The sequence below is a fragment of the Roseomonas fluvialis genome (genome assembly GCF_022846615.1).
Lineage (GTDB): Bacteria > Pseudomonadota > Alphaproteobacteria > Acetobacterales > Acetobacteraceae > Neoroseomonas > Neoroseomonas fluvialis.
The window spans coordinates 3113891-3225114 of record NZ_AP025637.1 but is presented as its reverse complement, the minus strand read 5'-3'; the positions used below and the strand labels follow the sequence as shown (position 1 = coordinate 3225114).

Here is a 111224-nt window from a genome sequence, read left to right as displayed (position 1 = left end):
AAGTCGGGCCGCGCGACCGCGTAGCCGGCCTCGCCCACTTCCTGCAGCGCGCGCCCGCCCGACAGGTCGTGCACCAGCACACGGTCGCAATGCAGCAGCGACCAGCCGCCGCCGAGGTCCGCCACCACGTGCGGATCCCAGATCTTGTCGAACAATGTGGCCGGCATGGCGCGTTGCTCCCGCAGTGCTTGACGCTCGCGGACGGCCAAGGGACGGTCGCGCGGCGCGGCGGCATCACGCCGCGCGCGACGGGCGTGGTCAAGCGCCCGCGGTTCCGGAGGAATGTTGGCATGGCACGCATCACGCGGCGCTCGCTTGGCCTTGTTGCGCTGGCGGCCCCTGGCGCCGCGCGCGCGCAGACCGCCTGGCCCGACCGGCCGGTGCGCTTCGTGGTGCCCTACAGCGCCGGCGGCGTGGCCGACACCATCGCGCGCATCCTGCAGGTCCGCGTGGCGGAACATCTCGGGCAGTCCTTCATCATCGAGAACCGTACCGGCGCCTCCGGGGCGATCGGCGCGGCGGCTGTCCATGCCGCGCCGGCCGACGGCACCACGCTGCTGTTCGAGGGCGCGACCTTCGCAACGCTGCCCGAAGTGCGCCGCGACCTGCCCTTCGACTATGCCGCCGCCTTCATCCCGGTCGTGCAGGTGACGACGCAGCCGTACATCCTGGGCATCCGCGCCGGCTTCCCTGCCACCGACCTGGCTGGCTTCGTGGCGGAGGCGAAGCGCCGCCCGGGCGAGGTCACCTACGGCACGCCGGGCGTCGCGCATATCGGCCATTTCATGGGCGAGGCGCTGCAGATGGCCGCCGGCATCCGCCTGGAACACGTGCCCTTCCGGGGCGGCGCGGATGTCGCGCGCGAACTCGCGGCCGGGCGGATCGACGCGGGCATCATCTCCTATTCCAGCCTGCGCCCGGCGGTGGAGCGGGGTGCGACGCTGATCGCGAGCACGGCCGGCCGGCGCCAGGCCTCGCTGCCGCAGATCCCGGTCATCGCGGAGACGTTCCCGGGCTACGACATGTCGTCCTGGACCGGTGTGTTCGCGCCCGCCGGCACGCCGGATGCGGCGACGCGCCGTTTCGCGCAGGCGATCGGCGCGGCGCTGGCCGATGCGGATGTGCGCCGGCGGCTCGATGCGACGGGTGCAGATCCGGTGGAATCCGACCCGGTGGCCTTCGCGGAGGTCATCCGGCGGGACCGCGAGACGGCACGGCGCATCGTCGCGGCGACAGGATTGCGGGTGGGGTAGCGTGCCAGCGCCCAGCCGGATCCTTCATCGCGCGGCCGTGCACCGGCCATCGGCCGCGCCCGGTGCGAAGGCCGGCGGCCCGACCACGAAGGTGACTCAGCGGCGGCGTTTCACTCCGCCGCCTTCGGCGCATAGCCGAGCCCGCCTTCATACTTCCGCCCGGCATCCTCGGGGAGGAACTCCGCCTCCATGTCCCGGATGCGGTCGAAGCCCGAGAAGCCGTGCAGGTTGCCCATCGGGTGCTGCTTGAAGCGTGCGTCGTAGGCGGCCTCGGCCATCGGCCCCTCGGTCTTGAGCGCATGCGCGAAATCGTGGATCGCCATGATGGTCGCGCGCATCGCGGCCCCGGGCAGGATGCACACGCGGATGCCGAGCTCGGCCATCTGCTCGGCCGACAGGCGGGGCGAGATGCCGGTCATGTTGTAGAAGACCGGGCCGCGCACCTCGGCCCCGATGCGCGCGACCTCGGCGACATCCTTGGGGCCTTCCACGAAGGCCAGGTCGGCGCCGGCATCGAGGAACGCATTGGCGCGGTCGATCGCCTCATCGAGCGAACCCCCATGCGCGCCGCGGCCGTCGGTGCGGGCGATCACCACGAAATCGGGGTCGAGAGAGTCGCGCGTGCGCGCCGCGGCGCGGACCTTGAGCACGGCTTCCTCGCGCGCGATCACCTCGCGTCCTGCGACATGGCCGCAGCGCTTGGGCGCCACCTGGTCCTCGAGGTGCAGGCCGGCCACGCCGGCGCGGATGTATTCCTCGACCGTGCGGACCACGTTGATGGCGTTGCCGAACCCGGTATCGGCATCGGCGATCAGGGGCACCTTCACGGCCGCGGCGATCAGCTTCGCGTTCAGCGCCATCTCGGTGAGGGTGGCGAGCCCGGCATCGGGCAGGCCCAGAAGGTTCAACGAGGTACCGTAGCCCGACATGTAGAGCGCGGGGAAACCGGCATCCTCGAGGATGCGGGCGGACATGGCGTTGAAGCAGCCGGGAACGACCAGCGGACGATGCGTCTCGATCAGCGCGCGAAGCCGCGTGGTCGGGCGAGTGGGGCTGCCTTGGCCGAGGCGCATGGCGAGAGTCCTTGGTTCGATGCTGGCGGGATCATGCCTGAACCTGCGCCTGCGGCAATCGGGGCGGGCGGGGCCGGTTGCAGGCGGGGACGGCGGTTGTGCCGGCCGGGCGCATCACGAAGACTTGATGCTACGCATGGCAGAGGCTTCGGCCGCTGCTGGTCGGAAATGGGGTCTTGTCCGGAAAATTGGACCTTTTCGGCGGGAGATGGGCCTTGTGCTGTCGCGTGGGGCGATGGTTGGCGCGACTTCGCGCTTTTGTGACAGGCGTTGCGACCCCGGAAACGCCTGGATTTTGCGCCTTTTTCAAAGATCGTCTTAAAAAACAGACAATGACGTGTTTTTTTTCGTTGACCGTTGGTTAATGCCTGTGGTTTGGTTGCGGTGTCGCGGGGGTCCAATCGGGCTCGGTTGATCCCCTTCGCGGGCCAGACGCTGTCACCCAGACGAGCGGGAGCGGTTGGCCTCACATCGTGCGGCTCGTTATTGAGATTAACCGAAGGGGATCGACATGATTCGCAAGTTCCTGGCTTCCATCCGTGGCACGGCTTCCGACCGCAAGGGCGTGACCGCTGCCGAATACGCCATCCTCGCGGTGGGCGTGGTCATCATCGTGGGTTCGGCCGTGGCGGTGTTCGCCCCGCAGCTGCGCGACGCCTTCTCCGAGGTCGGCGTGCAGATCGGGTCGCAGCAGGACCGCGTCGCCGCGTCGGCCGCCCGCTGATCTGGCAAAGCTTCGGCGGATGGTCATTCGGATCATCCGCCGACGGCACTCCATCGCGCGGAGAGACTGGCCGAAGGGCGCCGTCCTTCGGTCCTTGCCGACTTTCCAGCCAAGAATAGCGGTGTCAGTTGTCTGCCCCGACGCGTGCTCGTACGATATTGTGGCGGGGTGGCGCCAGGAAACTACGAGGACTGCAGGCAAAACGCCTAGCCGGAGACTGAGATGTCCGGATGGGCCTTCCGTCGGGGGCGAATTCGATGACAAGGATGGTGCGCGGCGTGCTGCATCTTCTGCGTGAGCGCCGCGGCGTGGCCTCCGCGGAGTACGCCATTATGGCGGTGGGCATTGTGATCGTTGTTGGTGCCGCGGTCGTCCTTCTTGGTGACCCCAATAATTCGGCTTTCGTGGTTCTTGGCAACACGGTGTCCGAGACACAGGCCGACATGATCGCGAACCTGAGCACCACCCGCTGACCTTCCATATGAGGTGACCGCGCCGTGAGTCCGATCGTTGTGTTCCTGGCGCTGGCGGTCCCTCTGCTCTTCTTCGCGGCGGCACGGGATGTCGCGACGCGCCTGATCCCGGACCCCATCCCTATTGCCATCGGTGTCATCGGCGTGGCGACGCGCCTGGTCGAAGGCTGGGCTGCGGCCGGCACCTCGCTGCTGTTGGCCGCCGCCGTCTTTATTCTGCTGGTGCCGATCGCGGCGCGCGGCTGGCTTGGTGGCGGCGATGTGAAGCTGCTGAGCGCGATGGCGGTCGGCCTTTCGCCCGGCTACACCTGGGACTTCGTTGTCGCGACCGTCTTTGTCGGCGGCGCGCTGGGCGTGGCCTATATCCTGGGCCGCCGGCTGGCGCCCGAGACCCGCGTCGCGGGCGGTGCAACGCTGCTGCGCCGCGTGCTCGCCGTCGAGGCCTGGCGGATGCGCCGCCGCGGCCCGCTTCCCTATGCCGTCGCCATCGCCGGTGGCGGCCTCCTCCTCCTGATCTCCTTGCCGAGGGCCTGACACATGATCCTGCGGCTTCTTGTCGTCGTCTCCCTTGTCCTGAGCGCCACCGGCCTCGGGATCCTCGCGCTGCAGCTGATCCAGCCCGGCGGCGTCCCCCAGCAGGTCGCGCGGGTCGAGGCGCCGCCGGTGGTGGCCCCTCCGGCGCGCGTGCGCATGCTTGTCGCGGCGCGCCCGCTGTCGATCGGTACGCTGCTCAAGGACGAGGATTTCCGCGAGAGCGAGGTCTCCGCGGATGCGGTGCCGGAAGGCGCCTTCACCGGCGGCACGGCGTCGCTGGCGGAGCTGCGCGGCGCACTGCTGCGCCGCTTCATCGACCCGAATCAGCCGGTGATCGCGACCGACGTGCTGCGTCCGCGTGACCGTGGCTTCCTGGCCGCGGTGCTGCGGCCCGGCACCCGCGCCATCTCGATCGGCGTCGACGTGGTGACCGGGGCGTCGGGCCTGATCTGGCCAGGCGACGAGGTCGACCTGATCCTGACGCAGAACCTGCAGGGCAGCCAGGGTGGGGAATCGCCTGGACGCCGCGTGGTCGGCGAGACCATCCTGTCGGCCGTCAGGGTGATCGCGGTGGACCAGCAGATCAGTCACAGCGGAACCGATGCCACGGCGGCGCGTGTCGTTGCCCGCACCGTTACTCTGGAAGTGAATCCGGAGCAGGCGGAGCGACTGGCGGTTGCGATGCAACTCGGTCGTATCTCACTGGTGGTTCGTTCGATCGAGGGTGTGCCCGAGGCCTCGGGTCCGCGTCCCTCGCTTGTTTTTGGTTCCGACGTTTCCTCTGCGCTTACCGGTCCTCAGGCACCTTCCCCTTCGACGCGCATGCGTATTATTCAGGGCGGCTCGCAGCAGGAGGTTACGTTCCGATGAATCAAGGGCACCGGGCCGGAGACAATCCATCCCATCCGGCCTGGAAGGCGATCGGGAGGGCGCGAATGTTCCGCGCCGCGCCCATGGCACTTCCCCTCGCTTTTGTCCTTCTCGCCGGCGTCTCGGTTCCGCCTGTCGCCGCCGATGACGTGACCTTGGCTGCCGCCGCGGCCGCAAGCGCGCCGCGCATTCCGGTGCGCACCGGCACGCATCCGGGCTATGGTCGGATCGTCTTCGACTGGCCCGCGCGCACCGAATACCAGGCCGAGGCCACGGCCGACGGCCTGATGATCCGCTTCGCCGAGCCGGTGCGCATCGCGCTGGGTGCCGCGGTGCCGCGCAACGTGGTCGCGCTGTCGGGCGATGGCCAGTCGGTCCGGATCGAGGCGCGGGCCGGGTCCCGCTTCCGCCATTTCCACCATGGCCCGAAGCTGGTGATCGACGTGCTCGACCCCGGCTCGGACGTGGCCGAGGCGCGCCCCGCGGCGTCGGCACCGAGCGCCGATGCTGTGATGGCGGACCTTGCCGCCGCGACACGCCTCCGCGCGCCGGTCCGCAGTGCAGCCGACGTGCCGATGCTCGCGAGCGCCACGCCGACTGCGCCCGGCATGACCGCCGCGACGATCACCGACGCGCCGCTGCCCGCCACGCCCGCGCCGGCCACGATCCGCATGGCGCAGGCCCTGCCGCCATCCGGTCCGCGCACCGGGGCGCCGATGACGGTGCCGGTGCAGAGCGCGCCCTTTGGCATCCCGCTGGTGCCGCAGGCCCAGGCCCAGGCGCAGCCGCAGATGCCTGGCACGCCGCAGGTGATTGCGCCGGCCCCGGGTGCCACGCTCACGCGCCCGCTGGTGCTCGAACAGGGTTCTGGCCGGCTGGTTGAACTTCCCGCCGCCGCGCTGACGGTGCTGGTAGCCGACCCGCGCATCGCGCGGGTGCAGCCGGCTTCGCCCACCAGCCTGTTCATCATGGGTGTGAATGCGGGCCGCACGAACCTCATCGCGACGCGCGAGGATGGTTCGCTGGTCGCCGAGTTCGACATCACCGTTGCCTCGACCGTCGCGACGCCGGGGACCGGCCTGCCGCAGGCCGCGGCGGGGCCGCCGCCGGTCACCGCCGGCCAGATCCAGAGCATGATCCGCCGTACCGTGCGCGGCGGGCAGAATGTGCGCGTCGCCATGACCAGCCGCGGCCCGATCACGCTGTCGGGCATGGTGCCCGCCGCGGTCGACGCGCAGCGCGCCGAAGCGGTGGCCAAGGCGATGGCCGGCGAAGCGCGCGAGGTCATCAACAACCTGACTCTGCTGTCGGGCATCCAGGTGAACCTGCGCGTGCGAGTTGCCGAGATCTCGCGCGAGATCACCCGCGACCTGGGCTTCAACTGGCTCGGCGCGTTCAATGACGGGACCTGGACGGTCGGGCTGCGTACCGGCAGCGGCGTGGTGGGATCGCTGATCGGGGCGCTGACGGGCGCGACGGCGACCGGCGGCCTGGTCGGGCTCGGCTACAGTGGCGGCAATTTCGATATCAACGGCATCATCGATGCGCTCGCTCAGGACCGCCTGGTGACCATCCTGGCGGAGCCCAATCTGACCGCGCAGTCGGGCGAGGTCGCGTCGTTCCTGGCGGGCGGCGAATTCCCGATCCCGGTCGCCGCGTCGAACAACGACAATGCCATCACGGTGGAGTTCAAGCAGTTCGGCGTGAGCCTCGCCTTCGTGCCGACGGTGCTTTCGCCGGAACGCCTGAACATGCGCGTCCGCCCCGAGGTGAGCGAACTCTCGGAAGCGAATTCGGTGATCTTCCCGGTGGCCGGCGGCACAGTCCGCATCCCGGGCCTGAGCGTGCGCCGCGCCGAGACCACCATTGAGGTCGGTTCCGGCCAGAGCTTCGCGATCGCGGGGCTGCTGAGCCGCAACTCCTCGATCAACAACAGTGGGCTGGCGGGGCTCGGCGAGATTCCGGTGCTGGGCGCGCTGTTCCGCTCCGACCGGTTCCGTCGCAATGAGACGGAACTCGTGATCATCATCACACCCTACCTGGTGCGGCCGGTCTCCGACCCCTCGGCGCTCGCGACGCCGCTCGACACCTTCCGCCCATCGACGGACCTCGAGCGCATCCTGCTGCGGCGACAGACCGGCTCGGGCGCCCCCTATCGTCAGATCAGGCCGCCGGCGGCCGCTGGCTTCATCGTGGAGTGAGCACCATGGCACGGCACATTCCCGCGGCCCTGGGCCTGGTTCTCGCGCTTGGCGCCTGCGGCTCCGACAATTACTTCCCTGCCCAGGACATCGATCGGCGCGGGACCTGGCAGGCGGAAGGCATCAATGACCGGAACCTGCGCCTGCAGGTCGCGGACCCCGCGCACCTGACGCGCGGCGCCGGTGCGGCGACCGACCGCGGTGACCAGGCCTCGCGCGCGATCAACGCATTCAATGCCGGACGCCGCCCGCCCCTGCCGACCGGAATCTCGGATGTAGGCACGCAGGGCGGGGGTGGGGCCGGCGTCAGCAGCGGAGGTGGCGGTGGCGGTGGCGGCAACTGACCGCATGGCGGTCCGCGAAATCCCGGACGCGACGCGCGGCGGAGCGATTATCTCCGCCGACCGGCCCGCCCTCATGGTCTTCGTGGCCGACGAGGCGAGCGAGGGCGCTATTCGTGGCGGGATCGGCGACGTGCTCGGCGCGCAGATGCGCCGCGGCACGGTGCGCACGGCCGTCAAGGCGCTCGAGAAGGAAAGCACCCCGCGCGTGCTGATCGTCGATATCAGCGGTGTGGACGACCCCTTCGCGGCACTCGACGCCCTGGCATCCGTCTGCACGCCCGATGTGCGCGTGCTGGTGGTGGGCGAACGCACCGAGATCGGCTTCTATCGCGACATCACCCGCAACGTCGGCGTGCATGAATACCTGCACAAACCGCTAACGCGCGACAACGTGGCGCGGCTGTTCGCCCCGCATATCCAGGGCGGCGGTGAGGCCGGACAGGACCGCGGCGGCCAGGTCACGGTGGTTTGTGGCGTGCGCGGCGGCGTCGGGGCCACGACCATCGCGGTGAACCTCGCACTTGAGCTTGAGGAAGCGACGCGCAGCCACGTCGCGTTGCTCGACCTGCACCTGCGCGGCGGCGCGGCGGCGATGATGCTGGGCGCGCGCGTGACCTCCGGCCTGCGCATCGCCATCGAGGAACCCGAGCGAGTCGACGCGCTGTTCCTCGACCGCGTTGGCGTGCCGATCGGCGACCGCGTGCGGCTGATCGCCGCCGAGGAGCCCATGGAGGCCCAGATCAAGCCGACCGAGGAAGGCGTGCGCCGCGTGGTCGACATGCTGCGCCAGCGCTTCAACCACGTCGTCGTCGACCTGCCCATGCCGCCTGGCCCGAGCGAGGTCGCGGTGCTGCAGAAGGCGCGACACGTCGTGCTGGTGCTTGGTCCGGATGTCGCGAGCATCCGCGACACGGTGGCGCTCAAGAAACTCGTCGCACTGACCGGCGGATCGGGGCGCGTGATCACGGTGCTGAACGGGGTGGGCCGGCGCGGCTACTTGCCGGTCAAGCTGGTCGAGGAAGGCATCGGTGCGGCGCCCGACGTGACGATCGGCGACCTGTCGAGGCAATTGCCCCGCGCGGCGAACCTGGGCCGCCCGGCGCGCCAGGACTGCGCACCGTTGCGCCGCGCGCTCGGCCAGCTCACGCAGGAAATCGCGGCGGTGCGCTCGGGCGGGGCAGGGGCCTCGTTCTTCGCGCGGCTGCTGGGCAAGGGAGGCGGCTGATGCGTCCGTTCGGCCGGCGCAGCGACGGCTCGCCACATCTGCCGGTGCCGCTCGCCGCGGAACCGGAGTTCCGCTCCGTCAACATCTCGGCCGAGGCGATCGCGCTGTCCGATAGCGCCGAGCTTGCGCGGCTGCGCACGTTGGTGCTGGAACGGATCGACCCGGTGGTGGCCGGCGAACTGCCGCCGGCGGCTTTGCGCCAACAGCTCGATGCGCTGGTCCATGAACTTGCCTCGCGCGAGCGGATGGAGATCTCGGCGCGCGACCAGTCGCGTATCGCCGAGGAAATCGCCCGCGATATGGTGGGCTACGGCCCGCTCGAGCCGCTGCTGGCCGACGACACGATCAACGACATCATGGTGAACGGGCCCGACCACGTCTTCGTGGAAGTGCGGGGCAAGCTGATCCGCACCAATGTCCGCTTCCGCTCGGCCGCGCAGATCGCGGCGATCGCGCAGAAGATCGCCGCGACCGTCGGCCGGCGTGTCGATGAATCCTCGCCGCTATGCGACGCGCGCCTGCTCGATGGTTCGCGCGTCAACATCGTCTTCCCGCCGCTGGCGCTGGACGGCCCCTGCATCTCGATCCGCAAATTCGCCAAGAAGCGGTTCGACCTGCCGGCGCTGGCGCAGAACGGGGCGATGTCGCCCTCGGTGCAGCGCATCCTGGAAATTGCGGCGCGGTGCCGGCTGAACGTGGTGGTCTCCGGCGGCACGGGGTCGGGCAAGACGACCATGCTGAACGCGATGTCTCGGCTGATCGACCATGGCGAACGTGTTGTCACCATCGAGGACGCGGCGGAACTGCAGCTGCAGCAGCCGCATGTCGTCAGGCTCGAAACCCGCCACGCGAACCTCGAAGGCCGCGGCGAGGTCACCGCCCGCGACTTGGTTCGCAACGCGCTGCGCATGCGCCCCGACCGTATCATCGTCGGCGAAGTCCGCGGCGGCGAGGCCTTCGACATGCTGCAGGCCATGAACACCGGCCATGACGGATCATTCTGTACCGTCCACGCAAACACGGCCCGCGATGCGCTGACCCGCATCGAGAACATGGTGATGATGGCGCAGTCCACGCTGCCGTCGCGCGCCATCCGTACCCAGATCGCGGCTGCGGTGGACCTGATCGTGCAGATCGAGCGCATGCGCGACGGTGGCCGCCGCGTCTCCCAGGTGGCCGAGATCTGCGGCCTGGAAGGCGATGTCATCACCATGAACGACATCTTCACCTACCAGTACGAAGGCGAGACTGCGGAGGGCAAGCTGCGCGGGTCCTGGGTGTCGCCCGGCATGCGCCCGGCCTTCGTCGAACGCCTCAACTACTTCGGCATGCTCGACCCCTGGATGCGCGCGCTCCAGGAAGCCTGACCATGGACCGCACCCTTCTCCTCGGCACGGCGGCGATGCTCACCATCGCGCTGGTGACCGGCGTGCTGACGCTGCTGAAATCCGGCCAGGCGCGGCGCCTGAAGGCGCGCATTGCCAGCGCGAGTGCGCTCGAGACCACATCGCTCCAGGCGACCGGGCTGCCGAGCATCCGGCTGCAGACCAACGAATCCCGCCCGTTGCTGGAACGCGTGCTGCGCTTCCTGCGCTATCACCCAGACGTGCCGCAGGCGCACACCATCCCGTGGTATGTCGTTGTGGTGTTCGGCGTGCTGGTGGCCGTGCTGATCGCGCGGTTCCTTTCTGGTCCGCTCGGCCTGCCGCGGTCGATCCTGTCGGGCGTGCTGACCGGCTTCTTCTTGGTGCGGTCCATCTTCGCGTTTCAGTACAACTCCTATGTCGACAAGATTTTCAAGCAGATCCCGGATGCGATCGGCCTAATGGTGCGTGCGATCCGCGCCGGCTTGCCGGTCGGCGAAGCGATGCGCTCGGTCGCGGCCGAATTGTCGTCCCCGCTGCGCGATGAATTCTCCCGCATGCTGGGCGATGTCGCGATCGGCCGGCCGGTCGACCAGGCGCTGATGCGGCTGTACAAGCGCACGGAACTGCCGGAATTCTCCTTCCTCGCGGTCACGCTCGGCATGCAGTCGCAGACCGGCGGCAATCTCGCCGAGACGCTCGACAACCTGGCGGACATCGTGCGCAAGCGCGTGGCGCTGTCCAAGCGTGCCAAGGCCCTGGCGGCCGAGGCGCGGATGCAGGCCGGCATCCTGATGGCGCTGCCCTTCATCGCCGCACTGGCGATGTCGCAGATCCAACCCTTCTACATCGAACAGTTCAGCAGCCCTGCGGGCCAGAAGCTGGCACTGGTCGGGCTCGGCTTCTCGCTCACGGGCTTTCTCATTATCCGCTGGCTGATCAAGCGCGCGGGACAGGACTGATCGCCATGCTGGACTCCATTGCTGAGGCGGGCCTGTTGCCGATCCTCGCCGTCGCGGTCGCCGTGTGCATGGCCATCATTGCCGCGATCGTGCTCGCCCGCGGCGCCGAAGACCGTGACATCGCCGGCCGCGTGCAGAGCGTGTTGCGACCGGCGGAAGTCGACCGGGCGGGCGCCGATGCCGGCCTGAACGCGGCGGCAGCCCCGTTCCGCCGCATCGGCGAGAGGCTGCGCAACACGACGCTCGTCTCGGAAAAGGACCTCGAGGAATTCCAGCTGGCGGTTGCCGCCGCTGGGCTCAACCCGCGCGCCGCCGTGCCGACCTTCATCGGCGTGAAGGCGGTGCTGATGCTGGGCCTGCCGCTGGTTGCGGGGCTGTATTGCTACTTCAACACGGTCGACCCGTTGCGCATCGTGATCATCGTGTTCGGCGCCATCCTCTTCGGCATGTTCGGTCCGAACATGTTCCTCACCTACCTGAAGCGGAAGCACCAGGAGAAGCTGCGCAAGGGCCTGCCGGACGCGCTCGACCTGCTGGTCGTCACCGCCGAGGCCGGCATGGGCATCGAGACCGCGCTCGACCGCGTCGCGCGTGAGATCGAGAACAACAACCGTCCGCTGGCGATCTCCTTCCTGGTGCTGGTGCAGGAACTGCGGATGCTGCCCGACCGGCGCCAGGCGCTGGAGCGATTCGCACAGCGCTCGGACTTCGAGGGCTTCAAGCGACTCGGCGGCACGCTCTCCCAGACCCTGAAATACGGCACGCCGCTGGCCCAGGCGTTGCGCGTGCTGGCCGCGGAAATGCGCCAGGATCGCATGCTGCGCATCGAGGAAAAGGCGATCCGCCTACCCGCGGTCTTGGTGATTCCCCTCATTCTGTTCATCATGCCGGCGGTATTCATTTCCCTGGTCGGGCCGTCCGTGCTGCAGCTGCGCGGCGGCCTTCTCCAGGGCGCAGGGGAAAATGCCAGGCAATGATGATCCATCATTCCGCGCGCTTCGCCGTCCTGCTTTGCGCCGCCGCCACGCTCGCGGCCTGCGCCTCGCCTGACGGCGTGCGCGAGCCCGATGCCGCCTCGCGCATGCGCGTCGCTGCGACGGCCGAGGCCGGCGGGCAGACCGATGTCGCGCTGTCCATGTACGGCGCGGCCGCCGCGCGCGACCCCAACAATGGCGAGGCACAGGCCCGCTTCGCCGCGGCCCTGATGCGCGCGGGCAACCGCACCCAGGCGGAGCAGGTGCTGGCGGCGGCAGTGGAACGCCGGCCCAACGACCGCCGCCTCATCCTGGAGCTGGCCAAGATGCGCCTGCGCAGTGGCCAAGCTGGCGAGGCGCTCGGCCTGTTCGACCGCGTCCTGGCGGGCGATTCCCGCAATGTCGCCGCGCTGGACGGGCGCGGCGTCGCGCTCGACCTCATGGGACGCCACCCAGAGGCGCAGGACTCCTACCGCCGCGCCCAGGCCGTCTCGCCGGATTCCGTGTCGGTCGCCAACAATCTTGGCCTGTCGCTTCTGCTCGACGGCCGGGCAGACGAGGCCCGCGCGGTGCTCGAACCGCTGGCGCGCCGGTCGGATGCGAACCAGCGCGTGACCGCAAACTACGCCATCTCCCTTGCCGCCACCGGCGACGAAGCCGCCGCACGGAACGTGCTCGGCAGCGAGGATGTCGACCTGCGCGGTGTGGCCGAGGTGCTGCGCGTGAACCGCCAGGTCATCGAGGTAACGCCCGCCGGCGGCCGCAGCTGACGGCGCCGCAGCAGCTCAGTGCCGGCGCGCCGACCGGGCGCGCGCGGAAGGACGTTTCGCCGATGCGACCGCCGCCACGATGCACCCCTGAGGACACGCGGCTCCCCGGCGTCGTGGCGCGTATCCTGAGGATACTCGATCTGGAGTGGCTGAATCGCGACCGCGCCATGGCGATCGCGATCCCGCTCTGCGCTTTCTACCTCGCCCTTCTTGCGCTCGGAACGTTGCAGGCCACGCCGCGGCGTGTCGACTTCATGGCGTTCTACGCCGCGGGCCGCTTGGCGCTCGAGGGTCAGGCCGCGGTGGCCTATGACTGGGCCCGGGTCCAATTGCTGCAGGCCGACATCCTGGGGGTTCCGCCCGAGCAGGTGGCGGCCTTCCTGGGTTGGGTGAATCCACCGCACTTCCTGTTTTTCGTACAACCCTTCGCGGCTGGCGATTACGGCCCGGGTTGGGCGGCCTGGGTGGTGGCCACGGCGACGCTCTTCGGGCTGGCCGCGCGTGCCGTGCTGCCCGGGGCAGGGATGGCGCCAAGCCTCGTCGCATTGGCGACGCCCGGTGTGCTGTTTGTCGCTGTGGTCGGCCAGAATGGGCTGTTGGTGGGCGCATTGCTCGGCTGGACCTTCGCCTGGATGGACCGGCGGCCGTGGGCGGCGGGGATTGCGCTCGGCCTTCTCACGATCAAGCCGCAGTTCGGCGTTATCCTGCCGGTGCTGCTCGTGGCCACCGGGCGGTGGCGCGTTTTCGCCGCAGCCACCGCAACGGCGCTGTTCGTGATGGGTGCGGCGCTGGTGACCTATGGCCCCGATCCTTGGTGGGGGTTCTTCGGCGCGCTCACGCGCAACGAGGAGCTCTACCTCGCCGAGCGCACCGACGTGCTGCCACGGATTCAGTCGGTTTTCGCCCTGGCCTATGGCCTGGGCGCACCGCGGGCGGCGGCCTGGATGCTGCACGGCGCCATGGCCGCTGCCGTCGTCGGAGTCGTCCTGCGCCTTTGGCTCCGCCGGCCGGAGGCACTTGAGGAAGTGAGGGCCGCGGCCGCCTTTGCCGCGGTATTCCTGGTGACACCTTTCACCTGGGTCTACGATACGCCCGCGCTTGCGCTGGCGGCGTTGTTCCTGGTGAGGGCGGCGATGCGCGAGGGCTTCCTGCCCGCCGAGCGCCCACTGCTGGTACTGGCCTGCGTGCTGACCCAGGCTGCGGTGGTGTTAGGACAGTCCTCAGCATGGGCACCGGCCGCCTGGCTCATCATCCTGGCCTGCGCCTGGCGCCGCGACCGCGCCGCGCGCGTCAGCCCGGCGCGGATCGGCTCGCCGTCCGCAGGCACATGATGCGCGGCCGGTTCGGCCCGGCCGCAGCCGGGGGCCGACCGCGCAGCCGCAATTCGACATTGGGCACCGCTACCACCGGCGTCAGGTTCGGCGCCGATGACCCCAGCAGCAGCACCGCGCCGCGGCCCGAGGCGCAAAGCCCCGCCATGGCCGGCCCCGGCAGCGGGATCACGCCTGGCGCCGGGCCGGGCACGAAGCCCTGGCCGGTCATCGCGGCCATGACGCGCTGGTGGTAGATCAGGCCGCGTTCCGGCGTGGCGGAATGGTAGCGGGCGGTGGCAGCCGCCCAATCGCCGGTCTGGGCATGCAACTGGCGCAGGAAGCGCACGGCGTAGGCGACATTCGCCGCGGGCTCGAAGCCGGCCTCGACGCTCGGGAAGGCATCGGGGTGGTGCAGCAGGTTGATCTGCATGCAGCCGATGTCGATCGACCGCGTGCCGGCGGCCAGGCGCGCCTGGACTTCGGCCACGGCCTCGGTCCGGGTCGCCATGTAGCGACCCTCGCCGGCGGCGTTGAAGGACCAGGGCCAGGGCTGCACGCCGCCGGTCGGCGTCCGGCGCCCGGTCTCGACGCGGGCGATGGCGCCGAGCAGCCCCGGCGGCAGGCCGGAATTCGCCTCGGCGGCGGCAATGGCCTGGGCGCAGGCATCCCAGGGACTGTCCGAGAAGGTGGGCGCCGGCGCCGCGCGCGGCGGGGCTGGGGGCCTGGCGGCGGTGCGGGTGGCAGCAGGTGCGCGCGGCTGGGTGCGGGCGGCCGCCTGGGGCTGCGCGGTGTTCGCCATGGCGGGCGTCGGCGCGACGGCCAAGGCCGGCGCAACCGCCAGCATCAGGCCGAACAGCGCCGTCGCGGCGCGGGGTCCTTGCGCAGGCATGGGCGCGTCATGGACCACAGGGGCCTGCCGGGTCAAGCACCTGGGGGGTGAAGATGTCGCGACGGGTCAGCCGGGCCGCCCGGCCGCGATCAGAAATGATCCGCCCGCAGCACGACGCAATCGGTGATCGACACGATGGCCGGGCGCGCACCAAGCAGTTCCGCCTGCGCAGCCATCACACGGTCCGCGATCTCGGCCGAGGCGATGCACAGCACCACCACATTGTCATCCACGCCGCCCGGGTCGCCCGCGCGACGGATCCCCTGCCGCCCGCGCCCGGCCAGCACCGGCAGCACAGTCCAGCCGGTGGCGCCCAGCCGGTCCAGCAGGTCGGTGACGGCCTCGGCGCGCACCGCCTCGACCACGATTTCGATCCGCTTGCGTGGATGCATCAGCCCGCCCCCGTCGCCGCCCGCGCCGCCCAGAGCCACAGCGGGATGCCGGCCAGGATGTTGAAGGGAAAGGTCACCGCGAGCGAGAGCGTGACATAAATGCCCGCATCCGCCGCCGGCAGCGCCATGCGCATCGCCGCCGGCACCGCGATGTAGGAGGCCGAGGCCCCCAGCACCGCCATCAGCCCCACCCCGCCCGGCGAGAGCCCCGCCAGCAGCCCAGCCCCCAGGCCAAGCGCACCGCCCAGCAGCGGCATGAGCACCGCGAAGCCGACCAGGCGCACATCAAGCCCCCGCCCGCGGTCGCGCAGGCGCCGTGCAGCGGTCAGGCCCATCTCGAGCAGGAACAGACACAGCGCGCCGGGAAACAGCGCGGTGATGAAGGGCGAGAGCTGCCGTTCCGCCCCCGCCGCGCCGAGCCAGCCGATCAGGAAGGCGCCCAGCAGCAGCACCACCGATCCGTTCAGCAGCACTTCGCGCGCCAGTTCGCGCCCGCCGCCGGTGGTCTGCTCGCCACCGCGCCGGGCCAGCAGCAGGGCGGTCAGGATGGCGGGGGTCTCCATCGCCGCGAGCACCGCCGGCATGAAGCCCTCGTACGGCACGCCGGCCGCCGTGAGCTGGCCCGCCGCGGCGGCGAAGGTCACCACGCTGACCGACCCGTAATGCGCCGAGACCGCGGCCGCCGTGGCGCGGTCAAGCCTGGTGCCCGCCCGCAGCAGCGCATAGGCCGGCACGGGCATCAGAGCCGACAGCGCGACACCGAGCGCCAGGGCGGGCAGCATGGCCGCAGCCGCCCCTGGCTGTGCCACCGCGATGCCGCCCTTCAGCCCGATCGCCATCATCAGGTAGAGCGACAACGCCTTCGCCAGCGCATCCGGTACCGCGAGGTCCGAACGCAGCGCCGCGGCGGCGAAGCCGAGCGCGAAGAACAGCACGGGCGGCGGCAGGAGGTCGGCGAAGGACATGGGCGGCGGCCGCATAGCCCGGACCGGGCGCGCCCGCCAGAGTGCAGCCTCAGCGACGCGGCCAGGCCTCGCACGCGATGCCGTCGAGGTCAGCGTCGCGTGCCGGCCAGTAGCCGGGGCCACCGCGATAGGATGGCGCCAGCCCGACCAGGCGCGCCGCTGCGCAATGCCAGCCCGCGACCTGGTGCCGCACGGCAAGCCCGAGCGGATAAATCGGGTGGCGAAGCGCGGGCAGGATGGCCCCCACCGCAAGCCCGACGGCAGAGACCGCCAGCACGACCAGGTAGGGCACGAGACGACGCGCACCGCGGCCAGACATGGCGACATCAGGCCGGACGTCGCGCCACACGTCACGTCCGAACCATTCCGTGCGCCGACCGGCATCGGCCGCGCAAGCTGACGGCCGGCGCTGCAAGCCACGTGGCACGTCGCGCACGGATGGACAGCGTCCGGCCCCGCTGCGACGCTGTCTCCAACAGAGCCCCCGCGCTACGGGCTGCTAACCGGAGGAAACGTCATGAGCCTCGCCCTCGCGCGCCGCGCGTTGCTGGCCGCCCCGCTCGCCGCCCCTGGCCTGGTCCGCGCGCAGGGCGCGTGGAAGCCCGCGCGGCCGGTCAACATGATCGTACCCTTTGCCGCGGGGTCGGGCACCGATACCGTCTCCCGCCTGCTCGCCTCGTTGCTCGAGGCCGACTGGGGCATCCAGGTGGTCGTCGAGAACCGCCCCGGCGCCAATGGCGCGATCGCCGCCGTCGCCACCGCACGGTCTGCGCCCGACGGCCAGACCGTGATGATCACCACAAACAGCCCGCACGGCGCGACCCCCGCGCTGATGCGTCGGCCGACCTATGACGCGGTGGCCGACTTCACGGCGCTGTCGCGCATGGGCACCTACATCTTCGTGCTCGCTGTGAACGACCAGGTGCCGGTGCGCACGCTGGCGGAATTCTTGGCCCTCGCAAAGGCGCAGCCGGGGCGGCTGACCTGCGCGTCAGGCAATACCACCGGCGTGGTCGGGGCAGCGATGCTCAACCGCCTGGGCGGGGTCGAGGTGACGCATGTGCCCTACCGGTCCTCGCCGCCGGCCATGACCGACGTGATCGCCGGGCGCGTCAGTTCGATGTTCGCCGATGTCGCCGCGTCGCGCGCCTTCCTGGCCGAGGGGAAGCTGCGCCCGCTCGGCATCACCTCGGCGCGGCGCACGCCGCTGTTTCCGGAATGGCCGACCCTCGCGGAATCGGGCCTGCCGGGCTTCGAACTGCTGTCCTTCATGGGCGCAGTCGGCCCCGCCCGCATGCCCGAGGAGGTGGTGATGGCGTGGAACGGCGCGATCCGCCGCGTCTGGGAACGGCCGGAGACCGAACGGCGCCTCGGCGAATTCGGGATCGAGCGCGTCACCTCGACGCCCGCCGAATTCGGTACCTTCATACGCGAGCAGATCGGCTTCTGGGGCGAACAGGCGCGCGCCGCCGGGATCGAGCCAGAATAGCGCCCCGCTGCGGGCGCGCATGGGTCACATTGCCGCCACATGCACGCGGGACAACCGCCCCATGCAGTCATCGCGGCTTGCCGCTGCCCGACCGCGGCACCATCTCAGGTCCAAGTCGTTAGACCAAGGGAGGCCGCGACGTTGATCCGCAAGGGGACAGACATGACCGACTCCACGCGCGCCACCGCCATCCTGGCACGCTCGCTAGCCGACATCGCCGAGGGCGGCCTCGCCCACCGTATGCGCCTTGAACAGGCTGCGCGCGTGATCGTGGCCGCGCGTCGCGCCTCGCATCTCGCCGCCGCCGGAGCGCTGGCGCTGCCCGCGACGGACCCCGCCGTGCAGGCGGTGACCGAGATCGCGCGGCACTGGGACGACACGGCGGTGACCGCGCTCGAATATGCCGAGGGCCTGCCCGTCGCCGCCCTGGAACGCCTGCTGCGCGCTGCCCCGAGCTGGGCCGCCGCCTTCGCGCCGGGGTCCTGGCGTCAGGCTGCCTGACGCCATGGCGCACCCGGTGCCGCCGCGCCGGGTGCCTCGCTGCCCGATAGGCGCTATACCCGCCCGTCTTCGCAGCACGGAATACCTATGATGGCATCGAGCGGCGCTCCCCGGAGCAAGTCGGCCAACGGCCCGCGGCGCGTCCTGCTGCTCACCGGCGCCTCGCGTGGGATCGGGCATGCGACCGTCAAGCGGTTCTCCGCCGCGGGATGGCGCGTCATCACCGTCTCCCGCCAGCCCTTCCCCGAGCAATGCCCGTGGGAGATGGGCCCCGAGGACCACATCCAACTCGACCTGACCGACCCGGCCGCGACCGAGACCGCGATCGCCGAGATCAAGGAACGGCTGAAGCCCGAGGACGGGCGGCTGGATGCGCTGGTGAACAACGCCGCCATTTCGCCGAAGGGGCCGGGTGGGTCGCGCCTGGGGTCGCTCGAGATGGACCTCGAGGGCTGGCTCAAGGTGTTCCGGGTGAATTTCTTTGCCCCGGTGCTGCTGGCACGCGGCCTGGTCGAACCGCTCAAGAAGGCCAATGGCGCGGTGGTGAACGTGACATCCATCGCGGGCGGACGCGTGCATCCCTTCGCCGGTGTCGCATATTCCACCTCGAAGGCGGCGCTGGCGGGCCTGACGCGCGAGATGGCGGCGGATTTCGCGCCGCTCGGCATCCGCGTGAACGCCATCAGCCCAGGCGAGATCGATACCTCGATCCTCTCGCCGGGGACCGAGAAGATCGTGCAGGAACAGATCCCGATGCGCCGGCTCGGCCGGCCGGAGGAGGTCGCGCAGGCGATCTACTTCCTCTGCACCGAGGCATCGTCCTACGTGAACGGCGCCGAGATCCACATCAATGGCGGGCAGCACGTTTAGCATGCGCTCGAACGGCGGGCGCCGGCATGGGCCGGCTTGCCTTCGCGCAACGCACTGATGCTCCCGGCGCGGCTGATGGGCCGGGTGCGGTCGCGCCGCGCGCTCCCGCATCGCGGGCGCAATTCGCACCACTGCCTTGAACGCCGGAGTGTTCGGCATGTCGGGTGAGGGGGCGCGCATGCGCGGTGTCGCGTCGCTGCGACTGCTGCTGCCCTTCCTGCGGCCGTATCTGTGGCGCGCGCTGGGCGCCGCCGTCGCGCTGCTGGCCGCGGCGGGCCTCACGCTCGCGATCGGCCAGGGGCTACGACGCATCATCGATGACGGCTTCTCGGGCGGGCCCGGCGCGCTGAACCAGGCGGCCGGCGTGATGGGGCTGATCGTGGCCGCGCTCGGGATCGCCACGTCGTTGCGCTACTACCTGGTCACCTGGCTCGGCGAGCGGGTCGCGGCCGACCTGCGCCGCGCGGTGTTCGACCACCTGACGCGGCTCGATGCGCGCTTCTACGAAACGGCGCGCACCGGGGACCTGATGTCGCGCCTGACCGCCGATGTCGCGCTGCTGCAGTCGCTGATCGGCTCCGCCATCTCCATGGGGCTGCGCAATGCGCTGACCGGCATCGGCGCCTTCGCGATGCTGGTGCTGACCAGCACCAAGCTCGCCGGGTTGATGGCGGTGGTGGTGCCGCTGGTGGTGCTGCCGATGATCGTGTTCGGCCGGCGCGAACGCCGGCTGTCCAAGGCGGCACAGGAACGCGTGGCGGACCTGGCGGCGACCGCCGAGGAAGCGATCAATGGCATGCGCACCGTGCAGGCGTTCACGCACGAACCGGCGGAACGGGCGCGCTATGGCGCCGAATCCGAACGTTCGGTGCAGGCGGCGCTGCGGCGCGTGGCGACGCGCACGGCGCTGATCCTGACCGTGATCCTGCTGGGCTTCGGCGCCATCACCTTCTCGCTGTGGGTGGGCGGGCAGGATGTGATCGCCGGGCGCATGACCGGTGGGGACCTGACCGCCTTCGTGTTCTATGCCGTGCTGCTCGCGAGCGCGGGGGCCACGGTCAGCGAATTGTGGGGCGAGATCCAGCGCGCCGGCGCCGCCGCGGACAGGCTGGCGGAGATCCTGGCGGTCGAACCGACCATTGCCGCGCCCGCCATGCCGCTCGCGCTGCCGGCGCCGCGCGGCGCAGTGGTGTTCCGGGACGTCACCTTCCACTATCCCTCGCGCCCCGAGACTCCGGCGCTGGATGGCTTCTCGCTGGATGTCGCGCCGGGGGAAACCGTGGCGCTGGTCGGTCCTTCGGGCGCGGGCAAGACCACGGTCCTGGCACTGCTGCTGCGCTTTTACGACCCGCAAGCGGGCGCGATCCTTCTGGATGGCATCGAGATCGCGCAGGCCGCGCCGCAGGATGTGCGCGCGCGCATCGGCCTGGTGCCGCAGGACCCGTCGATCTTCAGCGCGACCGTGGCGGACAACATCCGCTACGGCAGGCCCGACGCGACCGATGCCGAGGTTCGTGCCGCGGCCGAGGCCGCATCCGCCGCCGGCTTCATCGCCGCGCTGCCCGACGGCTACGGGGCACACCTGGGCGCGCGCGGCGTCACGCTGTCGGGCGGGCAGCGCCAGCGCATCGCCATCGCGCGCGCCATCCTGCGTGACGCGCCGGTGCTCTTGCTGGACGAAGCCACCAGCGCGCTGGATGCCGAGAGCGAGCGCGCCGTGCAGGACGCGCTGGCGCGGCTGTCGCGGGGGCGCACAACCATCGTGGTGGCGCATCGCCTCGCCACCGTGCGCGCGGCCGACCGCATCGTGGTGATGGAGGCCGGGCGCATCGCCGCCACCGGCACGCACGAGGCGCTGTTGGCGCAAGGCGGACTCTATGCTCGCCTCGCGTCGCTGCAATTCACCGATGCCTGATCACGCAATGCGTCGGGCCATGTAGACGGTCGTGCCGCCCATGAAGGGTTCGCGCAGCGTCACCGCATAGCCATGCGATTCGTACAGCGCGACATTGCCGGCGAATGCCGCATTGGTCAGCAGGCGCAGTTCATCGCGCCCGGCCTCGCGCGCCAGCGCATCCGCGATCGCGAGAAGGCGGCGGCCGAGACCCTGGCGCTGATGATCCGGGTGCACGGCGATATTCTCGATCCAGAGGTGGTCGTCACGCAGGTCGGTTTCGATCAGCGCCATGAGGGACACTCCGCGCACCAAAAGGTCGAAGCGATGCGACAGCACGGCAGCGTCGTAGTCCGCGCGCATCGGCATCGGCTCGCGCCCGACCACCGGCACCCATCGCGCGTAGGCGGCGCGGGTGACGTCGCGGATCGCCGTGGCGTCGGCGGGCGTGGCGCGGCGCAATGCGGTGGGCGGCAGCGGTGCCATGGCAGGGCCCTTTGCAACATGAACACGAAAAACCCCGCCAACCTTGCGGTGGGCGGGGCGCCGGGGCGACGGAGGATGCGGGTGGGGCCGCTAGCCTCGGGTCGTCGGGTCAGGCGCGCGCCGCCGCTGCGTCGTCGGGCGACGGCGTCGGGTGACGGTGGTGGCGGTGCGCGCGGACATCGGGGAGATGCTCGCGATGATGCTGCGCGCAGTCAATGCTTTTCCAGGAAGGCCAGCACTGCGGCGTTGAAGGCGGCGGGGTTGTCGGCCTGCACGCTGTGCGCGGCGCGCGGGATGGTCACGCGCGTGGCATTGGGCATGGCCCCTTCCAGCGCATCGAGGATGACGCCGAATTGCGGCTGCGACTGGTCGCCGCCCACAAGCAGCGTGCGGATGGCGATGCACGCGGCCTCGGCGCGGCTGTAGGGCTTGCGCTGCTCGTTGACTTGGCCGAGCAGCGTGCGCGCGTTGTCGCGGTTCACCGCCTTGCGGGCGTCCGAGCGCTTCGCCCAGGCGCCGGGGCCCCCGGTGTGTTCGGCGATGACCGTCAGGCCTTCCTCGATTTGGCCTTCGCCGATCAGCGCGGCGCCGCGCGCGAAGGCGGCGCCCTGCTTGCCCGCCGCTGGCGCACCGCCGAGCGTCTCGTCTAGCTCGCCGCCGGGCTCCAGAAGCACCAGGGACTGGATCAGCTCCGGGTGATGCTGCGCGACGCGGAAGGCGATGTGCCCGCCGCGCGAATGGCCGACCAGGCGCACCGGGCCTTCGCCCAGCGCGCGGATGAAGCCGGCGATGTCGGCGGTATGGCGCGCGATGGTGAAGTCGCCGCCGTCGGTCCATTCGCCCGGCCAGCAATGGCGCAGGCTGACGGCGATGGCGTGGTGCGCGGCGCCTAAGGCCGCCATCTGCCCGGCCCAGGAGCGCTGGTCGCCCAGCGTGCCATGGATCATCAGCAGCGGCGGGCCGGAGCCGGCCTCGGCATAGGCGATGGGGTAGCCGTCGATGGAAATGCTGGGCATGGGCGCGTCCTCCGGTCCCGCCATGGAGGCACGGCGCGGCGCGCCCGCAAAGCCCCCGCGGTCAGGCGGCGCGCGCTGCGTCCATGATGGTCCGGAAGTGGCGCACCGTCGTGGCGAGGCCCTCAAAGACGGATTGCGAAATCAGGAAGTGTCCGATCGAGACTTCGGTCACCTCCGGCATCGCGGCGATCGGGCCGACAGTGTCGTAGGACAGGCCGTGGCCGGCGTGGCAGAGCAGCCCCGCCGCCTTCGCGGCCTGCGCACCGGCCCTCAGGCGCGCGAGCTGCGCTTCGCGGTTCGCGACGGGGCCTTCGGCATAGGTGCCGGTGTGCAGTTCGATCGCCTGCGCGCCGATGCGCGCGGCGGCCTCGATCTGCGCGGGATCGGCCTCGATGAAGATCGACACGCGGATATCAGCGGCGCGCAGGCGCTGGACGGCCTCGTGCAGGAACGGGCCGGCGCGCAGCACATCCAGGCCGCCCTCGGTGGTGAGTTCCGCGCGCTTCTCGGGCACCAGGCAGCAATAGGGCGGGCGGATACGTTCGGCGAAGGCGACCATCTCCTCGGTCGCGGCCATCTCGAAGTTCAGCGGGGTCGCGATCTCGGCACGCACGCGTTCCACATCGCGGTCACGGATGTGGCGGCGGTCCTCGCGCAGATGCATCGTGACGCCGTCGGCGCCGGCGTCCACCACGATGCGCGCGGCCTCGACCGGGCAGGGGAAGCTGCCGCCGCGGGCGTTGCGCAGCGTGGCGACGTGATCGACGTTCACCGAGAAATCGAGATGCTTCATGCGAACCCCCTTGCGCGCGCCAGCTCCGCCGCCAGGCGGATCGCCGCGATCAACGACGACGGATCGGCCCGCCCCGTGCCGGCGATATCGAGCGCCGTCCCATGGTCCGGGCTGGTGCGCACGATGGACAGCCCGAGCGTCACGTTCACCCCACCCGCCATGTCGAGCGTCTTGATCGGGATGAGCGCCTGGTCGTGGTACAGGCAGATCGCGGCATCGTAGGTCGGGCGCGCCAGCGCGGTGAACATCGTGTCGGGCGGCATCGGGCCGCGCGCATCGATGCCCTCGGCGCGCAGCATCGCCACAGCCGGCGCGACGATGTCGATGTCCTCGCGCCCCATGGTGCCGGCCTCGCCGGCATGCGGGTTCAGGCCCGCGATGGCCAGGCGCGGGGCGGCGATGGCGAATTCCTCGCGCAGCGAACGGGCGGTGATGCGGGCGGTCTCGGCGATCAGGTCCGGCGTCAGCCGCGCGATGGCACGCGCCAGCGCTTCATGCACCGTGACAGGCACCACGCGCAGGTCGTGGCTGGCCAGCATCATCACCGGCGGCACGCCCGTGCCGGCGATCTCGCCCAGGTATTCCGTGTGGCCCGGATGCTTGAAGCCCGCGGCGGTGAGCGTGGCCTTCTGGATCGGGTTGGTCACCACGCCGGCGGCACGCCCGGCCCGGCACAGCGCTACCGCCTCGCTGATGGCGGCGATCACGGCGGGCGCGTTCGCGGTGTTGGGCGTTCCGGGAACCGGCGTGGCGGGGAGGGGGCGATGCAGCACCGGCAGCGCCCGTGCGAAGACCGCGGCGGCCTGTTCCGGGGCCTCGATCGCGCGCACCGGCACGCCGAAGTCGCGCGTGGCGTCGTCGACCAGCAGGAAGGCCGGGCCGGTCGCGTGCAGGGCACGCCAGGCGCCCGCGGCGATCTCGGCGCCGATGCCGGCGGGTTCTCCCATGGTGAGCACGAGGGGGCGCATGGCCATCGCTTTACGTCCTGGCGCGCGACATGGCGAGGGCTTGCGGCGGCGCAAGGCGCGGCGCGCGACGCATGGTAGAAGTGACCATGGAGTTCCTGGCGAATTGCCTGCACGACCTGACGGCGCTCGGCCCTGGTGGGGTGCCGGCGGTGATGGTGGCGCTGTTCCTGGCGGGGCTGGCGGGCGGTGCGACGCATTGCGCGGGCATGTGCGGGCCCTTCGTGATCGCGCAGGCCGCGGCGGTAGCCGATCGCACGGTGGCGGGCGGCGTGCTCGCGCGCGTCTCGGGCGCGGCGCTGGTGCCATATCATGCGGGGCGGATGCTGGGGTACGGGCTGCTGGGCGCGGCCGCCGGAGGCTTCGCGGGAATCGTGGCACTGGGCACGGGGTTCCGATTCGTGCTGGCGGCTCTGCTCGGCGTCGCGGCGGTGCTGATGTTCGCGCAGGCCAGCGCGCGGATCGCGGCGCTGCTGCCGCGGCTGCCGGCGCCGCGGCTACCCGCGCTGCTGGAACGGCGCATGGGCGCGTTGCTGGCCGCGCCCACGGGTCTGCGCGGCGTGGCGCTCGGGCTGATGCTGTCGGCGCTGCCGTGCGGCCTGCTCTACGGCGCGCTGGCGGGGGCGGCGGCGACGGGCTCGGCGTTGGGCGGCGCGCTGGTCATGGCGGCCTTCGTGGCCGGCACGGTGCCGGCGCTGATGGGCGTCGCGCTGCTCGGGCGGTTCTTCGGGCGGCGCGCTGGGCCGGGGATGCGTCTGGCGGGTGCGGCGCTATTCGCGCTGAACGGCGTGATGCTGGCGGCCATGGCGGTGCGGGTGGTGGCCTGACGCAATCGGGCGCAGGTCCTTGTTCACCCGATGGCGGATGGCGGGACGTGCCGTCAGGCTGGTGGACCCCGCGTCGCCGTCGGTGCCGTCCTGATCGACGCTGCGTTCCGGGTCGATGGGCGTGAGGTGCGCGCCTGCCGTCAATCGCCGCGTGTCTTCAGTGATGCCTCTGGTGCCTGCCTCCGGGTCGCGGGGCAGACGATGCCGAGCGGGAGTGTCTAGGCGGGATCGCCCAGGGGCGCCGTTATTTCACCAGATCCCGATACGCATGCCACGTCGCATGCCCCACCAGCGGGATCACCAGCGCGAGGCCCAGGAAGAACGGCACCATCGCCATCGCCGTGAACACCACGATCAGCCCGGCCCAGAACAGCATCGCGCCGGGATTGGCGATCACCGTGCGCACCGACACGGCGATCGCCTCCATCGCCGTGATCTCGGGCTTGTCCACCAGCATCGGGATCGACACCGCCGAGATCGCAAACGCCGCCCCCGCCAGCACAGCGCCCGCGCCCGTGCCCACGATCAGAAAGGGCAGCAGCATGTCGGAGCGCAGCATCGCCATCGGCAGTGACTCCAGCGACGGCGCGAAGTTGATGCCGAACATCAGCATGAAGATCAGCGCGGCCACGCGCACCCAGAACAGGTGCAGCACCACCAGCACCACGCCCATGAAGGCCAGCTGCCCGCCATTGCGCGTGAAGCCGGCCATGCAGGCGGCGAAGGTGACGGGTTTGCCCTCCTCGCGCAGGCGGGACGCTTCATAGAGGCCCGCGGCGAGGATCGGCGCCACCATGAAGAACCCCGCCGAGGCCGGCAGGATCGCCCAGGCGGTGCGCGCCCAGAGCAGCAGGAGCGCCAACACCCAGCCCGCGAGCGTCAGCGCGCCGCCATAGAAGAAGCCGATCTGCGGGTTCGCCATCAGGTCGCGCCAGCCGGCGGTCAGCCAGGCCCAGGGCCGGTCGGGGGCGACGGTGCGAATGATGGCGGGGCGGCGGGCGATGGTCTCCGCGTCGCTCGGCATGGCGGCTTCTTCCCTGCGGGCGGGGCGTCACGCGCGCCCCGACTGATGACGCAGCGTAATCCTGCTGCAGCGCAAGAAACTTGATCCGGATCAAGGACGCGGGGAGCCGCCGGGCGTTCCCTCCGACCCATGGCGTGCATCGCGACTCCGCGACGGCGCCCGAGTGGGAGAGATCGGTCGTGGCAGCAGCAACGGCAAGCGCCGCCCTGGCGCCGGGGCAGGCGATGCGGGCGGGAGAGGTGACGTATGTGGAGGCGCCGATCCGTGCCTTCGCGATCGCCACCGCCTTCTGGGGGGTGGTGGGATTCCTGGTGGGCGTGGTCATCGCCTCGCAGCTGGCCTTCCCGCTGCTGAACCTCGACCTGGAATGGACGACTTTCGGGCGGCTGCGCCCGCTGCACACCAGCGCGGTGATCTTCGCCTTCGGCGGCAATGCGCTGCTGTGCACGTCATTGTTCGTGGTGCAGCGGACCTGCAGGGCGCGCCTGTTGGGCGGCGACGATGCCGGGTGGTTCCTGTTCTGGGGCTACCAGTTCGTGATCGTCATGGCGGCACTGGGGTACGTGCTCGGCATCACGCAGGGCAAGGAATACGCCGAGCCCGAATGGTACGTGGACCTGTGGCTGACGGTCGTTTGGGTGGCCTACCTGGTCGTCTTCGCCGGCACGATCATGAAGCGCGAGGAACCGCACATCTACGTGGCGAACTGGTTCTTCCTGGCCTTCATCATCACCGTCGCCGTGCTGCATATCGGCAACAACATCTCGATCCCGGTGGATGTCGGGTCGTCGTGGTCCTATGCGGCGCCGCCTGGCGTGCAAGGGGCGATGATCCAGTGGTGGTACGGGCACAATGCGGTGGGCTTCTTCCTGACCGCCGGCTTCCTCGGTATCATGTACTACTTCATCCCGAAGCAGGCGGACCGGCCGGTCTATTCCTACCGGCTGTCCATCGTGCACTTCTGGACGCTGATCTTCCTGTACATCTGGGCGGGCCCGCATCACCTGCACTACACCGCGCTGCCCGACTGGGCGCAGGTGCTGGGCATGGTGTTCTCGATCGTGCTCTGGATGCCCTCCTGGGGCGGCATGATCAACGGGCTGATGACGCTGTCAGGTGCGTGGGACAAGCTGCGGACCGACCCGGCGCTGCGCTTCTCCGTCACCGCGGTCGGCTTCTACGGCATGTCCACCTTCGAAGGGCCGGTCATGTCGATCCGCGCGGTGAACGGGCTGTCGCACTACACCGATTGGACCATCGGGCACGTACATTCCGGGGCCATGGGCTGGGTCGGCTTCATCACCTTCGGCGCGCTGTACTACCTGTTCCCGGTGCTGTGGCGGAAGAAGGGCGTCTGGAGCGAGAAGCTGATCGCCTGGCACTTCTGGTTGGCCACGCTCGGCATCGTCTTCTACATCACCGCGATGTGGGTCTCGGGCATCATGCAGGGCCTCATGTGGCGGGCCTATGACGAGCTCGGCTTCCTCCAATACTCCTTCGTGGAGACCGTGGAGGCGATGCACCCCTACTACGTGATCCGCCTGCTCGGTGGCGTGCTGTACCTGACCGGCGCGCTGATCATGGCCTTCAACCTGTGGAAGACGGTGACCAGCGGGGAGGAGGCCGCGCCGGCCCCCGCCCGTGCGCCCGCTTCCGCCATCGCCGTCGCGGCGGAATAAGGGGAGCACGCAGATGTTCGGATGGCTTCGCGACCACGGCATCATCGAGCGCAACGTGGTGCTGATGGCGGTGCTCACCCTGATCACGATCTCGATCGGCGGGCTGGTGCAGATCGTGCCCCTGTTCGCTGTCGAGACCACGATCGAGCGCGTGGCGGGGGTGCGCCCCTACACGCCGCTCGAACTGCGCGGGCGCGACATCTATGTCCGGGAAGGCTGCTACAACTGCCATTCCCAGATGATCCGCCCGTTCCGTGACGAGCTGGAACGCTACGGCCACTACTCGCTGGCGGCCGAGAGCATGTACGACCACCCCTTCCAGTGGGGCAGCAAGCGCACCGGCCCGGATCTCGCGCGCGTCGGCGGGCGGTATTCGGATGACTGGCAGGCAGCGCATCTGCGCTCCCCGCGCGACCTGGTGCCGGCGTCGATCATGCCGCCCTACGCCTTCCTGGACCGGCCGCTCGATGTCTCGGATGTCCAGGCGCGGATGCGCGCGCTGCGCGTGGCGGGCGTGCCCTATACCGACGACATGATCGCCAATGCGGCGGCCGACCTGCGTGCGCAGGCGACGCCAGATGCCGACCCCGCCGGCTTCCAGGGCCGCTACGCCCGTGCCCGCCAGGGTCCCTTCGACGGCAACCCCGGCGTGGTCACCGAGATGGATGCGCTGGTCGCGTACCTGCAGATGCTCGGCACGCTCGTCGACTTCCGCGACGTGACACCCGCGCAGCTGCGCCAGCCCTGAGGAGAGCGCGCCATGGACACGCTGATCGACCATCTGCCGACACTGCGCGCCCTGTGGGTCGTGTGGTTCTTCGTCCTCTTCCTCGGGATGCTGTGGTTCGTGCTGCGCCCGTCGAAGAAGCGCCACTTCGAATCCCAGGCCGATATTCCCCTGCGGGACGATCCCCCCGCACATGGCACTCGCTGAGGAGCATCCGAGGATGCCGACGAAGATCGAGAAGGACAGCCTGACCGGCACCGACACCACCGGCCACGAGTGGGACGGGCTGCGCGAGCTGAACACCCCGCTGCCGAAGTGGTGGCTCTACACCTTCTATGCCTGCATCGCGTTCGGCGTGGTCTGGATGGTGATCTACCCGTCGCTGCCGGGCTGGAAGGGCACCTCCGGCTGGGTGGCGCGCGAGGCCGTGGTAGCCGATGTCGCCGCCGCCCAGGCGCGCAACGCACCCATGATGGCGCGCCTGCGGGAAGCGACGCCCGCGCAGATCATCGCCGACCCCGAACTGCGCGCCTTCGCCATCGCTGGCGGGCGCGGCGCCTTCGCAAACAACTGCGCATCCTGCCACGGCGCGGGCGGCCAGGGCGCGGTCGGCGGCTTCCCCTCTCTGGCGGATGACGACTGGATCTGGGGCGGCAGCCTGGAGGCCATCCAGCACACCATCCGCCACGGCATCCGCGCGAACGAAAGCGATGACCAGCGCCAGAGCATCATGCCGCGCTTCGGCGCGGACGGGCTGCTCACGCGTGCGCAGATCGACGACGTGGCCGAGCACGTACTCTCGCTGACCAACCGCGCCACCGACCAGGCGGCCGCGACGCGCGGTGCGGCGATCTACGCCGAGCAATGCGTCGCCTGCCACGGCGATCGCGGCGAAGGCAACCGCGAGGTCGGCGCCCCGCGCCTGGCCGACCAGGTCTGGCTCTATGGCAGCAGCAAGCGAGACATCGTGGCGATGATCAGCAACCCGCGCGCCGGCGTCATGCCGGCCTGGCAGGGGCGTCTCGATCCCGCCATCGTCAACATGCTGACCGTCTATGTGCACTCCTTGGGCGGGGGCGAATAGCGCCACCGCCATGAGCACCATCGAGGCACCGCAGCGCGCGAAGGCCGACCGGCCGGCCGTCACGCCGGCCGCCGACCAGCCGCTCTATGCGTCGCGCACCAAGGTCTATCCGAAGCGCGTCTTCGGGAAGGTCCGCTCGGTGAAATGGGCGGTGCTGATCGCCTGCCTCGCGCTCTATTACGTCGTGCCGTGGCTGCGCTGGGACCGCGGGGAGGGCGTGCCCGACCAGGCGGTCCTGGTCGACATCTTCAACGCCCGCATCTTCTTCTTCTGGGTCGAGCTGTGGCCGCAGGAGATCTACTTCCTCGCGGGCGCGCTGATCCTCGGCGCCTTCGCGTTGTTCGCTGTCTCCTCGCTGTTCGGCCGGCTGTGGTGCGGCTTCACCTGCCCGCAGACGGTCTGGACCGACCTGTTCATGTTCGTCGAGCGCTGGATCCAGGGCGACCGCAACGCGCGCATGAAGCTCGACCAGGGGCCGCGCGACGCGAACTACTGGACACGCAAGTCGCTCACGCACGGGGTCTGGGTGCTGATCGCGGCGGCGACCGGCGGTGCCTGGGTGATGTACTTCAACGACGCTCCGACCGTGACGCGCGAGATCCTGACCGGCGCGGCCTCCACGCAGGTCTATTTCTTCTTCGCGCTGTTCGCCGGCTTCACCTACCTGCTGGCGGGTTGGGCGCGCGAGCAGGTCTGCACCTACATGTGCCCCTGGCCGCGCTTCCAGGCGGCGATGCTGGACGAGAATTCGCTCGTCGTGACCTATCGCGACTGGCGCGGGGAGCCGCGCGGCAAGCCGCGTGACGACGCCACCGGCGACTGCGTGGACTGCTTCGCCTGCGTGCATGTCTGCCCGACCGGCATCGACATCCGCGACGGGCAGCAGCTCGAATGCATCGGCTGCGGCCTGTGCGTGGATGCCTGCGACAGCGTCATGGGCAAGCTCGGCCGGCCGAAGGGCCTCGTGGCCTTCGAGACGCTGAAGAATCTCTCGGCGAGCGCTGCCGCCACCGCCGGCATGGCGCCGGGCGCGGCGCGCCAGAAGGCCGGCATGGCGGCACGCCACCTGCCGCGCTTCATCCGCCCGCGCACCATCCTGTATGCCGGCGCGCTCACGGCCGTCTCGGTGGTCATGCTCGGCGCCTTCCTGTTGCGATCGACGCTGGATGTCACCGTCATCCGCGATCGCGCGCCGCTGTTCGTGCGCCTGTCAGACGGCGGCATCCGCAACGCCTATACGGTCAAGATCGTGAACAAGACGCGCGAGGAAGCGCCGCTCGCCCTTGTTCTGCAGGCCCCCCAGGGCTTCCGCATGGTGGTGCAGGATGTCGAGGCGGATGCGCAGGGCCGCCCGCTGCTCGCGCGCCGCGCCGACGGTATCGCCCAGTACCGCGTGCTGGTGACGGTGCCGGGCGGGCAGCGCGTCGCGGAATCGACGCCGGTCACCTTCCGTCTGCTCGATGCGGGCGGTCGCGCGGTCGCCAGCACCTCCTCCACCTTTGCGGGACCACGGCCATGAGCGCCACCACCCACGACCCGCGGCGCGGCCGCTGGATCCCCTGGGTCTTCGTCGGCGGCATGGCCCTGGTCGTCGCGGTGAACCTGGTGCTGGTCTACTACGCGGTATCGACCTTCACCGGTGTGACGGTGCCGCGCGCCTATGAGCGCGGCCGCGGCTACGACACGGTGCTGGCCGAAGCGGCGCGGCAGGATGCGCTGGGCTGGCGCGCCGAGGTTATGCTCGCCGGCGGCGCGCTGTCCGTCGCCGCAACCGACCGCGCGGGCCACCCCGTCCCGGGTCGCATCGAGGGCGTGCTCCTGCGCCCGCTCGAGGGTGTCGAGATCCCGCTCGCCTTCGCCCCCCGCGGTTCCGGGCGCTGGGCGGCGGATGCATCCCCGCCGCAGCGCGGCCAGTGGGAAGCGCGCCTGACGCTGTATGGCCCGAACGAGACACCCTTCGACATCCGCGCGCGGGTGATCGTCCCGTGAGCCTGGTCGGCCGTACCCGTCCTGTCGTGCCCAACGCGATCTCGGCCGCGGCCTGCGCGCATTGCGGCGCGCGGCTCGCGCCCGGCCAGGTGCGTTTCTGCTGCAGCGGCTGCGAGGGCGCGCATGGGCTGGTGGCGGGCCTTGGCCTCGATGCCTTCTACCGCCGGCAGGAGACCGAGGCCGGCACGCTGCGCCCCGAAACAGCGGCGCTGGCGCTCGACCTCGCGCCCTTCGTGGCGGCGGAGCGCGATGGCGTGCAGCGGCTCGACCTGGTGGTGTCGGGCCTGACCTGCGGCGCCTGCGTCTGGTTGGTCGAACAAGCGCTGGCGTTGGAAGCGGACGTGCTCTCGGCGCGCGCATCGCTCGCGACGCGGCGACTGTCGGTCACCTGGCGGGGCGATGCGGGGCGCGCCAACGACCTCGTGCGCCTGCTGGCGCGGCTCGGCTTCCGCGCGGCACCCTGGTCCCCTGCCTGCCTGCGCGCCACCGAGGATGCGGAAGGCCGCGCCCTGGCCCGCGCGCTCGGCATCGCCGGCTTCGGCGCGATGAACATCATGCTGATCTCGGTGGCCGTCTGGGTCGGCGGGGACATGGGGCCGTCGCTGCGCCACGGGCTGCACTGGCTGGCGGCGATGATCGGCCTGCCGGTGGTGCTGGTGGCGGGGATGCCGTTCTACGCCTCGGCCTGGGCGGCGCTGCGCGCGGGGCGGCCGTCGATGGACATGGCGGTGTCGCTGGGCGTTCTCGCCACCGCGGCGATGTCGCTGTCCGAGACCATCCGCAACGGCCCCTACACCTGGTTCGACGGCGCCACCATGCTGCTGGCGCTGCTGCTGGCGGGGCGGGTCTTCGACCGCGCGGCGCGCCGGCGCGCGCGGCAATCGGTGGCCGAACTGCTGGCGCTGCAGGAAGGCCTGGTCACGCGCCTGCTGGCCAATGGCCGCAGCGAGGCCGTGCCCGCCGAAGCCATCGCCGCCGGGGATCGCGTGCTGGTCGCGGCGGGCGAGCGGCTGCGCCTGGATGGCAGCAGCAAAGCCGCCACGCTGCTCGACGCCGCCGCCACCACCGGGGAGAGCGTGCCGCGCGCCTTTGCCGCCGGCGATGCGCTGCCCGCCGGCGCGGTCAACATGGGCGCCGCCTTCACCATGGTGGTCAGCGCGGCGGCCAAGGACGGCTCGCTGGCCGCCATGGCGCGGCTCCTGGAACGCGCCGAGCAGGCGAAGGGCCGCTTCGTCGCCATCGCCGACCGTGCTTCGCGCCTTTATGTGCCCGTGGTGCATGCGGTGGCCGCAGCGACCTTCGCGCTGTGGTGGGGCGTGCTCGACGCGCCCTGGCAGGTCGCGCTGGTCAACGCCGTCTGCGTGCTGCTGATCACCTGCCCCTGCGCGCTGGCCCTCGCGGTGCCCGCGGTGCAGGTGGTGGCGGTCGGCGCGCTGTTCCGCCGTGGCGTGCTGGTGACATCGGCGACCGCGCTGGAACGCCTGGCCACCGCCGACCATGCGGTGCTGGACAAGACCGGCACACTGACCGAAGGCCGCCCCGTGCTGCTGCCGGAAGGCCAGGATGACGCCGTGCTGGCGCGCGCGGCGGGGCTGGCGCGGGCATCGCGCCACCCGCTGGCGCAGTCGCTGGCGCGCGCATGCCCCGACGCGCCGCTGGCCGAGGGCGTGCACGAAGTCGCCGGGCAGGGTCTGGAAGCGGGTGATGCGCGGCTTGGCTCGCCCGGCTTCGTTGGCCTGCCGCCGTCGAGCGACGGCATGACGCTGGCCTTCCGCGATGGCGACCGCGCACCCGTGCTGTTCCGCTTCGCCGACCGCATGCGCGATGATGCGCCGGCGGCGGTCGCGTCGCTCGCCGCGCTCGGCCTGCCGGCGGAACTGCTCTCGGGCGATGGCGAGGGCGCGGTCGCGGCGCTCGCCTGGCAGGCGGGCATCGCCGAGTGGCGCGCTGGCGCCGACCCGGTCGCGAAGCAGGCGCGCATCGCCGCGCTGATGGCGCAGGGCCGCCATCCGCTCATGGTGGGCGATGGCATCAACGATGCCGCGGCGCTGGCCGCCGCACATGTCTCGGCCAGCCCGGCCGGCGCGACCGACCTCGCGCAGACCGCCGCCGACCTGGTGCTGCAGCGCGATGGCCTGGCGATGCTGCCGGCGACGGTACGCATCGCCCGGCGCGCGCAGGCGGTCGCGCGGCAGAACATCGGCTTCTCGGTGGGCTACAACGTGCTGGCTGTGCCGCTCGCGGTGGCGGGCGTCGTCACGCCGCTGGTCGCGGCGGTGGTCATGGCGTCGTCGTCAATCATCGTGGTGCTGAACGCGCTGCGCGCGGGGAAAGACTGACGCATGGATATCCTGGTCTACTTGATCCCCGTCTCGCTGGTGCTGGGGTTGCTCGGCCTGGTTGGATTCCTCTGGGCGCTGCGGTCGCGCCAATACGAAGACCTGGAGGGTGCGGCCGCTCGCATCCTGTTCGACGACGATCCTCGCAAGGAGACCCCGAAATGACCGGTGCCCGTGCCTTCTTCCTGATTTTCTACGGCCTGCTGGCGCTGGTGGGGCTGTTCCTCGCTGCCGCGGCGAAGGATGCCGGCATCACCATCTTCGCATGGGGCCTGGTGCTGTTCGGCGTGTTGAACGCCTACCGCACCATCGGCGTGCATTACGGCGAGGCCAGGCGTCACTGATCACGGCACCGGGGAGAGCGTCCGCTTCAGGCAGCGCAGCGTGAAGGCGGTGCGCGTATGGCGCACGCCAGGCAGGCGGTAGATCTTCTCGCGCAGCAGCGCCTCGTAGCCTGCCGTGCCGCCGACGGCCGCCTTCAGCACGTAGTCGTATTCGCCCGTTACCAGCCAGCATTCCAGCACGTCGGGAATCGCCAGCACGGCTTCCTCGAAGCGCGCCAAGTGCGTGTCGTCGTGGCGTTCCATCATCACCTCCAGGAACACCGTGTCGGGCAGGCCGAGCGCGGCCTGGTCCAGAGCCGCGTGGTAGCCCTGGATCACGCCGGCCTGCTCCAGCCGCTTCACCCGTGTCCAGCAGGGGGAGGGCGAGAGCCCCACCTCCTCCGCCAGTTCGGCATTGGTCAGCCGCGCTTTGCGAGCGAGGGCACGGAGGATCTTGCGGTCGATGGCGTCCATCCCGGCAGGATGTTCCGCCTGTTCGGCGCCGCACAACAGGAATCGGAAAAAACCGCTGCCTGACCGGGCGCATCATCCTGCCATTGGCAGACTGGTCCGGGACCCCCAACATGACCGTCATGGGCAGCATCATCCGACCCGACGCGACGCTCGAGGAACGCTGGGACGCCGTGGGCGGCCCCGTGCTGCTCACCGGCACCCAGGCGCTGGTGCGCCTGCCGCTGCTGCGGCAGGAGATGGATGCCGCGCTGGGGTGGAAGACCGGTGGGTTCATCTCTGGCTATCGCGGGTCGCCGCTGGGCGGCTTCGACCGGGAACTGGCGCGCCAGCAGAAGCGGCTGGGCGCGCACGGCGTGGTGTTTCAGCCGGGGCTCAACGAGGACCTTGCGGCCACGGCCGTCTGGGGCTCCCAGCAGGTCGGCCTGACGCCGGGCGCGACGGTCGAGGGCGTGTTTGCCATCTGGTACGGCAAGGGGCCGGGCATCGACCGTTCGGGCGACGTGCTGCGCCACGCGAACAGCGCGGGCACCATGCCGCGCGGCGGCGTGCTGGCGCTGGCGGGCGACGATCCGTCGAGCAAGTCCTCGACCATCACCTCCGGCTGCGAGTACGCCTTCATGGATGCCGAGATCCCGGTGCTCGACCCCGCGGATGTCGGCGAGGTGCTGGAATTCGGCCTGAAGGCCATCGCGCTGTCGCGTTTCGCGGGCGTGTGGGCCGGCATGAAATGCGTGGCCGACACGATGGATGCGTCGATGACGGTGCTGCTCGACCCCGCGCGCTATGCCACGCGCAATCCCGTCGGGCTCGATGCGTCGCCCGATGGCCTGCACATCCGGCTGCGTGATACGCCGATCGCGCAGGAGGCGCGGCTGCGCCACTTCAAGCTGCCGCATGCCGTGGCCTTCGCGCGCGCCAATGGCTTCGACCGCATCGTGCTGGACAGCCTGAACGCCCGCTTCGGCATCGCCGTGCGCGGCAAGGCCTATGCGGTGTTCCGCCAGGCGCTGGAGGAGGCCGGCATCACCGACGCCATGGCGCGCGACGCCGGGCTGCGAATCTGGAAGGTCGGCCTGGCCTGGCCGATGGACACCGAGGCCGCGCGCGCCTTCGCCGATGGCCTGGAGGAAGTGCTGGTCATCGAGGACCGCCGCCCCATGCTGGAATGGCAGCTGCGCGACGCGCTGTTCCATGCGGCCCAGCGCCCGCGCGTGACCGGCAAGAAGGACGAGCACGGCCGGCCGCTGCTGTCCGACCTGACCGAGCTCGACACCGGGCAGATGTTGCGCGCGCTGGCGGTGCGCCTGCCCGAAGCCCTGCGCACCAACCGCCTGCTGGACCGCATCGCGGAACTCGATGCGCTGGCCGCCGCGCAGGCCGCGCCGCTGCATGCGCGCGACCCGTATTTCTGCCCGGGCTGCCCGCACAATTCCTCGACGAAAATCCCCGAGGGCTCGCGCGCTTTGGCGGGCATCGGCTGCCACTACCTGGCCAAGAACATGGACCGGAATTCCGACCTGTTCACCCAGATGGGCGGCGAGGGCATGCCCTGGATCGGCCAGGCGCCGTTCACCTCCGAAAAGCACGTCTTCGCGAATATCGGCGACGGCACCTGGGGCCATTCCGGCAGCCTGACCGTGCGTTTCGCGGTGGCCGCCAAGGCCAACATGACCTTCAAGATCCTGGTCAATGGCGCGGTCGCCATGACCGGCGGCCAGACGCCCGAGGGCGAGATCGACGTCCCGCACATCGCCGCCGCACTCCGCGCCGAGGGCGTGCAGCGCATCGAGATCGTCGCCGACGACGAGGATCGCCACCGCGGCAATCCGCTGATCCCGCCGGGCACGGGCTTCCATCATCGTTCGGAGCTGGACGCGGTGCAGCGTTCACTGCGCGAGACCCCCGGCGTCACCGCCATCATCTACGACCAGGAATGCGCGACGGAACGCCGCCGCAAGCGCAAGCGCGACCTGGCACCCAAGGCCGAGCGCCGGGTGATGATCAACCCGCGGGTCTGCGAGGATTGCGGCGATTGCTCGCGCGCCTCGAATTGCCTGGCGGTGGAACCCATCGAGACCCCCTTCGGCCGCAAGCGCGCCATCGACCAATCCGCCTGCAACCAGGACCTGTCCTGCGTGCAGGGCTTCTGCCCGTCCTTCGTCACGCTGGTCGGCGCGAAGCCGGCGGAGCACGTCGTGGCCGCCGCCGGCGCCGAGCCGCCGGAACCCACGCGCCCGGTGATCGGCGCGGAACCGTGGAACCTGCTGATGGCGGGCGTGGGCGGGCAGGGGGTGTCCTCGCTCGCGGCCATCCTCGCGCAGGCGGCGCATCTGGAAGGGCGGCCCGTGCGCAGCCTGGATTTCCTCGGCCTCGCGCAGAAGGGCGGCGGCGTCTATGCGCAGCTGCGGATCGGCGCGGTGGGCGCAGCACCCGATGCGATCGCCGGCGCGCGCATCGGCGCCGGGTCTGCCGACCTGCTGATTGCCGCCGACATGGTTGTGGCGCATGGCACCACGGCACGCCCGCTGCTCGGTCCCGCGCGCACCGTCGCGGTGGTGAATGCGGACCTCGCGCCCACCGCACAGTTCGTGAAGGATACCGGCACGCGCTATCGCGCGGCTGAGATGCTGGCGAGCATCCGCAGCGCCTGCCGCGAGACGGTGGCGTTGGGTGGCACCTCGCGCGTCACGGCCGAACTCGGCGATGCGGTGATGCTGAACGTCTTCCTCCTCGGCATCGCCTACCAGCGCGGGCTGGTGCCACTCAGCAGCGAGGCGATCGGCCGCGCGCTGGAACTCAACGGCGCGCAGGTGGCGCTGAACAAGGAAGCCTTCGCCCGCGGCCGCGCGGCGGCGCTGGAGGACCTCGCGCCGCCGGCCGATGCGGCCGAGACGCTGGACGCGCTCATCGCGCGCCGCGTCGCGGACCTCACCGCCTACCAGTCCGCGCGCTACGCCCGCGACTATGCCGGCTTCGTCGCGCGGGTGCGCGAAGCCGAAGCCGCCGCGCTGCCCGGCGAGGAACGCCTGACCCGCGCTGTCGCGACGCAGCTGCACCGCCTGATGGCCTACAAGGACGAATACGAGGTCGCCCGCCTGCATGCCGACCCGGCCTGGCAGGCTACACTGGCGCGTAGCTTCACCGGTACGCAGCGCGTCGAACTCAACCTCGCGCCGCCGATCCTGGCCAAGACCGATCCCGTCACCGGTGTGCCGGCCAAGCGCGCCTTCGGCCCCTGGATGCTGCGCGCGATGTCGCTTCTGCGCCACGGCAAGGCGTTGCGCGGCACCGCGCTTGACCCCTTCGGCCGTACCGAGGAACGGCGCATGGAACGCGCGCTGCCCGGCGAATTCCGCGCGGGTGTCGAACACTTCCTCGCCACCCTGCCGGCGTCCCACGCGGCAGCCTGCGACTGGGCCGAGGCCTGGGCCGGCGTGAAGGGCTTCGGGCACGTGAAGGCGCGCAACCTGGCGGCGACGCGTGCGCGCCTCGCTGCGATCGAGGTGCCGGCGATCGCGGCCGAATGACGCGCCGCGCTCAGCCCTGCATCGTCTGCGACACGCCCGCCGGCGCCGCGGTGCGTCCGCCATCGATCACGTATTGCGCGCCGGTCACGTTGCCCGCCAGGTCCGAGCACAGGAACAGCACGACATTCGCCACTTCCTCGACCGTGCCGTAGCGGCGCAGCGGGATGCCGGCGGTATAGGCCTGCTCCACGCTTTCGGGCCGGTTGGGGGAGATCTGCCGTTCCAGGTCGCGGATCATGCGCGTGTCGATCGGCCCCGGGCAGACGGCATTGACGCGGATGCCGAGCGGCCCGACCTCGCCCGCCGCCGATTTCGTCAGCCCCAGCACGGCGTGCTTCGACGCGACATAGGCGGGCATCTTCGCCGTGCCGACCAGCCCGGCGGTGGACGCCGTGTTCACCACCGCGCCCGCGCCCTGGCGGATCATCACCGGCAGCACATGCTTCAGGCCGAGGAAGACGCCCTTCACGTTCACCGCCATCACGGCGTCGAAATCGGCCTCCGCATAGTCGACGATGGGGCCGACGCGGCCCTCGATGCCGGCATTGTTGTGGAAGCAGTCGATGCGGCCGAAAGCGTCCAGCGCGCGTGCGACATACGCCGCGACATCGTCCGCGCGGGTCACATCGGCCGCGCAGGCCAGCGCCTGGCCGCCGATCTCGGCAGCCACCGCCACCGCCGCGTCGCCGTCACGGTCCACCACCAGCACCTTCGCGCCATGCGCGGCGAAGGCGAGGCATACGGCCCGACCGATCCCGTTGCCGCCGCCGGTGACCACCGCTGCCTTTCCGGTGAAGTTCATGGGGGCTTTCCTCCGTGTCTTGCCGCGTCACCTTGGGCCGCGCATCGCATCCCTGGCGCGGTCTTCCGCCTGATGTCCTGGCGCGGCTGCGCGCAGCTTGCGGCGGTTGCGGCGCTGGCGCCAGCGCGCGGCCTGGGCCATGGCGACGCACCGGCGCTGTCACCCTTCACCATCGCCGCCGCCCTATGCGGGCTGTCGCCACATCGGCGGTCGGGCCAAGGGCGCGGCGGCTCACCTGTCCCTGCCTGCCGTCCCGCGCGCCGCTGCAAGCGCCGCTCGTCTCAGGGGGCCAATGATGCGGCAGGGGCAGGATTCGCCGGCGCCCCGCGCTATGCTGCCCGAAACGGGGGAAGCCGATGACCGCCATCTTCGACCTGCCTGAAGCCACGCGCGACCTGCAGTCCGTCGCCCGCGACTTCGCCCGCGACGTGCTCGCCCCCAACGCGTTGCGCTGGGACGAACAGCGGCATTTTCCGGTGGAGGAAATGCGCCAGGCCGCCGCGCTTGGCATGGCCGCGCTGTATGTCCGCGAAGACTCCGGCGGCGCGGGCCTCACGCGCCTCGACGCCGCCGTGGTGTTCGAAGCCCTCGCAACCGGCTGCCCGACCGTCTCGGCCTACCTGTCGATCCACAACATGGTCGCCTGGATGATCGACCGCTTCGGGAACGACGCGCAGCGCGCCGAACACCTGCCCGCGCTGATCGCCATGGACCGGATCGCCTCCTACGCCCTGACCGAACCGGGTTCGGGCAGCGATGCGGCCGCGCTGCGCACCCGCGCTGCGCGCGACAACGAGGGCTACGTGCTGAACGGCACCAAGCAGTTCATCTCGGGTGCTGGCGTGTCGGACCTCTATCTCACCATGGTGCGCACGGGGGGCGAGGGGCCATCCGGCATCTCCGCGATGCTGATCGACAAGGAGACGCCCGGCCTGTCCTTCGGTGCCAATGAACGCAAGATGGGCTGGAATGCGCAGCCGACGCGCCAGGTGATCCTGGAGGATGCGCGCGTGCCGGCCTCCGCCCTGCTGGGCGCGGAAGGGCAGGGGTTTCGCTTCGCCATGGCCGGGCTCGATGGCGGGCGGCTCAACATCGCCGCCTGTTCGCTGGGCGGGGCCGAGGCCGCGCTGGCGATCGCGCTCGACTACGTGAAGGGCCGGCGCGCCTTCGGCAAGGCGATCAGCGACTTCCAGAACACCCAGTTCCGCCTGGCCGACATGCGCATCGAACTGGAAGCCGCGCGATCGCTGCTATGGCGCGCCTGCGCCAAGCTCGATGCCGGCGCGCCCGACGCCACCGCCTTCTGCGCCATGGCCAAGCGCTTCGTCACCGACACCTGTTCGCGCGTGGCGGACGAAGCGCTGCAGCTGCTGGGCGGCTATGGCTACCTGGCCGACTACGGGATCGAGAAGATCGTCCGTGACCTGCGCGTCCACCGCATCCTGGAAGGCACCAACGAGATCATGCGGATGATCGTGGCGCGGAGCATGCTGCCCGCGCGGTGACAGCCGCCATCGTCCCGGCCGGCTCGGCACAAGCGCCTTGATATCGCGCGCGGGCGCCGCGCCAGCCCCGGCGCCCGCCTTCACGCCCAGAGCACCGAATTCCCGTCGAAGCCCTCCGGCGGGAAGCCCGGCAACCAGAACGCCATGTCCGTGCCGCCGTCGCCATCCAGGTCGATGCGCAGCTGCTTCGTCGCCTCGTCGAAGCGACCTTCCATGCCGCCCTCCCCGGTGAAGGAGAAGGCGCCGCGCCAGCGGAACGGCGCGCCCGACCCGATGCCTGCGAAGCCGAAGACATCGCCCTCCAGCGGGTTGAAGTTCACGATGGTGTCGGGCGCCGCGGCCGAGGATTGCGACACCGCCGTATACAGGAACAGGTCTGCCCCGCCGCCGCCCACCAGGCGGTCCGCCCCGGCCCCGCCGAACAGCGTGTCGTTGCCCGCCGCGCCGGTCAGCGTGTCGTCGCCCGCCCCACCCTCGAGCCCGCTCGGCCCGCCGCCGGGTGCGACGGTGATGAGGTCCGCGCCGGCGCCGCCGCGCACCCGCTCGGTCTGCGACACCAGCACCCGGAAGCCGCCATCGCCCAGCGTCAGCACGTCGAAGCCATCGCCTAGCGCGGCGACCACCGGCCCGTCGGCACTCTCGAGGACAATCTGGTCGTTGCCGCGGCTGCCCGAAATACCCTCGACACCCTTGAGGCGCACCGCGTTCGACCCCGGGCCGAGCGCGATCCGGTCGGTCCCGCCGCCCAGGTCGATCTCCGCCCCCGCCGCCACGCGCGAGAGCACCACCGTATCGTCGCCATCGAGTGCAACGATGCGCTCGGCATCGGCGACGACGACACGGTTGTTCCCCGCGCCGAGCCGCAGCAGGTCGTCCCCGGTGCCCAGGCGCAGCACCATGTCCAGCGCGCCGCCGGCCAGGTCGATCGTGTCGTTCCCATCGCTGCCGATCACGAGTTCGGCCCCGGACAGCGTGACGGCATTGCCCCCGCGCCTGAACAGCAACGTGTCGGTCCCGGCGCCGAGGTCGATCAGCCCCGTCATCGCGCTGCCGACCGCGACCAGGTCGTCGCCGGCCCCCCCCTGGATGGTCTCCGCCAGCGCGATCACCACCACGTTGCGGCCATCGGCGAGAAGGACCGAATCCTGGCCGCCGCCCATGTGCAGCACGCCGCCCGTGAGCGGCGCCAGCAGCGTGGCCTGGTCGTCACCGCCGCCGGCCTGCAGCAATTCCACGCCATCCAGGCGAACGACGTCGTTGGTGGCAGCCAGCACCAGGCGATCGCGCCCCGCGCCCAGGCTGACCAGCATGTCCGCGGCGCGCCCCACCACCGTCACCTCGTCATGGCCGCCGCTGCCGCTCAGCACCTCGACCCCCGAGATGGACAGGCGGCTGCCACCCGGGCCGAGCGCCAGCCGGTCCGAACCGGCGCCGAGATCGACCACCATGCCCTCCACGCTGCGCGTCAGCGTGATCACATCGGCGCCCGCGCCGCCGGTCAGCGTCTCGACGCCGCTCAGCGCGAGGGTGTTGTCGCCATCGGCGAGGCGCAGCCGGTCCTGCCCACCCAGCAGCGCGATGGTGCCGACCATGGGCGCGCTCAGCGTCAGGTCCTCGTCGCCGCCGCCGCCCTCGATGGTCTCGACGTCGATCAGGCGTGCGGTGACAGGGCCACCGCGGATGGTCAGCCGGTCCGCGCCGTCGCCGAGGTCGATCCAGCCATCGACGATGGCGCCCGACAGCGTGACCATGTCGGCCCCGGTGCCGCCGAGCAGCGTCTCGGTCCCCGCAGCGCGCAGCGTGTTGCCGCCATCGGCCAGCACGAGCCGGTCGCGGCCGGCCCCGAGGTCGATGAGCCCGTCCAGCATCCGCGTGGTGGTGGTGACCGTCTCGTCCGCCGCGCCGCCCAGCAGGGTCTCGATCCCCGTGACCAGCACCGCGCCGCCGCCCTCCAGCGTGATGCGGTCCGCACCCGTGCCGCCGGCGAGGGTCTCGATGCCCCGCACGACAAGGATGTTCCCGCCATCGGCCAGCACCAGGCTGTCGGCGCCGCCGCCGAGGTCGACCAGCCCACCGCCGGCCAGCGGGTCGACCAGCGTGAGGGTGTCGTCGCCGGCCCCGCCGATGACGCTCTCGACCCCCGCCGTGCGCAGCAGGTTGCCGCCATCGGTCAGGATGAGCCGGTCGGCACCCTCGCCCAGCGCCACCAGCCGGTCGGTGACCGGCTCGCCGAGCGTGACCAGGTCCGCCCCGGCGCCGCCGATCAGGTTCTCCGCGCCCGTGACGGACAGCGTGCCGCCGCCATCGCCGAGCCGCAGCCAGTCCTCGCCGAGGCCGAGGTCGTAGGCGCTGGCATAGCTGCCGTCGAGCACGATGGTGTCGTCGCCCGCGCCGGCCACGAGGGTCTCGACCCGGCGCAGCGTCACCTGGTTCGCGCCCGTCGCCAGCGTGACGGCATCCCTGCCGTTGCCAAGGTCGACCCACGCGCCCGCGACCGCGCCGGTGAAGGTGACGGCGTCGTCACCTGACCCCCCAAGGATGGTTTCGATGTCGGGGGCGGCGAGCAGGACGCTGCCGCCGCCCGCAGTGACGATGAAGCGGTCGGCGCCGGCGCCGAGCGAGACGTAGCCGACGAAGCGTGTCGTCGAGGTGATGTCGTCGGCACCGGTGCCACCGATCACCGTCTCGACGCCGCTGAGGCGGATCAGGTTGCCGCCGTCGGCGAGGTTCAGCCAATCGCTGCCGTTGCGCAGCGCGACCGTCATGCCCGCGACTGGGGCGGCCAGGCTGACAGTGTCGCCGAGATTGCCGCCGTTCAGCACCTCGACACCGGCGACGGTGAGCGTGTTGGCCGCGTTCGCGAGGGTGAGCTGGTCGGCGCCGCCCAGCAGGTCGACCAGCGCATTCGTCAGCGCGCCGGTGACGGTCACATCATCGGTAAAGGTACCGCCGATGAGCGTCGAGAAGGCCGACAGCGCCAGGGCATTCGGCGCCGAGGAGGACAGCGTGACGACAGACAGGGCAGGGGCTCCGGGTCGGAGCCGGCGCGGGGATGCGCCGGACACCGCCAGGATGCCTGCCTGTCTTTAAAAGGAGACGAATTTCCGAGAAAATTCTCTAACCACGAGACAGAAGGCGGGAATCCGCTTCAGGTCTTGATCGGACCCTGGCTGCCGCGCCCGCCACCTGGCGGATCGCCCGGATCCGTGTCGGTCGGCCCGCTGGGCGGCCGTGCCCCACCGCCGCCTCGTCCGCCGCCCGGCGGATCGCCTGGGTCGGTATCGGACACGCCAGTGCGCGGCCGTGCGGTGCCGCCACCGCGTCCGCCGCCCGGCGGATCGCCGGGGTCGCTGTCGGACACACCGGTGCGCGGCCGTGCCGTGCCGCCACCGCGCCCGCCGCCGGGTGGATCGCTGGGGTCGCTGTCGGACACGCCGGTGCGCGGCTGTGCCGTGCCGCCGCCACGCCCGCCACCGGCCGGGTCACCCGGGTCCGCATCCGAGACACCGGTGCGCGGGCGGGCCGTGCCGCCGCCGCGTCCACCACCCGGCGGGTCACCGGGGTCGGAATCGTTCACGCCGGTGCGCTGGCGACCGCCGCCCTGCGGGCCACGGCCGGCATTGGGTGGGTCGCCCGGGTCGGCGTCGGTCAACCCGGTCTGCTGCTGGCGCTGGTTCGGCGCGGCACCGCTGCCGCGGCCCTGGCCGGCCGGGTCACCCGGATCGGCGTCGGAGACGCCGGAGGGCGCGTTGCGCGGCGTGGGCGGCGCGGGGATGGGGCCGGGCGTGGGAATGGGGCCGGGCGAAGGTGCGGGGCTGCCGCCGCCCTCGCCCTTGACGCCTTGCGTGAAGCCAGCGCCGGGCACCGCCGCGGCGCCGCCGGCAGCGGCCAGGCGCACGACGAGAAGGCGTCGCGCCAGGGGATGGTCGGGAGAATCGGGCATCTGGCCGTTGCTCCGGTCGGAGGGCGTCGGCGCATTCTCGGCACCGGGCGGCCCGCGGCACAAGCGCGAAGGGGGCCGCGGCGGTGCAATGCGGGCCGCGCCGGGAAGCGTTTCAGGGGGCTTGCATTCATGTTCTGGTTTTGTTCTTATCATCGCATGAGCCCGCGCACCGCCATCGACCCCTCGCTGATCATCCCGCCCCGCCCTGTCGTGGTCCGCTTCGTGCCGGCCGCGCCGCCAGCCCGCATCGCCCGGCGCGCGCTGCGGGACTTCACGGGATTCCTGGTGCTCGCCTGGGCGGCAGCCGAGATCGCGCTCTGGGCGGGCGGGGCCTGATCGCCGCCTGACGGGACGGTACGGCGCCCCGGACCGGGGCGCGCCTGCGGTCGCTTGGCCCTCAGGCCGCCCGGTCGCGCAGGATGGCCACCGCGCGGCGGATGCCATCGGCCATGCGTTCAGCCGGCATCGCGCCCGAGAACAGCAAATGACGGTCGAGCAGCACGGACGGTACGCCGTTGATTCCCGCCTGCGCGAGCGCGCGGGATTCCGCCACCACCTCGGCGCGCGCCGCATCGCCTGCCGCGAAGGCCTCGAGCGTCGGCGCCGCCATGCCGGCCTCGCGCCCCAGCGCACCGAGCACGGCGCGGTCGCCGATGTCCTGGCCTTCGTTGAAATAGGCGCGGAACACCCGGTCCATGGTGGCGTGCTGCACGCCATCCACACCGGCCAGGCGGATCAGGCGATGCGCCTCGACCGTGTTGGGCGTGCGCGCCATCCGGTCGTGCCGGAACTCCACCCCGGCGACGCGCCCGGCATCGGCTACCTGCGCGTCCATCTGCTGCGAACGCTCCCACGACCCGAACTTCTCGGTACGGTAGGCGCGGCGGTCGACCCCACCCTCCGGCATGTCCGGGTTCAACTGGAAGGGCAGCCAGCCCAGGCCGAAGGCCAGGCCCTCGGCGGCGAGCAGTTCCAGCGCCCCGTCGAGATGCGCCTTGCCGATCCAGCACCAGGGGCAGATGGCGTCGGAGACGATTTCGATCCGGCCGGCGATGGCGGTGGTCATGGCGATACCTCGATGCGCACCGGTTGAGCATGGGTGCGCGCCGGCCGTGCGGCAAGCCGCAATGGCCGCGCCCGCGGCCTTGCGTTGCACGCGCAACGCGGCGACCGTGCCGCCATCGCCGCGCCCGCCCCGCCGATGATCGGTGGCGGGGCCGGCATCGTCACCATCGCCCCCCGCCTGCGCATCGCGCGCGCCGGCGTCGAGGCCCGGGAGGCCACTGCATGACGCCTGAGGAAGAACTCGCCCCCATCAAGGGCGTCGCCTACATGGATGGCCGCTTTGTCCCGCTGGCCGAGGCGGCGATCCCGGTGGTGGACCGCGGCTTCGTGCGGTCGGACGTCACCTACGATGCGCTGCATGCGTGGAAGGGCCGCATCTTCCGCCTCGATGACCACATCTCGCGGTTCGAGGCCTCGATGCGCGGCCTGCACATGTCGTTGCCGCACAGCGGGGCGGAGATCGCCGGCATCCTGAAGGACTGCGTGCGCCGGGCCGGCCTGCGCGATGCCTTCATCATGGTGGTCTGTTCGCGCGGCGTGCCGCCGCCGGGCACGCGCGACCCGCGGCTGTGCCGCAACCGTCTGTACGCCTGGGCGCAGCCCTTCATGAACATCGCCGAACCCCGCCAGCAGGCCGAGGGCTTCCGCATGATCCTGGCGAAGACGCAGCGCATCCCGTCGGAATCGCTCGACCAGCGGATCAAGAACTTCCACTGGCTCGACCTGACGATGGGGCTGTTCGAGGCCTATGAGCGCGACGCCACGGTCGCGATCCTGCCTGCCGCCGACGGCACCATCACCGAAGGCCCTGGCTTCAACATCTTCATCGTCAAGGACGGCGTGCTGGCCACACCCGCGCACGGCATGTTCGAGGGCATCACGCGCCGCACCGTGACGGAAATCGCCGCCGACCTGCAGCTGCGCTGCGAGATCCGTCCCGTGCGCGCCGAGGAGGTGCTCGCGGCTGACGAGATCTTCACCAGCACCACCGCCGGCGGCATCAATTCCGTCACCTGGTACGAGGGCCACGCGGTGGGCGATGGCCGCGCCGGGCCGATCACGCGGCGCATCCACGACCTCTACTGGCAGCGCCACGACGACCCTGCGCTGAACACGCCCGTCGACGACGCGCACTGACGTCGTGTCCTCGCGGTCCGGCACCGGGCCGCGCGCGGGGTGTGCCGTCGCGCCGTATCGGCTCCCCGCAATGTCTCCGGGTGAGGGTGGTCGCGAACACCTTCACCCGAGCAGGTGAATCCATCGGATCGGATCACCCCCGACGACCGACCCAGCCCGGCATCGCCGGCGCGCCCCCTTGGAGCCCGCGCACGTTGCGCGCATCGTCGCGCGCATGACCATGACCTTCCCCGCCGCCCATCCCGCCCCCTGGCCCGAGGCCGCGCCAGGCGCGCTCGGCCTCGATCCCGCGCGCCTCGCCGAAGCCGTCGCGCATGCCGCCACGCACGAGACGCCCTGGCCCTACGACCTGGCCGGCCATATCGGCCGCGGCGGATTCGAACCGCCGCCGGACAACGAGGTGCTGGGCGTGCTCTGGCCGCGCGGCGCGCCGGGCGGGCTCATCACCCGGCACGGCACGCTGGTCGCGCGCTGGGGCGACACGCGGGAGGTCAGCCAGACCTTCTCGGTGGCGAAATCCTATCTGTCGATGCTGGCCGGTATCGCGGTGGCGGACGGGCTGATCGCGGACATCGACCGCCCGGTGCGCGAGACCATCGACGATGGCGGCTTCGACAGCCCGCAGAACGCGCCGATCACCTGGCGGCACCTGCTGACCAATACGTCCGAGTGGGAAGGCACGCTGTTCGGCAAGGCGGATGCGATCGACCGTGGCCGCAACCTCGGCGTCGAAGGGCAGGGCAAGAAGGGCCAACGCGCGCTGGCGCCGGCCGGCACGCATTGGGAATACAACGACGTGCGGGTGAACCGGCTGTCGCTGTCGATGCTGCGTGTCTTCGGCCGCCCGCTGCCCGAGGTGTTCTCCGATCGCGTGCTGCGTCCCATCGGCGCGTCGACCGATTGGCGCTGGGACGGCTACCGCACGTCATGGGTCACGCTGCCCGATGGCCGGCGCGTGCAGTCGGTGCCGGGCGGCACGCATTGGGGCGGCGGCGTTTCAATCCATGCCGAGGACCAGGCGCGGGTCGGGCTGCTGGCGCTGAACCGCGGCGCCTGGGGCGGCACGCAACTGGTCCCGGCGTCGTGGTTCGACCTGTCCGTGCAGCCCTGTCCACTGAATGCGCAATACGGCTTCCTGTGGTGGCTGAATGCGGACGGCACACGCTTCCCCTCGGCGGCGCGCGATGCGTTCTTCGCGAGCGGCGCGGGCGGCAACCTCACCTGGGTCGATCCGTCCTCGGGCATCGTGGCGGTGCTGCGCTGGACCAACCCGGCGGCGATGGACGGCTTCATCGCGCGGGTGCGCGCGGCGCTGTCGTAGCGCTGGTCCCGATCGGGTGCGCTCATCCGATCGGGCGAGGATGCCTGCGAACGGCATGCGCCACGCAGCGTAGCCGCGAGCCGAAGCGCGCAGCGGCACCTCCGGCGTCGCGCGGGCGCGGCGCGTCGGGCGCGTATCCTCGCCGGCGAGGGGAACCATTCGGGCGCCGGCGCGTTACGGCGGGACCTGCAAAGATTCGAGGAACCCGCCATGAAGACGCTCCCGCTGTTGTCGCTTTCCCTGTCCGTGCTCGCGCTGGTCGGCTGCGCGCAGACCGCGCCCGGAACCTCGCGCGCGGGCGACCAGACGGTCCTGGCGACCACGCCCATGGCCTATGGCACCGGTGCGGCGTATGGGGGCGCCGTCACGCAGCCGCTCGTTGTCTCCGGCGAGATGGAGACCTCGCGCGTGCCGGTCGCGGGCAATACGGTGCCGCGCCACGACCTGGTGGTGCGCGTGAACGGGCAGCCGGCGATCACCGGCAGCCTGGTGACCTATGGCAATACGCTGCTCGAAGGCCGCTACGGCGCGACCGAGGTGGTGGCGAATTGCTCGTCGCGCGAACTCGGCCGCGCCGACCGGCAGTTCGACTGCCGCATATCGCTGAACGCGCAGCCGGCGACGGTGCTGTCGTTCCGCGCGACGCCCTTCGGCCCGGCGGCGCCGCTGCCGCCGGCCTGACCGCGCATCCCTCCGGCGTTGCGCCCGGAACCGCGCCGCGCGAGACTCGCGGCGCGGGGAGGCGTGCGCATGTCGGAGATCGGGATCATTGGCCTGGGGCGGATGGGGGCGAACATTGCCCGCCGCCTGATGCGCGCGGGACATCGCTGCGTCGTCTTCGACCGTGATCCGGCGGCTGTGGCCGCGGTGGTCGGGGATGGCGCCGAGGCGGGCTCCGACCTGGCCCGCCTGGTCGGCGCACTGGCGCCGCCACGCGCGGTATGGGTGATGCTGCCGCACGGCGCGCCGACCGACGACGCTATCGCCCAACTGGGCGCGCTGCTGGCGCCCGGCGACGTTGCCATCGACGGCGGCAACACGCACTGGAAGGACGACGTGCGGCGCGCGGGCGAACTTGCCGCGCGGGGGGTCGACTACCTCGATATCGGCACCTCCGGCGGCGTCTGGGGCCTCGAACGCGGCTATTGCCTGATGATCGGCGGCAAGGCGGAGCCCGTCGCGCGCCTCGCGCCCATCTTCGCGGCGCTCGCACCCGGGCGTGGCGACATTCCCACCACGCCGCGCCGCGAGGGCCGCGCCCCGAACGTCGAGGAAGGCTGGCTGCATTGCGGCGGCCATGGCGCCGGTCACCTGGTCAAGATGATCCATAACGGGATCGAATACGGCATGATGCAGGCGCTGGCCGAGGGGCTCGACCTGCTGCGCGCCGCCGACAGCCCCGCATTGCCCGCCGACCATCGCATCGGCGTCGACCTTGCCGATGTCACCGAGGTGTGGCGGCGCGGGTCGGTCGTGACGTCCTGGCTGCTCGACCTGACGGCCGCCGCGCTGGCGGAGGACCCGGCGCTGGCGAAGTATTCCGGCCGCGTCGGCGATTCCGGCGAGGGCCGCTGGACGGTGCAGCAGGCGGTCGAGACGGCGGTCGCCACGCCGGTGTTGACCGCGGCGCTCTATGCCCGCTTCGCCAGCCGCGACGAGGACCGCTTCGGGGCCAAGGCGTTGTCGGCCATGCGCGCCGGCTTCGGGGGGCATCTGGAGCCGCCCAAGGCATGAGCCTCGCGGCCATCGTCGTCATGGGGGTCTCGGGCTGCGGCAAGTCGACTGTGGGCGCGCTGCTGGCCGAACGCCTCGGCTGGTCCTTCGAGGATGGCGACGGCTTTCACCCGCCGCAGAACGTGGAGAAAATGCGCGCCGGTACGCCGCTGACGGATGACGACCGCTGGCCCTGGCTCGATGCGATCGCGCTGCGCATCGCAGCCGCGCGGGCCGATGGCACCGGCGTGGTCATCGCGTGTTCCGCGCTGCGGCGCGCCTATCGCGACCGGTTGCGCGCCGAGCAGGGCGACGTTCGCTTCCTGCACTTGACCGGCGAGCCCTCGCTGATCATGGCGCGCCAGGCGGCGCGTACCGGGCACTACATGCCGGCCAGCCTGATCGCCTCGCAATTCGCGACGCTGGAGCCGCCGGACACCGAGGCGGATGTGATCGACCTCGATGTCGATGCCGAACCACCGGCGATCCTGCAGAAGGCGGTCGCGGCGCTGCGCCGGCGCGGCGACATCGCGTGAGCCGCGACGTCGCGGTGGTGGGCGCCGGTGTCGCGGGGCTCGCCGTCGCGGCGCTGCTGGCGCGCGCGGGGCATCGCGTCACGCTGCTCGAGCGCTTCGAGCGGCCGGCGCCGGTGGGGTCTGGCCTGATGCTGCAGCCGACCGGCCTCGCGGCGCTCGCGCGCCTCGGGCTGCTGGAGGAGATTGCCGCGCTCGGCGCGCCCATCACGCGCCTGCATGGCACGACGGACCGGGGCGCGACGGTGTTCGACCTCGACTACGGCGACCTCGCGCCGGGGCTGCATGCGGTCGCGGTGCATCGCGCCGCGCTGCATGGCGTGCTGTGGCGCGCCTTCGCCGCCTCCGGCGCTCGGATCGAGACGGCGCGCGCCATCGCCACCGCCGACGAACAGGGCGACCGCATACTGCTGCGCGATTCGGCCGGCGCGACTGTCGCCGAGGCCGACATCGCCATCGATGCCTCGGGTGCGAGGTCGGTGCTGCGCGCGCTGGTGGACCCGACGCCGCCGCGTGCCTTCAGCTATGGCGCGGTTTGGGCCAGCGTGCCCGACCCCGGCCTCGCCCCCGGGATGCTGCTGCAGCGCTATGTCAGCGCCCGCCACATGCTGGGCTGGCTGCCGGCGGGGCGCAGCGAAGCCGGTGCCGCGCCCTGCGCGGCGCTGTTCTGGTCGATCAAGCCCGGCGAGCACGCCGCCTGGGTGGCGCGCTACGATGCCTGGTGCGCCGAGGCCGCCGCGCTATTGCCACCCATCGCGCCGGTGCTGGCCGGGCTGCCCGGCCCGCAGGCCTTCGCGCCGGCCACCTACATTCAGTTCACCGCGAAGCGACCCTGGCGCGGACGGCTGGTGCTGCTGGGTGATTCGGCGCACGCCAGCTCGCCGCAGTTGGGGCAGGGGGCGAACAGCGCGTTGCTCGATGCCCTGGCGCTCGCCGATGCGCTGGCGGCGGAACCGGGGCACCACGCTGCCTTCGCGCACTACGCTGCCGCACGGCGTGCACATGTGCGGTTCTATCAGCGCGCCAGCGCGCTGATGACGCCCTTCTTCCAGTCCGACGCGCGCAGCCTCGCACTGGTGCGCGACCTGGTCTTCGACCGGCTGAAGCTTGTTCCCTGGCTGCGGCGCGAGATGATCCGCACCCTGGCGGGCTTGAAGACCGGGCTGCTGGCTCATCGCAGCGCGGCGGCGCTGGCCGGTGCTATTCCGCCGCCATCGCCAGGCCCGGCACCGGGCCGTTCGTGATGGTGGTCATGTTCTCCCGCACATCGAAGATGCGGATCTGCAGGTCGGTGATGTCCAGGTTCGCCTTCATGCGCGCGACGATCGGGCCGGCCACGTAGGCCTCGGCCGCGGCGCGCGTGTCGAACAGGTAGATGCCGCCGGCGCGGCGCTCGGCATCGCCATCCAGCCAGATCTTCCACTGCAGGCCCGGCACGGCGAGGAACTGCCGCGCGCGGTCATCCGTGTAGCGCGCCTCCCATTCCGCCTTGGGCATGTCCGGGCGCGTGTAGTTCACCTGCACGATCGTCATGGCGTGTCCTCCCTTGCCGGAGGCTACCGCGTTTCCCCCATGCCGGCGCAATACACGGAAGGCGGCGCAGCGCGGGCCGGGGCATGACGGTGCACCAACGGAGACCGCCCCAATGCCTGACCTGACCTTTCCGCTCGACCTGCGCGGCACGCCGTTCCAGCGTGCGGTATGGAGCGCGCTGCGCGACATCCCGCCGGGCTGCACCGTCACCTACGCCGAACTTGCCGCGCGCATCGGCCATCCTGGCGCGGCGCGGGCGGTAGCGCGGGCCTGCGCCGCCAACCCGGTGGCGATCGCGGTGCCGTGCCATCGCGTCGTGCCGAAGCCACGCTGGCGGAACACTTCGCCCGGCACCCGCGAGACCGGCGGCTGGCGTTGGGGTGCCGCGCGCAAGCAGGCCCTGCTGGCACGGGAGGGTGCGCTGTGATTGACGCGCTCGACTGGGCACGGATTGCCGAGGACCTCGACACCCATGGCTGCGCCACCACCGGTTCGCTGCTGGACGAAGCGACCTGTGCCGCGCTCGCCGCACTCTACGATGCCAACCAGGGCTTCCGCAGCCGCATCGTCATGGCCCGCCACGGCTTCGGTCGCGGCGAGTACAAGTACTTCGCCGCGCCGCTGCCCGCCCCGGTCGCCGCGCTGCGCACCGGGTTCTGGCCACACCTGGCGCCCATCGCGAACCGCTGGAATGCGGCAATGGGGCTGGCGCCGCGCTTCCCCGCCGACCACGGCGACTTCCTCGCGCGCTGCCATGCGGCGGGCCAGACGCGCCCGACGCCTTTGCTGCTGCGCTATGCGGCCGGCGACTACAACTGCCTGCACCAGGACCTGTATGGCGAGCATGTCTTCCCCCTGCAGGTCGCGATCCTGCTGAGCGATCCGTGGCGCGACTTCACCGGCGGCGAGTTCGTGCTGACCGAACAGCGCCCGCGCATGCAGTCGCGCGCCGAGGTGGTGCCGCTGCGCCAGGGCGAGGGCGTGATCTTCGCCGTGCATCACCGCCCGGTGCGGGGCACGCGCGGCACCTATCGCGTGAACCTGCGCCATGGCGTCAGTCGCGTCCGCAGCGGGCGGCGGCACACGCTCGGCGTCATCTTTCATGACGCGGCCTAGGCGCGCCGCTGGCGGGATGCGGTTGGGCGCGTCGTTGGCGCGATGCGGCTGGGCGCGCCGTTGGCGCGACGCGGTTGGGCGCGCCGTTGGCGCGACGCGGCTATCAGTCCGGAATCCAGGTGCCGTGCAACCCCTGCGGCACGCGCTGCGGCAGGCGGATGACGGCGACCGGTGCCTCGTTGATCCGCGCGGCATCCAGCAGCAGCAGGTCCGAGGTGTCGGTCGCGGGGTCGTAGGCATAGGTGGCGATCCAGCCATCCTGCTCGCCGCCGCCGCCGGGGCGCGGAATGAAGATCGGCTCGCCGGCCAGGCGGTTGCCGAGGTCGTGCCGCCGTGTCGCCCCGGTCGCGGCGTCCAGCGTCACCAGCGCGTTGAAGCTGGCGCTGGGCGGGCCAGGGATGGTGAGGCTCGCCGTGCGGGTCGGCAGGTGGATGAAGCGTGATGGACGCGCCTCGCAGGCGTCGTTGATGCGCGGGAATTCGGTGGGGAAGTCCGCCAGCCGGTCATCGGCGGCGATGCGCAGCCCCATCGTATCGATCACCATGCGGTGCGCGCGCGGTGGCTCGCGCGGCCCCGTGCGCGGCCCCAGGCCGAGGTCCTGGTGCCGCACGTAATCCACCACGATGTCGCTGCCGCGTTCGAAGCCGTTGGCGAAGTGGAAGACGAAGAAGGGGTCGGCCTCGATCCAGCGCGGCGCACCGCCATCGAGCGGCACCAGGCCGATGCGCATGCCGAGCTCCGCCCGCCATTGCAGCAGCGGCTTGCCCTGTTCGGCCGCTGCCATGTCGAAGATGGCGGGGCCGACCAGCAGCACGGCGTGGCGCTCGGTCAGCACGAAGTCGTGGATCATGCTGGGGGCGCCTAGAGCCACCGCCTGGCTGCGCCGCAGCGCGCCATCGGCGCCGATCTCGTGCAGATCCAGCACGGGCTCGCTGACGCGATAGCTGATGCCGAACATCGACCCGCTCAGCGGATGGCGGCGGTTATGCGCGCCGATGCTGATCGGCGCCGCGGTGCCGGCCTTCCACTCGCCGATGGTCTCGAGGTCCATCGTCATCTCGTAGGCCGCCGAGGCCTCGTGCAGCGCCAGCAGATGCCCGCCATGGCGCAGCACGCTGATGAAGGCGCCGGTCTTGAGCGGCCCCGGGTCGCCATCCGGCCCGACCAGCGCCGGGTCGACCGACACGGGCCGCATCAGCCCGCCATAGACCGCGCGCCCGGCCCGGCGTTCCACCATCAGCCCGCGCGTCAGCACGAAGCGGTTGCGGTAGCGCGCGCGGCCATTGTCGAAGCGCACGGCGTGGATCATGCCGTCGCCATCCATGGGATAGGCGTAGGAGATCGGCTTGAATTCCGGGTTCGGCCCGTTGCGCATGTAGCTGCCGCGCAGCGCGGGCGGGATGCGCCCGGCGATGACCGGCAGGTCGTCGGCATCGATCTCCGGCCCGACGGGCGCGAAGTTGCCCATCAGATGCGGGTCGTCGGAAGTCCAGTCGAGCGGCGCGCTCCGCAGCGACGCGCGCGCCACGGTTCAGCCCTCGATCGCCTGATAGGCCAGCATGTTGATCAGTCGCCGGTAGCGCAGCCGCATCTCGCCCGGCGCATGGGCCATCAGCACCACCGCGAGGCGTTCCGCCGGGTCCACCCAGAAGAAGGTGCCGAACACACCCGACCAGCCGAAGGCGCCCGGCGCGCCCATGAAGGCCGATCCGCCGGGGTGCTTCCGCACCGCCACCGTCAGCCCGAAGCCGTAGCCGGCCAGGCCCGGGTCCATGCGATCGGGCCCGCCCTCGATGCCCTGCAGATGGTCCGACCCCATCCAGCGCACCGTCTGCGGCGAGAGCACGCGCGCGCCGCCCAGCGCGCCACCGGCACGCAGCATCTCGGCAAAACGCAGGTAGTCCGCCGCGGTCGAGACCAGCCCCGCGCCGCCCACTTCCAGCCGCGGCGGGCCCTCGGGCGCGGCGACGGATTGTGGCTTGCCGGTCAGCGGGCAGGTGGGCAGCGCCTTGGCGAAGCGCGCCAGCCCGCCCTCGGGCAGCACATAGCCCGTCTCGTTCATCCCCAGCGGCGCGAAGATGCGCTCGCGCATCAGCGTCCCCAGTGACGCCCCGCCCGCCGCCCCCGCGACCAGCCCCAGCACATCGGTCGAGAAGCCGTATTCCCACGCCTCGCCCGGATGGTGGCGCAGCGGCGTCGCCGCCAACGCGGCCGCCAGGCTGGCGGCATCATGGTCGCGCGCGACGGTCAGCGATGTCCCCGGATGCGCCGCATGCACCGCCGTCGCGCCGAACCCGCCATAGACGAAGCCGGTGGTGTGGCGCGCCGCGTCCTGCACGGTCATGGGCCGGCGCTGCGGTTCCAACTCCAGCGGCCCTTCGCCCGAGAGCATCGCCGGCGTCGGCTTCGCCACCTGCATCGTCATCAGCGGCGGCACATAGGCGCCGACCGGGTCGGACAGCAGCAGCCGGCCTTCCTCGACCAGGCTCAGCGCCGCCACGCCACAGACCGGCTTGGTCATGGACGCGATGGCGAACAGGGCATCCGCGCGCATCGGCACGCGCGCCTCGGCGTCCAGGAAGCCGACCGCCTCCATGTGCACCAGCCGCCCGTCGCGCGCGATGGCGACCACGCCGCCGGGGAAGCGGCCTTCATCGACCTCGCGCTGCAAGGCGGGGCGGATGCGCGCCAGGCGCGCCGACGACATGCCCACGCTCTCCGGCTTCGTCGGCGCGAGCGGTGCGATATCGGCCTGGATCGTGTCCATCACGCGGCTCCTTCGCCGGCATAGGGGTTGGTGCGTCGTTCCTCGCCAAAGGTCGAACCCGGCCCGTGGCCGCAGATGAACTGGATGTCGTCGCCCAGCGGGAACAGCTTGGTGCGGATGGCGCTGATCAGCGCCCCCGTGTCGCCATAGGGAAAGTCGGTGCGCCCGACCGAGCCCTGGAACAGCACATCCCCCACCAGCGCGATGCCCAGCGCGACATTCACGAACACCACATGCCCCGGCGTATGCCCGGGGCAGTGCAGCACCGCGAAATCCTGCCCGGCGATCTCGACCGTATCGCCTTCCTCCAGCCAGCGGTCGGGTGTCACCGGGCGGCACGCCATGCCGTATGTCGCGCCCTGGTCGGCCAGCCCATCGAGCAGGAAGGCATCGGCGCGGTGCGGCCCTTCGATCGGCACGCTGAGCGCCTCTGCCAGTTCGGTCGCCGCGCCCGCATGGTCGAGATGCCCGTGCGTGAGCAGGATCCGCTGCACCTCCACCCCCGCCTGCTGGATCGCGTCCTGGATGCGTTCGGCATCGCCGCCGGGGTCCACCACCACCCCCTGCTTCGTCGCCTGGTCCCAGATCAGCGTGCAGTTCTGCTGGAAGGGCGTGACCGGGATGATGGCAGCGGCGATGCTCATGCGCCCGACCTTGGCGCGCGCCCCGGGCGACGTAAAGCGCGTGCCGCTCAGTTCCCCACCAGCGCGGGCAGGACCTCGGCACGCAGGCGCTCCACGCTGCCCCGCGCCACCTCCGGCGACCCGCCGACCGATCGCACCAGCACCAGCGCCCCCTGCCGCAACAGCACCAGCGTCGAGCCCGACAGCGGCCCCGCCTGATAGGCCGAGACCCACCCCACCGCCGGCCCCAGGTCGGCCCGTTCCACCCGGCAGGTCGGGTTGCGCGCGCGGCATTGCTGGTCGAGCGAGGCAATGGACGTATAGCCCGAGCGCAGCCGCTGCTCGGTCCCGTCCTCCTGCCGCCCGACCCGGATCTCGACCAGCGGCGTGCCCTCGCAGGTCGGGCAGGTCAGCGTCATCAGCGGGCCTTCGGTGCGGGCAATGAAGCCCTCGCCGAGGGCCGCCACGGCGCGTGGCTCCATCGCCACCAGGTCCTGCGCTTGCGCGCGGCCGGTCGCCAGGGCCAGGACCGCCAGGATCATCCACCACCGCATCGTCGCGCCGTCCTCCGCTCCTGCCGCCGCCGCTTGCGGCAACACCCCAGCCCAGTGTCTCGCGAGCATCGTCACCCGATCCGGTGAATCCGCCTGGTCGGGATCTGTTCCGGCCGCGCCCGAGGGGTCGTCGCGCGGCGGCGTCCATCCTCGCGCCTTCCGGCGGCCGGTGCCAGCACCCCGGCGTAACGTCGCGCACCGCCACGCCACCCGGCAAATTTCGCCGGGCTGTTCATTCTTCATTCAACTCTTGCGCGCTTTCCTGCATTGATCGGATCGCAGGACGCGATGGCTACGTATATCTTTTCAGATGTCGCCGGCACCAGCCTGGCGTTCGTGCCGGCCGAGGACCTGCTCATCCTCCCGTTCGGCGTCTCGGCTGCCGCCTTGCGCTTTGCCTCGGATGGCAGCGACCTGCTGCTGAGCGTCGCACCCGACACGGTGCGGCTGCTGGGCATCGGGCTCGGCGGGTCGGGGCTCAACGCCGGGAATCTAGCCTTCCAGGACGGCAGCCTCGTCATCCTCGACAATCCTGGCTCGAATGTTCGCGCCGGCAGCGTCTTCGGCGACTGGATCGGCATCGACCGTGGCGGGGACGACCGGATCGCCGCCGGCGGGGGGGACGACTACATCCGTGGCGGCTCGGCCCTCGGCAGCGCCGACACCGTCGATGGCGGGGAGGGCGCCGGCGACCTGCTGTTCCTCGCCGGCACGCTCAATGTCAGCTTCGGTCCGCGCACCGTCACCGGCATCGAGCGGTTCGAGATCGGCGCGGGCACCGTCTCCCTCACGCTCGATGCCGCCACCGTGGCCACCGCGACGCCGGTCGCCGGCACGCTGTTCACAATCGACGGGTCGGCCCAGGGCACGGCGCTGCGCCTGAGCGTCGATGCCCGTGACGTGGCCGCAGCCGGGGTGGCGCTGCTGGCGGCGGGCGGCGATGATTCGCTCGCGGGCGGCTTCGCCGCAGACAGCCTGCTGGGCGGGGCGGGCGACGACACGCTCGACGGCTTCTGGGGCGACGACACCATCGCCGGCGGCGCCGGTATCGACGTGCTGACCGGCGGTTCGGGCAGCGACCTGTTCCTGTTCGATGTCGCCGGCCTGCCCAACAGCCCGCCCGCCACGCCGGACCTCATCACCGATTTCGAGGGTGCCGGGATCGCCGGCGGCGACCGCATCGGCCTGCCCGGCGTCGCCGCAATCGGGCTTGGCCTGACCTTCCACGTCGGCGACGCGGATTTCGTCTTCGAGGGCTACGAGGGCTCGGGCGTGCAACTGCCCGGCTCGCGCATCGGGGATGGCTTCGCCGACGTGATGTGGCGCCTGGTCGAGGGCGCGTCCTGGCGCTTCGAGGTCTGGGCTGACCTCAACGACGACGGCCGCTTCACGCCGGGCGACCTGTTCCTGCGCCTCGGCGCGCCGGGGGGCGATACCGCCACCGCGCTGGCCCCGGGCGACTTCCTGGCCGCCTTCGCCGGGCTGGTGGGCGGGCCGGGCAACGACGTCTTCACCGGGCCGGGTGCGACCGACGACCAGTTCTGGGGGGAGGGCGGCAACGACAGCCTGTCGGGCGGCGACGGCGTGGACGTGCTCGAGGGCGGGCTCGGCGGCGACTCGCTCCTTGGCGGGGACCTGGCGGACGAATTGCGCGGCGGCCCCGGGTCCGACTGGCTCGAGGGCGGCGACGGCTGGGACACCCTTTTCGCCGCCGACAACCTCGCGCCCGAGACGGAATCGCCCGACGACCGCAACCACCTGGCCGGCGGTGCCGGGCGCGATGCGCTGTTCGGTGGCGCCGGCCTCGATACGCTGCTGGGCGAGGCCGACGACGACCTGCTCTGGGGCGACGAGGGTGCGGACAGCCTGCTCGGTGGGGACGGCATCGACCTGGTCTATGGGTGGGAGGGCGACGACGTCCTCGATGGCGGGACGGGCGACGACACGCTCCTGGGCGGCACCGGGGCGGATACCTTCACCGGCGGGGACGGCGCCGACCTTTTCATCATCGACCTGTCCACCGGCGGGCAGGCCGAAGCCACCGGTGACGTGCCCGACTGGATCACCGACTTCAGCGCGGCGCAGGGCGATGTGCTGTCGCTCGCGCTGGCCGGCGGGCTGGTGGGGGGCGCGTTGGGGCCGGGGCCGCTCGCCTGGCGCGGCACGCTGGCGGCGCGCGACCTCGCGCTCGGCGTCGGCCTCGGCAGCCTGCTGCCCGGCGCGGGGCTCGGGCCCGGCTACTACCAATCCTGGTTCCTGCCGGCGGTGTCGGGTGGGCAGGCGGCGGGCGGCTGGTTCATCGTCGATCTCGACCAGGACCTGGTGATCGGCGCCGACGACGCGATCATCCGGATCGGCAGCCTCGCCGCGCCGGCCACGCTGGCGCCCGAGAACTTCGCCGAAGGCACGTTCCGCGTCCGCGTAGGCACCGCCGGGGCGGACGTGCTGCTGGCCGCGGCCAGCGGGCAGGACGTGTTCGGCCTGGCGGGCAACGACCTGCTGACCGGCCGCGACGGCGCCGACCGCGTGGTCGGCGGGGAGGGCAACGACACGCTGATGGGTGCCGGCGGCATCGACCAGCTCTGGGGCGGGGCGGGCAATGACAGCCTCGATGGCGGCGCGGAAAGCGACGAATTGTTCGCGGAGGGTCCGGACCTGTCCGAACAGGACGGCATCTTCGCCCGCAACACGCTGGCCGGTGGCGATGGGAACGACAGCCTCTGGGGCGCGGATGGCCGCGAATCCCTCGATGGCGGCGCCGGCGCGGACTGGCTCTATGGCGGCGTCGGCCTCGATACGTTGGTCGGCGGGGACGGGGCGGACACCATCCAGGGCGGTGACGGCGCCGACCTGATCGATGGCGCCGCCGGCACCGATTCCCTCGATGCCGGCGCTGGTGACGACACGGTCGACTACGACCCCGCCGACGCCTTCGCCGATGGCGGCGATGATCTCGACCTGCTGGTGATCCGCGCCGCGGTCGCGATCACCCTCGACAGCAACATCGACCAGGTGGCCGGCGGCGGGATCACCCGCGGCTTCGAGGGCGTGGACGGGTCGGCGGTGAGCTTTGCCCTCACGCTGGCGGGCTCCAGCGCGCGCAACCGGCTGATCGGCGGGGCGGGCGACGACTGGATCGACGGGCGCGACGCCAATGACAGCCTCGAAGGCGGGGCCGGGTCCGACACGCTCGACGGCGGCCCGGGGGATGACGTCGTGACCGGCGGGGAAGGTGGGGATTCGCTCCTGGGCGGGTCCGGGCTCGACCTGGTGTCCTATGCCGATGCGACGGCGGGCGTGACCGTCGGTCTGGTCCTGGGCGGGGCGGGGGATACGCTGTTGGGCTTCGAATCGCTGCGCGGTTCGGCCTTCTCGGATCGGCTCACCGGCACCACCGACGCCAACCGGATCGAGGGCCTGGCCGGGGACGACACGCTCGATGGCGGCCTGGGCGACGATACGCTGCTCGGAGCCACGGGGCGCGACAACATCCTGGGCGGCGCCGGCGCGGACAGCGTGCTGGGCGGCATCGACGCCGATACCCTGAACGGCGGCGAGGGCAACGACGTGCTCGACGGCGGCGAGGGCGCCGACCGCCTGATCGGCTGGACCGGCAACGACCTCTATATCGTCGACCTACGCGCCGATGTCGTGATCGAGACCGCGGGCGCGGGCGACGACACCGTGGTCGCCAGCGGCAACTACTACCTCCCGCGCCAAGTCGAGTGGGTCGTGCTGGCACCGGGTGCCGGTCCAATCTTCGTCGTCACGAACATCGATCCCGTGCGTGTCCAGGGCAATGAATCGAACAACCAGGTCATCGGCAAGGGCGGTGCAGACACCTTCTGGGGCGGCGCGGGCAACGACCGCATGCAGGGCCAGGACGGTGCCGACCACCTGTTCGGCGAGGACGGGACGGACGCGTTGTTTGGCGGCACCGGCGCCGATGTGCTCGACGGCGGCACCGGGCGCGACACGTTGCAGGGCCAGGACAGCAACGACACGATGTTCGGCGGCTCCGACAGCATCCAGGACGTGCTGTATGGCGGCAACGGCGCGGACTGGCTGGATGGCGGCCTCGGCCTCGACTTCATGTATGGCGGCCTCGGCAATGACATCTATGTCGCGAGCCAGCAGGCCGAGGGCATCATCGAAGCACCCGGCCAGGGGATCGACCGCGTGATCGCGCGCGGCGGCGGCGCCTTCGCGCTGCCCGTGAATGTCGAGCAACTCGACCTCGACGGCCCCGAGCGCGGGCTCGGCAATGCCCTGTCGAACCGCATCACCGGTTCGGCGCGCGCCGAGACGCTGTTTGGCCGTGACGGCAACGACACGCTCATCGGAGGCGGCGGCGCCGATACGCTGTACGGCGAAGACGGGCGCGACAGCTTCCTGTTCGCGCCTGGATCGGGCGCCGATGCCGTGCGGGACTACGCGCCGGGCTTCGACCGGCTGCTGCTGCAGGGGTTCGGCTTCACCGGGGCGGCGGCGGTGCTGGCCGTGACGCGCGCGGCCCCGGGCGGCGTGGTCATCGACCTCGCGCCCGGTGACACGCTGTTCCTGGCCGGTGTCACGAAACCTGCGCTTTCGGCGGCGGATTTCGTCTTCCTCGCGTGACCTTCCACCCCCACATGGCGAAGATCACGACAGGAACAAAGGAGACTCCCGGATGATCGCACAGGCAGGGCATGAGGCCGCCACCCTCGGCGGCGGCTGCTTCTGGTGCCTCGAGGCGGTGTTCAAGGATCTGCGCGGCGTGGTCTCGGTGATGTCCGGCTATGCCGGCGGGCATGTGGACAACCCGTCCTACGAGGAAGTCTGCGGCAAGAAGACCGGCCATGCCGAGGTGGTGCGCGTGGTCTTCGACCCGGCCGAACTGGCCTATGCCGACCTGCTGCGGGTGTTCTTCACCATCCATGACCCGACCACGAAGGACCGCCAGGGGGCCGATGTCGGGCCGCAGTATCGCTCGATCATCCTCACCCATTCCGACGCCCAGGCGGCGACGGCGCGCGAAGTGATCGCCGAGGTCGAGGCCGCCGGTCTGTATGACGGGCCGGTGGTGACCGAACTGGTCCCCGAGGCGCGCTTCTGGCCGGCCGAGCCCGAGCATCACGACTACTTCGCGCGCAACCCGTGGTCGGGCTATTGCCGCGCGGTGGTGGCGCCGAAGGTGGTGAAGTTCCGCAAGGTCTTCGCAGACCGGGTGAAGCGGCCGGCGGCGTGAGCGCGCGCGCTGCCCTGGTCGCCGTCGGCCTGGCGCTGGCCATGCCGGCGCTGGCCCAGCCGCGGGACCTGCGCCCGCACAACATCTACGCCTCGCTCGACCCAGACAGGCCGGACCAGGCGACGCTGCGCCGGGTGCAGGGCGCGCTGACGCGCTGCGGCATCCGCAATGAGCAGGATTCGTCTGTCGCCTATGAAGGGCTGCGGCCGGGCATCTACCTGGTGATCACCGGACCGCACCGGTCGGCCGAGGTTGCGGCCGCCGAACTCGCCCGGGCGCGGGCCTGCGGCATCGAAGGCTACACCCGCATGGCCCGCCGCCGCCCCGGCGTGCTCGAGGACTGACCGGCGGCCTTGACCCGCGCCACACGCGGCCTGACATGCGGGCCAGGACCCAGTGGGCAACGACAGGACAGGATCCATGCTCTTCAAGCGTGACGACGCCCCGGCCGAGACTTTTCCGGTGCACCGCACCGAGGCCGAATGGCGCGCGGCCCTCAGCCCGGAGGCCTTTCGCGTGCTGCGCCAGCACGGCACCGAGCGGCCCGGCACTTCCCCGCTGAATGCCGAGAAGCGCCCGGGCACCTTCACCTGCGCCGGCTGCGGCACCGCGCTGTTCGACGCCGGCACCAAGTTCGAAAGCGGCACCGGCTGGCCTTCCTTCTTCGCGCCCATCGACGGCGCGGTGGCCGAGAAGACCGACCGGTCCTTCTTCATGACCCGCACCGAGGTTCATTGCGCGCAATGCGGCGGCCATCTGGGCCACGTGTTCCCGGACGGGCCGGCGCCGACCGGACTGCGCTATTGCATGAACGGCGTGTCGATGGCCTTCCGCCCGGCGCAGGACTGAATCTACGTGCGGGAATGCGCCCTTCGGCGCATTCTCTAAGATCGGCACCGGCCCGCACCTTCACGCGGCCACCCATTCCAGGATGCTGATGTGGGGGTGCGGGCCGGTGCCGGGCCTGCCAAGCAGAAACCGACCGAATCCGCCTTGCGCCGGACACAAGCCCGGCGCAGTTTCCGCGATGACGGCGCCCCCTCCGTCTCGCCAACCGCAGTGTGCCCGCCATGCGCCGCCGTGCCCTCCTGCTGTCCGCCCCCTTGCTGCTGCTGGCACGCCCGGCCGCGGCCGACCTCGTCTATGTGCTGAATTCGGGGGATTCGAGCATCTCGATCCTCGATGCCATCACGCGCCAGGAACTGCGCCGCATCCCCGCCCTGCGGGAGGTCCACCACCTGGTCCTCAGCCCCGACGGGCGCGAGCTGCTGATCGCCGATTCCGGCGGCAACGAGATCTTCTTCGTCGACCCCGCCACCGGCGACATCCGCCGGCGCGAACGCGTGTCGAACCCCTACCACCTCGATTTCTCGCCCGATGGGCGCTTCCTGGTCATCTGCTCGCTGCGGCGCAACCAGGTGGATGTCTACGATGCGCGCTCCATGGCGCTGCTGGCGCGCCTGCGCATGCCCGAAAAGCCGTCGCACATGGCGTTCCGGCCGGATTCCAGCGTGGTCTACGTGACCCTGCAGGGCAGCGGCACGGTCGCCGCCATCAGCCTCGCGACCTTCCAGCCGCTGTGGGAGGTTCCGGTCGGGCGCGAACCGGCCGGCATCGTCTGGCATCGCGGCAGGCTCATCGCCGGCATCATGGGCTCGGACCACTTCGCCGTGATCAATCCCGAGACCCGCGAGATCGAAAAGCAGATCCCGGTCGGCCGCGGCGCGCATACCATCTTCGCCCAGCCCGATGGCCGCGCGCTGTGGGCGACCAGCCGCGTGCAGTCGCGCCTGGCGGAGATCGACCCCAGCACCCTCGATGTCCGCCGCGTCATCGACCTGCCCGGCGGGCCGGACTGCATCGCCTTCGACCCCGATGGCCGCATCTGGGTCACGCTGCGCTGGGCCGGGCGGATCGCACGCGTCGACCCCCGCAGCGGCGAATACGAAACCATCCGCGTCGGCCGCAGCCCGCACGGCATCTTCGTCCAGCCCCGCCGCGCCGAGACCGAGGGTCTGGTGCAGACCTCCGCCGCCGGCCGCGGGGCGAATGCGCGCTGAGGCCAGGCGGCGGATCGGCGCCGCCCTCGCGCTGCTGGCATTGCTCCTGGCCGGGCGCGCCGAGGCACAGGCCCCCGCATCCTGCCGCGCCGGCACGCTCTACCTGACCATCGACACCGGCTGGGGGCGCGAGGCGGAGCAGATCGCTGAAATCCTGAAGCGCCGCAGCGTGCGCGCCACCCTGTTCGTCGCGAACGAACCGACCCATACCGGCGAGCGCAGCCTGTCGCCGTCCTGGGCGGCCTTCTGGCGCGCCCGCGCGGCGGAAGGGCACGTCTTCGCCAGCCACACCGACCGCCACTGGTATTTCCGCGGTGATACCGGACCAGGGCGCACCCGCTACGTCTCGCGCACCCGCGAAGGCGAGGAAGTGCTGGACCAGGCCGCGATGTGCCGGGAACTCGCGCGGCCCATCGAACGCCTGCGTGAAGCGGTGCCCGGCGCCGTCGTGCTGCCGCTGTGGCGCGCGCCGGGGGGCATCACCACCCCCGGCGCGGTCGCCATGGCGGCATCCTGCGGGCTGCGCCATCAGGGCTGGACCGCGAACGGCTTCCTGGGCGACGAACTGCCCAGTGACGCCCACCCCAATGCCGCGCTGGCGCGCCGCGCGGTGGCGAACATCCGCGACGGCGAGGTTCTGGTGATGCACTGGGGCATCCGGTCCCGCCGCGACCCGTATGCGAATGTGCTGGACGAAGTGATCGGCGGGCTGCAGGCGCGCGGCTTCTGCTTTGCGACCTTGCCGCCCGAGGGCCGGCGGTAGAGTCTCCGCGCCATGATCGATTCTTTCAACCACGCGCTCGACGACGTGACGGGCTGGATCTTCGAGACCCTGCTGCAGCCGCTGATGTACCAGGCGGGCCTGATGGACTGGGCCGACGACGCGCTCGAATGGCTGGAATTCGGCCTGTTCGGCGTGTTCTCGATCATCGTGGTCTATGTGGTGTGCCGGCCGCTCGAGGCCTGGCGCCCGGTCGAACCGGTCACTGACCGCCGCGCCATCCGGACCGACATCATCTACACGCTGCTCACGCGGCTTGGCCTGCTGCCGATGGTGGCCTTCGTGCTGCTGGCCTCGCTGCAGGCCTGGTGGGAAGGCAGCGTGGCGGACAGCGGCTTCGTGCCGCCCACGCTGGAGACACTGTTCCCCGCGCTGCGCGAGATGCCGCTGCTGGCCTTCGCCATCTACGTCGTGATCCTGGATTTCGGCGAATACTGGCGTCACCGCTTCCAGCACACCTTCCGTTGGTGGTGGGCGCTGCATTCCATCCATCACGCGCAGCGCCAGATGACCTTCTGGACCGACGACCGCAACCACATCCTGGATGAGGTGATCGCGGCTCTGTGGTTCGGCGCCATCGCATTGCTGATCGGCGTGCCGCCCGGGCAATTCCCGCTGCTGGTGCTGGTGATGCGCCTGGCCGAGAGCCTGTCGCACGCCAATGTCCGCCTGTCCTTCGGGCGGATCGGGGAACGGCTGATCGTCTCCCCGCGCTTCCACCGGCTGCACCACGGCGTGCTGTCCATTGCCGACCACGGAAAGAACTACGCGGTGCTGCTGCCGGTCTGGGATTGGATCTTCGGCACCGCGGATTTCAAGCGCGACGTCTATCCGCGCACCGGCGACCCCGAGGCACCGGAAGCCCTGGCCACCGGCGGCTGGCTGCGGCAGCAGGCGGTGGGGCTGAAGCGCATGGCCGGGGCCGTCTTCGGTCGCGGCACGGCCTGACGCGCGGCGATGTGGGTCGCGCTGCACCTCATCGCGCAGGCGGCCGTCATCCTGCGCGTGCTGCTGCGCCCGCACCGCAACCCGGCGTCCCGCATCTCCTGGGTGGTGGTGGTGCTGGCGGTGCCGGTGGCGGGCATCCTGGGCTACCTGCTGCTGGGAGAGACCAGCATCGGCCGCCGCCGCGCTGAACGCATGCGCCAGGTGCGCGCCGAACTGCCCGCCCCCCCCACGGCGCCGGCCGACCTGCCCGAACGCCACGCGCCACTGTTCCGCGTGGGGGAATCGATCAGCGGCTACCCGGCCTGCAGCGGCAACGCGGCGGCGCTGCTGCCCGATTCCAACAGCGCCATCGACGCGCTGGTCGCCGATATCGATGCCGCGACGGACCACGTCCATCTGGTCTTCTACATCTGGCTGCCCGACGGCAATGGCACCAAGGTCGCCCACGCCCTGATGCGGGCCGCGCGCCGCGGCGTGGCCTGCCGCGCGATGGTCGACGACCTCGGGTCGAAACTGCTGATCCGCCACGCGCTGTGGCGGGACATGGCGGGCGCTGGCGTGCGGCTGGGGCGTGCGCTGCCGATCGGCAACCCGCTGCTGCGGCCGATGGCGGGGCGGATCGACCTGCGCAACCATCGCAAGCTGGTGGTGGTGGATGGCGTCATCACCTGGTGCGGCAGCCAGAACTGCGCCGACCCGGAGTTCCGGGTGAAGCCTCGCTACGCCCCCTGGGTGGACGTACTGCTGCGCTTCGAAGGCCCGGTAGCGCGGCAGAACCAGCACCTGTTCGCCAGCGACTGGATGGCCTGGACCGACGAAGATCTCACGCCCCTGCTGACCGCCCCCATGCCCGCGCCGGGCCCGGGCTTTCCCGCGCAGGTGGTGGCGAGCGGCCCGACCAGCCGCCATTCCGCCATGCCCGAGATGTTTCAGTCGCTGATCTACGCCGCGCGGCGCGAACTGGTTGTCACCACGCCCTACTACGTGCCGGACGACCCGCTGCAGGCCGCGCTGTGCGCCGCGGCGAACCGCGGTGTCGCAACCACCATCGTCTTCCCGGCGCGCAACGACAACTGGGCTGTCGCCGCCGCCAGCCGCAGTTGCTACGCCGAATTGCTGGCCGCCGGCGTGGTCATCCATGAATTCGAGGGCGGTCTGCTGCACGCCAAGACCCTCACGCTGGATGGCGAGGTCGCGCTGGTCGGGTCCGCCAACATGGATCGCCGGTCCTTCGACCTGAACTACGAGAACACGATCCTGCTGGCAGATGCCGCGACCACCGCGCTGCTGCGCGACCGCCAGGCGGCCTTCATCGCGCGCAGCCGCAGGGTCACCGCGGACGAGGTCGCCGCCTGGCCCTGGCAGCGGCGGCTGTGGAACAACGCGGTGGCGGTGATGGGGCCGGTGCTCTGATCGCGGCGTGATCGGCGCGGCCACGCGGTGCGCACCTGCGCGGCTTGCCCGCAGCGGTGGACGCGCGCCACACTCCACCAAACCGGGGGAGTGACCGATGACGACCCGACCGACCCGCCGCATTGCGCTGCTTGGTGCGATCGCAGCGTTGCCACTGCCGGCCCTTGCGCAGGCGCGCTTCCCCGACCGCTCCATCCGCCTGATCGTACCCTGGACCGCGGGCGGGCCGGCCGACCTCGGCTTCCGCATCATGGCCGAGGCCGTCTCGCGCCGCTTCGGCCAGCCCGTCGTGGTCGAGAACCGCGCGGGTGCCTCGGGCACGCTCGGCGCACTCGCGCTGCAGGAAGCGCGGCCGGATGGCTACACGGTGTCGCAGATGCATGTGGGCGTGGTGCGGCAGATGCTGCTGAACCCGCGCCCGCCCTACGACCCGATCAACGACCTCAGCTACATCCTGCAGATCACCGGCTTCGTGATGGGCCTGGTGGTGCGCGCGGATTCGCCCTGGCGCACGCTCGACGACCTGCTGGCCTATGCGCAGGCCAATCCGGGGCGGCTGAATTTCGGCTCGCTCGGCATCGGATCGACGCAGCACCTCGTGGTCGAACGCATCGGCCTGGCGCGCAACCTGACCTGGACGCATGTGCCCTATCGCGGCACCTCCGACACGCTGCGCGCGCTGCTGGGGGGCGAGATCAACTTCGCCTCGGAGGCCTCGGGCTGGACGCCGCTGGTCGAGGCCGGGCAACTGCGGCTGCTCGCGACATATGGCAGCGAGCGCGCGCGGCGCTTCCCGCAGGTGCCCACGCTGCGCGACCAGGGGCTCGACATCGTGGTGGACAGCCCCGGCGGGCTGATCGGGCCGCGCGGGATGGACCCCGCGGTGGTCGCCGTGCTGGCCGACGCCTTCCGCGCCGCCGCGCAGGACCCCGCCCACACCGCCTTCCTGGAGCGCATGGACCAGCCCTTGATGCTGCTCGATGGCGCCGCCTATCGCGAGCAGATGCGCCGCACCATGGAGGAGGAGCGTGGCCTGCTCCGCCGCCTCAACCTGTTGCCTGCCTGAGGAGGAAGCCATGACCATCCCCGTCCTCGACCTTGGTCCCTTGCGCGCGGGCACGCCCGGTGCGCTGGAGGCGCTCGGCGCCGAACTTCGCCACGCCTTCACGGAGGTAGGCTTCTACTTCGTCCGTAACCACGGCATCGACCAGGCGCTGCTGGACGCGACCTTCGAAGCGGCCGAGCGCTTCCACGCCCAGCCGCTGGACGCCAAGCTCGCGCTGCGCATCAACGAGCACAACATCGGCTACATGCCGCTGCGCGGTGCGACCACGCGCGTGAACGCAGTGGGCGAGGTCGCGCTGCCCAACGCCAACGAGGCGGTCTTCTTCAAGCGCGACCTGCCGCCCGACCACCCGGACGTGCGGGCCGGGCTGCGCTTTCGCGGCGTCAACCAGTGGCCTGCGAACCTGCCCGGCTTTCGCGACCAGGTGCTGGCCGCCTGCGACGCCTTCGAGGGCCTGGCGCTGTCCCTGCTGCCCGTCTATGCGCGCGCCCTGGGCCTGGCCCCCGGTTACTTCGCGCCCTTCTTCACCGACCCGATGTACACGCTGCGCATGTCGCACTACCCGCAGCAGGAACCGACGGCGCCGGAGAACGAATTCGGCATCGCCCCGCACCTGGATACGTCCTTCATGACCATCCTGGCGCAGAACCGCATCCCCGGTCTGTCGCTGCGCTTGACCACCGGCGAATGGGTGGATGCGCCGGCCCCCGAGGGCGCGCTGCTGATCAATGGTGGCATGATGCTGCGGCGCTGGACCGACAACCGCTTCCTCGCTACGCCACATCGCGTGATCAATCGGTCGGGCCGCGAACGCTACGCCATCCCGTTCTTCTTCGATGCGAACTACACCGCCGTGATGGCGCCCATCACGGCGGATGGCAGCCCAGCGCGCATGCCCGCCATCACCTATCCGGAATTCATGACCGGTTACCAGCGCGCCAATTTCCACCACGCGAACGAGGAGAAGGTGGAACTGCAGGGCGCCTGAAGCGCGGCGACACCGAACGGGCAGGTCGCCGGCACCGGGCATCCCCGCCGCGTCGCATGGCGCATGGCGCGTAACCTCACACGCCGGTGCGGCGAAGCCTCTGCGCCGGGCCCTTGCCCGCCCTTGGAGTACCCCGCATGTCCACCACGCTCGCGCTGGCGCGTCGCGCCGCCCTGTTCATCGCGTTGGCCGCCCTGCCGTGCGCCGCGCCGGCCTTCGCGCAGGAGGCCGGCCTGGTCACCCGCGCGAGCCCGCACGACGTGCGCGCCACGATCGACCGCTTCGCCGCCGCCGTGCGCGCCGCGAACTGGGTGGTCTTCACCGAGATCGACCACGCCGCCGCCGCACAGGCCGCGGGCCTCACGCTCCGCCCGCGCACGGTCGTGGTCTTCGGCAACCCGCGCGGCGGCACGCCGGCCATGGCCGCGAACCCGACGCTTGCGATCGACCTGCCGCTGCGCGTGCTGGTCTGGCAGGACGATGCCGGTGCCACGCAGGTGACGCGCAGCACCGGCGAGGATATCGCCGCGCGCATCTTCGCCCGCCACGGCATCCAGCAGCCGCCGGAGGGACGCCGCATGACCGAGGCAGCGCTCGAGGGCCTCGTCCGCCGGGCCACCGAATAGCGTGGCGGTGCGCCCGCACTGGCCGGCGCTGCTGCTCGCCGCAGCCGGCGCTGCGGCCGTGCTCTGGGCGATCCGGCCGCTGCCGGACCCTGCTCTGGCGCCGCTGCTGCTGCTGACGATGGCGATCGGCGGTGCCTTCGTGCTGCTCGACTACGGCTTCACCGGCGGGTTCCGCGATTTCCTCGCCGAGCGGGACGGTCGCGCGCTGGGTGCGGCCTTCGTCGTGCCGGCGGTGGCCACCCTGGTGGTGCTGCCCGTGGGTGTGCTGGCGGAGGGCTACGGGCGTTACGTCGCGCCGGTCGGGCCGTCGCTGCTGGTCGGCGCGGCGCTGTTCGGCGTGGGCATGATGCTCGCCAATGGCTGCGGATCCGGCGCGCTGGCCGCGGCGGGGCAGGGGTCGCGCCGCATGTGGGTGGCGCTGCCCTTCTTCTGCCTGGGCGGCGTGCTCGGCAGCCTGGCGCTGCCCACGGCGCTGCGCCTGCCTGGCATCGAGGTCGACCTGGCCGCCTGGTTCGGCCCCTGGGGCGGGCTGATTGTCACCGAGGCACTGCTTCTGGCCTTCGCGGCCGCCGTCCTGCGCGGCACCCGCCCGCCGGCCGGCCGGCTGCGCGCCGGGGCGGTGATCGGTGCGTTGGCGGCGGCGGTGTTCCTGGTCTCGGGCCTGCCCTGGGGCATCACCATGGGGCTCACGCTGTGGGGCGCGCAGGCGATCACCGCGGTGGCGCCGGTGCTCGACGGGACCGAGTTCTGGTCCGAACCCGGCATGGCGGCAATGCTGGACGGGCCGCTGCTGGCGATGCACGGGTCGCTCGGGGATGTCGGGCTGCTGCTCGGTGCGCTGGGCGCGGCGGCGGCGACCGGGCGACTGCGCCATGGCGTTCCGCTCGGCCTGCGCCCGGCTGCGGGGGCGGCGGTGGGTGGGCTGCTCCTGGGCATCGGCGCGCGGCTGTCGTTCGGCTGCAATGTCGGGGCGTTCCTCGGCGGCATCTCCTCGGGCAGCTTGCATGGGTTTGCCTGGTTCGTTGCGGTGCTGCCGGGCTGCTGGGTCGGGCTGCGATTGCGCCCTGCCTTCGGCCTCAGCGGTGTCGCTCAGCCGGTCGCGTCGTTGAGCGCCCAGTCGTAATCATGCCCTGCGATCGCGGTGCCCTGCGCGAGCCGCGCGGCCAGCGGGGGCGCGGCATGTCTGCGCAGATGCGCGACCACGCCGGCGTCGTCGCCGCCGAAATCCTCGCGGAACCAGTGGTAGATCGAACTCACGCGCAGTCGCCCGTCGGGCAGCACTGTCGCGCCGCGTGGATGGTTGACGAAGGCGCGCGCCGCGTCGTCGAGGTCGGCTTCCAGGCTGGCGGCGCGGAAGGCCCGCGGGCGCAGGTTCGGGCAGCCGATCGACGCGCAGTTCACCGCGTAGTGCACGCGTGGGTCGCGGAAACGCGGGCGCATCACGCCGTGTTCGATATCGTCCAGCGACATCGCGCGGCCTTCCACCGCGACCAGGCGCGTCCGCCACGGCCCGCTGAACTGCCGCGGGTCGAAAGGCACGCCGGTCGAACGGATGTCGCGGATCGAGTGCACCGGGTAGCGATCGAGCACCACCTTCAGCGTCAGCGCATTGTACAGGTTTGCCCAGAAGGCGAAGGCCTCTGCGCGTGGCAGCGTGGATGGCCGGCGCGCGGCGGCCTCCCCGATCCAGATATCCAGCGCCGCCATGTCGGCAGCCGTGGCCTTCCACCGCGCATAGGCGACGCGCGCCACGCCATCCGCATGCATCGACACGTGCCGCCCGAGCAGCGCATCGAGCGACGTTTCGGCCGCCGTCGCGGGGAGCGACATTGCAAGCAGCGGCAGGATGCGGCGGGTCGTGTGGGTCATCTGCGGGTCCGACGGGTTTCGCCGCGTGGCGGGCCAGGGTTACGCCCATGCTGACGGGTTCTCATTCTGGAGCGGTCGGTCCAATATCGCGCGACGCCTCAGCCGGCGCCACTCGGAGACCCGCCATGTTCCTTCGTACCGCGCGCGCCCTGCTGCTGGCCGCGGCCGCCTTCGCCGGCCTGCCTGCGCAGGCTCAGCCCATCCCGCCCGAGCGCATCCTGCGCATGGTCCCCAACGCGGACCTGCAGACGCTCGACCCGATCAACACCACCGCCGGCGTCGTGCAATCCCACGCGCACATGATCTACGACCAGCTGTTCGGCCGCGATGCGAACCAGCGCCCGCAGCCGCAGATGGTCGGCGCGTACACGGTCAGCGCCGATGCCCTGACCTGGACCTTCACCCTGCGTGACGGGCTGCTGTTCCACGACGGCGCCCCCGTGACGGCGACCGACGTGGTGGCCTCGCTGCGCCGCTGGGGGGCGCGCGACCCGCATGGCCGCCAGATCCTGGCGATCACCGAGGCGCTGACCGCCGAGCCCGACGGCAAGACCATCATTTGGCGCCTGCGCCGCCCCTACGGGCTGATGCTGGATGCGCTGTCCAAGCCCGCCGGCAACATGCCCGCCATCATGCCCGCGCGGGTGGCTGCGACGGACCCCTTCACGAACATCACGGAGACCATCGGCTCCGGCCCCTTCATCTTCGTGCGCGACGAATGGATCCCCGGATCGCGCGTGGTCTATCGCCGCAACCCGGCCTATGTGCCGCGCAGCGAACCGGCCTCGGGCACCGCCGGCGGCAAGGTCGCGCATGTCGATCGCGTCGAATGGCTCAACATCGCGAACGCGCAGACCGCCGTGCTGGCGCTGATCCAGAACGAACTCGACTACATCGAGAGCCCCGGCGTGGACTTCCTGCCCATGCTCCAGCGCCGCGGCATGCGCATCATCCGCACCAATACGCTGGGTGCGCCGGGCATGATCCGCATGAACCACATCCACCCACCCTTCAACGACGCCCGCGCCCGCCAGGCGCTGATGCTGTTGGTGAACCAGGAGGAAATCCTCCAGGCGATGTTCCCCGACGCGGCGCTGTACCAAGTCTGCCACGCCTTCTTCGTCTGCGGGTCGCCGCAGGAATCCAGCGCCGGCGTGCCGGCTGGCCTCGGCAGCCCCGCCGCGCGCGAACGCGCCCGCGCCTTGCTGCGCGACAGCGGCTATGACGGCACGCCCATCGTCATCATGGACCCGACCGACAACCCCTTCGTGCACGCCGCCACCCTGGTGCTGGCGCAGCAGATGCAGTCCATCGGCTTCCGCACCGATGTGCAGGCGATGGACTTTGCCTCCATGGCCGGCCGCCGCGCCAATCGCCGCCCGCCCGCCGAGGGCGGCTGGCACATCGGCCTCACCTTCTGGAACGGGCTCGGCGCGTCGGACCCCGTGGGCAACGTGCCCATGCAGGCCTCCTGCGAACGCGCCTGGCCGGGCTGGCCCTGCGACGCCGAACACCAGGCGCTGATCGATGCCTTCCCCTACGCCGCCAACGATGCCGAACGCCTGCGCATCCTCACGCAACTGCACGAGAGCGCATATCGGCTGGTGCCCTACGTGCCCTACGGGCAGTGGTACCTGCCCTCCGCCATCACGCCGCGCATCTCGGACGTGCTCGCCATGCCGGGGATCATCATTGCCTGGAACATCCGCAAGGCGGCGCGGTAGGGCGAGGGGCGTGGCCCCTCGCGCTCCCCACCAAGGGGCAACCGCCCCTTGGATCCTGGGGAACGTAACGGGGGGTCCCCAACGAGCGAAAGCCGGGACATGAACACCGCATCGCGACGTGCCTTGCTGCTGGGCGCCACCGCAACGCTCGCCGCCTGCGCGCGCGAACCGGTGGCCGACCTCGCACTGCTCTACAACCCCGCGGCGCAGCACCACGACATCGACCGCAACCCGATCATCGTCATCCCGGGCCTGCTCGGCAGTCGCCTGCGCGACCCGGCTTCGGGCCGCATCGTCTGGGGCGCCTTCGACGGCAACGCCGCCGACCCGGGCACGGCCGACGGCGCACGCCTCGTCGCATTGCCCTTCACCGACATGATGAACACGCCGGGCAGCGCTGTGGCGGCAGATGGCGTGCTCGACCGCGTCCGCATCCGCATCGCTGGCATCCCCATCGCGCTGCAGGCCTATGCCGAGATCCTCAGCACGCTCGGCGTCGGCGGCTATCGGGACGAGGCGCTCGGCCTCGGGGGCCAGGTGGATTACGGCCGCGACCACTTCACCTGCTTCCAGTTCGCCTATGACTGGCGCCAGGACAACGTGGTGAATGCCCGCCGCCTGATGGCCTTCATGCGCGAGAAGCGCGCCTTCGTGCAGGGCGAATACGCGCGCCGCTATGGCATGCGCGACGCGCCGGTGAAGTTCGACATCGTGGCGCATTCCATGGGCGGCATCGTGGCGCGCTACGCCATGATGTATGGCGGGGCCGACCTGCTGGCCAATGGCGCGCTGCCACCGCTGACCTGGGAAGGTGCGGCCATGATGGGGCGGGTGATCCAGGTCGGCACGCCCAATGGCGGGTCGCTGGACGGCTTCCGCGTGCTGGTCGATGGGCGCGACTTCGGATCGCCGATCGTGCCGCGCTACAGCCCCGCCATCCTCGGCACCATGCCGTCGTTGTACCAGCTGCTGCCGCGAAGCCGCGCGCGGCCGGTGGTGCTGGCGGGAACCGACACCGCACTCGACATCCACGACCCGGCCGTGTGGCAACGCATGGGTTGGGGCATCGCCAAGCCGGGCATCGACGCCGACCTGGCGCAGCTCATGCCCGATGTCGGCAGCGCCGGGGAACGCCGGAGCATCGCCATCGCGCTGCAGGCGCGCCTGCTGGCCCGCGCGCGCGCCTTCGCCGCGGCCATGGATCGCCCGGCCACCATCCCGCCCGGCACGGAACTGATGGTCGTGGCCGGCGACGCCATGCCCACCACCGTCCGCTACGCCGCGAATGCGACGGATGGCAGCATCGTCGTGGCCGCGACAGCGCCGGGCGATGGCCTGGTGCTGCGCGATTCCGCGATGCTCGACGCCCGCCAGGGCCAGGATCCGGCGGCGCGCGGTCCGGCTGTGGTCACGCCCATGGATGTCCGCCGTGCGCTGTTCCTGCCGCGCGAACACCTGGAAATCACCCGCGACCCGACCTTCCGCAACAACATCCTGTACTGGCTGCTGGAGGAACCGCGCAGCGGCGTCACACCGGCAGGTAGGACAGCGCCAGCCCCGCCGCGGCGCTGATCACGAGCGTCTTCGCCAGGCCCAGCTTCGCCCCGAACAGCAGCACCGCGGCCAGCACTGCCAGCGCCAGCGCGCTTGGCTGCAGCGTGGACCACACCGGCAGGTCGATCGCCGCCGGGCCGATCGGCACGCGGTTCACCTGCCCGAAGACCACGCGCAGCCCGAACCACAGCGCGAGGTTCGCGATCACGCCCACCACCGCCGCCGTGACCCCCGCCAGCGCACCCTTCAGCCGAGGCTGGTCGTGCAGGCGCTCGACGAATGGCGCGCCGAGGAAGATCCAGGCGAAGCAGGGCGCGAAGGTGACGAACAGCGTCAGCAGGCTGGCGCCCACGCCCCCCAGGATGCCGCTGTCGCGATACCCCGCCAGGAAGCCCACGAATTGCAGCACCAGGATCAGCGGCCCGGGCGTGGTCTCGGCCAGGCCGAGCCCGGCCAGCATCTCGGGCGCGGTCAGCCAGCGGTAGTTCTCCACGGCCTCCTGCGCGACATAGGCCAGCACCGCATAGGCACCGCCGAAGGTGACCACCGCCATCTTCGAGAAGAACACCGCGATGTCGCCCCAGAGCGGCACGCCCATCAGCAGCACCACCGGCCACAGCCACATCGCCAGCGCGATCAGCCCGGCGCGCCGCGCGGCCGGCGCCATGCGCGCGATGCGGTCTGGATCGGCCGCCAGCATCGCGTCGAGCAGCGCCGGCGGACCCTCCTTCGCCGTGCCGTGGCCGGCGGCGGCGAAAGCCTGCGGCGCGGCATAGCCAATCGCGAGCGCGGCCAGCACCACCACCGGGAAGGGCAGGTTGAAGACCGCCAGCGCCAGGAATGCAGCCCCCGCGAGCAACCACGGCGCGGTGCCCTTCAGCGCGCGCTTCGCCACGCGCAGCAAGGCTTCCACCACCAGCACCAGCACTGCGCATTTCAACCCGAAGAACAGCGCGGCGACGACCGGCACATCGCCCAGCGTTGCGTAGATGATGGACAGCGCCAGCATCACCACCGCGCCGGGCAGGATGAACAGCAGCCCCGCGACCAGCCCGCCGCGGACCCCATGCATCAGCCAACCGAGGTAGGTCGCGAGCTGCTGTGCCTCCGGCCCCGGCAGCAGCATGCAGAAGTTCAGCGCATGCAGGAAGCGCGCGTCGGAGACCCAGTGCCGGTCATCCACCACCTCCCGGTGCATCACCGCGATCTGCGCGGCGGGTCCGCCGAAGGACAGCAGGCCGACGCGCAGCCACACGCGCACCGCCTCGGAGAAGGTCGGGAAGGCGGTGGTCACTCTGCTGCCGCAGCCAGCAGGCTCTCGCCGGGCTTCAGCCGCGTGAAGCGCACTGCCTGCCAGTCGAGCGCGATCCGCCCGTCTGCCAGCGTCACGCGCGTGGCCGACAGGCCCGCGGCGTCGGGGTTGGTCTGCGGGAAATCCTCCCGCCAATGGGCGCCACGCGATTCCTCCCGCGCGATGGATGCCGCCACAATCGCCCGGCTGACCATCAGCTGCGACTTCAGGTTCAGCCAGTCATGCCAGGTCAGGTTGAAGGCCCGGTCGGCACCATCGACACCACTCGCATCGACCTCCGCCTCCAGCGCATCCAGGCCGCTCGCGGCCTGCGCCAGGCCCGGCCCGTCGCGCAGGATGCCTGCCTTGTCCCACATCAGGTCGAGCAGCGCGTCGCGGATCGGGCTCAGGTTGCGCGCGGGCTTCGCGAAGGGGGCATGGACCGCGGCCACGGCGGCTTCCAGCGCGACGCGATCGGGTTCTTCGAAGGCGCCGTCGCGCGGCACCCAGCGCCCCATCGTATCGCCGGCGATGCCGCCAAACACCGTGGAATTCGCCACGCCATTGCCGCCGAGCCGGTTCGCGCCATGCACACCACCGGTATCCTCGCCCGCCGCGAACAACCCCGGCAGGTCGGTGGACCCATCGGCGCGGAACACCAGCCCACCCATCATGTAGTGGGCGGTCGGCACGACCGGGACGCGCCCGCCCGCCAGGTCGAAGCCGACGTCGGCGCAGCGTTCGACCATGCCCTTGAATTCGCGGGCCACGCGCTCCGGGCCGAGATGCTTCATCTCGATCCACAGCCCGCCTTCGGCGTTCACGTTGCCGGCGAGGATCTCGCGCTGCATCGATCGGCTGACGATGTCGCGCGTCGCGCGTTCGCCGCGCGGGTCGTACGTGTGCATGAAGCGCTGGCCGTCGCCGCCGAGCAGGTAGCCGCCCGCGCCACGCAGCCCTTCCTCGATGATGGTGCCGGTCAGCCGCGTGCCGGGGCCCGCAAGCACGCCGGTGGGGTGGAACTGCACCATCTCCATGTCGCGCAACGCGAGGCCCGCCTGCAGCGCCATCGCCATGCCGTCGCAGGCCTTGTCGCCGGAGGGCGTGTGGTATTTGTACATGGTCGGCCCGCCGCCGGTGCCCAGCAGCACGGCGCGCGCCTGCACGAAGACCAGCGCCCCGCTGCGCATATCCACGAGCATGACGCCGGACAGGCGCGCGCCATCGGCGCTACGGACCAGCGCGACGGCGCGGTGTTCCTCCATCCGGTTGATGCCGCGCGCCCAGACCTGTTCGGCCAGGCGATTGACGATCTCGATGCCCGTGAGGTCGCCCTTGTGGACCGTGCGGTCGAAGGTCTGCCCGGCGAAGGCCTTCTGGTGGATGGTGCCGTCGGCGTTGCGGTCGAAGAAGCAGCCCCAGCGGTTTTCCAACTCGCGGATGCGCTGCTGCGCGCCGACCACCAGCGTCCAGGCCAGGTCCTGGTCGTTCAGCCACTTGCCGCCGTCGAGCGTGTCCATGAAGTGGCGCTCGGCGGAATCGCCCGCCGCGATCGCGACGTTGTAGCCGCCCTGCACCATGCGCGTGCAGCCGCACTTCCCAAGCAGGCCCTTCACGGCGATGGTCACGTCCAGGTCGGGCGCGGCATCTTTCGCGTGCAGCGCCGCGAGCAACCCGGCGCCGCCTGCGCCCAGCACCAGGATGTCGGTGCGGCGGCGGGTGATCACCGCGGCCCCCGTGGGCTGGCCGGCACGCCGCAATTGCAATCCTCGGCGGGCGCGGATTGCAGGCGCGGCTGCGGCACCGGCACGTCGCGCTGGTCGGTGCCATAGGCGCGCCCAACCACCAGCAGCAGGGCCATCTGGCCCATCGGCGGCGGCATCACCTGCACCATGAGCAGCAGCGGCAGCAGGATCATGGGTGCGATGATCGCGGTCATGCGGCCCCCAGCTTTTCCAGCACCGCCTGGCGGCGCCTGGCGGCTTCGGCGTTGACGGTCGCATAGAGGCTGCCGCCGTGGGAATCCATCGCCACCAGCAGCGGCCCGAACCCCTTGATGCGGAACTTGTAGAGCGACTCAGGGTTGAGGTCATCGAGGTCGACATCCTCCACCGCCTCGATCCACGTCGTCTCCAGCGCCGCCGCGCCGCCGACCACGGCCAGATATACGCCGCCGAGGTCGCGGAAGGCATCGAGCGACCCCTCGCGCAGCCCGCCCTTGCCGATGATGGCGCGCACGCCCTCGCGTTCCATCAGCGGGCGGGTGAAGCGTTCCATGCGGTCGGATGTGGTGGTGCCGACGCACACCGCCTCGTAGCCAGAATGGTTGGTGCCGGAGCGCTCGACCTTCCGCAGGTTCGGCGCGGTGTGGATGACCGCGTGCCCGCGCAGGTCGAACTTCGTTCGCCGACCATGGTCGAACATGTGGATCTGCGTGGCGTCGCGGATGCCGTAAAGCGTTTCCTCGAGTGTCACCGTGTCGCCGGCGCGCAGGCTGCGCGCCTGCGCCTCGGTGATCGGCATGGGCAGGACATGATGCGTCACGGCGTTGTCTCCTCCGCCGGCCAGGCGCCGCTGGATGCGGCAGCCAGGGCGCTGCCGGTCAGACGATAGAAGATCTTGCCCGAGGTCTCGACACCAAGCCCCGCATAGAAGGCGCGGGCAGGGCCATTCGTGCCATCGGTGGTCCAGTCCACGCGGGTATAGCCCGCGGCGACGGCGAAGCGCATCACCTCGGTCATCAGCGCGCGGCCGACACCGTTGCCGCGGTCGCCGGCGGCGACGTAGATGTCCTTGAGCAGCAGGCCCCAGGTCAGGTCGAAGGCCGGAAAGAAACCCGACAGCGAGGCGAAGCCCACCGCGACATCGCCGCGCCTGGCCACCAGGCAGAAGGGGCCTGCGCGCCCCCCGGGGCTGGTCAGCGCCTCGGCCGCCGCAGCGAGCCGACCGATGTCGCGCTGTTCGCGATAATGCTGTGCCATGTCGGCCAGCAGCGACACCAGCGCCGTGCGGTCGGCCGGCCCCGCGCGGGTAATGGCGAGCATCAGAAGCCGATCGCCACGCCATCCGGCGTGAAGGTGGCGCTGGCGCGCCGCGCCGAATGGCATTGAATGTTCACCGCGACGGGATTCATCGTGATGTGCGTCGCCGCCGTCTCGACATGCACGGCGAAGGCAGTGGAGTCCCCGCCCAACCCCTGCGGGCCGATGCCCAGGCTGTTCACGGCCTCGGATAGCTCCGCCTCCAGCTTCGCGCCCTCGGCATCCGTGCAGCGCGAACCGAGCGCGCGGGTCGCCGCGACCTTCGCCAGGTGCATGCACAAATCCGACGTGCCGCCGATGCCCACCCCCACGATCGTTGGCGGGCAGACTTTTCCCCCCGCCTGGATCACGCGATCCACCACGAAGCGCTTCACCGCGGCCACGCCATCCGCCGGGATCAGCATCTGCAGGAAGGAGCCGTTCTCCGAACCCGACCCCTTCGGGATCATCTCGATCCGGAGCTCGCGTTCGGCATCGGTGAAGTCAATGTTGATGACCGGCACGCGTTCGCCGCAACTCGTGTGTTCGTTCTTGCGTGTGATGGGATGCACCACCGAGGACCGCAGCGGATGCTCGCGCGTGGCGCGTGCCGTGCCGCGCGCGATCGCCTCCTTCAGCGCCCAGCCATCGACCTGCACATGGCGGCCGACCAGCACGTTGAAGATCGGGATTCCGGTGTCCTGGCACAGCAGATTGTCCATGCGTTCCGCCACGCCGATATTCTCGATCATGGTGGCGAGGATGGTGCGCGCCGTCCCATCCGTCTCGCTGGCATCAAGCCGCGCGAAGCCCGCCTTGATGTCGTCCGGCAAAATCTTGCAGGCGCGGATGTACAAAAGCTTCGCCGCTTCCTCGATCGCGTCGGGTTCGACGCGCAGGGGTTCCACACCAGGCTTCGTCATCAGCGTCATGGCGGACCCTCCCGTTCAGACCAGCAGCGAAATGCCCGAGACCAGCAACAGCACCAGCAATACCACGCGGAAGCCCTGCGCCGGCAGCACCCGATACGCGCGCAGCCCCAGCCAGGTGCCCAGGACCAGCGCGGGCGTGGCGAGGGCGGCCAGCACCAGCGCCTCCAGCGTGAAGAAGCCGGTCAGGGCAAGCCCGACGCAGGTGATCGCCTGCATGAAGACGATGAAGGGCTGCATGAAGGCGCGGGCGCGGTCCTTCTGCCAGCCCTGGATATCCGCCCACATCGCCGGCAGCGCGCCGACGAAGCCGCCGATGCCCCCCAGGATGCCGCTGAGGAATCCCACCACGCCATCGGCCGTCCGGCTGCCCCGCACATCCGGCGGGGCCATGCGCAGCGCGATGCGCGCCAGCATGTAGCCGGCGTAGACCACCAGCAACACGCCCACGCCCGCCACGATCATCCGCGCCGGGCCGACCACCAGCACCAGGATGCCCAAGGGCAGGCCGGCCACCGCCACGGCCAGGAACAGCCGCATGCGCGGCCATTCGATGTGACGCCACAGCGCGGGCAGGCTCATGCCCTGCGAGATCAGGCTGCCCAGCACCAGCACCGGCGCGGTCACGCTCGGCGAGACTACGTGCAGCAGGATCGAAGCCGCCACCAGCACGAAGGCGAAGCCCGCCATGCCGGCGCAGAAGCCGGCGACGAAGACCGCCCCGGCAACGAGCGCGGCCTCAGACCACATTGAGCAGGAAGATCAGCCCGACCAGCAGGGCCACGCCGGCGGATACCGCCACCATGTCCTTCTGCCGCCGTCGCCAGCCGAGAAATTCCAGCGCCATGACGCGCAGCCCGCCGGCCAGATGCGCGGCCAGAAGCACGACCAGCACCGTCTCGGCCGCCTTTGCCAGCGGGTTGTCCGCCCAGCGCAGGAAGCCCTCGAGCCGTGCCTCGCTGGTGATCGCGCTGCCCAGCGCCCAGAAATGCAGCGGCAGGAACAGCGCGAGCAGCAGCCCCGACACGCGGTGCACCACAAAGGCCAGGTAGGTCGGATGCGATCGCGGCCGCAGGTCCATCACGCATACAGCCCGATGGCCGCCCGGATACCGAAGGCGGCCATCAGCAGCCCGATCCCCAGCCAGGCCAGGTCGGCACCGCGGCCGCGCAGGCCGATCGTCTCGGCGGCGATGTTGCGCAGCCCGATCGCGCCATGCAGCCCGGCCGCCAGCGCGAACACCACGTAGAACAGCAGCCAGGCTTCGTTGCCCTGGGTGCGATCCAGGATCTCGCGCGCGGTCAGCCCGCCGCGCACCGCGGTCACGATGGTCACCAGGTGCACCACCACCGCGATGCCCAGCAGCATCGCCGTGACGCGCTGCACGACCCACAGATGCACGCCCGGCGTTGCGGGACGCGGCCGACCCGCGCGCATGGCGTCGCCCTTCGTCGACGCGTCGCTCACCGTCGCCCCAGCAGCGTGTCCCAGAACAACGTCCGCTTCAGCCCGGCAATCGCCGAGGACGGGTCCAGGTTCTTCGGGCAGCGTTCCGTGCACGATTGCGTGGAATGGCAGGAATGGCAGCCGGCATCCCCCGCCACGGCATCGAGCCGTTCGGCACGCCCGCCGTCGCGCACGTCGTTCACCAGCGTCCAGGCGCGGTTCATCGCGGCGGGGCCGAGGTAGTCGCTGTTCCACGCGACCACATCGCAACTTGCGTAGCAGACGCCGCAGCCGATGCATTCGATGCCGGCATCCGCCTCCCGCCGCGCCTTGGAGGCCGGCGGCACCACCGCGAAATCCTCCGGCACCGCCCCTTCGGCCGCATCCTTCGGCTGGAAGGTGCCCCGCGCACGCTGCCACTTTTCGAAGAAGGGCGTGAGGTCGGCGGCGAGATCCCGGATCACCGGCAGGTTCGCGAGCGGCCGCAGTTCCAGCGCGCCATCCTCGCCGACCACCCGCTTCACATGCGTCCGGCAGGTCCAGCGCGCGCGCCCATTCACCGTCATCGCACACGACCCGCACATGCCCACACGGCAGGCGAAGCGATAGGCCAGGGAGGGATCGATCTCGCGCTGGATATGCGTGACCACGTCCAGCACGGTCTGGTTGGTGCCCGCTGGCACCTCGTAGCGCTGGAAGGCGTCGCCGCGCCACACGCTGACCTTGAGGCTGGCCGGCTCGGCCATGCGTTTCTCCCCTCGCTGCGCGCGAGACTACCGGCGCTGGACAGCCTGTCCAGCCCGTGGCGAGGTGCGCGCGACCATCGAAGGGGAGGAACATCATGGCCGAGACGATCCGCGGCGCGGACATCCTGGTGCAGGCGCTGAAGGTCGCAGGCGTGACCCGCATCTTCAGCCTCTCCGGCAACCACATCATGCCGGTCTACGACGCGCTGGTGGGCTCTGGCATCGAGATCATCCATGTCCGCCACGAGGCTGCCGCCGTGCACATGGCCGATGCCTGGGCGCGGCTGACCGGCGAATGCGGCGTCGCACTCGTCACGGGCGGGCAGGGGCATTCCAACGCGGTCGCCGCGCTGCCCACCGCGATGGCGGGCGAGGTGCCGGTGCTGCTGCTCTCGGGCCACGCGCCGCTCGGCGAACTGGGCCTCGGCGCCTTCCAGGAACTGGAACAGGCCCGCATGGCCGAAGCGGTCTGCAAGAAGGCGTTCACGGCATCCTCGCCCGCCGCGCTGGCGGATGAGGTCGCTGGCGCGATCCGCCTGGCGCGGTCCGGGCGCCCCGGGCCGGTGCACCTGTCGCTGCCGACCGACGTACTGGATGCGCGCATCTCGCCGCCCACGCTGCGCGGGCCGGCGGCCTATGCGGCGGCGCCCATGCCGTTGTCGGCCGACAGCGCCGCGGCGATCGCCCATGTCATCGGCCAGGCCGAACGCCCGGTGATCGTCGCGCCACCGGCGCTGTGCACGCCGTCGGGTCGCGCCGCGCTCTCGGCGCTGTCGGCGGCCTCCGGCCTGCCTGTCGCGGCCATGGAAAGCCCGCGCGGATTGGGCGACCCCTCGCTGGGTGCCTTCGCGCAGGTGCTGGCCGAGGCCGACCTTGTGGTGCTGCTCGGCAAGCCGCTCGACTTCACGCTGCGCTTCGGCCGCGCGCCGGCCATCGCTGCCGCCGCGCGCTTCGTCGTGGTCGATCCCGACGCGGACCTGCTGTCGCGCGCCGCGCGCAGCCTGGGCGAGCGCATCGCCATCGCCGCGCTGGCCGGGGCGGCGGAGGCGGTCGCGGCCCTCACGGCGAATGTCGCCCCCCACGGCAACACCGCCTGGGCACGGCGCCTGGCGCAGGCGATCGCATATCGCCCGGCGGCCTGGGACGCGCTGGCCGGCGCGCCGGAAGGGCCGATCCACCCAGCCACGCTGTGCCACGCGCTGCGCCCCTTCATCGCCGCACCCGACAGCGTGCTGGTGATCGATGGCGGGGAGATCGGACAATGGGCGCAGTCGATGCTCGGCGCGCCGGCGCCGCAGGAAGGAGCGCCGGCGCGCATCATCAATGGCGTGGCGGGCGCGATCGGCGCGGCCATTCCCTTCGCCTTGGCCGCGCGCGTGGCCCGGCCTGGCGTGCCGATCCTGTGCGTGCTCGGCGATGGCACCTTCGGCTTCCACATGGCGGAGTTCGACACGGCGCATCGCCACGGCCTGCCCTTCGTGGCGGTGGTGGGCAACGACGCGAAGTGGAACGCCGAGCACCAGATCCAGCTGCGCGAATACGGTGCGAACCGCGCGCATGGCTGCGAACTCGCACCCGGTACGCGCTACGACCTGGTGGTCGCTGCCCTCGGCGGCCACGGCGAATTCGTCACGCGGGCCGAGGATATTGCCCCGGCGGTGGAGCGTGCCTTCGCCTCCGGAAAGCCGGCCTGCGTGAACGTCGTGATCGAAGGCCAGGCCGCGCCCAGCATCCGCCTGGCCTGAACCGGGGCGCAAGACAGCCGGGCGGGCGGGCCAGGAGTGCCCGCCCGCGAACCGCGCGAATGGCATACAAATAGTTAACTTCAAAATATTCAAACAGGATATGCCCGGCCAGCTGCCGAGTACGATACATCAAAATACTTCATTTTTAGTATGCCCCAATCCTGCCGCATTGACTCGTGCGGCATTCCTGTCTGGCTGTTGTGACAATTTCTGTTTGATCTTTCGGTGGGGCTGTGATGATTGGGCCCCATGACGACCGCGAATGGATCGTCGGCACCCCCCTGCCGACGACATGTTGCGGCGCCCGCGCGCGTGATGCCGCGGGTCGCCCGTCCCTCCGGGATCCGGCTCCGCCGGGTCTGGGCCATGGCAGATCGACGGCGACGACGCCTGCTGTCGCCGGTCTTCGCAACCGTGCTGGTCGGCGCCTTGGCGCTGTCCACGGCCGCCTGCGCGCAGCATGAGCCGCTCGAGGACCTCGCACTCGCGGCACCCGCGCTGCGCGACACCTCGCCCCGCGGCGCCTGCCTCGAGGCGGCGCGCGAGGCCGAGCGCAAGCACGGCCTGCCCGAAGGCCTGCTGGTTGGCATCGCACTGAACGAAAGCGGGCTGCACGCGCATGCCCTCAGCATCCGCGGCCGCGCCTATTACCCCGACACGCGCGCGGAAGCCGTGCGCCTGATGCGCGCAGCCGGCGGGCGCGCCATGGCGGGCTGCGTGCAGGTCCATACCGGCGTGCATGCGCGCGGCGGGCAGGATTGGCCGCTCGACCCCTGGCGTGCCACCGATTGGGCCGCGGGCTACCTGCGCCAGCACTACGAGACCTATGGTGACTGGGGCCTGGCCGTGGTGCGCTGGCATGGCGGTTCGCCGCGCCAGATGACCCGCCTGGTCTGCCGCGTGCGCAGCAAGATCGACGTGGTGGCCCCCGACAGCGACCTGTTCAGCGAACGCTGCCGCGGCACCCAGGCGCAGATGGCGACCTTCCGCCGCAACGGTGCGGCGCTGCTGGAACTGGCCGAGGCGGCTAACTGACCCCCATGCCGGCCGCGCGCGCCAGCACGCGGTCGGTGAAGGCACCGGCGGCGCCGAGGTAGCCCGCCGGGTCCGTCATGCGCGCGATGGCGGCGGCATCGAGCTTCCCGGCCAGCCGCGCATCGCCCAGCAGGGCTTCGGTCAGGCTGCCGCCCTTGTCGCGCACGGTGTCGCAGGCGTCGTTCACGACGTGATGCGCCTCCATCCGACCGAGCACGGGCGCAAGGCCCATCATGACCGCCTCGCTCACGATCAGCCCGCCGGTGGCATCGAGGTTGGCGCGCATCCGCGCCGCATCCACCACCAGGCCTTCCGCGATGAAGCGCGCCTGCGACAGCGCGCCATGCGCCAGCAGGAAGGCCTGCGGCAGCGCGAGCAGTTCCGCCTGCCAAGGGCCGGTGCCGCGCTCGAGGTCCTGCGCCATCGCGCCCAGCATCTGCGGCACCAGCGCATGCACGCCGCGCGACTGGGACAGCACGTACTCACACGCGATCGGGTTGCGCTTCTGCGGCATGGTCGACGACCCGCCGCGGCCGAAGACATGCGGTTCGGACACCTCGCCATATTCGGTCTGCGACATCAGCATGACGTCGGTGGCGATCTTGGAGAGGTTGCCGCACAGGATGCCGAGCCAGCAGGTCGCCTCGTTCAGCCCGTCGCGCGCGACATGCCAGGGGATATCGGCCTCGGCCAGGTCTAGTTCGAGGGCCAGTTCGCGCGACACGTCCAGGCCCTGCGCGCCGAGGGACGCCAGCGTGCCCGCGGCGCCGCCGAAGGACAGGCGCAGCGCGCGTTCGCGTATGCGGGGCAGGGCATCGAGCGAGGCCAGCAGCGGCGACAGCCACACCGCCACCTTGTAGCCGAAGGTCACCGGCAGCGCGTGCTGGAGATGCGTGCGCCCGGCCATCACCGTATCGCGGTGCGCCGCCGCCATGCGCGCGAGTGCGGCGTTGGTCGCGCGCAGGTCGACCTCGATCAGCGCGAGCCCGTCGCGGACCTGCAGCACCACCGCGGTGTCCATGATGTCCTGCGTGGTGGCGCCCCAATGCGTCCAGCGCCCGGCATCCGGGCCGGCCAGGGCGGTGAGTTGCTTCACCAGCGCCACCACCGGATAGCCGGTGTTGCGCGTGGCGGCCGCCATGGCGGTGCGATCGAGGCGCGAGGCATCCGACGCGGCCGCGGTGATGGCCGCCGCGGCCTCGGCCGGGATGATCGACAGCCGTGCCTGCGCACGGGCGAGCGCCGCTTCGACATCCAGCATCCGCTGCAGGAAGGCGTCCTCACCCATCACGGCCCGCATCGCGTCGGTACCATAAAGCGCGCCGAGCACGGCGCCGTCGGCGGGGTTCACGGGCATGGCGTTTCCTCTCGGTCGGTCGTGCTCGATGCGCGCGGTGGGGTGACATTGGCCGCCGCCGGCCGCGCGCGGTTGACCCAGGCGAAGACAAGGCTCGCCACTAGTCCGCCAACCGTCGCGGGCAATGCGACGAATGGATTGTATGTCCCAAAGCCGAAGGGCCCGGCGAATGCGCCGACGATGGGATAGGCCAACGCGGGCAGCCGCGCACACTGCATCAGCGGCAAAAGGATGAGCGTGACTGGAATCAGGTAGATCGAGCCAATGATGGCGCCGAACTTCAGCAGGTCCCGCAGGTCCGACTGCCCTGCTCCTGTCCGTTGGCCCGCCCAGTGGAATGCGAGCGTGCCGGCGAGCGCCGCCAGTGGCGTGACAAGGAGTCCCAATGCGAAGGGGCGGTTGCGGAACGCCGCGGCTTCCTTTGCCTCCTCACTCAGAACCACCTGCACGCGCATGGCGTCAGTACACCACCACCGAGCGGATCGACTTCCCCTCGTGCATCAGGTCGAAGGCGTGGTTGATCTCATCGAGCGGCATGGTGTGGGTGATCAGGCTGTCGATCTCGATCTTCCCTTCCATGTACCAGTCCACGATCTTCGGCACGTCGGTGCGCCCGCGCGCGCCGCCGAAGGCCGTGCCGCGCCAGTTGCGCCCGGTCACCAGCTGGAAGGGCCGCGTGCTGATCTCCTGGCCGGAGGCCGCCACGCCGATGATGATGCTCTCGCCCCAGCCGCGATGCGTGCATTCCAGCGCCTGGCGCATCAGGTGCACGTTGCCCACGCATTCGAACGAGAAATCGGCCCCGCCGCCGGTCAGGTCCACGATCGCCTGCACCACCTTGTCGCGGCCGACCGCGTCGGGGTTCACGAAGTCGGTCATGCCGAACTTGCGTGCCATTTCCTCGCGCGCGGGGTTGATGTCCACGCCGATGATCTTGTCGGCACCCACCATGCGCGCCGCCTGCAGCACGTTCAGCCCGATGCCGCCGAGCCCGAACACCGCGACATTCGCACCTGGCCAGACCTTTGCAGTGTTGATGACGGCGCCGATGCCTGTGGTCACGCCGCAGCCGATGTAGCAGATCTTGTCGAAGGGCGCGTCCTCGCGAACCTTCGCCAACGCGATCTCGGGCAGCACGGTGAAGTTCGCGAAGGTGCTGCATCCCATGTAGTGCATCACCGGCGCGCCGTCGCAGGAGAAGCGCGACGACCCATCCGGCATCACGCCCTTGCCCTGCGTCGCGCGGATCGCGGTGCACAGGTTGGACCGCCGCGACAGGCAGGTTTTGCACTGCCGGCATTCGGGCGTGTAGAGCGGGATCACGTGGTCACCGGGCTTGAGCGTGGTCACGCCCGCGCCCACGTCGCGCACGATGCCCGCGCCCTCATGGCCCAGGATGGCGGGGAAGATCCCCTCGGGGTCGGCGCCCGACAGCGTATAGGCATCGGTGTGGCACACGCCGGTCGCCATCACTTCCACCAGCACCTCGCCGGGCTTCGGCCCGCCGATCTCGATGGTCTCGATGGTGAGCGGCGCACCTGCTTTCCAGGCGACGGCGGCGCGGGTCTTCATGGGGCGCGGGACTCCGTGGGTTCGGCGCGCAGGATGGTCCGGCCGCGCGGGCGCGCGCAACCCGGTCAGGTCAGCGTGCGCACCACCGCCAGCGACAACCACGGAAACGCCACGCACAGCGCCAGCCGCACGAAATCGGTCAGCAGGTAGGGCAGCACGCCGCGATAGATCGCCCCGATCGGGACGTCTCGCGCCAGGCCGCTCACCACGAACACGTTCAGCCCGATCGGCGGCGCCGTCAGCCCGATCCCCACCACCACCAGCACCAGGATGCCGAACCAGATCGCCGTCTCCTCGGTGGTCAGCCCGAAATCGAGCGCGGTGATCACCGGGAAGAACACCGGCAGCGTCAGCAGCATCATCGCCAGCTCGTCCATCACCGCGCCGAGCACGATGTAGACCGCCAGGAACGCGATCAGTACGCCATAGGGCGGGAAGCCCTGCTCGCTTACCCACATCGCCAGCAGGTCCGGCGCCTGGGACAGGGCGAGGAAGGCGTTGAACACCTCCGCCCCCAGCAGGATGGCGAAGATCATCGCCGTCGTCTCGGCTGTGGCCTTCAACGCATCGACCACCTGGCGCGCGCCGAGCGTGCGCCGCGCGAGGCCCACCAGTAGCGTGGCGGCGCAGCCCACCGCCGCACTCTCGGTCGGCGTGAAGACGCCGCCATAGATGCCGCCCACCACCACCACCGCGATGGTCAGCACCGGGATCACGTTGCGCAGCGCGGCGGCGCGTTCGTCGGGGGCCACGCGCGGCCCGGCGGGGCACAGGGCGGGACGCAGCCGCACCAGCACCGCGATGGTCGCGATGTAGAAGCCCGTCGCCATGAGACCGGGCACCAATGCGGCCATGAACAGCCGCGCGATGTTCTGCTCCGTGCTGATGGCATAGACCACCAGGATGACCGAGGGCGGGATCAGAATGCCAAGCACGCCGCCCACCGCGACGGTGCCCGCCGCAAAACCCGGCGCCGTGCCGTAGCGCCGCAGTTCCGGCAACGCCGCGCGCCCCATCGTCGCGGTGGTCGCGACCGAGGACCCGCACACCGCCCCGAACCCCGCGCAGGCGCCGATCACACCCATCGCCAGCCCGCCGCGCTTGTGCCCCACCAGCGCATTCGCCGCCACGAACAGATCCCGCGCCAGCCCGCCGCGTTCGGCCAGCGCCCCCATCAGGATGAACAGCGGGATCACCGACAGCGTGTAGTTCGCGAACAGGAAGAACGGCGTGGTCTTGAGATACGCCAGCAGCCGCGTCCCATCGACGATGTGGACATAGCCCGCGCAGCCTACCAGAAGCATCGCGAGGCCGATCGGGCAGCGCAGCGCCAGCAGCCCCAGCAGCGCCGCGAAGCCGATCCCGGCGACGACGAATTCCTCCGCCATCAGCCGCGCCCCCGCGCCAGCCGCGCCACCCAGTACAGCGCTGCCAGCCCCGTTGCCGCGAAGCCTGCCGCTCCCAGGCCGATCGCCCACCAGATCGGCACCGCGAGCAGCCCGATCGTCGTGGTGTGCGACGCCAGCGCCTCGGCCGCGCCCACTGCCATGCGCTCGGCCAGCACCAACGCCACCACGCCCCACACCAGGTTCCAGAAGCCGTCGATGGCGTCGTTCACGCGGGCCGGCAGCCAGGTGGTGAAGCTGTCCACGAAGATGTTCGCACGCATCAGCGTGCCCTGCGCCAGGAAGCCGAGCACCGCCAGACCGCCACCGATCTGCACCAGCTCGATATCGCCCTTGATCGGCGCCCCCGCCAGCCAGCGCAGCAGCACCGATGCGCTGACCATGAAGGCCACACCCAGCAGCGCGGCGCCGCCGGCCAGCGCGAAGCCGGTCGCGATGCGCGCGACCGGTCCGTGCGGTGCCTGCGTGCTCAGCTCACGCCCTGCCCGTGGCGGGCGACCAGCGCGCGGGTTTCCTCGACCAGCGCCGCACCGTCGATGCCGCGCTCGCGCATCGCCGAGATCCAGGTGGCCGTCACCGGTGCGGTCGCCTCGCGCCAGCGCGCGGTCTCGGCGACGCTCAGTTCAGTGATGGCATTGCCGCGGCGGCGGACCATCTCCTCGACCACCGGCCCCTGGTCGTCCCAGACCTTGGCGGCCATCTCGGCCGCCACAGCGCCGGAATTGGCGTCCAGCACGCGCTTGAGGTCGGGTGCCAGGCCTTCGTAGCGCGCCTTGTTCATCGCCAGGATGAAGGACGCCGAATAGAAGGTCGGCGTGCCCGGGATGCCGACATGGTTGCGCACCATCTCGTGGATGCGGATGGCAGGCACGACTTCCCAGGGCACCACCGCGCCGTCGATGACGCCCTGGGACAGTGCCTCGGGCACCTGAGGCACCGGCAGGCCGATCGCGGTGGCACCCAGCGCCTTCAGCGCTTCGCCGGCCTGGCGCGTGGGGAAGCGCAGCTTCAGGCCGCGCATGTCGTCCATGGTGCGCACCTCGCGTCGCGCATGGATCAGCCCGCCATCATGCGCCCAGGCCGTGATGATCTGCGTCTCGGCGAAGTCCGGGCGCATGTGCCGGTCGAACAATTCCCAGGTGACGCGCGCGTTCACGCTGGCGCGCTTGTGCGCGATGAACGGCAACTCGATCACCTCGATGCGCGGGAAGCGGCCCGGCGTGTTGCCCGGCAGCGTCCACACGATGTCCGCCACGCCATCGCGCGCCTGGTCGTACAGCTGCGGTGGCGCGCCGCCCAGCTGCATGGACGGGAAGATCTGTATGCGCAGCCGGCCGCCGGATTCGTCGCGCACCTTGTTGGCCCAGGGCATCAGGAAGTGCCGGTGCACGTTGGACACCGCCGGCAGGAAATGGTGCAGCCGGAGCGATACCTCCTGCGCGGCGGCGCGGCGGGGGGTCAGCAGCGCGGGTGTGGCCAGCGCGGCGCCGGACAGCAGCAGGCGGCGGTGCAGCATCGGATCGTTTCCCTGATTTGAAGCCTTGCCGGGATGAGGCCCCCGGTTCACGCCGGTTTCAAGCGAAACCGCACGCCGCGCAAGGTCCCTTTCCGCCGCCTAATCCAGCCGCGCGGCAAGCAGGTGCAGCCCGCGCGCCGCCGCATCCGGTTCGGCCATTGTGTGTGGAATGCCGAAGGCGTCCAGCGCCGCGGCGTAGCGTGAGGTCAGCCGCTCCGCCCCGATCAGGATGACGGGCGGCGCTACCCCAGCCTCGAGCGCGGCCGCGACCTCGTGCCCGATCAGCAGGCCGGACAGGAAGGACGTGCCCTCGTCCTCGCCCACTTCGTCGAACAGGGCGGCGGCGCGCAGGCCGAACAGGTGGTGCAGCAGCCCGCCGCCCTGCTTGGCGCGGGCCACGCCGCGCGCGAACCCCACGGCGTCATAGGGGGCATGGGCATCGACCATGCGCGCCAGGATGGTGTGCTGCGACAGGGCCGCGAAGGCTTCGCCGCTCAGATGCGTGGTGAAGCGGGTAACGGCGCCGCCCGCCAGGCTCGCCCATTTGGAATGGCTGCCCGGCAGGCAGACCGTCGCCGCTTCGGTGCCGAGCGCGGCGCCCAGGATCTGGGTTTCCTCCCCGCGCATCACGTCGGGTACGCCGTGCGGGTCGCGCCAGGACAGGCCCGGGACAATACGCACCCGCGCATCGGGGAAGGGCACCGTGACCGTCGCCGCGGCCAGGCCGGCCAGGTCGGCGGGGCAGGGCAGGTAGGGCGCTTCCTGCCAGCCATGACGACTGCCGGCCATGCCGCACACCATCACCCGGTCCACGCCGGCCGCGATCCAGTCGCCCACGACGGCCCGCAGCGCATCGGGGAAGCCCCCAGGCTCGATGCTCAGGATGCCGCGGGGCGTTTCGCGCCGCGTCAGGATGGTCCCGTCGGCTGCCAGCCGATAGGCGCGCAGTGTGGTCGTTCCCCAGTCGATTCCGATCATTCGCGTTCCTCAGCCCCGCCCATCGCAATGCCTCAGTCGGGGGGGCTGGTGCAACCATCGCTTGCGTGTGCTGCCACCCGGGCCGAACATCCCGCCGCCGGGCCATCGAGGCGGAGGAAACACCCATGAGGTCAAGGCTGCTCGGCGGCGGCGCGCTGGTGCTTGCGCTCGCGCTGACCGTCCCGGCGACCGCGCAGATCGCGGTCTCGGGCAACGACAACAGGCGACGGCTGGACAACGGCGTGAACCGTGTGGTGCCCAACGCACCGGCGGACAGCATCACCATCATCGACCTGAACGGGCGCGCGCCGCGCGTGCTGGGGGAGGTGGCGCTGTCGCATTCCGTCGTGGGCCCGCCGACCTCGGTCGCGATCACGCCGGACGAACGCTTCGCCATCGTCACCTCGGCCGAACGCCTCGACCCCGCCGACCCGACCAAGGCCGTGCCGGACAACCGCGTCCAGGTGGTCGACCTGCGCGCCACGCCGCCCCGCGTGACCCAGACAGTCGAGGCCGGTGCCGGCCCCTCGGGCGTGTCGGTCAACCGGGCGGGCAACCTGGTGCTGGTGGCGAACCGCAATGCCGGCACGGTCAGCGTGTTCCGCCTGGCGAACGGCACCCTCACGCCGGTCTCGACGGTCACGGTCGGCAATGCGACCTCCTCGCCTGCGCATGTGCAATTCACCCCGGATGGCCGGCGCGCGCTGGTGACGCGCGACGATGCCGCGGCGTCCTTCGTCAGCGTGCTCAACATCGATGGCGAGACGGTCACCAAGACCGATCGCGACATCACCGCCGGGCTGCGCCCCTATGGCATGGGCATCACGCCGGACGGGCGCTGGGCCGTCGCGGCCAATATCGGGCGCGGCGGCGGGGACAACGACACGGTCACGCTGATCAACCTGCAGCGCGAACCCTACCTGGCGGTGGATACGGTGTCGGTCGGCCCGACGCCCGAGGGCATTCAGGTCAGCCCTGACAACCGCCACGTGGCGGTCACCATCCACAACGGGTCGGCGCGCCCGCAGGGCCATCCGCTGCGCGGCCGCGGGCAGCTGGTGATGCTGCGCATCGACAATGGCCGCTTGCGGGAGGTGGCGCGCGCGCCGATCGGCGACTGGGCGCAGGGCATCGCCTTCTCACGCGATGGGCGAACGGTGCTGGTGCAGAACATGGCGGACCGCAATATCGCGGTGTTCCGCTTCGAGAACGGGCGGCTGCGCGACACCGGCCAGCGCATCGCGACGAATGGCGGCCCGGCGGCGATCCGCACGGCGGATGCCCCGCCGGCGCCGCCGCAGCGGCGCAATTGAGGCCAGGCCGGGGCGCCGTGCTGCGGCGTCCCGGCGTTTCTGGCTCACATCGCGCGGAGGTGGAGCGTTCCCATCATGCAACGCGCTGCCGCGGCACGATCATGATCAGCATCACCCCGGCAAGCCCCACCAGCGCGGCCACCGCGACCGGAATGCGGTGCCCGCCCAGCGCTTCGACGGCGAAGCCGGCCGCGAGCGGCGCCGCCAGGACTGCGACCGCCCGGCTGGTATACAGCAGCCCGATCACGGTGCCGGCGCCCTGGCGTCCGAACTGGTCCGCGGCGAAGGCCGGCAGCAGCGCGATGAACCCGCCGTAGCTGGCTCCGAACAGGATTGCGAAGGCGATCAGCGCCGGAGGTGACGCGGCCATCGCCCAGAGCGTCGTTGCCGCGACAAGCGTCATCGCGCTGCCGAGGAACATGAACCGCCGCCCCGCGACATCCGCCAGCGCCCCCAGCACGAAGCGGCCCGCCATGGAGGCGATCCCGATCATCGCGAGCAGGCCCAACGCATCCGCCCTGTTCAGCCCGAGGTCCTGCGCCGAGGACACCAGGTGCGAGAACGGCAGGACCACCGTGACCGAGACCAGGAGCACCCCAAGGTAGAGCGTCACGAATCCCCGCCCGGAGACGGCCTTCGCGCCGGGAGCGACGTTCAGCCTCTGCGCGCCGATCTCGCGGGCCGAGGCCTGCAGCGCGGTTGCGCCGCGCCGTGGCGGCATGCCGGGCATCAGCATGGCCCCCGCCAGCCCGACGATGCCGGCACCGATGCCCGAGGCGGCGAAGGCGAAGCGCCAGTCGCCGAAGGCACTCAGCAGTTCCGCCATCGGCAGCACCATGGCGGTGCCGACGCCCGATCCCGCCGCTGCGATACCCGAGGCGAGGCCCCGCCCGACCGTGAAGCTGCGTTGCACCGCGGCAATGGCCGGGACATACGCGAAGCCGGTGCCCAGGCCGATGACCACGCCGTAGCAGATCACGACCTCGGTCATGCTGCGCGCCGCGGCAGCGGTGGCGAGGCCGAGTGCCACCATCGCCATGCCCATGATGGCGAGCGGTCGTGGCCCGAAACGGTCCGCCAACGGCCCGCTGTAGCCGCTCACGGCGAAACAGCAGGCGCTTGAGAGCGCGAAGACCAGGGCGGTGGAGGCGCGCGAGCCGCCAAAGGCCGCCGCGAGGTCGTCGGCGAAGGCGGCGTAGGAATAGATCGCGCCGAACCCCACCATGTTGAGCAGGAACGCACCGGCCAGGAGACGCCAGCCCAGGACGAATTCCTGCGACTTCGCATCGCGCGCCGCGGGCGCGACGGTGGCCGCAAGCGCGGCATGCCGGTCCATGGTGTCGACCTGCAGGCTCACAGCCCACCCCACGACAGGGCGAACGCGAAGAAGGACGCCACCTCGGTGGCGCTGAGGGCGGTGAGGGCCGGCCAGGGCCGGATGCGCACGCGGCCGGCGTCCCCGGGCGCCGGGTAGAGCCAGGGCGCCAGCGGCTCTGCGGAGGGGAAGTCCCAGGCATAGCTTGCGCCGCGGAACATCACGCGGCGGGTCGGCGCGCCGCCGGCCAGCCGCTGCGCGAGCGCGACGCAATCAGCCTCGGCATTCGCCGGGTCCTCCGCGCCGTGCAGCAGCAGTAGGCCGCCGCGCGACGGCGCCGCGGGCAGGTCGCGCAGCAGCCCCGCGCAGCCGGGATAGAGAAGCGCACGCGCCGCGAAGGCATCCTGATCCACGGTGGCGAGCATCGCCGCGCGCGCACCGCCACCGAAGCCGAGCAGCCCGATGCGCGCCGGGTCGACACCCGGATGGGCGCGCAGCGCCGCCACGCCACGGCGCACCACCTCGGCGTCCGGCTCGTCCGGCTCCGGCGCGATCTCGAGCACCAGCAGCCCTGCCGCGGCGAGTTGCTCGACATAGGGCAGGCTGCGCTGGTCGGGCCCGAGCGTGTCGTGCACCAGCAGCACCGCCGGCATCGTACCGGTGGCTGCCGGTGCCGGCGGCAGCGTCATCAGGCCGACCGGCCCGGCCGGATCCTCGATCGAGACTGGCTGGCCGAGTTCCTCCGCCGAGAGGCGCGCCGCGACCGGCTGTGCCCCGAGCGCAAGGAGCACGAGCGCGACCGCGCCGCGTGCCGCGCCCCGCCCGCGGCCGCCGCTCCGGCGCGCGTTTACGCGGGCCGGAGCGGCGCCCGAGGGCCCGTTGCCATCCTGAATTGTGGTCGAGGGGATCATCACACGGCGATGAAACGCGTTGAGGCTTGCCCGGGGAAACCCTGGCGGCGTAACTTCGCGATCACGGCGCTGTGTTTTCTGCGCGATCTGTCCGAAGGTCGCGCGTCCCGTATCTCCGTATCTGATCGAGGTGCGCGTGGATCACGATCGTCGAGCCCACGGCAGCGAGCCACCGCACGGTGCCCTCGCTTTCGACGTTTCCCGCCTGCCGACCTTCAACGTGGTGCAGGCGGCGGATCCGGCGGAGCTGGACAGCCAGTCGCGCGTGAGCGACCGCTTTCCGACGCCGAGCCGCATGTACAAGTACCGGCTGCGGGACCGCGCGCTCTGGCGCATGCGCTTCGACGCGCCGATCTTCGGACTCGCCATTCGCTGCGCCGGCGGGATCCTGGCAAGCCATGGCGAGAACCGCTTCGCCACAGATATCGCCATCGACGGCGAGGCAGATGACTATTACGGCTTCGCCACGATTCAGCGCGGCCGCATGACGCTGGTCCAGAACGGGGACGAGGCGACCGGGTCCGCGGACCATGGCCTCGCCTACCGCACGGGCGCCGACACGCGGTTCGCGATGGGCGATGAGTGCCTGCGCACCAATGTCTTCCTCAAGGTCGGGGAGGTCACGCGCGTGCTGGAGCACCTGCTCGATGCGCGGCTGCGCGAGCCGCTGCAATTCCGGCCCACCGTCGATTGGACCGACGGGCTGGCAGCCAGCCTCCGGCGGCAACTCGATGTCGTGATGGAGGAATTCGGGCGACCGGACGGCATGGCGGACAATGCCGTTGCACTGGCCTCGATGACCGACCTGCTGACGCGGCTCGTGCTGGTCGCGCTGCCGCACAACCATTCGGACCAGCTTGGGGCCGGGAAGGCGGGCGCGATCCCGGTCTATGTCCGGCGGGCCGAGGACTTCATGCGCGCGCAGTGTGCCGAACCGCTGCGCATGGTCGAGGTCGCCGCCGCCGCCGGCTGCAGCGTGCGCACGCTGGAGGTGGTGTTCCGGCAGTTCCGCGGCACGTCGCCGCTCGGCGCGCTGCATGGCATCCGGCTGGAGCAGGTGCGTCGCACCTTGATCGACGCCGCGACTGATGAGCCGATCATCGCCATCGCGCGACGCCACGGCTTCACCAATCGGTCGCGCTTCGTGGCCGCCTACCGTCGGCGTTTCGGCGAGTCGCCATTCGACGTGGTGCGGCGCGCGTCACGGTCCTGAGCGCCGCGCCAGGTGCCGCCCGCCCGCGGCATCAGCCTGGCGGGGCGGCCTCCATGCCCGCCGCCCGCAGCGCACCCCACAGCGCCACCGCCACCGAATCCAGCACCGGGATGCCGGTCTCGGCCCGCACCAGGCGCGCGGCTTCGAGCCCGCGGAAATTCGTGCAGTGGATGGCGATGGCGTCGCAGCCCTCGGCTGCGACCTCGCGCACCAGGCGGGTCACGGTCGCATCGGCGTGCTCGGCGAAGGAGTAGTTGCCGGGATCGTCCAGGTGGCGTTCGGCGGCGGGTTCGAAGCCCTCGGCGCGCAGGTTCGCCAGGATCGCGGCCTGCACGCTGGCCAGGTAGGGCGTGACCAGCCCGATGCGGCGCGCGCCCAGCGCGCGCAGCGCGTCATGCAGCGCCAGCGTGGCGGTGGTGCAGGGCAGGCCCGTCGCTTCGGTGATGGCCGCGCACAGCACGCGGTCGGCATCGAGCCCCAGCCAGGATCCGGACGTGCCGTTCCAGCAGATGGCGTGCACCTTCGCATCGGCCAGCATCTCGGCCGCCGCGACCATCGGCGCCGTGTCGAACTGGCCGGTCGACCCGCCATCGAGCGTGATGGACAGAACCCGCAGCCGCTGGAAATGCGCCGTCACGCCGGGCGTGTCCGCCAGCAGGGCATAGGTCGCGGGTTCCAGCACCGTGTTCGACGACGGTGTGAGCATCCCCAGGCGCAAGGCCGTCATCCCCCGGTCGCAAGCCGCGGGTCGTTCTGCCCGCGCGTGGCCCAGCCGGTTGTGCGTTCCTCGATCGACGCCGCCACCCAGTACATGCCCACGCCCATGATCCCCGTGACGATCAGGCCGGCGAAGACCAGCGGCACGTCGAAGCGGGAGGAGGCGACCAGCATCAGGTGCCCGATGCCGACATTGGCGGCGACCGTCTCGCTGATGATGGAGCCCACGAAGGCGACGGTGATCGCGACCTTCAGCGACGCGAAGAAATACGGCATGGCCCGCGGCAGCCCGACCTTCGTGATGATGTCGCGCGGCTTCGCGCCCAGCGCGCGCAGTACGTCGCGCAATTCCGGTTCGACCGTCGCGATCCCCGTGGCCACGTTCACCACGATCGGGAAGAAGGAGATCAGGAAGGCGGTCAGCACCGCCGGCCAGAAGCCCGCGCCGAACCAGATCACCAGGATCGGCACCACCGCCACCTTGGGCACCGAGTTGAACGCGATCAGCAGCGGATAGAGCCCGCGATAGACCAGCACCGACGACCCGATCGCCACACCCAGCAGCAGCCCGAAGATCACCGCCATGAGGAAGCCGACCACCGTGGTCTGCAGGGTTGCCCAGGAATTCGTCAGCAGGGGGCTCCACCACTTCACCATGCTCTCGGCGATCACCGTCGGCGCCGGCAGGATGAAGACAGGGATGTCGAAGACGCGGCAGGCGACCTCCCAGACCAGGAACATGCCCGCGATGACCAGCCAGGGCAGCGCAGTCTCGAGCCGACGGCGGCGGCGGGCGGCCTCGGCCAGGGCTTCGGCGGAACGGGGCGCGGCCATCAGGCGGCCTCCGCCTTGCGGGCATCGGAGATTCGCTCGCGCAGTTCATGCACGATCGCCTGGAATTCCGCGGTGTAGGTGATGTCGAGGCTGCGCCGCCGCCCATACGGCACGGTGCGCTCGGCGATGATCCGCCCGGGCCGGTTCGACATGATCAGCACGCGGTCCGACAGATACACGGCCTCCTTGAGGTCGTGCGTCACCAGGATGACGGTGGGCTTGCGGGCGATCCAGACATCCTGCAGCACGTCCCACAGGTCCTCGCGCGTGAAGACATCGAGAGCGCCGAAGGGTTCGTCCAGCATCAGCAGCCGCGGGTCGTGCACCAGGGCGCGGCACAAGGATGCGCGCTGCTGCATCCCGCCGGAAAGCTGCCAGGGGAACTTCGCCTCGAACCCCGCCAGTCCGACCAGTTTCAGGAGTTCGCGCGCCTTGTGTTCGTAGTGGCCGCGCTGGCTGCGCAGCTGGCGTCGATGCGGCTGCACCACTTCCAGGGGCAGCATCACGTTGTCCATGATGTTGCGCCAGGGCAGCAGGGTCGGGTTCTGGAAGGCCATCCCCGCGATCGAGAGCGGGCCGGCCACTTCCTGCCCATCGACGATGACGGTGCCCTCGGTCGGCGGCCAGAGGCCCGTGACCAGGCGCATCAGCGTCGACTTGCCGCAGCCCGACGGGCCGACCACGGCGACGAATTCGCCCTCCGCCACGTCCAGGCTGCAGCCGCGCAGCGCCAGCGTGCCCTCCACGCCGCCATAGCGCATGGCGACGCCGTCGATCTGCACGAAGGGGGGCGGGATGGCGTTCATGCGATGACCCTGGGGCTGGGACGGGCGTCTGTGCGGCAGGCGAGGCATGTCACGCGAGGCACATATCGTGCCGCGCAACGCGGTGCCGCGCGGCGGCCGGGCAATGCACCGCAGGCGCCGCCGATCCGCCGGTGCCGCGGGCACAGCACCCACCCGCCCGGCGAGCGACCAGGGCAGGGCCGGGACCGGCCCCGCGACCCGGCGCGCGGGCGGTTCCTCAGATGCGCCGGTCGGCCGCCGGCGGCAGGAAGTCTGTCGTGTAGATCTGCGCCGCCTGCAGCCGCGGCGTGAGGTTGTACGCCTGCTCCACCGCCACGATGCCGGCCTGCAGCCGCGCCGGATCAACCGCCGAAATGCCGTTGGCCCGCACATTGTCCGTCAGGATCACGCGCTCGAGGTTGAGCTCGTGCCGCTCGCGCTCCAGCGCCACGTCGGTCAGGGGTTCGACGCGCTTCAGCACGTCCAGCATCTCGGTCCCGTTCCTGATGGTCTCGATATAGGCCTTCATCAGCGCGGCCGTGGCACCGCGCACTGCCTCGGGGTTGCGCTCGAGGAAGGCGCGGGTGGTCAGGATCGCCCCGCCATACAGGTTCAGCCCGTGGTCGTAGTACATCATGATGCGCTGCTGGTTCATCGCCATTCCGATACCCTTGAGCGCCAGCGCCGATGTCGTCACGAAGCCGGTCACGCCATCGGCCTCGCGCCGCACCAGCATGGGCTCGCGCAGCGCCGGCGTGACCGAGAGGAAGGTCACCTTCGACGCATCGATCCCGGCCGCGCGGGCGAAGGCCGGGAACAGCTGCCGCCCGGCGTCGAAGTCGGGTGCCGCGAGCCGCTTGCCTTCAAGGTCCTTCGGCGTGCGGATCGGCCCGTCGGCGCGCACGATGGCGCAGAGCGGCGACCGGTCATGCAGCACCGCCACGGCGACGATCCCGCGGTCGGGGTTCTCGGCCATGAAGCGGATGGTCGGGTTGATGTCGGCGTAGCCCATGTCGTAGCTGCCGCCGGCGAGTGCGACCGGCACCGCGCCACCGCCCTGGCCGCGATCGACCTGCACATCGACGCCGGCGGCGCGGAAGTAGCCCTTCTCGCGCGCGACCAAGGCGAAGGCGTTGGGCGACTGGAAGGCCCAGTCGAGCATCAGGCGCACGCGCGGCGCCTGGGCGCGGGCGGCCATCGGGGCGGCCAGCGTGCCGCCGGCGGCGAGCAGCGCCGCGCGCCGGGTGAAGCCATGGACCATCACATCGTCTCCCATGCGGCCGGTTGAGCCGGCCCATGCGCTTTCCTGGGGCATGAGCGGGGTGCTTCGCAAGGGCGGGCAGCGGGGGCGCCGCGAAATGATCGGCCATGGCGGGCGGCCCTGCCCAATCCGCGGGCGGGTGGTGCCTGTTCCCGCGCCCGCGCGGATCACCCCACGGTGCCGTAGTCGGCCAGTTCCGGGCGCATCGCCTCGATCACGAAATCCACGAAGGCGTCGGGCGCATCGAGGAAGAACTCCCGGTCGGAATAGGCCCCCACCTCGGCCGCCAGGCCACGCGCCTGCAACCATTCCGCCAGCGCCTCGAGGTCTTGCCGCGGCGTCTCGCTGAGGAAGGCGACTTGGGACCGTTGCTTGTCGGCATCGCGATTTGCGGTCTCGCTGCGACTGAACTGCAGGTCGACGGTGGCACCGGTCTGGCGCAGCCAGATCGAGCGTTCGGTCCGCCGCAGCACGACGAAGCCGAGGCGTTCGGTCAGCATCGCGACGATGGTCTCGAAGTGCCGGGGGTCCAGGCGGTTCGCGACATGATTGAAGATCATTCGGCAAGTCCATGTTCTGATTTATATATCTCGGCCGACAGTCGCGCCGCCTTGCGCGGCGGGAAGCCGCTGCGGTCGCGGGCCATCGCGTCCGCACGCCATGGCGCCAGTCCAACCCGAAGCGCGGGCGGGCGGCGCTCTGGGTCCAGGCATGCCAAGTCCAGGATGGTGCGAAGTCCCGGTGCCATCGTGGCACGCGCCGCGCCAGGTTGGCGCCAGCCTGGGCGCCCTGCCGGTGGGGGGTCAAGGCCGGCGGCGCCCGGTGGTCGGTCCCGTGCCGGACGCGACCTGCGTCTCAGGGCGGGTCCATGAAGGCCGAGGCGGCCGAGGCGCGCGCCAACAGGGACCGCATCGCCGGGTTTTCGTGCCCCTCATGCGCCGTCAGCGCATCCATCGGGCAGAAGTATTCGTGCGGATGCGGCATCTGGTGCCGTGCGAAGCCCTGGTAGTGGTCGCGCTGCAGGCCATAGAGCACCCGCAGGTCGCGCACGGGCAGCGTCAGTGCGGCGGTGGGCTCGCTGGCCAGGAACGGAATGATCAGCCAGCGCGGCGTGCTGTCATTGGCCTGGAGCGGCGCCAGCAGCCAGGGCAGCGGGCAATGCGCCAGCAGCGAGATGGTCGACGGCGCGAAGCGTGACCGCTTGTCCAGCAGGTTCTGGAAGGTCGAGCATGCCTCGATGCAGAGGATGTCCGCGTAGGGATCCTCGGCCGTGCCGCCGAAATGCAGCCAGAGCCCGTCCGGGATGGTCCGCATGCGGTCCGATCCGGGGATCTTGAGGTAGGGCTGCGCGACCGGTTCCCCATCACTCGGTCGGCCGCGTAGCCAGGCGCCCTCGGTGCCGAGGCTGGATGCCCCGGGCGGGCGTTGTGGCCAGGTCTTGAGCCGGTCGCGAATGATGGTGTCGAGACGGGCTGGGCGGCGCTCCAGGCGGCGGATTTCACTCATGACAGGAATGTATGACCCCAAATATCAACCTATTGGCGAATAAAGATGGGGTGTCGCTCGCCGGGCAAGCGAAAAGCGTATTTCTCGCGGAGCGAAAACGAAAATTGACGAAGGAAAAACGCGAATCAAATGGTGCCTGTCGGGGGTTCTCTTAACCTTCCATCTGAGCGCGGCGCGGTAAATGACTCAGTTGAGTCCCGTTTTGGCGCACCGCCCAGACGCAGCCGCGAAAACTCCCTGTCAGGCCGGCTGGACATGCCAAGCACCGTCCTGCCCACCTGACAGGTGAGTGCGGCCGTTACTCTTTCGGCGCCTTCGGACCGGCCGAAATCCGGTCGGTCAGCGCCAGCACCAGTGCCCCCACCAGGAACATGGCGTGCAGCCCCATCGCCCAGGCCAGCGTCCGGTCGGAATAGCTGTCGGCCCGCAGGAACTGCTGCAGCAGCTGGATCGAGGAAATCGCGACGATCGACCCCGCCAGCTTCACCTTCAGGTTGCCCGGGTCGAGCTTGCGGATCCAGGCCATGCCGCTTGCCTTGCCCTCGTCGAAGGGCGCCACCAGGCTGTCCCAGGACGCCAGGATCACCATCACCACCAGCGCCGCCACCAGCGTCCAGTCGAGCAGGTGCAGCAGGTCGAGCAACGCCTGGTCCTCGGGCGCCGAGAATACCCCGGTGCCGAACTTCACCAGCTTGGTCACGAAGCGCGCGGCGAACAGCGCCAGCGCCACGGTCATCCCGATCAGGAAAATCGCGGCGAGCCAGCGGCTCGCGAGAATCACGCTGGATAGAATCGGGCGCATGGGCTGAACCTCCGCGCCGGCTTATGGCCGAACTTCAACCGTGGAGGAAATAACCCATGCCGATCCGGCGACTGGCGGAGGAACAGCGCCTGTCGGGCGCCGTGGTGGCCGGCGGCATGGTCTGGCTGGCCGGCCAGGTGGCTGACGACGCCACCCTGGATGCCGAGGGCCAGACGGCCGACATCCTGGCCCAGATCGACGCCCTGCTGGCGGAAGCGGGCACGGACAAGCGCGCCCTCGTCAGCGTGACCGTGGTGCTGGCGGACATCCGCGACGCCCCGGCCATGAACCGCGCCTGGGATGCCTGGCTCGACCCTGGCCACAAGCCCGCGCGCATGACCATCGAGGCCCCGCTGGTCGACCCGTCCTGGCGGGTCGAGATCACCGGCGTCGCGCTGGCCCCCTGACCATGCCGCAGGGCGCCCGCCCGGTCCTGCCCGAGGGCTGGCTGCGATCGGTCGCCATGACGCTGGGCTTTGGCCTGGTCGTCGCCGGCGGACTGGCCGACCAGGGCACCGTCTTTCCCTTCCTGGTCATCGGCGTCGCGGCGCTCGGGCTCGGCACGCTGTATCTGCTGTTCCCGCATGGGCTGCACTTCGCCTTCGGCACCAGCGCCGGCCTCGCGGTCTATGCCTGCCTGTTCGCCGTGATGGGGCGCGCGGCCTTTCCGGAGGCGCCGCAACCGGCCCGCGCGCTGGCGTTCCTGCTGCCGGTGGCGTTCTTCCTGGCAGCCGTGTGGTGGCGCCGCCGATCCCTGCGCCTGGTGGCGGAGGCGGCACGGCCCTTCGACCTGGGGCACCTGCCGCGCATGGCGCGCTGGCTGATCCCGGTCTGGGCGGTGGGTGCCTTCTCGCTGGCCTTGCCGGTCAACCGCCTGCCGGTCTTCGACCAGGGCGCGGGGCTGGTCGCCGCGATGCTGGTCATCTCGGTGATCGTCGCCGCGTCGGTGCGCACGGTGGTGCTGCTGCTGACCGACATGGCGCTGATCACCGAGGAACTCGCCGGGCGCGCCGCACGGATGCTGGTGCCGGTTGTGGCGTTCCTCGCGATGTATGTGATGCTGGTGATCCTGTTCGCCTGCTTCTACCGGATCGCGCAGGGGCTCTCGATGGTGCCGCTGTTCCACGGGCCGCAGGGGCCGGTGCCGCTACCTTTCCCGGATGCGCTGTATTTCTCCCTGGTGACCCAGGCCACTGTCGGGTACGGCGACGTCACGCCACATGACGATGGCATCCGGCTGCTCGCCTCGCTGCAGGTGGTGGCGGGCCAGGTGCTGCTGCTGTTCGGCTTCGCCGAGATCATGCGCACCCGGCGTGTGCTGGGCGCGGAACCGCCCCCGAAGCGCCCCGGTCCCGCCGGCGACTAGGCGGCTTTCCGCCGCAATCGGAGACCAGCATGACCAGACTGCACAAGGACACGAGACGGACATGGTGACCCCCGAATTCTGGCGCGGCCGGCGGGTGCTGGTGACGGGGGGCGCGGGCTTCCTGGGGTCGAACCTGTGCCATGCCCTGGCTGGGCTTGGTGCGCGTGTCACCGCGCTCGATGCCATGATGCCCGATGGCGGCGCCTCGGCCCGCAACCTCGAAGGGGCGGGCGTGCTGCTGGTGCGCGGGGACATCCGCGACACCGAGCTCCATTCCCTGTGCGAGGGCGTGGACGTGCTGTTCAACATGGCCGCCCAGACCTCCCACATGGGCGGCCAGAAGGACCCGGTCGCCGACATTGCCATCAACGCAGTGGCACAGGTCCGCCTGATCGGCGTGATGCGCGAGGTCGCGCCCAAGGCGACCGTGGTGCACGCCTCGACCCGCCAGTTCTACGGCCGCCCGCGCGCCCTGCCGGTCGACGAACTGCACCCGGTCAACCCACCCGACGCCAACGGCGTGTCGAAATGGGCGGGCGAGCAGTACTGGCTGCTGGAACAGCGCGTCCATCACCGCCCAGTCGTCTCGCTGCGCCTGACCAATTGCTACGGGCCGCGTCTGCGCATCCGCGACGCGCGACAGACCTTCCTCGGCATCTGGATCCGCCGCGTGCTGGAGAACGAGCCCTTCGAAGTGTGGGGTGGGGCGCAGTTGCGCGACCTGACCTATGTGGAGGACGTCACCGACGCCTTCCTGGTTTCGGCCGAAAAGGCTTCCGAACCAGCGCTTTCGGGGCAGGTCTTCAACCTTGGCGGGAGCCCGCCGACCTCGCTGCTCGACCTCGCCAACCGCCTGATCGCCGCCAATGGCGGGCAGGGGTCCTTCGAAACCCGAGAGTTCCCCGCCGACCGTGCGCCGATCGACATCGGCTCCTATGCCGCCGACGACACCGCCTTCCGAAATGCTTCAGGCTGGGCGCCCAAGGTCGACCTGGATGAGGGCTTGCGGCGGTCGCTCGCGTGGTATCGTCCCCGTCTGTCCGACTACCTGTAAGGCATCCCGCCATGAACGCGCCGACCATGACCATGATCCCCCAGGCCGACCCCGGTGCCGGGTACCGCGCCCAGAAGGCCGAGATCGACGCCGCCGTCGCCCGCGCGCTGGAATCCGGCTGGTACATCCTCGGCAAGGAGGGCGCGGCCTTCGAGGCCGAGTTCGCCTCCTGGCTCGGCGCCGGCCAGCACGCGGTCGGCTGCGCCAACGGCACGGATGCGCTCGCGCTGGTGCTGCGCGGCCTCGGCATCGGGCCGGGCATGTCGGTCGCCACCGTCTCGCACACCGCGGTCGCGACCGTGGCGGCGATCGAGATGGTCGGCGCCACCCCCCTGCTGCTCGACATCGACCCCGACACCTACACCATGGATCCGGACGAACTGGTGAGCGTGCTCGACCACCCGCCGCCGGGCCTGCCGCCGATCAAGGCCGTCATCGCGGTGCATATCTACGGCCAAGCCTGCGACCTCGGGCCGATGCTGGAGGCGACGCGCGCGGCGGGCATCCCGCTGATCGAAGATTGCGCCCAGTGCCATGGCGCGACGCTCGATGGCCGCATGCTCGGCACCATCGGCACCGCCGCGGCCTTCTCCCTGTACCCGACGAAGAACCTGGGCGCGCTCGGCGATGGCGGCGTGCTCGCCACCGCCGATGCGGAGCTGGCCGAGCGCATCGCCGCCATCCGGCAATATGGCTGGCGCGAGCGCTACATCAGCAGCCTGGTCGGCATCAATTCGCGCCTCGATGAAGTGCAGGCAGCCATCCTGCGCGTGAAGCTGACGGCGCTCGATGCCGGCAATGCGCGCCGCCGCGCCATCGCCGGCGCCTATGACGCGGCGCTGGCCGGGTCGTCCATCGCCGCCCCGCACCGCCGCCCGGGCGCCGAGCACGTCTTCCACCAATACGTGCTCCGCACCGAGGACCGCACCGCGATCCAGGCGCAGCTGAAGTCCCACGGCGTCGGGACCGGCATCCACTATCCGGTGCCGGTCCACCTGCAGTCCGCCTACAAGGACCGCACGCCGCTCGGCCCCGCCGGCTGCGCCGAGACCGCCAAGGCCGCGGGCGAGGTCCTGAGCCTGCCGATGTACCCCGAGCTGACCGACGCGCAGGTGGAGCGGATCTGCGAGGCGCTGCGCGGGTTGTGAGGGTCGCGCGGGGAGGGCCTTGCCCTCCCCGGACCCCACCCACCAAAGGCCTAAAGGCCTCTGGACACCAATACTGATCGGGGGATTTGGGGAGGGGCATAGCGCGCCTGTCGCGCCGCGAACCGCCGACGACGCCCCTCCCCAAATCCCCCGATTGAGTCGAGGGTTCCAAGGGCCTTAAGCCCTTGGCGGGGGGTCGAGGGGGGCAGAGCCCCCTTCGTGCGCCTCAAGCTGCCGCGCGCCGTCCCCAGCCGGCGTTCACCATCGCCGACCCGGCTCCCAGCCGCGCGCGTGCTGCCGCGTATTCGCTGGCGAGCCGGTCCACCAGCACCGCCGTCGGCACCACCGCATCGATCCCGCCGACCGACTGCCCTGCGCCCCAGATGTCCTTCCACTTCCGCTTGCGGTCGGTGCCGAAGTTCATCTGCGAGCCCTCGACGCCGGCCAGGTTGTCGGGGTCGAGGCCGGCGTTGCGCAGCGAGGGCTTCAGGTAGTTGCCGTGCACGCCGGTGATGAGGTTGGTGTAGACGATGTCCTCGGCCGCGCTGCCGACGATCATCTGCTTGTAGTCGTCCACCGCGCGCGCTTCGGCGGTGGCGATGAAGGCGGAGCCCATATAGGCGAAGTCCGCGCCCATCGCCTCGGCCGCCAGGATGCTGCGGCCATGCGCGATGGCGCCCGACAGCGCGATCGGCCCGTCGAACCAGGCCCGCGTTTCCTGCAGCAGCGCGAAGGGCGATTGCGCGCCGGCATGCCCGCCTGCGCCGGCCGCCACCAGCACCAGCCCGTCCGCGCCCTTCTCGATCGCCTTGTGGGCGAAGGTCTGGTTGATCACGTCGTGGATGATGTAGCCGCCGTAGGAATGGACGGCCTGGTTCACCTCGGGCCGCGCACCCAGGCTGCTGATGATGAGCGGCACCTTGTGCTTCACGCACAGGGCCAGGTCCTGGTCCAGCCGGTCGTTCGACCGGTGCACGATCAGGTTGATCGCAAAGGGGGCCGAGGGCCGGTCCGGATGCGCGGCGTCATGCGCGGCGAGGCGTTCCTTGATCTCGGCCAGCCATTCATCGAGCTGTTCGACCGGCCGCGCGTTGAGCGACGGCATCGACCCGATCACGCCCGATGTGCATTGCGCCACCACCAGGTCGGGCACCGAGATGATGAACAGCGGCGACCCGATCAGCGGCAGACGCAGCCGCCCCTTCAGGCTTTCGATCAGCGACATGCGGTTCCCCCGTGGCGTTATCGCCGGAGCCTCGCCGGTTCGCGCGGCGCTGTCGAGCGTCGCGCGGCAGGCGAGGCCCGGGGCGGCGCGTCGGCGGGGGCCGGCTGCGCAGGCCGCATCGCAGGCGCGCGACCCACGACGCCGCGGCACGCCTGCCACCGAAATCGCCGCCGCACCGGGACGCTTGCCGCTTGCCCGAGCAGCCACCGCGCCCTCTGCCCGAAGTTGCCGCATTTTCCACCCCCGCCCGCAGCACTTCGGACTCGCATTCCGCAACTTCGCGGGTGCAGCATGACGGCATGGACGATGCCGCCGCGCCCCCCGACCTGCTCGCCCGCCTGCGCCGCGCACGCCAGGCCGCCGCGGCCGATCCGTTCGGCGACCCGGTGCTGCTGGTGGCGCTCGACATCAGCCGCGCGATCGACGAGGGGCGGATCACTCTCGATGACCTCGCTGCGCTGATCGCCGGCTTGGCGCAGGATGCGGCCGCCGACCGCGCCGCGCGCCTGCGCGCCTATGTGGGGCTCGGCGACGATGCCGCCGCCCTCGCCGCCGTCGCCGCGCGGCTGGTGCGCCCCGACCCCGAGGACAGCCCCATCCCTTTCGCCGCCTTCCGCGAGGCCGTGGAGCGCACCCGCTTCGCCGCGGTCTTCACCGCGCATCCGACTTTCTCGCTGCCGGTGCCGACCTCGACCGCCCTGGCCGCGGCCGCCTCCGGCGCGCCCTTGCCCGAGGGCCTGTCGCATCGCCCCGCGCCGGTGACGCTGGCGCAGGAATTCGACCAGGCGGCCGCGGCAATCGGGCGCGGGCGCGATGCGCTGGACGACCTCGCGGCGGCATTGCTCGGGGCGGCGCGCACGGTCTGGGGCGACCGCGCGCTGGCGCTGATGCCGCGCCCGGTCGTGATGTCGTCCTGGGTCGGCTACGACACCGATGGGCGCACCGATATCGGCTGGCAGGACACGCTGCGCTTGCGGCTGCGCATGAAGCGGCTACAGCTGGACCGGCTGGCCGAACGGCTGGACCCCCTCGGCGATTGCGCCGCGCCCATCGTGGCGCGCGCACGCGCGGCCTCCGCCATGGTCGCCGCGCAGGAAGCCGCGGCCCCCGAGAAGACCGAGGCCACCGCCGTGCAGGCCTTCGCGCGGGCCATGGTCGATGGCCTGGATGTCGCGCTCGCCACGCCCGATCCGCTGGTGACGCTTTTCCCCGCGGCGATGGAGGCCGCGCCCGATGCCGCTGCACGCGCCACGCTCGCGGTGCAGCGCGCGGGGCTGGTCGCGCATGGGCTGGCGCTGGCGCATACGCATGTGCGGCTGAACGCCTCGCAGATCCATAATGCGCTGCGCCAGCGCCTGGGGATCGGCGCCGCGCCCGAGGACCGGGCGGCGCGGCGCGGGCTGCTCGCGCAGGTGAATGCCGCGCTGGCCGAGGTCACGCCCCTGCCGGTCGACTACGGCGCGTTGCTGGCTGAACAGGCCTCCGCCGTGCGGCTGATGATGACCATCGCGCAGATGCTCAAGCACATCGACGCCAGCCAGCCGGTCCGCTTCCTGATCGCCGAAACCGAGACCGGCTACACGCTGCTGGGTGCGCTGTGGCTGGCGAAGCGCCTGGGCATCGCCGAGCGTATCGAGATCTCCCCCCTGTTCGAGACCGCCGAGGCGCTGGAACGCGGCGAACGCGTGCTCGAGGAAGCGCTGCGCTCCCCGCATTACCGCGACTACCTGCGCGCCCAGGGGCGGCTGTGCCTGCAGTTCGGCTATTCCGATTCCGGGCGCTATGTGGGGCAGCTGGCAGCGTCGTACCTGGCGGAACGGCTCAAGATCCGTCTCGCGGAGCTGCTGCGTCGGCATGCGCTCGACGATGTCGAACTGGTGCTGTTCGACACGCACGGCGAGAGCATCGGCCGCGGCGGGCATCCCGACAGCCTCGCCGACCGTTTCGCCTATCTCTCGCCGCCGGCCGCGCGTGCGGCCCTGGCGCATGCGAACCTGCCGCTGCGCGAGGAGACCGCCTTCCAGGGATCGGACGGCTACATGCTGTTCGGCACCGCGGCGCTCGCGCGCGCCACCATCGCGCGCATCGCCGAGCACGCCTTCGGCGCCCTGCCGACCGACCCCGACCCGATCTATGCCGAGGCCGACTGGGCGGCGGATTTCTTTGCCACCCTGCGCCGCGAAATGGCCGCGCTGGTCGAGGACCCGGGCTATGCCGCGCTGCTCGGCGCCTTCGGCCCCGGGCTGCTCGACAAGACCGGGTCGCGCCCTGCCGCGCGCCAGGTGGACGGCATGGGGGGCGCGCTGCGCATCACCCACCCGTCGCAACTTCGCGCCATTCCGAACAACGCGATCCTGCACCAGATGGGCTGGCTGGCGAACACGTTGCACGGCCTCGGTGCCGCGGCCGCGGCGAATCCGGAGGCCTTCGCCGACATGCTCGGCCGGTCGCCGCGCTTCGCCCGCGCGCTGGCCATGGCGGCGCGCGCGGCGGCGTGTTCCGATATCGGCGTGCTGCGCGCGGCGGTGGACATGCTGGACCCGTCGCCTTGGCTCGACCGCGCCGGCTTCACCAAGCGCCCCGGCCGTCGGGAGGCGCTGACGGCGGTGGCGACGGCGCTGGAACGGCTCGACCTTTCGCCGGCCACGCGGCGAATGTTCCGCCGCCTGCAGGCGGACCACCAGGCGTTGCGCGCCGCCTGGCCGGCCCTGCCGGAGATGCCCGACCGCCTGGTGCTGGTGCATGCGCTGCGGCTGTGCCTGGTGCAGCGGCTGTGGCTGCTGGCGGTGGCGCTGCCGGAATTCAGCCCGCGCCATGGCGCGACGCGCGACAGCCTGATCGCGCGGCTGCTGCAACTCGACGTTCCGCCGGTGCTGGACCTGCTCGGGCAGATCTTCCCAGCCGCGCCCGACCCCGCGACCGGGCTGGATTTCGCCGAACCCGCCGCTCCGCGCGAGGGCACGTCCTACGCGGCCGAGCACGCCGCCATCCTGGCACCCATGGCGCGCTGCTTCGCGCTGGTCCGCGAATGTTCGGCGGTGGTGAGCCACGAGGTCGGCGCCTTCGGCTGATACCTCCGTCGGGGAATGCGCGTGTCGGCGTAGCCACTAGAGGCGCGGAGTCGGCACGCACGCGGCCTTCGCCCCGGCGTGGCGCGCACCATGCCGCGCCGCCCGCCCGGCCTGAACCGCTTCCTTGGCCGCAGCCGCATCCCCGCGCGATACCCGGGGCATGATCCTGCGCGCGCTGGTCCTGTTCGCCCTGCTGATCGCGGCGCTGCCAGCCGCCGCGCAGGACCGTTGCCCGACGCGGCGGAATGTCGACTGCGCCGGTGCGGCGCGTGCGGTCGATGCCGCGATCGCCGGCGACCCCTGGCTCGCGCTGATCGACCAGGCACAGCGCATGCGCCTCGAGGAGGTCGCGCCCTTGATCGGCGATCCGAGCGCGACCGAACTCGCGGCCCAACAGGCCACCTGGCGGCGCAGCCTCTCGCGCGAGCTGTTCTTCCTCCCTGGCGGCGCGCTCGACGAAC

Annotated in this window: 112 protein-coding genes (2 of these 112 running past the window's edge); 63 read left to right on the top strand and 49 right to left on the bottom strand. The window is 71.1% G+C overall.

Features of this window, described 5'->3' with window-relative positions:
• Positions 1-167, bottom strand: partial view of a 3-isopropylmalate dehydratase large subunit gene (gene leuC, locus MWM08_RS15695; RefSeq protein ID WP_244407443.1) — the beginning only. Its footprint begins 1237 nt before the window's first position; the window shows 167 of its 1404 coding nt (coding positions 1-167); the start codon lies at positions 165-167; its stop codon lies off the left edge, out of view.
• Positions 168-290: 123 nt separating this feature from the next.
• On the opposite strand from leuC, the gene MWM08_RS15690 reads away from it, so the two are divergent.
• Positions 291-1253 carry a Bug family tripartite tricarboxylate transporter substrate binding protein gene (locus MWM08_RS15690; protein ID WP_244407442.1) on the top strand — a complete coding sequence of 321 codons (963 nt, stop codon included), beginning with the start codon at positions 291-293 and terminating at the stop codon, positions 1251-1253.
• 110 nt (positions 1254-1363) lie between these two features.
• Here the strand turns inward: MWM08_RS15690 and MWM08_RS15685 are convergent, their stop codons facing one another.
• Positions 1364-2326: an isocitrate lyase/PEP mutase family protein gene (locus MWM08_RS15685; RefSeq protein ID WP_244407441.1), complete on the bottom strand. Its 963-nt coding sequence runs from the start codon at positions 2324-2326 to the stop codon at positions 1364-1366.
• A 511-nt stretch (positions 2327-2837) separates the two neighbouring features.
• Between MWM08_RS15685 and MWM08_RS15680 the strand changes: the two genes are divergently transcribed.
• The 12 genes from MWM08_RS15680 (at position 2838) to MWM08_RS15625 (ending at position 14098) form a co-directional block, all read left to right on the top strand.
• Entirely contained in the window at positions 2838-3050 is a 213-nt protein-coding gene (locus MWM08_RS15680; RefSeq protein ID WP_244407440.1) for a Flp family type IVb pilin, read from the top strand.
• 266 nt (positions 3051-3316) lie between these two features.
• Positions 3317-3523, top strand: coding sequence for a hypothetical protein (locus MWM08_RS15675; RefSeq protein WP_244407439.1), 207 nt, complete (start codon positions 3317-3319; stop codon positions 3521-3523).
• A gap of 24 nt (positions 3524-3547) precedes the next feature.
• Positions 3548-4057 (top strand): A24 family peptidase, encoded by a 510-nt coding sequence (locus tag MWM08_RS15670; protein WP_244407438.1) that lies wholly within the window; start codon positions 3548-3550, stop codon positions 4055-4057.
• Between the two features lie 3 nt (positions 4058-4060).
• A complete protein-coding gene (gene cpaB, locus MWM08_RS15665) occupies positions 4061-4927 on the top strand; it encodes a Flp pilus assembly protein CpaB (RefSeq protein ID WP_244407437.1) in 867 nt (288 codons plus the stop codon).
• Between the two features lie 83 nt (positions 4928-5010).
• Complete coding sequence (locus MWM08_RS15660; RefSeq protein ID WP_244407436.1) at positions 5011-7128, top strand: type II and III secretion system protein family protein; 2118 nt, start codon at positions 5011-5013, stop codon at positions 7126-7128.
• A 5-nt stretch (positions 7129-7133) separates the two neighbouring features.
• A complete protein-coding gene (locus MWM08_RS15655) occupies positions 7134-7472 on the top strand; it encodes a hypothetical protein (protein ID WP_244407435.1) in 339 nt (112 codons plus the stop codon).
• Between the two features lie 4 nt (positions 7473-7476).
• Positions 7477-8697, top strand: coding sequence for a CpaE/TadZ family protein (locus tag MWM08_RS15650; RefSeq protein ID WP_244407434.1), 1221 nt, complete (start codon positions 7477-7479; stop codon positions 8695-8697).
• Positions 8697-10064 (top strand): TadA family conjugal transfer-associated ATPase, encoded by a 1368-nt coding sequence (locus tag MWM08_RS15645; RefSeq protein ID WP_244407433.1) that lies wholly within the window; start codon positions 8697-8699, stop codon positions 10062-10064. The genes MWM08_RS15650 and MWM08_RS15645 overlap by 1 nt, the downstream gene beginning before the upstream one ends.
• A 2-nt stretch (positions 10065-10066) precedes the next feature.
• Positions 10067-11023 (top strand): type II secretion system F family protein, encoded by a 957-nt coding sequence (locus MWM08_RS15640; protein WP_244407432.1) that lies wholly within the window; start codon positions 10067-10069, stop codon positions 11021-11023.
• 5 nt (positions 11024-11028) lie between these two features.
• Positions 11029-12000 (top strand): type II secretion system F family protein, encoded by a 972-nt coding sequence (locus MWM08_RS15635; protein ID WP_244407431.1) that lies wholly within the window; start codon positions 11029-11031, stop codon positions 11998-12000.
• Positions 12000-12767 carry a tetratricopeptide repeat protein gene (locus MWM08_RS15630; protein ID WP_244407430.1) on the top strand — a complete coding sequence of 256 codons (768 nt, stop codon included), beginning with the start codon at positions 12000-12002 and terminating at the stop codon, positions 12765-12767. The genes MWM08_RS15635 and MWM08_RS15630 overlap by 1 nt, the downstream gene beginning before the upstream one ends.
• Before the next feature lie 167 nt (positions 12768-12934).
• Complete coding sequence (locus MWM08_RS15625) at positions 12935-14098, top strand: glycosyltransferase family 87 protein (RefSeq protein WP_244407429.1); 1164 nt, start codon at positions 12935-12937, stop codon at positions 14096-14098.
• On the opposite strand, the gene MWM08_RS15620 is transcribed toward MWM08_RS15625, so the two are convergent.
• The 4 genes from MWM08_RS15620 to MWM08_RS15605 all read right to left on the bottom strand — a co-directional run bounded on the left by MWM08_RS15620 (position 14058) and on the right by MWM08_RS15605 (position 16645).
• Positions 14058-14969, bottom strand: a complete 912-nt coding sequence (locus tag MWM08_RS15620; protein WP_244407428.1) for a lytic transglycosylase domain-containing protein — start codon at positions 14967-14969, stop codon at positions 14058-14060. The two genes, MWM08_RS15625 and MWM08_RS15620, sit on opposite strands and share 41 nt — an antisense overlap.
• A gap of 89 nt (positions 14970-15058) precedes the next feature.
• The gene (locus MWM08_RS15615; protein ID WP_244407427.1) at positions 15059-15361 is read right to left on the bottom strand and encodes a P-II family nitrogen regulator; all 303 of its coding nucleotides are present in this window, start codon (positions 15359-15361) and stop codon (positions 15059-15061) included.
• Positions 15361-16326: a sodium-dependent bicarbonate transport family permease gene (locus MWM08_RS15610; protein ID WP_244407426.1), complete on the bottom strand. Its 966-nt coding sequence runs from the start codon at positions 16324-16326 to the stop codon at positions 15361-15363. Before MWM08_RS15610 ends, MWM08_RS15615 begins: the two co-directional genes overlap by 1 nt.
• A 49-nt stretch (positions 16327-16375) precedes the next feature.
• Positions 16376-16645, bottom strand: a complete 270-nt coding sequence (locus MWM08_RS15605) for an excalibur calcium-binding domain-containing protein (protein ID WP_244407425.1) — start codon at positions 16643-16645, stop codon at positions 16376-16378.
• 198 nt (positions 16646-16843) lie between these two features.
• Here MWM08_RS15605 and MWM08_RS15600 point away from each other — a divergent pair, with 198 nt between their 5' ends.
• From MWM08_RS15600 to MWM08_RS15585, 4 genes are all read left to right on the top strand, one after another.
• Positions 16844-17815: a Bug family tripartite tricarboxylate transporter substrate binding protein gene (locus MWM08_RS15600; RefSeq protein WP_244407424.1), complete on the top strand. Its 972-nt coding sequence runs from the start codon at positions 16844-16846 to the stop codon at positions 17813-17815.
• A 162-nt stretch (positions 17816-17977) separates the two neighbouring features.
• Positions 17978-18316, top strand: a complete 339-nt coding sequence (locus tag MWM08_RS15595; RefSeq protein WP_244407423.1) for a hypothetical protein — start codon at positions 17978-17980, stop codon at positions 18314-18316.
• 87 nt (positions 18317-18403) lie between these two features.
• Positions 18404-19186 (top strand): SDR family NAD(P)-dependent oxidoreductase, encoded by a 783-nt coding sequence (locus tag MWM08_RS15590; protein WP_244407422.1) that lies wholly within the window; start codon positions 18404-18406, stop codon positions 19184-19186.
• Between the two features lie 157 nt (positions 19187-19343).
• Positions 19344-21101, top strand: coding sequence for an ABC transporter transmembrane domain-containing protein (locus tag MWM08_RS15585; RefSeq protein WP_244407421.1), 1758 nt, complete (start codon positions 19344-19346; stop codon positions 21099-21101).
• Here the strand turns inward: MWM08_RS15585 and MWM08_RS15580 are convergent, their stop codons facing one another.
• The 4 genes from MWM08_RS15580 to pdxA form a co-directional block, all read right to left on the bottom strand.
• Positions 21102-21566: a GNAT family N-acetyltransferase gene (locus MWM08_RS15580; RefSeq protein WP_244407420.1), complete on the bottom strand. Its 465-nt coding sequence runs from the start codon at positions 21564-21566 to the stop codon at positions 21102-21104.
• Positions 21567-21778: 212 nt separating this feature from the next.
• On the bottom strand, positions 21779-22582 hold the full coding sequence (locus MWM08_RS15575) for an alpha/beta fold hydrolase (RefSeq protein WP_244407419.1): 804 nt from the start codon (positions 22580-22582) through the stop codon (positions 21779-21781).
• A 61-nt stretch (positions 22583-22643) separates the two neighbouring features.
• Positions 22644-23375 (bottom strand): pyridoxine 5'-phosphate synthase, encoded by a 732-nt coding sequence (locus MWM08_RS15570; protein WP_244407418.1) that lies wholly within the window; start codon positions 23373-23375, stop codon positions 22644-22646.
• The gene (pdxA, locus tag MWM08_RS15565; RefSeq protein WP_244407417.1) at positions 23372-24349 is read right to left on the bottom strand and encodes a 4-hydroxythreonine-4-phosphate dehydrogenase PdxA; all 978 of its coding nucleotides are present in this window, start codon (positions 24347-24349) and stop codon (positions 23372-23374) included. The genes MWM08_RS15570 and pdxA overlap by 4 nt, the downstream gene beginning before the upstream one ends.
• A gap of 65 nt (positions 24350-24414) precedes the next feature.
• Here pdxA and MWM08_RS15560 point away from each other — a divergent pair, with 65 nt between their 5' ends.
• Positions 24415-25167 (top strand): sulfite exporter TauE/SafE family protein, encoded by a 753-nt coding sequence (locus tag MWM08_RS15560; RefSeq protein ID WP_244407416.1) that lies wholly within the window; start codon positions 24415-24417, stop codon positions 25165-25167.
• Between the two features lie 244 nt (positions 25168-25411).
• Here the strand turns inward: MWM08_RS15560 and MWM08_RS15555 are convergent, their stop codons facing one another.
• A complete protein-coding gene (locus MWM08_RS15555; protein WP_244407415.1) occupies positions 25412-26191 on the bottom strand; it encodes a DUF2189 domain-containing protein in 780 nt (259 codons plus the stop codon).
• Positions 26192-26370: 179 nt separating this feature from the next.
• On the opposite strand from MWM08_RS15555, the gene ccoN reads away from it, so the two are divergent.
• From ccoN to MWM08_RS15510, 9 genes are read left to right on the top strand one after another with little or no spacing between them, the layout of a single operon-like run.
• Positions 26371-27870, top strand: coding sequence for a cytochrome-c oxidase, cbb3-type subunit I (ccoN, locus tag MWM08_RS15550; protein ID WP_423815977.1), 1500 nt, complete (start codon positions 26371-26373; stop codon positions 27868-27870).
• 13 nt (positions 27871-27883) lie between these two features.
• Positions 27884-28618, top strand: coding sequence for a cytochrome-c oxidase, cbb3-type subunit II (gene ccoO / locus MWM08_RS15545; protein WP_244407414.1), 735 nt, complete (start codon positions 27884-27886; stop codon positions 28616-28618).
• A 12-nt stretch (positions 28619-28630) separates the two neighbouring features.
• Positions 28631-28804 (top strand): cbb3-type cytochrome oxidase subunit 3, encoded by a 174-nt coding sequence (locus tag MWM08_RS15540; protein ID WP_244407413.1) that lies wholly within the window; start codon positions 28631-28633, stop codon positions 28802-28804.
• A 13-nt stretch (positions 28805-28817) separates the two neighbouring features.
• Positions 28818-29681: a cytochrome-c oxidase, cbb3-type subunit III gene (gene ccoP / locus MWM08_RS15535; RefSeq protein WP_244407412.1), complete on the top strand. Its 864-nt coding sequence runs from the start codon at positions 28818-28820 to the stop codon at positions 29679-29681.
• 10 nt (positions 29682-29691) lie between these two features.
• Positions 29692-31200 (top strand): cytochrome c oxidase accessory protein CcoG, encoded by a 1509-nt coding sequence (ccoG, locus tag MWM08_RS15530; protein ID WP_244407411.1) that lies wholly within the window; start codon positions 29692-29694, stop codon positions 31198-31200.
• Positions 31197-31670: a FixH family protein gene (locus MWM08_RS15525; RefSeq protein WP_244407410.1), complete on the top strand. Its 474-nt coding sequence runs from the start codon at positions 31197-31199 to the stop codon at positions 31668-31670. Before ccoG ends, MWM08_RS15525 begins: the two co-directional genes overlap by 4 nt.
• Positions 31667-34009, top strand: a complete 2343-nt coding sequence (locus MWM08_RS15520; protein ID WP_244407409.1) for a heavy metal translocating P-type ATPase — start codon at positions 31667-31669, stop codon at positions 34007-34009. The genes MWM08_RS15525 and MWM08_RS15520 overlap by 4 nt, the downstream gene beginning before the upstream one ends.
• A gap of 3 nt (positions 34010-34012) precedes the next feature.
• The gene (ccoS, locus tag MWM08_RS15515) at positions 34013-34174 is read left to right on the top strand and encodes a cbb3-type cytochrome oxidase assembly protein CcoS (RefSeq protein WP_244407408.1); all 162 of its coding nucleotides are present in this window, start codon (positions 34013-34015) and stop codon (positions 34172-34174) included.
• Positions 34171-34353: a hypothetical protein gene (locus MWM08_RS15510; protein WP_244407407.1), complete on the top strand. Its 183-nt coding sequence runs from the start codon at positions 34171-34173 to the stop codon at positions 34351-34353. Before ccoS ends, MWM08_RS15510 begins: the two co-directional genes overlap by 4 nt.
• Here the strand turns inward: MWM08_RS15510 and MWM08_RS15505 are convergent, their stop codons facing one another.
• Positions 34354-34806: an Lrp/AsnC family transcriptional regulator gene (locus tag MWM08_RS15505; RefSeq protein ID WP_244407406.1), complete on the bottom strand. Its 453-nt coding sequence runs from the start codon at positions 34804-34806 to the stop codon at positions 34354-34356.
• Between the two features lie 119 nt (positions 34807-34925).
• On the opposite strand from MWM08_RS15505, the gene MWM08_RS15500 reads away from it, so the two are divergent.
• The gene (locus tag MWM08_RS15500; protein WP_244407405.1) at positions 34926-38333 is read left to right on the top strand and encodes an indolepyruvate ferredoxin oxidoreductase family protein; all 3408 of its coding nucleotides are present in this window, start codon (positions 34926-34928) and stop codon (positions 38331-38333) included.
• Positions 38334-38343: 10 nt separating this feature from the next.
• Here MWM08_RS15500 and MWM08_RS15495 read toward each other — a convergent pair whose 3' ends face one another.
• Complete coding sequence (locus MWM08_RS15495) at positions 38344-39135, bottom strand: SDR family NAD(P)-dependent oxidoreductase (RefSeq protein ID WP_244407404.1); 792 nt, start codon at positions 39133-39135, stop codon at positions 38344-38346.
• Positions 39136-39491: 356 nt separating this feature from the next.
• Here MWM08_RS15495 and MWM08_RS15490 point away from each other — a divergent pair, with 356 nt between their 5' ends.
• Complete coding sequence (locus MWM08_RS15490; protein WP_244407403.1) at positions 39492-40640, top strand: acyl-CoA dehydrogenase family protein; 1149 nt, start codon at positions 39492-39494, stop codon at positions 40638-40640.
• 80 nt (positions 40641-40720) lie between these two features.
• Here the strand turns inward: MWM08_RS15490 and MWM08_RS26435 are convergent, their stop codons facing one another.
• Positions 40721-43705, bottom strand: coding sequence for a beta strand repeat-containing protein (locus tag MWM08_RS26435; protein ID WP_279323204.1), 2985 nt, complete (start codon positions 43703-43705; stop codon positions 40721-40723).
• A gap of 83 nt (positions 43706-43788) precedes the next feature.
• Positions 43789-44583, bottom strand: coding sequence for a hypothetical protein (locus MWM08_RS15480; protein ID WP_244407402.1), 795 nt, complete (start codon positions 44581-44583; stop codon positions 43789-43791).
• A gap of 156 nt (positions 44584-44739) precedes the next feature.
• On the opposite strand from MWM08_RS15480, the gene MWM08_RS15475 reads away from it, so the two are divergent.
• Positions 44740-44919, top strand: coding sequence for a hypothetical protein (locus tag MWM08_RS15475; RefSeq protein ID WP_244407401.1), 180 nt, complete (start codon positions 44740-44742; stop codon positions 44917-44919).
• A gap of 61 nt (positions 44920-44980) precedes the next feature.
• Here MWM08_RS15475 and MWM08_RS15470 read toward each other — a convergent pair whose 3' ends face one another.
• A complete protein-coding gene (locus MWM08_RS15470) occupies positions 44981-45649 on the bottom strand; it encodes a DsbA family oxidoreductase (RefSeq protein WP_244407400.1) in 669 nt (222 codons plus the stop codon).
• A 33-nt stretch (positions 45650-45682) separates the two neighbouring features.
• Between MWM08_RS15470 and MWM08_RS15465 the strand changes: the two genes are divergently transcribed.
• The 7 genes from MWM08_RS15465 (at position 45683) to MWM08_RS15435 (ending at position 51596) form a co-directional block, all read left to right on the top strand.
• Positions 45683-45874 carry a hypothetical protein gene (locus tag MWM08_RS15465; RefSeq protein ID WP_244407399.1) on the top strand — a complete coding sequence of 64 codons (192 nt, stop codon included), beginning with the start codon at positions 45683-45685 and terminating at the stop codon, positions 45872-45874.
• Positions 45871-46785: an aminotransferase class IV gene (locus MWM08_RS15460; RefSeq protein ID WP_244407398.1), complete on the top strand. Its 915-nt coding sequence runs from the start codon at positions 45871-45873 to the stop codon at positions 46783-46785. The genes MWM08_RS15465 and MWM08_RS15460 overlap by 4 nt, the downstream gene beginning before the upstream one ends.
• Before the next feature lie 214 nt (positions 46786-46999).
• Positions 47000-48106, top strand: a complete 1107-nt coding sequence (locus tag MWM08_RS15455; protein WP_244407397.1) for a serine hydrolase domain-containing protein — start codon at positions 47000-47002, stop codon at positions 48104-48106.
• A 210-nt stretch (positions 48107-48316) separates the two neighbouring features.
• On the top strand, positions 48317-48787 hold the full coding sequence (locus tag MWM08_RS15450) for a hypothetical protein (protein ID WP_244407396.1): 471 nt from the start codon (positions 48317-48319) through the stop codon (positions 48785-48787).
• A gap of 69 nt (positions 48788-48856) precedes the next feature.
• Entirely contained in the window at positions 48857-49840 is a 984-nt protein-coding gene (gene gnd / locus MWM08_RS15445) for a phosphogluconate dehydrogenase (NAD(+)-dependent, decarboxylating) (RefSeq protein WP_244407395.1), read from the top strand.
• On the top strand, positions 49837-50355 hold the full coding sequence (locus MWM08_RS15440; RefSeq protein WP_244407394.1) for a gluconokinase: 519 nt from the start codon (positions 49837-49839) through the stop codon (positions 50353-50355). The genes gnd and MWM08_RS15440 overlap by 4 nt, the downstream gene beginning before the upstream one ends.
• Entirely contained in the window at positions 50352-51596 is a 1245-nt protein-coding gene (locus tag MWM08_RS15435) for an FAD-dependent oxidoreductase (protein ID WP_244407393.1), read from the top strand. Before MWM08_RS15440 ends, MWM08_RS15435 begins: the two co-directional genes overlap by 4 nt.
• Here MWM08_RS15435 and MWM08_RS15430 read toward each other — a convergent pair.
• Positions 51553-51885, bottom strand: a complete 333-nt coding sequence (locus MWM08_RS15430) for a YdhR family protein (protein WP_244407392.1) — start codon at positions 51883-51885, stop codon at positions 51553-51555. The two genes, MWM08_RS15435 and MWM08_RS15430, sit on opposite strands and share 44 nt — an antisense overlap.
• A 112-nt stretch (positions 51886-51997) precedes the next feature.
• Here MWM08_RS15430 and MWM08_RS15425 point away from each other — a divergent pair, with 112 nt between their 5' ends.
• Together MWM08_RS15425 and MWM08_RS15420 are read left to right on the top strand one after the other, a co-directional pair.
• Positions 51998-52312, top strand: coding sequence for a methylated-DNA--[protein]-cysteine S-methyltransferase (locus MWM08_RS15425; RefSeq protein WP_341482819.1), 315 nt, complete (start codon positions 51998-52000; stop codon positions 52310-52312).
• Positions 52309-53001 (top strand): 2OG-Fe(II) oxygenase, encoded by a 693-nt coding sequence (locus MWM08_RS15420; protein WP_244407391.1) that lies wholly within the window; start codon positions 52309-52311, stop codon positions 52999-53001. Before MWM08_RS15425 ends, MWM08_RS15420 begins: the two co-directional genes overlap by 4 nt.
• A 103-nt stretch (positions 53002-53104) precedes the next feature.
• On the opposite strand, the gene MWM08_RS15415 is transcribed toward MWM08_RS15420, so the two are convergent.
• From MWM08_RS15415 to MWM08_RS15400, 4 genes are read right to left on the bottom strand one after another with little or no spacing between them, the layout of a single operon-like run.
• The gene (locus tag MWM08_RS15415; protein ID WP_244407390.1) at positions 53105-54529 is read right to left on the bottom strand and encodes a carotenoid oxygenase family protein; all 1425 of its coding nucleotides are present in this window, start codon (positions 54527-54529) and stop codon (positions 53105-53107) included.
• 3 nt (positions 54530-54532) lie between these two features.
• Positions 54533-55768, bottom strand: a complete 1236-nt coding sequence (locus MWM08_RS15410; protein WP_244407389.1) for a serine hydrolase domain-containing protein — start codon at positions 55766-55768, stop codon at positions 54533-54535.
• A complete protein-coding gene (locus MWM08_RS15405) occupies positions 55768-56412 on the bottom strand; it encodes an MBL fold metallo-hydrolase (RefSeq protein WP_279323203.1) in 645 nt (214 codons plus the stop codon). The genes MWM08_RS15410 and MWM08_RS15405 overlap by 1 nt, the downstream gene beginning before the upstream one ends.
• A 47-nt stretch (positions 56413-56459) precedes the next feature.
• Positions 56460-56933: a hypothetical protein gene (locus MWM08_RS15400; RefSeq protein ID WP_244407388.1), complete on the bottom strand. Its 474-nt coding sequence runs from the start codon at positions 56931-56933 to the stop codon at positions 56460-56462.
• 300 nt (positions 56934-57233) lie between these two features.
• Between MWM08_RS15400 and MWM08_RS15395 the strand changes: the two genes are divergently transcribed.
• From MWM08_RS15395 to MWM08_RS15340, 12 genes are all read left to right on the top strand, one after another.
• Positions 57234-61562 carry a calcium-binding protein gene (locus tag MWM08_RS15395; RefSeq protein ID WP_244407387.1) on the top strand — a complete coding sequence of 1443 codons (4329 nt, stop codon included), beginning with the start codon at positions 57234-57236 and terminating at the stop codon, positions 61560-61562.
• A 52-nt stretch (positions 61563-61614) separates the two neighbouring features.
• Entirely contained in the window at positions 61615-62172 is a 558-nt protein-coding gene (msrA, locus tag MWM08_RS15390; RefSeq protein ID WP_244407386.1) for a peptide-methionine (S)-S-oxide reductase MsrA, read from the top strand.
• Entirely contained in the window at positions 62169-62516 is a 348-nt protein-coding gene (locus MWM08_RS15385; RefSeq protein WP_244407385.1) for a hypothetical protein, read from the top strand. Before msrA ends, MWM08_RS15385 begins: the two co-directional genes overlap by 4 nt.
• Positions 62517-62592: 76 nt before the next feature.
• Entirely contained in the window at positions 62593-63021 is a 429-nt protein-coding gene (gene msrB / locus MWM08_RS15380; protein ID WP_244407384.1) for a peptide-methionine (R)-S-oxide reductase MsrB, read from the top strand.
• Positions 63022-63242: 221 nt separating this feature from the next.
• Positions 63243-64232: a YncE family protein gene (locus MWM08_RS15375; protein ID WP_244407383.1), complete on the top strand. Its 990-nt coding sequence runs from the start codon at positions 63243-63245 to the stop codon at positions 64230-64232.
• Positions 64222-64995, top strand: a complete 774-nt coding sequence (locus MWM08_RS15370) for a polysaccharide deacetylase family protein (protein ID WP_244407382.1) — start codon at positions 64222-64224, stop codon at positions 64993-64995. The genes MWM08_RS15375 and MWM08_RS15370 overlap by 11 nt, the downstream gene beginning before the upstream one ends.
• A gap of 12 nt (positions 64996-65007) precedes the next feature.
• Positions 65008-65961, top strand: coding sequence for a sterol desaturase family protein (locus MWM08_RS15365; RefSeq protein ID WP_244407381.1), 954 nt, complete (start codon positions 65008-65010; stop codon positions 65959-65961).
• A 9-nt stretch (positions 65962-65970) separates the two neighbouring features.
• On the top strand, positions 65971-67374 hold the full coding sequence (gene cls / locus MWM08_RS15360; protein WP_244407380.1) for a cardiolipin synthase: 1404 nt from the start codon (positions 65971-65973) through the stop codon (positions 67372-67374).
• A 97-nt stretch (positions 67375-67471) separates the two neighbouring features.
• On the top strand, positions 67472-68440 hold the full coding sequence (locus MWM08_RS15355; RefSeq protein ID WP_244407379.1) for a tripartite tricarboxylate transporter substrate binding protein: 969 nt from the start codon (positions 67472-67474) through the stop codon (positions 68438-68440).
• A gap of 10 nt (positions 68441-68450) precedes the next feature.
• Positions 68451-69428: an isopenicillin N synthase family dioxygenase gene (locus MWM08_RS15350; RefSeq protein WP_244407378.1), complete on the top strand. Its 978-nt coding sequence runs from the start codon at positions 68451-68453 to the stop codon at positions 69426-69428.
• A gap of 137 nt (positions 69429-69565) precedes the next feature.
• Positions 69566-70054: a DUF302 domain-containing protein gene (locus MWM08_RS15345; RefSeq protein WP_244407377.1), complete on the top strand. Its 489-nt coding sequence runs from the start codon at positions 69566-69568 to the stop codon at positions 70052-70054.
• A gap of 7 nt (positions 70055-70061) precedes the next feature.
• Positions 70062-71177 carry a YeeE/YedE thiosulfate transporter family protein gene (locus MWM08_RS15340; RefSeq protein WP_244407376.1) on the top strand — a complete coding sequence of 372 codons (1116 nt, stop codon included), beginning with the start codon at positions 70062-70064 and terminating at the stop codon, positions 71175-71177.
• Here the strand turns inward: MWM08_RS15340 and MWM08_RS15335 are convergent.
• Entirely contained in the window at positions 71144-71923 is a 780-nt protein-coding gene (locus MWM08_RS15335) for a DUF547 domain-containing protein (protein ID WP_244407375.1), read from the bottom strand. The two genes, MWM08_RS15340 and MWM08_RS15335, sit on opposite strands and share 34 nt — an antisense overlap.
• 125 nt (positions 71924-72048) lie before the next feature.
• Between MWM08_RS15335 and MWM08_RS15330 the strand changes: the two genes are divergently transcribed.
• Both MWM08_RS15330 and MWM08_RS15325 read left to right on the top strand, forming a co-directional pair.
• Entirely contained in the window at positions 72049-73647 is a 1599-nt protein-coding gene (locus MWM08_RS15330; protein ID WP_244407374.1) for an ABC transporter substrate-binding protein, read from the top strand.
• Between the two features lie 99 nt (positions 73648-73746).
• Positions 73747-75219, top strand: a complete 1473-nt coding sequence (locus MWM08_RS15325; protein ID WP_244407373.1) for an alpha/beta hydrolase — start codon at positions 73747-73749, stop codon at positions 75217-75219.
• Here MWM08_RS15325 and chrA read toward each other — a convergent pair.
• From chrA to MWM08_RS15275, 10 genes are read right to left on the bottom strand one after another with little or no spacing between them, the layout of a single operon-like run.
• Positions 75176-76495 carry a chromate efflux transporter gene (chrA, locus tag MWM08_RS15320; protein ID WP_244407372.1) on the bottom strand — a complete coding sequence of 440 codons (1320 nt, stop codon included), beginning with the start codon at positions 76493-76495 and terminating at the stop codon, positions 75176-75178. The two genes, MWM08_RS15325 and chrA, sit on opposite strands and share 44 nt — an antisense overlap.
• Positions 76492-78219, bottom strand: coding sequence for an L-aspartate oxidase (locus MWM08_RS15315; RefSeq protein WP_244407371.1), 1728 nt, complete (start codon positions 78217-78219; stop codon positions 76492-76494). The genes chrA and MWM08_RS15315 overlap by 4 nt, the downstream gene beginning before the upstream one ends.
• Positions 78216-78431 carry a hypothetical protein gene (locus tag MWM08_RS15310; RefSeq protein ID WP_244407370.1) on the bottom strand — a complete coding sequence of 72 codons (216 nt, stop codon included), beginning with the start codon at positions 78429-78431 and terminating at the stop codon, positions 78216-78218. The genes MWM08_RS15315 and MWM08_RS15310 overlap by 4 nt, the downstream gene beginning before the upstream one ends.
• On the bottom strand, positions 78428-79036 hold the full coding sequence (locus tag MWM08_RS15305) for a fumarate hydratase C-terminal domain-containing protein (protein ID WP_244407369.1): 609 nt from the start codon (positions 79034-79036) through the stop codon (positions 78428-78430). The genes MWM08_RS15310 and MWM08_RS15305 overlap by 4 nt, the downstream gene beginning before the upstream one ends.
• The gene (locus MWM08_RS15300) at positions 79033-79536 is read right to left on the bottom strand and encodes a GNAT family N-acetyltransferase (RefSeq protein ID WP_244407368.1); all 504 of its coding nucleotides are present in this window, start codon (positions 79534-79536) and stop codon (positions 79033-79035) included. The genes MWM08_RS15305 and MWM08_RS15300 overlap by 4 nt, the downstream gene beginning before the upstream one ends.
• Positions 79536-80444, bottom strand: a complete 909-nt coding sequence (locus tag MWM08_RS15295) for a fumarate hydratase (RefSeq protein WP_244407367.1) — start codon at positions 80442-80444, stop codon at positions 79536-79538. The genes MWM08_RS15300 and MWM08_RS15295 overlap by 1 nt, the downstream gene beginning before the upstream one ends.
• Positions 80445-80459: 15 nt before the next feature.
• Positions 80460-81191, bottom strand: a complete 732-nt coding sequence (locus tag MWM08_RS15290; RefSeq protein WP_244407366.1) for a sulfite exporter TauE/SafE family protein — start codon at positions 81189-81191, stop codon at positions 80460-80462.
• Positions 81181-81522 carry a succinate dehydrogenase, cytochrome b556 subunit gene (gene sdhC / locus MWM08_RS15285; protein WP_244407365.1) on the bottom strand — a complete coding sequence of 114 codons (342 nt, stop codon included), beginning with the start codon at positions 81520-81522 and terminating at the stop codon, positions 81181-81183. The genes MWM08_RS15290 and sdhC overlap by 11 nt, the downstream gene beginning before the upstream one ends.
• Entirely contained in the window at positions 81522-81908 is a 387-nt protein-coding gene (locus MWM08_RS15280) for a succinate dehydrogenase/fumarate reductase transmembrane subunit (RefSeq protein ID WP_244407364.1), read from the bottom strand. The genes sdhC and MWM08_RS15280 overlap by 1 nt, the downstream gene beginning before the upstream one ends.
• Positions 81905-82633, bottom strand: a complete 729-nt coding sequence (locus tag MWM08_RS15275) for a succinate dehydrogenase/fumarate reductase iron-sulfur subunit (RefSeq protein WP_244407363.1) — start codon at positions 82631-82633, stop codon at positions 81905-81907. The genes MWM08_RS15280 and MWM08_RS15275 overlap by 4 nt, the downstream gene beginning before the upstream one ends.
• A 95-nt stretch (positions 82634-82728) precedes the next feature.
• Between MWM08_RS15275 and MWM08_RS15270 the strand changes: the two genes are divergently transcribed.
• The gene (locus MWM08_RS15270) at positions 82729-84378 is read left to right on the top strand and encodes a thiamine pyrophosphate-binding protein (RefSeq protein WP_244407362.1); all 1650 of its coding nucleotides are present in this window, start codon (positions 82729-82731) and stop codon (positions 84376-84378) included.
• Positions 84379-84744: 366 nt separating this feature from the next.
• Positions 84745-85413: a transglycosylase SLT domain-containing protein gene (locus tag MWM08_RS15265; RefSeq protein WP_244407361.1), complete on the top strand. Its 669-nt coding sequence runs from the start codon at positions 84745-84747 to the stop codon at positions 85411-85413.
• Here MWM08_RS15265 and MWM08_RS15260 read toward each other — a convergent pair.
• From MWM08_RS15260 to MWM08_RS15230, 7 genes are all read right to left on the bottom strand, one after another.
• Positions 85406-86770, bottom strand: a complete 1365-nt coding sequence (locus tag MWM08_RS15260) for a class-II fumarase/aspartase family protein (protein WP_244407360.1) — start codon at positions 86768-86770, stop codon at positions 85406-85408. The two genes, MWM08_RS15265 and MWM08_RS15260, sit on opposite strands and share 8 nt — an antisense overlap.
• A complete protein-coding gene (locus tag MWM08_RS15255; protein WP_244407359.1) occupies positions 86761-87225 on the bottom strand; it encodes a hypothetical protein in 465 nt (154 codons plus the stop codon). The genes MWM08_RS15260 and MWM08_RS15255 overlap by 10 nt, the downstream gene beginning before the upstream one ends.
• Positions 87226-87229: 4 nt before the next feature.
• Positions 87230-88342 carry an S-(hydroxymethyl)glutathione dehydrogenase/class III alcohol dehydrogenase gene (locus MWM08_RS15250; protein WP_244407358.1) on the bottom strand — a complete coding sequence of 371 codons (1113 nt, stop codon included), beginning with the start codon at positions 88340-88342 and terminating at the stop codon, positions 87230-87232.
• Positions 88343-88407: 65 nt separating this feature from the next.
• Positions 88408-89730 carry a TRAP transporter large permease gene (locus MWM08_RS15245; protein WP_244407357.1) on the bottom strand — a complete coding sequence of 441 codons (1323 nt, stop codon included), beginning with the start codon at positions 89728-89730 and terminating at the stop codon, positions 88408-88410.
• A complete protein-coding gene (locus tag MWM08_RS15240; RefSeq protein WP_244407356.1) occupies positions 89730-90131 on the bottom strand; it encodes a TRAP transporter small permease in 402 nt (133 codons plus the stop codon). Before MWM08_RS15240 ends, MWM08_RS15245 begins: the two co-directional genes overlap by 1 nt.
• Before the next feature lie 86 nt (positions 90132-90217).
• Complete coding sequence (locus MWM08_RS15235) at positions 90218-91264, bottom strand: TRAP transporter substrate-binding protein (protein WP_244407355.1); 1047 nt, start codon at positions 91262-91264, stop codon at positions 90218-90220.
• 99 nt (positions 91265-91363) lie between these two features.
• Positions 91364-92242: a 2-dehydro-3-deoxygalactonokinase gene (locus MWM08_RS15230; protein ID WP_244407354.1), complete on the bottom strand. Its 879-nt coding sequence runs from the start codon at positions 92240-92242 to the stop codon at positions 91364-91366.
• A 125-nt stretch (positions 92243-92367) separates the two neighbouring features.
• On the opposite strand from MWM08_RS15230, the gene MWM08_RS15225 reads away from it, so the two are divergent.
• Positions 92368-93555: a lactonase family protein gene (locus tag MWM08_RS15225; protein WP_244407353.1), complete on the top strand. Its 1188-nt coding sequence runs from the start codon at positions 92368-92370 to the stop codon at positions 93553-93555.
• Positions 93556-93628: 73 nt separating this feature from the next.
• Here MWM08_RS15225 and MWM08_RS15220 read toward each other — a convergent pair whose 3' ends face one another.
• Together MWM08_RS15220 and MWM08_RS15215 are read right to left on the bottom strand one after the other, a co-directional pair.
• Positions 93629-94912, bottom strand: a complete 1284-nt coding sequence (locus MWM08_RS15220) for an MFS transporter (RefSeq protein WP_244407352.1) — start codon at positions 94910-94912, stop codon at positions 93629-93631.
• Entirely contained in the window at positions 94909-95661 is a 753-nt protein-coding gene (locus MWM08_RS15215) for a dienelactone hydrolase family protein (RefSeq protein WP_244407351.1), read from the bottom strand. Before MWM08_RS15215 ends, MWM08_RS15220 begins: the two co-directional genes overlap by 4 nt.
• A 139-nt stretch (positions 95662-95800) precedes the next feature.
• Between MWM08_RS15215 and MWM08_RS15210 the strand changes: the two genes are divergently transcribed.
• Positions 95801-96994 carry an AraC family transcriptional regulator gene (locus tag MWM08_RS15210; RefSeq protein ID WP_244407350.1) on the top strand — a complete coding sequence of 398 codons (1194 nt, stop codon included), beginning with the start codon at positions 95801-95803 and terminating at the stop codon, positions 96992-96994.
• Positions 96995-97025: 31 nt separating this feature from the next.
• On the opposite strand, the gene MWM08_RS15205 is transcribed toward MWM08_RS15210, so the two are convergent.
• The 7 genes from MWM08_RS15205 to MWM08_RS15175 all read right to left on the bottom strand — a co-directional run bounded on the left by MWM08_RS15205 (position 97026) and on the right by MWM08_RS15175 (position 102899).
• On the bottom strand, positions 97026-97721 hold the full coding sequence (locus MWM08_RS15205; protein ID WP_244407349.1) for a maleate cis-trans isomerase family protein: 696 nt from the start codon (positions 97719-97721) through the stop codon (positions 97026-97028).
• Entirely contained in the window at positions 97718-98545 is an 828-nt protein-coding gene (locus MWM08_RS15200) for an ABC transporter permease (protein ID WP_244407348.1), read from the bottom strand. The genes MWM08_RS15205 and MWM08_RS15200 overlap by 4 nt, the downstream gene beginning before the upstream one ends.
• On the bottom strand, positions 98545-99351 hold the full coding sequence (locus MWM08_RS15195; protein WP_244407347.1) for an ABC transporter ATP-binding protein: 807 nt from the start codon (positions 99349-99351) through the stop codon (positions 98545-98547). The genes MWM08_RS15200 and MWM08_RS15195 overlap by 1 nt, the downstream gene beginning before the upstream one ends.
• 217 nt (positions 99352-99568) lie before the next feature.
• Positions 99569-100591: an ABC transporter substrate-binding protein gene (locus MWM08_RS15190; RefSeq protein WP_244407346.1), complete on the bottom strand. Its 1023-nt coding sequence runs from the start codon at positions 100589-100591 to the stop codon at positions 99569-99571.
• Between the two features lie 167 nt (positions 100592-100758).
• Positions 100759-101151 carry a VOC family protein gene (locus tag MWM08_RS15185; protein ID WP_244407345.1) on the bottom strand — a complete coding sequence of 131 codons (393 nt, stop codon included), beginning with the start codon at positions 101149-101151 and terminating at the stop codon, positions 100759-100761.
• A gap of 295 nt (positions 101152-101446) precedes the next feature.
• Entirely contained in the window at positions 101447-102097 is a 651-nt protein-coding gene (locus MWM08_RS15180; RefSeq protein ID WP_244407344.1) for a hypothetical protein, read from the bottom strand.
• Between the two features lie 298 nt (positions 102098-102395).
• Positions 102396-102899, bottom strand: coding sequence for a YqhA family protein (locus tag MWM08_RS15175; RefSeq protein ID WP_244407343.1), 504 nt, complete (start codon positions 102897-102899; stop codon positions 102396-102398).
• A gap of 56 nt (positions 102900-102955) precedes the next feature.
• Here MWM08_RS15175 and MWM08_RS15170 point away from each other — a divergent pair, with 56 nt between their 5' ends.
• The 4 genes from MWM08_RS15170 to MWM08_RS15155 all read left to right on the top strand — a co-directional run bounded on the left by MWM08_RS15170 (position 102956) and on the right by MWM08_RS15155 (position 106467).
• Positions 102956-103306 (top strand): RidA family protein, encoded by a 351-nt coding sequence (locus MWM08_RS15170; protein ID WP_244407342.1) that lies wholly within the window; start codon positions 102956-102958, stop codon positions 103304-103306.
• Between the two features lie 2 nt (positions 103307-103308).
• On the top strand, positions 103309-104265 hold the full coding sequence (locus tag MWM08_RS15165) for a potassium channel family protein (RefSeq protein WP_244407341.1): 957 nt from the start codon (positions 103309-103311) through the stop codon (positions 104263-104265).
• 61 nt (positions 104266-104326) lie between these two features.
• Positions 104327-105319 (top strand): NAD-dependent epimerase/dehydratase family protein, encoded by a 993-nt coding sequence (locus MWM08_RS15160; protein ID WP_244407340.1) that lies wholly within the window; start codon positions 104327-104329, stop codon positions 105317-105319.
• Between the two features lie 11 nt (positions 105320-105330).
• Positions 105331-106467, top strand: coding sequence for a DegT/DnrJ/EryC1/StrS family aminotransferase (locus tag MWM08_RS15155; protein WP_244407339.1), 1137 nt, complete (start codon positions 105331-105333; stop codon positions 106465-106467).
• A 226-nt stretch (positions 106468-106693) separates the two neighbouring features.
• On the opposite strand, the gene MWM08_RS15150 is transcribed toward MWM08_RS15155, so the two are convergent.
• Positions 106694-107692, bottom strand: coding sequence for an NAD(P)H-dependent flavin oxidoreductase (locus tag MWM08_RS15150; RefSeq protein WP_244407338.1), 999 nt, complete (start codon positions 107690-107692; stop codon positions 106694-106696).
• A gap of 299 nt (positions 107693-107991) precedes the next feature.
• Between MWM08_RS15150 and MWM08_RS15145 the strand changes: the two genes are divergently transcribed.
• Positions 107992-110763 carry a phosphoenolpyruvate carboxylase gene (locus tag MWM08_RS15145; RefSeq protein ID WP_244407337.1) on the top strand — a complete coding sequence of 924 codons (2772 nt, stop codon included), beginning with the start codon at positions 107992-107994 and terminating at the stop codon, positions 110761-110763.
• A gap of 160 nt (positions 110764-110923) precedes the next feature.
• A protein-coding gene (locus tag MWM08_RS15140; protein WP_244407336.1) for a hypothetical protein crosses the window boundary here: on the top strand, positions 110924-111224 show its start. 380 nt of this gene lie beyond the right edge of the window; 301 of the gene's 681 nt are visible here — the first part of the coding sequence; the start codon lies at positions 110924-110926; its stop codon lies beyond the right edge, outside the window.

Bases quoted from the DNA above. Each gene is read 5' to 3' on its own strand.
- cpaB (WP_244407437.1), top strand. From the start codon at position 4,061: ATGATCCTGCGGCTTCTTGTCGTCGTCTCCCTTGTCCTGAGCGCCACC.
- MWM08_RS15600 (WP_244407424.1), top strand. From the start codon at position 16,844: ATGAGCCTCGCCCTCGCGCGCCGCGCGTTGCTGGCCGCCCCGCTCGCC.
- MWM08_RS15595 (WP_244407423.1), top strand. From the start codon at position 17,978: ATGACCGACTCCACGCGCGCCACCGCCATCCTGGCACGCTCGCTAGCC.
- MWM08_RS15250 (WP_244407358.1), bottom strand. From the start codon at position 88,342: ATGAAGACCCGCGCCGCCGTCGCCTGGAAAGCAGGTGCGCCGCTCACC.
- MWM08_RS15480 (WP_244407402.1), bottom strand. From the start codon at position 44,583: ATGCCCGATTCTCCCGACCATCCCCTGGCGCGACGCCTTCTCGTCGTG.
- MWM08_RS15650 (WP_244407434.1), top strand. From the start codon at position 7,477: ATGGCGGTCCGCGAAATCCCGGACGCGACGCGCGGCGGAGCGATTATC.
- MWM08_RS15645 (WP_244407433.1), top strand. From the start codon at position 8,697: ATGCGTCCGTTCGGCCGGCGCAGCGACGGCTCGCCACATCTGCCGGTG.
- MWM08_RS15430 (WP_244407392.1), bottom strand. From the start codon at position 51,885: ATGACGATCGTGCAGGTGAACTACACGCGCCCGGACATGCCCAAGGCG.
- ccoP (WP_244407412.1), top strand. From the start codon at position 28,818: ATGCCGACGAAGATCGAGAAGGACAGCCTGACCGGCACCGACACCACC.
- MWM08_RS15325 (WP_244407373.1), top strand. From the start codon at position 73,747: ATGAACACCGCATCGCGACGTGCCTTGCTGCTGGGCGCCACCGCAACG.
- MWM08_RS15630 (WP_244407430.1), top strand. From the start codon at position 12,000: ATGATCCATCATTCCGCGCGCTTCGCCGTCCTGCTTTGCGCCGCCGCC.
- MWM08_RS15615 (WP_244407427.1), bottom strand. From the start codon at position 15,361: ATGCATCCACGCAAGCGGATCGAAATCGTGGTCGAGGCGGTGCGCGCC.
- MWM08_RS15460 (WP_244407398.1), top strand. From the start codon at position 45,871: ATGACGCCTGAGGAAGAACTCGCCCCCATCAAGGGCGTCGCCTACATG.
- MWM08_RS15640 (WP_244407432.1), top strand. From the start codon at position 10,067: ATGGACCGCACCCTTCTCCTCGGCACGGCGGCGATGCTCACCATCGCG.
- MWM08_RS15505 (WP_244407406.1), bottom strand. From the start codon at position 34,806: ATGGACGCCATCGACCGCAAGATCCTCCGTGCCCTCGCTCGCAAAGCG.
- MWM08_RS15145 (WP_244407337.1), top strand. From the start codon at position 107,992: ATGGACGATGCCGCCGCGCCCCCCGACCTGCTCGCCCGCCTGCGCCGC.
- MWM08_RS15370 (WP_244407382.1), top strand. From the start codon at position 64,222: ATGCGCGCTGAGGCCAGGCGGCGGATCGGCGCCGCCCTCGCGCTGCTG.
- MWM08_RS15455 (WP_244407397.1), top strand. From the start codon at position 47,000: ATGACCATGACCTTCCCCGCCGCCCATCCCGCCCCCTGGCCCGAGGCC.
- MWM08_RS15150 (WP_244407338.1), bottom strand. From the start codon at position 107,692: ATGTCGCTGATCGAAAGCCTGAAGGGGCGGCTGCGTCTGCCGCTGATC.
- MWM08_RS15495 (WP_244407404.1), bottom strand. From the start codon at position 39,135: ATGAACTTCACCGGAAAGGCAGCGGTGGTCACCGGCGGCGGCAACGGG.
- MWM08_RS15330 (WP_244407374.1), top strand. From the start codon at position 72,049: ATGTTCCTTCGTACCGCGCGCGCCCTGCTGCTGGCCGCGGCCGCCTTC.
- MWM08_RS15240 (WP_244407356.1), bottom strand. From the start codon at position 90,131: ATGGTCAGCGCATCGGTGCTGCTGCGCTGGCTGGCGGGGGCGCCGATC.
- MWM08_RS15570 (WP_244407418.1), bottom strand. From the start codon at position 23,375: ATGAAGCATCTCGATTTCTCGGTGAACGTCGATCACGTCGCCACGCTG.
- MWM08_RS15660 (WP_244407436.1), top strand. From the start codon at position 5,011: ATGGCACTTCCCCTCGCTTTTGTCCTTCTCGCCGGCGTCTCGGTTCCG.
- sdhC (WP_244407365.1), bottom strand. From the start codon at position 81,522: ATGGACCTGCGGCCGCGATCGCATCCGACCTACCTGGCCTTTGTGGTG.
- MWM08_RS15395 (WP_244407387.1), top strand. From the start codon at position 57,234: ATGGCTACGTATATCTTTTCAGATGTCGCCGGCACCAGCCTGGCGTTC.
- MWM08_RS15335 (WP_244407375.1), bottom strand. From the start codon at position 71,923: ATGACCCACACGACCCGCCGCATCCTGCCGCTGCTTGCAATGTCGCTC.
- MWM08_RS15605 (WP_244407425.1), bottom strand. From the start codon at position 16,645: ATGTCTGGCCGCGGTGCGCGTCGTCTCGTGCCCTACCTGGTCGTGCTG.
- MWM08_RS15510 (WP_244407407.1), top strand. From the start codon at position 34,171: ATGACCGGTGCCCGTGCCTTCTTCCTGATTTTCTACGGCCTGCTGGCG.
- MWM08_RS15205 (WP_244407349.1), bottom strand. From the start codon at position 97,721: ATGACGGCCTTGCGCCTGGGGATGCTCACACCGTCGTCGAACACGGTG.
- MWM08_RS15290 (WP_244407366.1), bottom strand. From the start codon at position 81,191: ATGTGGTCTGAGGCCGCGCTCGTTGCCGGGGCGGTCTTCGTCGCCGGC.
- MWM08_RS15440 (WP_244407394.1), top strand. From the start codon at position 49,837: ATGAGCCTCGCGGCCATCGTCGTCATGGGGGTCTCGGGCTGCGGCAAG.
- MWM08_RS15500 (WP_244407405.1), top strand. From the start codon at position 34,926: ATGGGCAGCATCATCCGACCCGACGCGACGCTCGAGGAACGCTGGGAC.
- MWM08_RS15625 (WP_244407429.1), top strand. From the start codon at position 12,935: ATGGCGATCGCGATCCCGCTCTGCGCTTTCTACCTCGCCCTTCTTGCG.
- MWM08_RS15260 (WP_244407360.1), bottom strand. From the start codon at position 86,770: ATGCCCGTGAACCCCGCCGACGGCGCCGTGCTCGGCGCGCTTTATGGT.
- MWM08_RS15265 (WP_244407361.1), top strand. From the start codon at position 84,745: ATGGCAGATCGACGGCGACGACGCCTGCTGTCGCCGGTCTTCGCAACC.
- MWM08_RS15675 (WP_244407439.1), top strand. From the start codon at position 3,317: ATGGTGCGCGGCGTGCTGCATCTTCTGCGTGAGCGCCGCGGCGTGGCC.
- MWM08_RS15245 (WP_244407357.1), bottom strand. From the start codon at position 89,730: ATGGCGGAGGAATTCGTCGTCGCCGGGATCGGCTTCGCGGCGCTGCTG.
- MWM08_RS15575 (WP_244407419.1), bottom strand. From the start codon at position 22,582: ATGCCCAGCATTTCCATCGACGGCTACCCCATCGCCTATGCCGAGGCC.
- MWM08_RS15525 (WP_244407410.1), top strand. From the start codon at position 31,197: ATGAGCGCCACCACCCACGACCCGCGGCGCGGCCGCTGGATCCCCTGG.
- MWM08_RS15255 (WP_244407359.1), bottom strand. From the start codon at position 87,225: ATGCGCGTGCAGGTGGTTCTGAGTGAGGAGGCAAAGGAAGCCGCGGCG.
- MWM08_RS15680 (WP_244407440.1), top strand. From the start codon at position 2,838: ATGATTCGCAAGTTCCTGGCTTCCATCCGTGGCACGGCTTCCGACCGC.
- MWM08_RS15560 (WP_244407416.1), top strand. From the start codon at position 24,415: ATGGTAGAAGTGACCATGGAGTTCCTGGCGAATTGCCTGCACGACCTG.
- MWM08_RS15400 (WP_244407388.1), bottom strand. From the start codon at position 56,933: ATGATCCTGGCGGTCCTGGCCCTGGCGACCGGCCGCGCGCAAGCGCAG.
- MWM08_RS15610 (WP_244407426.1), bottom strand. From the start codon at position 16,326: ATGTCCTTCGCCGACCTCCTGCCGCCGCCCGTGCTGTTCTTCGCGCTC.
- MWM08_RS15180 (WP_244407344.1), bottom strand. From the start codon at position 102,097: ATGAGTGAAATCCGCCGCCTGGAGCGCCGCCCAGCCCGTCTCGACACC.
- MWM08_RS15200 (WP_244407348.1), bottom strand. From the start codon at position 98,545: ATGGCCGCGCCCCGTTCCGCCGAAGCCCTGGCCGAGGCCGCCCGCCGC.
- MWM08_RS15310 (WP_244407370.1), bottom strand. From the start codon at position 78,431: ATGACCGCGATCATCGCACCCATGATCCTGCTGCCGCTGCTGCTCATG.
- MWM08_RS15425 (WP_341482819.1), top strand. From the start codon at position 51,998: ATGCCTGACCTGACCTTTCCGCTCGACCTGCGCGGCACGCCGTTCCAG.
- MWM08_RS15690 (WP_244407442.1), top strand. From the start codon at position 291: ATGGCACGCATCACGCGGCGCTCGCTTGGCCTTGTTGCGCTGGCGGCC.
- MWM08_RS15475 (WP_244407401.1), top strand. From the start codon at position 44,740: ATGAGCCCGCGCACCGCCATCGACCCCTCGCTGATCATCCCGCCCCGC.
- MWM08_RS15300 (WP_244407368.1), bottom strand. From the start codon at position 79,536: ATGCTCGCCATTACCCGCGCGGGGCCGGCCGACCGCACGGCGCTGGTG.
- MWM08_RS15375 (WP_244407383.1), top strand. From the start codon at position 63,243: ATGCGCCGCCGTGCCCTCCTGCTGTCCGCCCCCTTGCTGCTGCTGGCA.
- MWM08_RS15165 (WP_244407341.1), top strand. From the start codon at position 103,309: ATGCCGCAGGGCGCCCGCCCGGTCCTGCCCGAGGGCTGGCTGCGATCG.
- cls (WP_244407380.1), top strand. From the start codon at position 65,971: ATGTGGGTCGCGCTGCACCTCATCGCGCAGGCGGCCGTCATCCTGCGC.
- MWM08_RS15230 (WP_244407354.1), bottom strand. From the start codon at position 92,242: ATGATCGGAATCGACTGGGGAACGACCACACTGCGCGCCTATCGGCTG.
- ccoS (WP_244407408.1), top strand. From the start codon at position 34,013: ATGGATATCCTGGTCTACTTGATCCCCGTCTCGCTGGTGCTGGGGTTG.
- MWM08_RS15355 (WP_244407379.1), top strand. From the start codon at position 67,472: ATGACGACCCGACCGACCCGCCGCATTGCGCTGCTTGGTGCGATCGCA.
- MWM08_RS15490 (WP_244407403.1), top strand. From the start codon at position 39,492: ATGACCGCCATCTTCGACCTGCCTGAAGCCACGCGCGACCTGCAGTCC.
- MWM08_RS15195 (WP_244407347.1), bottom strand. From the start codon at position 99,351: ATGAACGCCATCCCGCCCCCCTTCGTGCAGATCGACGGCGTCGCCATG.
- MWM08_RS15470 (WP_244407400.1), bottom strand. From the start codon at position 45,649: ATGACCACCGCCATCGCCGGCCGGATCGAAATCGTCTCCGACGCCATC.
- msrB (WP_244407384.1), top strand. From the start codon at position 62,593: ATGCTCTTCAAGCGTGACGACGCCCCGGCCGAGACTTTTCCGGTGCAC.
- MWM08_RS15270 (WP_244407362.1), top strand. From the start codon at position 82,729: ATGGCCGAGACGATCCGCGGCGCGGACATCCTGGTGCAGGCGCTGAAG.
- MWM08_RS15405 (WP_279323203.1), bottom strand. From the start codon at position 56,412: ATGAGCATCGCCGCTGCCATCATCCCGGTCACGCCCTTCCAGCAGAAC.
- MWM08_RS15655 (WP_244407435.1), top strand. From the start codon at position 7,134: ATGGCACGGCACATTCCCGCGGCCCTGGGCCTGGTTCTCGCGCTTGGC.
- MWM08_RS15160 (WP_244407340.1), top strand. From the start codon at position 104,327: ATGGTGACCCCCGAATTCTGGCGCGGCCGGCGGGTGCTGGTGACGGGG.
- MWM08_RS15410 (WP_244407389.1), bottom strand. From the start codon at position 55,768: ATGGACACGATCCAGGCCGATATCGCACCGCTCGCGCCGACGAAGCCG.
- gnd (WP_244407395.1), top strand. From the start codon at position 48,857: ATGTCGGAGATCGGGATCATTGGCCTGGGGCGGATGGGGGCGAACATT.
- MWM08_RS15620 (WP_244407428.1), bottom strand. From the start codon at position 14,969: ATGCCTGCGCAAGGACCCCGCGCCGCGACGGCGCTGTTCGGCCTGATG.
- MWM08_RS15540 (WP_244407413.1), top strand. From the start codon at position 28,631: ATGGACACGCTGATCGACCATCTGCCGACACTGCGCGCCCTGTGGGTC.
- pdxA (WP_244407417.1), bottom strand. From the start codon at position 24,349: ATGGCCATGCGCCCCCTCGTGCTCACCATGGGAGAACCCGCCGGCATC.
- MWM08_RS15635 (WP_244407431.1), top strand. From the start codon at position 11,029: ATGCTGGACTCCATTGCTGAGGCGGGCCTGTTGCCGATCCTCGCCGTC.
- MWM08_RS15155 (WP_244407339.1), top strand. From the start codon at position 105,331: ATGAACGCGCCGACCATGACCATGATCCCCCAGGCCGACCCCGGTGCC.
- MWM08_RS15450 (WP_244407396.1), top strand. From the start codon at position 48,317: ATGAAGACGCTCCCGCTGTTGTCGCTTTCCCTGTCCGTGCTCGCGCTG.
- MWM08_RS15235 (WP_244407355.1), bottom strand. From the start codon at position 91,264: ATGCTGCACCGCCGCCTGCTGCTGTCCGGCGCCGCGCTGGCCACACCC.
- ccoO (WP_244407414.1), top strand. From the start codon at position 27,884: ATGTTCGGATGGCTTCGCGACCACGGCATCATCGAGCGCAACGTGGTG.
- MWM08_RS15350 (WP_244407378.1), top strand. From the start codon at position 68,451: ATGACCATCCCCGTCCTCGACCTTGGTCCCTTGCGCGCGGGCACGCCC.
- MWM08_RS15580 (WP_244407420.1), bottom strand. From the start codon at position 21,566: ATGGCACCGCTGCCGCCCACCGCATTGCGCCGCGCCACGCCCGCCGAC.
- ccoG (WP_244407411.1), top strand. From the start codon at position 29,692: ATGAGCACCATCGAGGCACCGCAGCGCGCGAAGGCCGACCGGCCGGCC.
- MWM08_RS15175 (WP_244407343.1), bottom strand. From the start codon at position 102,899: ATGCGCCCGATTCTATCCAGCGTGATTCTCGCGAGCCGCTGGCTCGCC.
- MWM08_RS15185 (WP_244407345.1), bottom strand. From the start codon at position 101,151: ATGATCTTCAATCATGTCGCGAACCGCCTGGACCCCCGGCACTTCGAG.
- MWM08_RS15685 (WP_244407441.1), bottom strand. From the start codon at position 2,326: ATGCGCCTCGGCCAAGGCAGCCCCACTCGCCCGACCACGCGGCTTCGC.
- MWM08_RS15225 (WP_244407353.1), top strand. From the start codon at position 92,368: ATGAGGTCAAGGCTGCTCGGCGGCGGCGCGCTGGTGCTTGCGCTCGCG.
- MWM08_RS15590 (WP_244407422.1), top strand. From the start codon at position 18,404: ATGATGGCATCGAGCGGCGCTCCCCGGAGCAAGTCGGCCAACGGCCCG.
- msrA (WP_244407386.1), top strand. From the start codon at position 61,615: ATGATCGCACAGGCAGGGCATGAGGCCGCCACCCTCGGCGGCGGCTGC.
- MWM08_RS15585 (WP_244407421.1), top strand. From the start codon at position 19,344: ATGTCGGGTGAGGGGGCGCGCATGCGCGGTGTCGCGTCGCTGCGACTG.
- MWM08_RS15295 (WP_244407367.1), bottom strand. From the start codon at position 80,444: ATGACGCTGATGACGAAGCCTGGTGTGGAACCCCTGCGCGTCGAACCC.
- MWM08_RS15190 (WP_244407346.1), bottom strand. From the start codon at position 100,591: ATGGTCCATGGCTTCACCCGGCGCGCGGCGCTGCTCGCCGCCGGCGGC.
- MWM08_RS15345 (WP_244407377.1), top strand. From the start codon at position 69,566: ATGTCCACCACGCTCGCGCTGGCGCGTCGCGCCGCCCTGTTCATCGCG.
- MWM08_RS15275 (WP_244407363.1), bottom strand. From the start codon at position 82,633: ATGGCCGAGCCGGCCAGCCTCAAGGTCAGCGTGTGGCGCGGCGACGCC.
- MWM08_RS15365 (WP_244407381.1), top strand. From the start codon at position 65,008: ATGATCGATTCTTTCAACCACGCGCTCGACGACGTGACGGGCTGGATC.
- MWM08_RS15555 (WP_244407415.1), bottom strand. From the start codon at position 26,191: ATGCCGAGCGACGCGGAGACCATCGCCCGCCGCCCCGCCATCATTCGC.
- MWM08_RS15170 (WP_244407342.1), top strand. From the start codon at position 102,956: ATGCCGATCCGGCGACTGGCGGAGGAACAGCGCCTGTCGGGCGCCGTG.